Consider the following 115343-nt stretch of genomic DNA (forward strand, 5'->3'; position numbering starts at 1 on the left):
TGAAGATCACGGTCTGCGTCACCTCGGGCAGGGTCAGGCTTTCCACCGCCGCCGCCGCGCTGGCCATGGCCGACGACACGCCCGGCACCACCTGCAGCGGCACGCCCGCCGCGTCCAGCGGCTGCACCAGCTCGATCAAGGCGCCGTACAGGCCGGGGTCGCCGGTTTGCAGGCGCACCACCGTCTGGCAGCGCCCGGCCTGGGCGATGAGCCAGGAGGACATCTGCTCCAGCGTCATCTCCTTGCTGTCGGCCACCACGCAGTCGGCGGGTGCCCAGCGCATCGCGGCTGCGCTAACCAGCGAGCCCGCGTACAGAATGGCCCCGGCGCGTTCCACCAGGCCGCGGCCTTTGACAGTGATGAGTTCCGGGTCGCCCGGGCCCGCGCCGACGAACCAGACGGTTCCGATTTCAGTGGACATGGCTTTCCTTGGGCGCAAACAGCCGCGCCACGGCCGGGGGGTTGGAGGGGAAATACAGGTGCAGGAACGAGGCATGCAGCCGCCCGGTGCGGTAGACCGGCTCGCCCTGGCCGCTTTGGCGCTGCGGCTGGGTGGTGGCCATAGGGGCCATGGCGCTGTCCATGCGCGCATGGTGGAAGCTGTGGCCGCGCAGCCGCCCCTCGGGCAGGTCGACAGCGTGCATGCCCAGGTTGACAAAGCGCTTTTGCAGTGCCGCCGTGCCCGGCAGCAGGCCCCACATCGGCACGGCGCTGCCGTCGTGCGCGGCCAGGCTGTCCAGCAGCGCCAGCATGCCGCCGCACTCGGCCACGGTGGGTTTGCCTGCCGCGTGGTGGGCCTGGATGGCGGCGCGCATGGGCTGGTTGGCGTGGAGCTGCGCCAGGTGCAGCTCGGGGTAGCCGCCGGGCAGGTACAGGCTGTGCGCGTCGGGCAAGCGGGCATCGGCCAGGGGCGAGAAGAAGTGCAGCTCGGCTCCCAGCGCACGCAGCGTGTCCAGGTTGGCGGCGTACAAGAACGAGAAAGCGGCATCGCGCGCCACTGCAATGCGCACACCGGCGAGCAGCGGGGGGACGGGTTCTGCCGGGCTGGGGTCAAACCGCACCGGGCTGGCCATGCCCTCGGCACTGGGACCGATGGCCTGGGCGGCCAGAGCGATGCGCTGGTCCAGTTGCGCCACTTCGGCGGCCTGCACCAGGCCCAGGTGCCGCTCGGGCAGCGCGTAGTCGGCCGAACGCGGCAGTGCGCCCCACCAGCGCAGGCCGGCGGGCAGGCTGTCCTGCAGCATCTGCGCGTGCGTCGCACTGCCGACGCGGTTGGCCAGCACCCCGGCGAACTGCAGGCCGGGGCGGAAGCTGCTCAGGCCATGGGCCAGCGCGCCAAAGGTCTGCGCCATGGCCGCGCCGTCGATCACCGCCAGCACCGGCAGGCCCAGGGCCTGGGCCAGGTCGGCGCTGCTGGGGGTGCCGTCGAACAGGCCCATCACACCTTCGACCAGGATCACATCGGCGTCCAACGCCGCCGCGTGCAGCAGCGCCCGGCAGTGGGCCTCGCCGCCCATCCACAGGTCGAGCTGGTACACGGGGTGGCCGCTGGCGCGCTCCAGCACCATGGGGTCCAGGAAGTCGGGCCCGGTCTTGAACACGCGCACCCGGCGGCCCTGGCCCACATGCCAGGCGGCCAGCGCCGCCGTCACCGTGGTTTTACCCTGGCCGGAGGCAGGCGCTGCCACCAGCAGCGCATTGCAAATATTAGGCATCAAATAGCCACCCTGTGCTTATGGAATAAGCGTGAGCAGCTATAAATAAAATAGTAAATGGTTGACCCCTGCACGCCCGCCGCGTGGTTATGGAACGGTGTGGCTGGGGGCGGGAGAAGGGATCAGAAGGCGAGACGCGGTCAAGCCCGTGCCTGGACGAGCCAGGACAGGGGTGCGCAGGGGCCTGCTGACCTTCGCCCACCGCAAAGTCACGCTAAGTCAACAGGCCGGTCTCCGGGCTCACAGGTGCAGAGTGGAGACTCTGCTGCGGGGCCACCTTCCCATGCAGTTGCACAGTGGTGAGGACAAAGTCCTGGGCCTCGCGTTGACCTGTTTACCGTTGCGGGGGCAGCGTGGGCATAAGACTGTTCTGGAAGAACAAATCCGCACCAACTTCCCGTTTAATCCGCAGCCCAAGGGCTGCAGGACACCTGCTAACGGTTTTCAGTGTAGCAGCAGCGGTTTTGCCGAACCCACTGGCCCGGGCCAAGAACCCCGGTATCGCCAAGGACGATCTGCTGCGGGAGCCCTACGTAGGCGAATCTAAAAAACCATAGAAATTGGCACCTTACGCTTATTACATAAGCGTAAGCAGCTCTACAAAATATAGCAACCTGTCGCCAGGAATTTATGACGTTCGGTTTGGTGGGACCACCGAGCCCTTCTTTGCCCGCCACGGGGCCGCAGGCCGTGGCGCAAAGTGCCAAGGTACTATGCCCCGATGCAGACTCCATCCCATGCCCTCAACCGTTTTGGCTGGGTCCATACGCTCAAGTTCAAGATCATGGCCATGGCGGTGGTCACGGGCGTCTTGTCGGCCCTGGTGACCACCCAATTGGTGCTGGTTACTACGCGGGCCGACATCCAGCGTTCGCTGATGCAAGACGAAGGCAACGATGTCGAGCGAACCGCCGCGCTTCTGGGCACCAAGGTGAGCATGCTCAGCGACGCATTGCAGGCCGTGGCACAGCAGGCACCTGCGGACATGTGGAACGACACCGCGACCGTCCAGCAGTTCCTGGTGGGTAAGCCCGCCTTGGGTACGTTGTTTGAAAACCTGCTGGCCATCCGTACCGACGGCCAGATGCTGGCACGTATTGGCCAAAACGCCGGCTCCACCCCTCTGCCCAATATTGCCGAGCGGGCCTATTTTCAGCAGGCGCTTGTCAGCAACGAACCGGTCATCTCCGAACCGCTGCAAGCGAAGGTGATTAAGGCACCGGTGGTGATCATCGCCACCCCCACGCGGGATGCCCAACACCACGTGACCGGGGTGATTGCTGGCGCTGTGCGGCTCCAATCCAGCAGCCTGTTTTCAGAGGTGACCCGCATCCCCAGCCAGGATGGTTCACGCGTTCTCATCATGGACCGCGCTGGAGTGCTGTTGGCGCATACCAATCCCGCCCGTTTGATGGGCAATGCCGCCAACGAACCGGGCCTGGAGGGCCTGTTCCAGCGCTGGCAGGTCCAGGGAGGCCCGATCGACACCACTGGAACCGTCGTCCTGGACCAGGGCCACCTGGTGACCATGGCCGGTATCCCCGGCTCGCCATGGATGCTGGTTCGGCTGACCCCGCTGGCAGTCGCCATGCAACCCGTGCAAGCCGCCCAGGCCACCGCCTGGAGGGCCGCCGCTGGGGTGGGCCTGCTGGTCGCCATGCTGGCCGGTGCCATGGCGTGGCATCTCACCCGCCCTATTTCCGATCTGCGCGAACGGGCTGAAAAAATGCTGTCCGAAGGGGCGGACGACACCGAGGCCTGGCCAAGCGACCGCGGCGAAGTCGGTCAATTGGCGCTTGCGTTCCAGCAGGTGGTCGAACAGCGCAAGCAAAAGCAGAGCGAAACCCAAGCGCTGCTGGCCAAGTTGGCCGCCGTCTTGAACCATGCCGAGGTCGGCATCACCCTGACCCGCAGCGGCCATTTCGAACTGGTGAGCAGCCAGTTTTGCCAGATTTTCGAACTCGACAAACTCCAGTTGGTGGGCCAGCCCACCCTGAAAATCCACCCGTCTGCCGAGGCCTACCAGGCCCTGTCGGCACGGGCCCACCCGGCCTTCATGCAACACGGTGCCTTCGAAGGCGAGGTGGAGCTGATGCGCGGCTCGGGCGCGCTGTTTTGGGCCCGTATGCGGGGCCGCGCCGTGGTGCCAGGCGACCGCACGCAAGGCACGATCTGGACCGTGGAAGACATCACCGCCTCGCGCGAACACCGGGAGCGCCTGGCCTGGACCTCCAGCCACGATGCACTCACCGGCCTGGCCAACCGCCCGGCCTTCGAAGCCCTGCTGGCCCGCGCCACCGACCGCGCAGGCAGCGTGCCCTTTTGCGCCATGTTCATCGACCTGGACCGCTTCAAACAGGTCAACGACACCGGCGGCCACGCGGCGGGCGATGCCCTGCTGCGCGATGTGGCCCAGACCTTGGCCGCCCAGGTGCGCCAGACCGACACCGTGGCCCGCCTGGGCGGAGATGAGTTCGCCATCTTCCTTGGCAGTTGCCCTTTGGAACAGGCGCTGGAGATCGGTGAAAAATTGCGCACCGCCGTGGAAGCCTACCGCCTGCCCTGGGAAGGCCACAGCTTCAGCGTCAGCACCAGCATCGGCCTGGTGGCGGTGGACGGCAGCTACACCACCGTAGCCGACGTACTGCGCGCCGCCGACGCCGCCTGCTACGCCGCCAAGGAAAAGGGGCGCAACGCGGTGGCGGTGTTTGATCCGCTGGTGGCAAAGGTGGAGAAAGGGGCGATCTGAACACCACTCCACCGCCAGGCTCCAGGTCTTGTGCTGGAGCAGCTGAGGCGGTCGACCCAGACCCCACGCAGCCAGACAAGCGGCGATGGCAAGACCGCCTCCAGGACTCTGCTACCGTTCGCCTGGGCGTGGCCCTGACCTTCCATTCCGATCCGCTTGACCATGAAAACCTACTCTGTTCTTTTTGTCTGCATGGGCAACATCTGCCGCAGCCCAACCGCCCACGGCGTGTTCCAGCACAAGGTGCACGCGCTCGGCCTGGGCCATCGCATCCAGGTGGATTCCGCAGGCACCCACAACTACCACCCCAACAGCCCACCAGACAGCCGCTCCCAGGCCCATGCGTCCCGGCGAGGCTACGACTTGTCACGCTTGCGGGCACGGCAGATCCTGGATGCCGACTTTGAAGTGCACGACCTGATCCTGGTGATGGACTGGGACAACCTGGCCCTCGCGCAAAGCGAAAGCCCACCCCGCCACCACCCCAAGATCCGCCGCCTGACCGAGTTCTGCGAAAGCCACGACAGCCCAGTGGTGCCAGACCCCTACTACGGTGGCGAGCGCGGGTTTGAGGAAGTGCTGGACCTGGTGGAGGACGCCTGCGAGGGCTTGCTCAGGCATGTACAGCGCCAATTGGGCTGAGATGCGGGCCCACCGGGCTGGCGGCACGGCTCCTCAGTCGAACAACGACGGCATCCGCGTCGATCCCGTGCCACCGGACACACCCAGCATTTCCATCAGGGTGCGCGCATTCCTCTGACCTTGGTCTTCCATATTGTTGTTGAACACCACCTGAACGGTGCCAATGTGGGCGGCCAGTTGCTGGATGGGAGGCACCAGACTGGCCAGCTCTGCCGCTGGGTAGTCGTAGTTGAAGCGATCCGAAGATGCCGCGTGCCCTTTCTGGTTCCAGGACGCCTGGTTGCGGCCATGCAACCGCACGATGGCCAGCTCCGGATGGGTGGCTTGCCAGATGGCCGGTACGCTGTTGTCAAACCCTTGCGGACCGTCCACCACGGTGTGGACCACGCCGAGCGCCTGCTCAAAATCCAGTGTCGCTTGCCGGGCCTCCCCCTCAAACCAGGACGCGTGCCGAAACTCCACCGCAACCAGATACCCAGCCATGCGCTGCACACACTCGCGTACGTGGGCATGGCCCGAGCGATTGCGCTGGATCCAGGGCGGAAACTGAAAATGCACGGCCTTCAGTTTGCCCACGCGCTGCAACGGCTCCAGTGCGCCCACAAAGCGCAGCCAAAGTTCATCCACCAGTTCACCCGGCAATTCACGGTAGTACACGTTAGGGCGCCGTGTCGCAGGCAAGGCCGCCTGGATGTCCCTGGGCAGCATCAGCGGCGAGGTTTGGTGGCCCGTGAACAGCCGAAACGCCTTCACGTTGAACACGAACCCTTCGGGAGTTCGGTCTGCCCACAGCTGCGCGTTGTGCGCAGTGGGCATGGCGTAGTAGCTGGAATCCACCTCCACGGTCGGGAACTGCGAGGCGTAAAACCGCAAGCGGTCTTCGGCGCTGTGCACACCGCGCGGATAGAAACGCTTGCACGCCACCAAGGACTGGTCCGTCCAGGATGCAGTGCCTACCAAAATGGCCATAGCATCGTCCCTTCACCTCTTCAAAGCCGGTAGAAACTGGATTCATATACAGTACAGGCAGTTAACGATGTGCCTATGTCCACCGTGTTGCCCTCCCCTGTTGATCCCTTCGCTGAGCTGAACCCGGCCCAGCAGGATGCCGTGCGCCACGGCCTGGGTGACCAGGCCAGCGACACCCGACCCTTGCTGGTCATCGCCGGCGCGGGGTCGGGCAAAACCAATACCTTGGCCCACCGGGTGGCCAACTTGATTCTGCACGGTGCCGATCCCCAACGCATCCTGCTGCTGACGTTCTCACGCCGGGCCGCCGTCGAAATGGAGCGCCGCGTGGCCAGCGTTGTGGGTCGGGTTCTGAAAGCCAGCGGGGCGACCTCTTCCTTTGCGGCCCGCCTGCCTACGGCGCCTGTGCCAGCCCTCCCCTGGTCGGGCACCTTCCACAGTGTGGGCGCGCGCCTGCTGCGCGAATATGCGCTGCGCATCGGACTGGATGAGGCCTTCACCATCCATGACCGTAGCGATTCCGAAGACTTGCTCGGGCTGGTACGCCACGACTTGAACCTGTCGGCCACGAAGAACCGGTTTCCGCAAAAGGGCACCTGCCTGGCCATCTACTCGCGGGTAGTGAACACGCAGGGGTCGCTGGCGGAAGTGCTGGCCTCGACCTTCACTTGGTGTGCCGCCTGGGAAAGTGAACTCAAAACCCTGTTCCGCAGCTATGTGGAAGCCAAGCAAACGCAAAACGTGCTGGACTACGACGACCTGCTGCTGTGCTGGGCAGAAATGGCCTCCGAGCCGGTATTGGCGGCCGAACTGGGCCAGCGCTTCGACCACGTGCTGGTCGACGAATACCAGGACACCAACCGGCTGCAGGCGGCGATCCTGCTGGGCATGAAGCCCGATGGTGCCGGTGTCACCGTGGTCGGCGACGATGCCCAATCCATCTACGCCTTCCGCGGTGCCACGGTACGCAACATCCTGGACTTCCCGCACCAGTTCGGTCAGACGGGGCAAGCGGGGCCCATAGGACAAGTAGCCCGCGTCGTCACTCTGGAGCGCAACTATCGGTCGACGCAGCCCATCCTGGAAGCCTCCAACGCGGTCATCGCCCAGGCGCGGGAGCGCCACGCCAAGACCTTGTGGACCGACAAGATGTCCAGCACCAAGCCCCAACTGGTGCTGGTGCCCGACGAAGCCGACGAGGCGCGCTGGGTTGCCAACCAGATACTGGCCCACCGCGAAGCCGGTCTGCGCCTGAAGTCCCAGGCGGTGCTGTTCCGCACTTCGTCGCACAGCGCAGCGGTGGAGCTGGAACTGACGCGGCGCGGCATCCCGTTCGTGAAATTCGGGGGCCTCAAATTCCTGGAGGCCACCCACGTGAAAGACATGCTGGCCATTTTGCGTTTCGCCCAGAACCCACGGGGTCGGCTGGCAGGCATGCGGGTCACGCAGCTGATTCCGGGTATCGGCGCGGTCACGGCCACGCGGCTACTGGATGCCATGGCGCAGTCCACCCACCCACAGGCGGTGCTCGACACCTTTGAGCCACCCGGCGGCGCCAAGCTGGAATGGCAAGCCTTCGCCACCTTGTACCGGAGCCTGCGCCATCCACAGTTGGCATGGCCCGCCGATATGGCGCTGGCCAAGCAGTGGTACCTTCCCCACCTGGAGCGCCTGCACGACGATGCCGACGCGCGGCGCGCCGATATCGAGAACCAGGAGCGCATGGCCAGTGGCTATGCCAGCGCTGAGCGCTTTCTGACCGACCTGACGCTGGACCCGCCCGATGCCACCAGCGACCAGTCCGGCGTACCGAGCCGGGACGAGGACTACACCACGCTGTCCACCATCCACTCGGCCAAGGGACAGGAATGGAAAGCGGTGTTTGTGCTGCGCGCGGTGGATGGCTGCATACCGTCCGACATGGCCACCGGCCACAGCGCCGACATCGAAGAGGAACGGCGCCTGCTGTATGTGGCCATGACGCGAGCGCGGGACTATTTGCACGTAATGCAGCCGCACCGGTTCTATGTGACCCAGCAGCGCACCAGCGGGGACCGGCATGTGTATGCGCTGCGCACGCGGTTTATCACGGCGGCCATGCTGCCAGGATTCGAGCGCATCAGCTGGCCATCGGCACCACCGGGCACCCCAGGATCCACGCAAGCGACGGGAGCGGTGATGCAGGTGCGGGATCGGGTGCGGGCGGCCTGGCGCTGACGCAACCAGACCCCAAGGCCGCCCGTTATTCGACGGTCACGCTCTTCGCCAAATTCCGCGGTTTGTCCACATCGGTCCCCCGCGCACACGCCGTGTGGTACGCCAGCAATTGCAGTGGCACCACGTGCAGCAGGGGCGACAGCGCGCCGTAGTGTTCGGGCATGCGGATCACGTGCAGGCCTTCGCCGCTGGCGATGTGGGAGTCGGCATCGGCCAGCACGTAGAGCACGCCGCCGCGGGCGCGGACTTCTTGCAGGTTGCTCTTGAGCTTTTCGATCAGCGTGTCGTTGGGGGCCACGGCCACCACGGGCATCTCGCTGGTCACCAGGGCCAGGGGGCCGTGTTTGAGCTCGCCTGCGGCATAGGCTTCGGCGTGGATGTAGGTGATTTCCTTGAGCTTGAGCGCGCCTTCCAGGGCGATGGGGTAGTGCAGGCCGCGGCCCAGGAACAGGGCGTTTTCTTTCGGTGCGAAGTCTTCGGCCCAGGCGATGAGCTGGGGCTCCAGCGCCAGCACTGCTTGCAGCGCAGCGGGCAGGTGGCGCATGGCTTTGAGGTGCTCGGCTTCTTCTTCGGCGCTCAGGCGGCCCTTGGTTTTGGCCAGGGCCAGGGTCAGCAGGAACAAGCCCGCCAGCTGGGTGGTGAAGGCCTTGGTGGAGGCCACGCCGATCTCGACGCCCGCACGGGTGATGTAGGCCAGCTCGCACTCGCGCACCATGGCCGAGGTGGAGACGTTGCAGACCGTCAGCGTGTGCTGCACGCCCAGGCCTTGGGCGTGGCGCAGGGCGGCCAGGGTGTCGGCGGTTTCGCCAGACTGGGTGATGGTGACGATCAGGGTCTTGGGGTTGGGCACCGAGTCGCGGTAGCGGTATTCGCTGGCAATCTCCACCTGGGTGGGCACCTTGGCGATGGATTCCAGCCAGTACTTGGCGGTGCAGCCGCTGTAGTAGCTGGTGCCGCAGGCCAGGATGAGGACCGAGTCGATGTCGGCAAACACTTTGGCGGCATCACCGCCGTTAGGGCCGTCGAACAGGCCGGGCACGATGGAGGTCACGCCTTCCAGCGTGTCGCCGATGGCACGGGGCTGCTCGAAGATCTCTTTCTGCATGTAGTGGCGGTACGGGCCGAGTTCGGCCGCGCCGCTGTGGGCCAGCACGGTTTTGACGCTGCGGATGACGGGCTTGTGGGCCTTGTCCACGATCCAGTATTTGCCCAGTTGCACGTCCACCACGTCACCCTCTTCCAGGTAGACGATCTGGTCGGTCACACCGGCCAGGGCCATCGCATCGCTGGCCAGGAAGATCTCGCCCTGGCCCACGCCCAGGATCAGGGGTGAACCGGCACGCGCGCCGATGATGCGGTGCGGCTCGTCCTTGCTGAACACCGCAATCGCATAGCCGCCGCGCAGTTGCAGCACGGTGGCTTTCACGGCTTCAAACAGGTCGCCGTTGTACAGGCTATCGACCAGGTGGGCGATGACCTCGGTGTCGGTCTGGCTGGTAAACACGTAGCCCTTGGCTTGCAGGGCGGCGCGCAGTTCGTCGTGGTTTTCGATGATGCCGTTGTGCACCAGGGCGATGCGGCCGGGGCGGTCGGATGAATTGGCGCCGGGGCCGTGGCTGAAATGGGGGTGGGCGTTGTGCACCGCCGGTGCGCCATGGGTGGCCCAGCGGGTGTGGGCAATGCCGGTGCCGCCTTCGATGTGGTCCTCGGCCACCTGGGCCATCAGCTCGGCCACGCGCGAGGTGCTGCGGGCGCGGCGCAGGGCACCGGTGTTTTGCGTCATCTGGCCGTTGTCCTGGATGGCCACGCCGCACGAGTCATAGCCCCGGTATTCCAGCCGTTGCAGGCCCTGGACCAAGATAGGGACGATATTGCGGGTAGAGACTGCGCCAACGATGCCACACATAGAAAACTCCGAGTTTGTTGAGTGAGCGGATGTTAAGCCGCACCACCATCCCAAAGGTTTCAATATTTCACGTTATTTGCAGTTTAATTTCTCAATCACAAACACAAGAAATTAAATTACACATACATTTAATTTATGGAACAAATAGACCTAGACAGTACCGACCTGCGCCTGCTGCACCAGCTGCAAGTGGATGCGTCGCTGAGCAACCTGGCCCTGGCCGAGTTGGTGCATGTGTCCGCCCCCACCTGCCTGCGGCGGGTCAAGCGGCTGGTGGAGGCGGGGCTGATCGAGCGGCAGGTGGCGATTTTGAGCGCCGACCGGCTGGCGGTGCAGCAGGGCCACGGCCTGACCGCCATCATCGAGATCACGCTGGACCGGCAGGACGAGGAGCGGCTGGCCGCCTTCGAGCTGCGGGTGGCCTTGGATGAGGCGGTGCAGCAGTGCTACCGCGTGTCGCCCGGGCCTGATTTCTGCTTGGTGGTGTTTGCGCACGACATGCCGGGCTACCTGGCGCTGGCGCAGCGCCTGTTCACCAGCGATGCGAATGTGCGCAACGTGAAGGCGTTTTTCAGCCTGAAGCGCAGCAAATTTGCACCGTTTGTGCCGGTGCTGCCGGTGCTGCCGGTGTCACCCCCTTGACCCCAGGCTTTACAGCCGTGGGACGCAGAGTCAGCCTGTATGCATTTACATTACCCGCACCATGACGCATTACAAAACGATTTACAAATGCAGCCAATGCGGTGCCACCAGCTACCAGCCCGTGATTGGCCGCGATGCCAGCGGCGCCCTCATGCCCACCGGCGTGTACCGCTGCACCGGCTGCCGGGTCACCTTCACCGATCCCAAAGACTGGTGGGGCCATCCGGGTGCCACCGCTGCGGCCCCCGTACAAACCAACCCGCATGCAGGCACCTCGCCCGGTAGCTGATTGCTATATTTTTAAACCAAAATTCAAGGCATAAAAATAGCTGCTCACGCTTATTAATTAAGCGTGAGCAGCTATTTTTTCAGGAGTAAATTTGCACACCCCCAGGCTGCAGTGCTTCGCATCTTTCGCCAACCCCCTTGCAGGGGGCAACACCAGCAGCCTGGCAAAGCCAGTTCTGCGGTGTTCCTGGAAGGAGAGCGTTATGTCTGCACGAGGGAGCTCGGTCATTACTTTTCAGGAGTATCAACGTCGGTCAATGTGCGTCGACCATCTTGGCGGCGGCAATAGCCTCTTCGGCCCCGCCCTTGGCGCCATTGAAATACAGGTTCAACGCCACCGCCGCGATGGATGCCAGCAAGATGCCGGACTCAATCAACGGATGCAGGCCGTGCGGCATCCACTGTTTGAAGTTGGGTGCAATCAGCGGCACCATGCCGACACCGATGGAAATGGCCACGATCAGCGCATTGAAACGGTTGCTTTTGAAGTCCACCCCGCCCAGGATGCGGATGCCGGTGGCAGCCACCATGCCAAACATCACCAGCCCCGCGCCGCCCAACACCACCGTGGGCAGGGATTCGACCAGCGCCGCCATCTTAGGCAACAGGCCCAATAAGATCAGCAGCAAGCCCCCGGCCACGCAGACAAATCGGCTCTTCACCCCGGTCACCGCCACCAGCCCCACGTTTTGCGAAAAGCTGGTGTAGGGGAAGGTGTTGAAGATGCCGCCGATCAGCGTGCCCAGGCCATCGGTGCGCAGGCCGCGGGTGAGCGCGGCCTGGTCCACCCGGCGCCCGGTCATGTCGCCCAGCGCCAGAAACATGCCGGTGGACTCGATCATCACCACCACCATCACCAGCGACATGGTCAGGATCAACACCGGGTCGAACACCGGCAGTGCGATCTCGAACGGCAGCACCAGGTCAAACCAGGCGGCCTTGCCCACCTTTTCAAAGGTCATCAGCCCCAGCGCGCTAGCCACCACCCCACCCGCCACAATGCCGAGCAGCACCGAGATGTTGGCAAAAAAGCCCTTGGCGTACTTGGCGATCAACAAAATCGTCACCAGCACCAGGGCGGCAATGCCCACGCCGGTGAGGTTGGCGTACTTGGGATTGGGCACGCTGGGCGCAATGGCCAGGCCGGTGGGCACCGGCGGCAGCGGCGAGCCGGGTGCGGTGGCCACGGCGGCGGCGTTGGCCAGCCACTGGGCGTGGTCGGGGTTCACCACGCTGGGCGCAGTGGGGCCAAACGGGTTGCCAAAAATCCAGTTGATGCCCACGCGCATCAGGCTGATGCCAATGACCGCGATGATGGTTCCGGTGACCACCGGCGGAAAAAACCGCAGCAGGCGGCTCACCAACGGCGCAATCACAATAGACACCACGCCTGCGCCGATCACCGAACCAAACACCAGCCCTGCCCCCTCGGGCCCGGGAAAGCTGTTGGCCATGGCCACCATGGGGGCCACCGACGCAAAGGTCACGCCCATCATCACCGGCAGCCGGATGCCAAACCACTGCGTGGCCCCCAGCGCCTGGATCAGCGTCACCAGGCCGCAGCAAAACAGATCGGCCGAAATCAGCATGCCCACCTGCTCCGGGCTGAGCTTGAGCGCGCGGCCCACAATCAGCGGCACGGCCACGGCACCGGCATACATCACCAGCACGTGCTGCAGGCCCAGAGCGGTGAGCTGCGAGGCGGGCAGGCGTTCTTCTACGGGGTCTGGCAAGGTAGGCGACATCGGCGGACTCTCAGGTAAATGGAGGAATGCGCCTGTAAAGCAGGAAACAGGCCAGGCACCGCGGTAGATTTCTGCAACGCCTGCCACCAGAAATTTCAGCTCGCGCGACGGTCTGCGGTGCTTATAGTCTCCCACCCGCCGCCCCTACACACTATGCACACCTCCACCCTCGAAGACCGCCCCCAGGTGCTCAGCCGCCGTGCCGAGGTGGCCAACGCCCTGGCCGCCGCCCTGCCCCACCACGCCATCCTGTCGCGTCCCGAAGACACCACGCCCTATGAGTGCGACGGCCTCACCGCCTACCGCGCCCAGCCGCTGGTGGTGGTGCTGCCCGAAACCGAGGCCCAGGTGGCGGCGGTGCTGCAGATCTGCCACCGCCTCAACGTGCCCGTGGTGGCCCGCGGCGCAGGCACGGGTTTGTCGGGCGGGGCCATGCCGCACACCCTGGGCGTGACGCTGTCGCTGGCCAAGTTCAACCGCATCCTGGATGTGGACCCGCTGGCCTGCACCGCCACCGTGCAGTGCGGCGTGCGCAACCTGGCCATCAGCGAGGCGGCCGCGCCCCATGGCCTGTACTACGCCCCCGACCCCAGCAGCCAGATCGCCTGCACCATCGGCGGCAACGTGGCCGAAAACTCCGGCGGCGTGCACTGCCTGAAGTACGGCCTCACCCTGCACAACGTGTTGCGGGTGCGCGGCTTCACCGTGGACGGCGAGGCGGTGGAATTCGGTTCGGAGGCGCTGGACGTGCCCGGCCTGGACCTGCTGCCGCTCATCATCGGCAGCGAGGGCATGCTGGCCGTGGCCACCGAGGTCACCGTCAAGCTCATCCCCAAGCCGCAGATCGCCCGCTGCATCATGGCCAGCTTTGACACGGTCGAGGCCGCAGGCAACGCCGTGGCCAGCGTGATTGCCGCAGGCATCATCCCCGCCGGGCTGGAGCTGATGGACAAGCGCATGACCGCCGCCGTAGAAGACTTTGTGCACGCCGGGTACGACCTGAACGCCGCCGCCATCCTGCTGTGCGAAAGCGACGGCACGCTGGAAGAGGTGGAAGAAGAAATCAACCACATGCGCAGCGTGCTGGAGGCCAACGGTGCCTCCGGCATCGCCATCAGCCGCGACGAGGCCCAGCGCCTGAAGTTCTGGAGCGGCCGCAAAAACGCTTTTCCGGCCTCTGGCCGCATCAGCCCCGACTACATGTGCATGGACTCCACCATTCCGCGCAAGAAGCTGGCCGAAATTTTGCGCGCCATCGAGGCCATGGAGGCGCAGTACGGCCTGGCCTGCGCCAATGTATTCCACGCGGGCGACGGCAACCTGCACCCGCTGATCCTGTTCGATGCCAACGACCCCGACCAACTGCACCGCTGCGAACTGTTTGGCGCCGACATTCTGGAAACCAGCGTGCGCCTGGGCGGCACCGTCACCGGCGAGCACGGCGTGGGCGTGGAAAAGCTCAACTCCATGTGCGTGCAGTTCAGCGCGCCCGAGCGCGAGCAGATGTTTGCCCTCAAACGTGCTTTTGACCCGGTGGAGCTGCTGAATCCCGGCAAAGTCATCCCCACCCTGCAGCGCTGCGCCGAATACGGCAAGCTCACCGTGCTGCGCGGCATGCTGCCCTTCCCCCATTTGCCAAGGTTCTGATGACCACCCAAGACCCCGTTTTACAGCGCCTGATCGACCAGGTGCGCAGCGCCACCAAGCCCCTGGACATCCAGGGCGGCAACACCAAGCATTTCTACGGCGAAATGGCCCACGGCGAGGTGCTGGACATGCGCCCTTTAAACGGCATCAGCAGCTACGAACCCACCGAGCTGGTGGTCACCGTGCGGGCGGGCACCCGCCTGGCCGAACTGGAAGCCCGGCTGGCCGAAAAAGGCCAGTGCCTGCCCTTCGAGCCGCCGCGTTTCGGCCCGGACGGCACGGTGGGCGGCATGGTGGCCGCAGGTTTGTCCGGCCCGTCGCGCGCCGCCGTGGGCTGCGTGCGCGACTACGTGCTGGGCACCACGGTGCTCAACGGCCAGGGCGAGGTGCTGGCCTTTGGCGGCCAGGTGATCAAGAACGTGGCCGGGTACGACGTGTCGCGGGTGATGGCCGGGTCGCTGGGCGTGCTGGGGGTCCTCTGCGAGGTGTCGCTCAAGGTATTGCCCATCGCCACCGCCACCGCCACGCAGGTGTTTGCCATGGACGAAGCCGCCGCACTCAAGCAACTCAGCGCCTGGGCTGGCCAGCCCCTGCCCATCAATGCCAGCGCCTGGCACCACGGCCAGTTGCACCTGCGGCTGGCGGGGGCGCAGGCCGCCGTCACCGCGGCCTGCGCCACATTAGGCGGCACGGTGGTGGAGCGGGAAATCGCCGCCAGCTGGTGGGACAGCGTGCGCGACCACCAGCATGCCTTCTTCCGCCTCGACAACACGCAGCTGGCCAAGGGTGAGCAACTGTGGCGCCTCTCGGTGCCCGCCACCACCCCGCCGCTGGACCTGCCGGGCGTGCAGTTCATCGAATGGGGCGGGGCCCAGCGCTGGCTGCGCGGCATTGCCACGGCCAAACAGGTGCGCGCCGCAGCGGCCCAGGCAGGCGGCCATGCCACGCTGTTCCACGCCGCCGCGCCGCGGGCGCAGATCTTCACGCCGCTGTCCGCCCCGCTACAGCGCATCCATAAGGGCCTGAAAACCGCCTTCGACCCCCGGGGGATCTTCAACCCCGGTCGCCTCTATCCAGGCCTGTGAACTATGCAAACCAATCTCTCGCCTGAATTCAAGAACACCGCCGACGGCCAGGCCGCCGAGGCGATTTTGCGCAAATGCGTGCACTGCGGCTTCTGCACCGCCACCTGCCCCACCTACCAGCTGCTGGGCGACGAGCTGGACGGCCCGCGGGGCCGCATCTACCTGATGAAACAGGTGCTGGAAGGGGCCGAGGTCACCCGCAGCACCCAGCTGCACCTGGACCGCTGCCTGACCTGCCGCAACTGCGAATCCACCTGCCCCAGCGGCGTGGAATACGGCCAGCTGGTGGACATCGGGCGGCGCATCGTCGACGCCCGGGTAGAGCGCCCCACGCTGGAAAAAGCCGCCCGCTGGCTGCTCAAGGAAGGCCTGACCTCGCCGCTGTTTGCCCCGGCCATGAAGACCGGCCAGGCACTGCGCCCGCTGCTGCCCCCGGTGCTGAAGAAAAAAGTGCCCGTCTCGGCCCCCGCCAGGCCCTGGCCCACCCGCGAGCATGCCCGCAAGGTGCTGATGCTGACCGGCTGCGTGCAGCCCGCCATGATGCCCAACATCAACAGCGCCACCGCCCGCGTGCTGGACGCCGCAGGCATCCAGACCCTGGTAGCCGACAAGGCCGGTTGCTGCGGCGCCCTGCGCAGCCACCTGGGCGACCACGCGGGTGGCCTGGACGACATGCGTCGCAACATCGACGCCTGGTGGCCGCTGCTGCAGGCCCAGAAGCCCGAGGCCATCGTGATGAACGCCAGCGGCTGCGGCGTGATGGTCAAGGACTACGGCCACGCCCTGGCCGCCGACCCGGCCTATGCCCACAAGGCCGCCCTTATCAGCGAACTGACCCGCGACCTGAGCGAGCTGCTGCCCGATCTGGTGGAAGCCCTGCGCGACAAGGTCAAGGTCGGTGCCGACAGCCCATCTCAGCACTTGGCGTTCCACCCGCCCTGCACCCTGCAACATGGCCAAAAGCTGCGCGGCGGGGTGGAGAAGCACCTGGGGGCGCTGGGCTTTACCGTGCAAATCGCCGGGTCCGAAAGCCATTTGTGCTGCGGCTCGGCGGGCACCTACTCGGTGCTGCAGCCCACGCTGTCCACCCAGTTGCGCGACCGCAAGCTGCAGAACCTGGAGCCTTTGGGCGCACAGGTCATCGTCTCGGCCAACATTGGCTGCATCCAGCACTTGCAAAGCGGCACGGCCACACCAGTCAAGCACTGGGTGGAAGTGTTGGACGCAGCCATTCTTTAAGCCCAATAGGCCTCTCACGCTGATGGAATGGGCGTAAGAAGCTATTAAAAATGTAGCATCAATCCACCAGCGCGGTGGCCACGCTGATGTCGCCTTCCAGCACCCGGTGGATCGGGCATTTGTTGGCGATCTCCAGCAACTTGGCGCGGTCTTCGGCGGTGATGTCGCCCTCGATGTGCAGGCTGCGCTGGAGCTGGTAGCGCACCCGGCCGTCCTCGGTTTTGCCCTCCACGTGGGTGATGTCCACCCGCAGGTCGGTCACGGCCAGCTTGCGGCGGCGGATGTACAGCTCCAACGTGAGCACGGTGCAGGCGGCCAGGGCCGAATCCAGCAGATCGTGCGGGTCGGGCGCCAGGTCGTCGGAGCCCAGGGGTTTGTCCACGTCGGCATGCCAGGCGTGGTGGCCGTTGGTGAGGGTGGTGAGTGCGCCTTGGGCGCGGTGCAAGCGGGCTTGGATGGGCATGGTGGCATTCTGTAAGGTGGATGGGTAGAGGCACTGTACAACCCCCCATGGAACTTCACGCCCCGTCTCCACTCCTAGTAATTACCCGTATTGCAAGTGCAATAAAGCGTACTTAGCACTCGGACCCATAGAGTGCTAATATTCGCTCTTAGAGAAAAGGAATCTGGTATGAACCTTCAAACTGGAACGATGTCCTCCGCGCTGGCCGCCCCCAACCCCTGGGCGATGGTGCCGCCGCTAGGCAACCTCGACGCATATATTTCGGCAGTCAACCGCATGCCCATGCTCACGCTGGAGCAAGAGCAGCAGTTCGCCCGCCAACTCAAGAACGACCACGATGTCGAGGCCGCCGGAAAGCTGGTGATGTCCCACCTGCGCCTGGTCGTTTCAGTGGCCCGCCAGTACCTGGGCTATGGCCTGCCGCATGGCGACCTGATCCAGGAAGGCAACGTCGGCCTGATGAAAGCTGTGAAGCGCTTCGACCCTGACCAGGGCGTGCGCCTGGTCAGCTACGCGCTGCACTGGATCAAGGCCGAGATGCACGAGTACATCCTGAAAAACTGCCGCATGGTCAAGGTGGCCACCACCAAGGCGCAGCGCAAGCTGTTCTTTAACTTGCGGTCGATGAAGCAGGGTTTCAAGTCCGACTCGGCTGCGGCCGATGCCGGTACCCACCGCGAGACGCTGAGCGAGTCCGAAATCGACTCCATGGCCACCCAGCTCAAGGTCAAACGTGAAGACGTGATCGAGATGGAAACCCGCTTGTCGGGCGGAGACGTGATGCTGGACCCGGGCCCGAGCGACGACGGCGAAGACAGCTACGGCCCCATCGCCTACCTGGCCGACACCCACCAGGAGCCTACCGCCCTGCTGGAAGCCCGCGACCGCGACTACCTGGCGGGCGACGGCATCCAAACGGCCCTGGACGGCCTGGACGACCGCAGCCGCCGGATTGTGGAAGAGCGCTGGTTGAAAGTGGCCGACGACGGCTCGGGCGGCATGACGCTGCACGATCTGGCCGCGGTCTACGGTGTGAGCGCCGAGCGCATTCGCCAGATCGAAACCGCCGCCATGAAGAAGATGAAAAAGTCGCTGGCCGAGTACGCCTGAACACGCGCCTGATCACACGGTCAGCTCCATGAAAAAAGGACCTCACGGTCCTTTTTTTACGCCTTCTGCTTGAGCAGCAGCTTCAAATCCCCGGCCAGCGCGGCCGCACCGCCGCCGTAGCGGACGTACAGGCGCAAACGGCCTTGCGTGTCATACACGTAGCTGCCCGCGGAATGGTCCATGGTGTAGCTGGTGGGCGTAGGGCCGTCCACTTTCTTGTAGTAGGCCTTGTAGTCTTTGGCCACTTTGGCCAACTGCTCGGGCGTGGGGACCAGCGCCAGGAACGTAGGATCGAAGTTGGCCATGTAGGCCTTGAGCACCTCGGGCGTGTCGCGGGCCGGGTCTACCGTGATGAAGATGCCTTGCAGTTTGTCGCCATCCGCGCCCAGGGATTTTTTGACCTCGGCCAGCTCGGCCATGGTGGTGGGGCACACGTCAGGGCACTGGGTGTAGCCAAAGAACACCACCACCAACTTGCCCGCAAAGTCTTTGATGCTGCGCGGCTGGCCGGTGTGGTCGGTGAGTTGGAAGTCTTTGGCGTAATCGGCCCCGGTCAGGTCGATCGCGGCAAACTTGGGCGCCGTCTCGGAACAAGCAACAAATAGGCCGCTAGCGCTTATAGCAAGTGCGTAAGCAGCTATTTTTTTAATAGCATCACGTTTGGACATATCAGAGCACGTAGTGGTCCAGCAACAGCGCCGCAAACAAGGCGCTAAGGTGGATGAGGGAGAAACGGAAGGTTTTGCGTGCCAGCGCATCCGAGTAGTGGCGCCACAGCGCAAAGGCGTAGCCGCAAAAGCCCAGGCTCAAAACCACCGCCACGGCCAGGTACAGCCAGGAGCTCATGCCATAGATGAAGGGCATCAGGCAGCCCGCGAACAGCACCAAGGTGTACAAAAAGACCTGCAGACGGGTGAACTCGTTGCCGTGCGTGACCGGCAGCATGGGCAGGCCGGACTTGCGGTAGTCCTCCACCCGGTACAGGGCCAGCGCCCAGAAGTGCGGCGGGGTCCACAGGAAGATGATCAAGAACAGAATCAGCGCCTCGGGGCCGACGTTGTCGGTCATGGCGGCCCAGCCCAACACCGGCGGCATGGCCCCTGAGGCCCCGCCGATGACGATGTTTTGCGGCGTCAGCGGTTTCAAAATCATGGTGTAGACCACGGCGTAACCCACAAAGGTAGCAAAGGTCAGCCACATGGTCAGCGGGTTGACCCACACATACAGCAGCACCGAACCGGCCAGGCACAGCACGGCCGAAAACAGCAGCGTTTGCCAGTCTTGCAGCTCGTTGCGCGCCGTGGGCCGCCAGGAGGTGCGTTTCATGCGCGAATCGATGCCCTTTTCCACCAGGCAGTTGAAGGCAGCAGCAGCACCCGCCACCAGCCAGATGCCCAGGCAGGCGATCAGCCCCCTTTGGGCCTCTGCCCAGGTGGGCACGCCGGGCACGGCCAGCACCATGCCGATCAGCGCGCAGAACACGATGAGCTGGATCACGCGCGGCTTGGTCAGCGCGTTGAACTGCCGCAGACGCGACGGCAGGCTGGTCACGGACGGGGCGGTGGATTCAACAGCACTCATGCAGACAATCTCGATCTAGTAGGGGAAACGGCCGGTGCGGCGGCCCGGGCAGTGCGCTGGGCGCACACGGTCCAGGTCAGCACCACCACCAGTGCGGCGGCGCCGCCGGTATGGGCCACGGCGGCCAACAGCGGCCAGCCCAGCACCACGTTGCTCAGGCCGGTGGCGAACTGTAGCAAGGTCAGTGCAGCCAGCCAACGGGCCTGGCGGCGGGTGGCCGGGCTGCGGTGCAAACGCCAGGCCACCAGCGCCAGCACCCACAGCACCAGGTAGGCCATCAGGCGGTGGGCGTAGTGGATGGCGGTGAGCCCCGCAAAGCTGAGGTAGCTGCCGTCCTGCATCCGCCCCAGGGGCCGCCAGATTTCAAACGCGTGCTGAAAATCCATCACGGGCCACCAGCTGCCCTGGCACAACGGAAAGGTATTGCAGGCCAGCACCGCGTAGTTGGTACTTACCCAGCCGCCCAGGACGATCTGCGCCGCCAGCAGCACGCAGGCCAGGCCCAGCCCCACGCGGGCCACAGGCACGGCGCGTGAACGGGTGAAGCCCACCGCCTGCGCGCACAGCAAGGCCAGCAAGACCAGGCCGCCGACCAAATGCAGGGTGACGATGGCGGGAAACAGCTTCATGGTCACGGTGAGCGCACCAAACGCGCCCTGCACGCACACCCACACCAGGGTGAAAGTGGGCCACCAGGGGTTGATGGAGGCATCTTTTCTGCGCGCCCACCAGCTGGCCACGGCCAGCACCAGAATCAGTACGCCCACCGAGGTGGCCAGGTAGCGGTGGACCATCTCCACCCAGGCTTTGCCATGGGTCACCGGGCCGGTGGGCATGGCCGCTTGTGCCTGCGTGATCTCGGCCACCGCGCCCAGCGGGCTGGCGTTGCCGTAGCAGCCGGGCCAGTCAGGGCAGCCCAGGCCGGAATCGGTCAGGCGGGTGAAGGCACCGAACAGCACCAGGTCGAAGGTCAGGAACAGGGTCAGCACCGTGAGCGCCTGCAAGCGCCGCGCGGTGGAGGTGTTCTGGTTGCGCCACCAGACCCACAGCAGGGGGACGCTGGCGATCAACAGTCCGGTCAGCATGACGCGGACGATGGGCGACAGGTCGTACAAGGCTTGGGTTTCCATTTAACGGCCCGCTTCGTCCCAGGAGGCGGAGGCGCGCAGCAGACGGTCCATGTCGCGCTTGGCCTTGGAGGCGGCTTCCAGGTCCAGCCCGGCGGGGAAACGCATCATCCAGTTGCCCATCGGGTCGACGACGTACAGGTGCTCCTGCAGCAGGTGGCCGACGGCGGGCGACAGCCACTGGGACAGCTGCAGCTCGCCCACGCGCAACACGGTTGCGCCCTTGAGCGCGGGGCGCAGGGCTTCAGGGATGGGCGCGTCGTCGGTGACCAGCCAGACCCAATCGACACGGTCCTTTTCCTTGCCCAGGGTTTCGCGCAGCTGGCGTTGCAGGTACAAATGCTTTTGGCAGATTGCGTCGCAGGCCCCGCCCCCCGCGCTGACCAGCAGCCACTGACCTTTGAGGCCCCGCAGGTTGCCGGGCTGGCCGTCAAGTGCCACCACCGCCTGGTCGGGCAGGGGGCGTTGCGGCTCGATGAGCTCGCCAAAATTGCCCCGGCCCTGCGGGCGCACGACGTAGTAGGTGAAGTAGGAGGCGATGACCGGTGCGGCGCAGGTCAGCAGCACGGCCAGCATCTTCCAGCGGCCCACCACCGTGCGGCGGCGCGCACCGTCCAAGGCTTCCTGGGGTGTGGGCAGGTTGTGGACGGTGAGCCCCAGCGGGTGGTCTTCAGGACGGCCGTTGTTGGGTCGGAAGGATGAAGCGTCGGACAATTTGGAACCAGACATAAAGGATTGCGATCAGGGCGCAGAGCCCAAACCATTGGAATGCGTAGCCATAGTGTTTTTCCACACCCAGATTGGCGGGCGGCCAGTCGCGCTGCAGGCGCCCTTCGGAGGGGCCCGATTGCAGCACCGACAGCGGCAGCAAGGCCAGCCCGGTCTCGGCGCTGAAGTCTGCCAAGTCGAGATTTTGCCGGATGGCACCCGCCTCGGCCCCCTTGAAGGCGTAAAGCTTGGATGGCGGCGGGGCCATCCGCCCCGAGACTTCGACCTCGCCCGCCGGTGTATCCACGGCGGGCAAGGCGGTGCGGTCCAGAAAATTGCGTGCCACCCAGCCGCGCTGCACCAGGATGGCGGTGTTGCTGCCCGCCAGCTTCAGGGGCGTGACGACATAGAACCCAGTCAGGTCGTGCATCTGGCGGTTGTCCAGAAACACGGTGTTCTGCGGCACCCACTGGCCGCGCAGGCGCACCTGGCGGTGCAGCAGCTGCTCGGTCTGCAGGGGCCCGGCCAGATCCGCCAGGCCGACCGGTGGGCGCGTGTTTTGCGACTGGATGGCCGCGTAGAGGGCTTCTTTCTGGGCGGCGCGTGACAACTGCCAGCGGCCCAGGGAGAAGGTCGCCACCAGGCCGATCAAAGCCCCGGCGGTCAGCAAGGCAAAACGCAGCTTCGGGCTCACAGGATAATACCGGGCATGAACTATCTCGCCCTTGTCGCTTTTGCGGCCATCTTCGCCAGCCTGGGTGCTGCCCTGTACTTCATGCTCAAGGGGGGCGGGAAAACCGACGAAGAGCAGGCAGCCAAGTCCGGACGCATGGCCAAAGCGCTGGCGTTTCGCATCGGGTTCTCGGTTCTGCTGTTCATCTGCATTCTGGTGGGTTGGAAGTTGGGATACCTGCACCCGACCGGTATCCAGTCAGGTCAATAAAAAAGCGCCGAGCGGCGCTTTTTTATGGGCGGGCCAGAGGCGAATCCATCAGGTCCAGTAGACGATGACGTACAGGCCCAGCCACACCACGTCCACAAAGTGCCAGTACCAGGCTGCACCTTCGAAGCCGAAGTGCTTGGAAGGCGTGAAGTGCCCCTTCATCAAGCGCAGGGTGATGAACAACAGCATCAGCATGCCCACGAACACGTGGAAGCCGTGGAAGCCGGTCAGTAAGAAGAAGGTGGAGCCGTAAACGCCGGAGGTGAGTTTGAGATTCATCTCGCTGTAGGCGTGGGCGTATTCGTAGCCTTGCACGAACAGGAAAACCGTACCCAGCAACACCGTGGCCCACATGAAGGCAATGGTTTTGCCGCGCTCGCCCTTGACGAGTGCGTGGTGGGCGATGGTCAGGGTGACACCCGACGACAACAGCAAGCCGGTGTTGATGGTGGGCAGCCAGAACGGGGTCATGGTCTGGAACGGCTCGATGATATTGGCAGGCGAAGCCGTCACACCGGCGGCAATGCTAGGCCACACCGCCTTGAAGTCGGGCCAGAGCAAGGCGTTGTCCAGGCTGCCCAGGGCGGGCACCGAATGGCCACGCGCCCACCACAGGGCGGTAAAGAACGCGCCGAAGAACATCACCTCGGAGAAGATGAACCAGCTCATGCTCCAACGGTAGGACAGGTCGATCCTGTGGCTGTAGAGGCCGCCTTCGCTCTCGTTGATGGCATCGCGGAACCATTGGTACAACACGCCCCACCAGAACAGCATGCCCCCGGCCAGCGCGTACTTGCCCCAATCTTCGCCATTGATCCACTGGCCTGCGCCCAAGATCACAAAGAACAGACCCAGCGCCGCCATGGCGGGATGGCGCGACGGGCCGGGTACAAAGTAGTACGGTGTTGCAGCGTGTGCGGTTGAACTCATGTCAGCTCCTTGCTCTCTCAATTCTTGTAAGACCTATTGGGCAAATTACTTTGCCACCACCCAATTCACCAAAATCACCAAACCCACCACGATCAACAGCACCGCCACCAGACCCACCGCAATCACATGCAGCGGGCTGATTTTGGCCAGATCATCCTCATAACCGCTTTGCTTGCGGATGCCTACAAACGACCACGCCACCGCCTTGACGGTCTGCAGCAGGCTGGCCTTGCCCGGCGCACTCATGACCCCTGCCCGGTTTCCACATGCCGACCTGCGTCGACGGTGGACGTCGGTGCAGGCGGTGTCTTGCCGCCTACTTCAAAGAAGGTGTACGACAAGGTGATAGTCGTCACGTCTTTGGACAGCTTGGGGTCGATCACGAAGGCCACCGGCCACTCTTTCTTTTCGCCCGGCTCCAGCGTGTACTGGTTGAAGCAAAAGCATTCCAGCTTGTTGAAATGCGCTGCCGCCTGCTGGGGCGCATAGCTGGGAATCGCCTGCGCCGCCATACGGCGGTTTTGCACGTTCTGGAACTCGTACATCACCGTGGCCAGCTCACCGGGGTGCACCTGCAGCGAGCGCTTGGCGGGCTTGAATTCCCACGGTCCGCGTGCATTGGCGTCGAACTCAACGGTAATGGTGCGGCTCAGGTCCACCTGCGTATTGGCCGGCAGGCTGGCGGCCTTGCCCGCCGTGCCCACACCCGGCACCTGGCGCTCAGCGATCGACAGGATGTTGATGCCCGTCATCTCGCAAATGGCCTTGTAGAGCGGCACCAGCGCATAGCCAAACGCGAACATGGCTGCGGTGATGACGGCCAGCTTGCCGACCATCTTGAAATTTTCGTGGCGGACGGTCATGCAAGCTTAATGGTGGCTTTGCAGGTACATCTTGGCGAAGAAGCCGAGGAAAAACACCACCGCAATGGACGCCAGAATGAGTCCGGTGCGCAGGTTGTTCTTCTTTTGCTGGGGTGTCAACATGCTCAGCCGATCACGCGGGTTGCAGTGATGTCCAGCTTGGGCGGTGTCTCGAAGGTATGGAACGGTGCGGGCGATGGCACTTCCCACTCCAGACCTTCAGCGGCTTCCCAGGGCTTGGCAGAGGCTTTTTCACCCTTGCCCAACATGGCGGGCAGCACGATGAAGAAGAAGAAATACACCTGGGCAAAACCGAAGAAGAACGCGCCCACCGAGGCCACCGCATTGAAGTCGGCAAACTGCATCGGGTAATCTGCATAACGGCGTGGCATACCGGCCAGGCCCAAAAAGTGCATCGGGAAGAAGGTGACGTTGAAGGAAATCAGCGACCACCAGAAGTGGATCTTGCCGCGGCTTTCGTTGTACATCACACCGGTCCACTTGGGGCACCAGTAGTAGAAACCGGCAAACATGGCATAGAGCGAGCCTGCCACCAGCACGTAGTGGAAATGCGCCACCACGTAGTAGGTGTCCTGCAGTTGGATGTCGATCGGTGCCACAGCCAGGATCAGGCCGGTGAAGCCGCCCATGGTAAACACGAAAATGAAGCCCACCGCAAACAGCATCGGGGTTTCAAAGGTCATGGAGCCCTGCCACATGGTGGCGATCCAGTTGAAGATTTTCACGGCGGTCGGCACCGCAATCAGCATTGTGGCGTACATGAAGAACAACTGGCCCGTCACCGGCATACCGGTGGTGAACATGTGGTGCGCCCAGACGATGAAGCTCAAAATCGCGATCGACGAGGTGGCGTACACCATGGAGGCGTAGCCAAACAGTTTCTTGCGGGCAAACGCCGGCACGATGTGGCTGATGATGCCGAATGCCGGCAAGATCATGATGTACACCTCGGGGTGGCCGAAGAACCAGAAAATGTGCTGGTACATCACCGGGTCGCCACCGGCGGCCGGGTTGAAGAAGCTGGTGCCAAAGTGGCGGTCGGTCAGCGTCATGGTGATGGCACCGGCCAGCACAGGCATCACGGCGATCAGCAGGTAGGCGGTGATCAGCCAGGTCCAGCAGAACATCGGCATCTTCATCAGCGTCATGCCAGGGGCGCGCATGTTCAGGATGGTGACGATGATGTTGATCGAGCCCATGATCGACGAAGCACCCAGGATGTGCATCGCGAAAATACCCGCGTCCATCGATGGGCCCATTTGCAGCGTCAGGGGTGCGTACAGCGTCCAGCCCGCAGCGGGTGCGCCGCCAGGCATGAAGAACGAGCTGACCAGGGTGGCTGCCGCTGGAATCATCAGCCAGAAGCTGAAGTTGTTCATGCGGGCAAAGGCCATGTCGGACGCACCGATCTGCAGCGGAATCATCCAGTTCGCAAAGCCCACGAAGGCCGGCATGATGGCACCGAACACCATGATCAGGCCGTGCATGGTGGTGAGCTGGTTGAACAACTCGGGGTTGACGAATTGCAAACCAGGCTGGAACAGCTCGGCGCGAATGATCAGCGCCAAAATGCCGCCGACCATCAACATCGTGAAGCTGAACAACAGGTACAGCGTGCCAATATCCTTGTGGTTGGTGGCAAACACCCAGCGCCGCCAACCGGTGGGGGCGTGGTGGTGGTCATCATGGCCATGGGCATCATGTGCGTGGTCGTGGGGATCGAGAACTGCACTCATCTTTGTTTTCCTTGGGGATCTTGTACGTTAACGAGTGCAGCTTATTTGCCGCGCTGGGCCAGGATGTCGGCGGGCTGCACCAGTTGGCCGGTCTTGTTGGACCAGTTGTTCTTGGTGTAGCTGATGACGGCCGCAATGTCGGTATCACTGAGTTGCTTCCATGCGGGCATGGCACCGTTGTTCTGGCCATTGAGCAGCACATGGATTTGCACGTTCTTGTCGGCGTCGAGCACCTTGGGCGAGCCGTCCAGCGGCTTGATCGGGCCACCGCCCTTGCCGTTGGCCTGGTGGCATGCGGCGCAGTTGGCGGCGTAGACCTTTTCGCCGCGCTTGGAGATGTCGTCCAGCGTCCAGATCTTGGCAGGATCGTCGGCCTTGGCGGCCATCTTCTTTTTCTCGCCATCGACCCAGGCGGAGTAGTCTTCGGCCGACACCACTTTCACGTGGATCGGCATGTAGGCGTGCTCTTTGCCGCACAGCTCGGCGCACTGGCCGTAGTAGCTGCCAATTTTTTCGGCGCGGAACCAGGTGTCGCGTACAAAGCCGGGGATCGCGTCCTGCTTGATACCAAAGGCAGGCACCATGAAGGCGTGGATCACGTCGTCGGCGGTGGTGATGATGCGGATCTTTTTGTTGACAGGCACGACCAGGGCGTTGTCGACCTTGAGCAGGTAGTCATCGACCACTTCGCCCGCCTTGGGGCCGCCGTTGTTGGACATGGCGCGCTGGGTGCTGTCGAGTGTGGAGACAAAGCCGATGCCTTCGCCCTCGCCCTTGATGTAGTCGTATCCCCATTTCCACTGCATACCCGTGGCCTTGATAGTCAGGTCGGCGTTGGTGGTGTCTTTCATGGCCACCACCACCTTGGTAGCGGGCAAGGCCATCAGGATCACGATGACAAATGGAACGATGGTCCAGATGATTTCCACCGTAACCGACTCGTGGAAATTGGCTGCCTTGTGGCCCTTGGATTTGCGGTGCTTCCAGATGGAATAGAACATCACGCTGAAGACGGCAATAAAAATCACCAGACAGGTGTAGAGCATGCCCATGTGCAGGAAATGCTGTTCTTCTGAAATCCTGGTGACCCCGGTGGGCAGGTTCAATTGGCGAACGCCGGGCCCACCCGGTAGATCATTGACCGCATACGCAGCAGCGGCCGTGCAGGCAGCCACCGCAACGCCGAGCTTGGGCAAGAATTTAGGCAGCAGTGAAGCCAACTTATTAGGAATCATCTTCATCGTTTTCACTTATTCAACACCTCAATTGAACCAATCTTGCTGCGCCAGCCATCTGCCCCAGGGGGCTTGTCTCATGCGCTGCGCAACGCCATCCGAATTTCCCGCGCCAGAGCCGACCGCAGCTCCGGGCTTACATACCGCCCCACTTCCACCGAACGCCCCTGGCCTGACACCTCGATCAGGGACCGGTCCCCCGTTTTGGGTTCGATCCGAACCCACTCACGGCGAAACTCGGCCCGCTCCAGGCGACCTGCATTCTCCAGCTCGACCACCAGTTGCGTGCCTTGCAACGAAATCCGCTCGCCATCCGTGGCGTGCCGGGAGTACACCAGAAATGCCGCTCCCACCGCCGCCAACTCCAGCCATGCAAACGGCAACACCAGCTTGGCCCCTTGCAACCAGAAAAACGTCGCAATGCCCATGGACACCACACAGATCGAGGCATACATCCAGCCCAACTGGGCCGGTGTTACCGAGCAGTTGCGCTTCAGGAACCAGTGGATGTTCTGGCCCGAAACTGTGGCGAAGCGAAATACCAAGTTCGGCACGTTTGGCACTCACAAAAATGAGGCCGATGCCATGGCGCACATGCCGCCAATGGGTCTGCCTATATGCGTGGGAAGATACCCGAATTCATTTTTCTTCATGTGAATTGTAGCCTTGCTTTCCAAGGCCAAGCCCGGTAGTAGCGGTGATTAAGGCCTTGAAACCCGCTTCTCAGACCCCATGTGCCTTGCCCTGCTGCAGCATGTCGCGCATGTCGCGCAACGAAACCGCACTGTGGGCACTGACCCGCAGCTTGGGTTTGGGCTTCAGGGCGTGGCCGTAAATGAGCTCAAAGGTCAATGGCAAACGGCCGTTTTCCGCCGCGTTTGCCAGCTGCAGGGCCAGTTCGCGCTCCAGGCGATCGCGCCATTGCCGCCCGCGCAAACCCTGGAAGCGCTGTGGATGCAGATTGCGCCCGACCTCGCGCAGCTCCTGCAGCAGGCGCGCCGGGCTCTCGTAGGTCAGGCGGATACGCTCCATGTCCATCACCGGCTCGGCAAACCCGGCATGCACCAGCATGTCGCCCCAGTCGTGCATGTCGGTGAACTGGTGGCCGGGCACCGGCCAGCCCAGGGCGCTGTAGACACCGCGCAGCTCCTGCACTGTGTCCGGCCCGAGGCAGGAGAACATCAAAAAACCGTCCACCGCCAGCGCCCGGTGCCATTGGGCGATCAACGCCTGCGGGTCGGCGGCCGAGTGCAGCACCATATTGGCCCACAGCATCTGCACGCCGCCATCGGGCGGCAGCCCCATCTGTTGCGCGGGGGCCCGCCAGCCGCTGGGCTTCCACCATGGTTTTGCTACAGATTGAATAGCTGCTTGCGCTTGATCTGTATGCGCTTCGACCACAAAACAGGCTGCATTCGGATACCGCTCGGTCAACTTGGCGTGGGCCTGCAAGCCGCCGCGCGTGGGCTCCCAGTGCGCCCAGGCCTCGGGTTGCAGCTTGATCCACTGCAGCCGGTCTTCCATGCGCCGGGCCACCTCTTCGTGCAGCCAGGGGGATTGTGGGGTGCGCAACTGGGCCCAGCGGGCGGCGGCGGCGGGGTCGATCGTGGGGGGAAGTTGGGTCGTCATACGCTCACGTGAAAGAACAAACTTTCATGAACCGGGGCGCGCGGCACCTCGGCTTGAAAGTGAGAGCGCGAGTATATTGACGTGATGTTTCGCGCGCTTATGCACCGGGCGACAACCCTGCTCCCCAGCCATTGCGCCGTTTGCCGCGCCTGGCCCAGCCAGCCGGTGTGCGGGGCCTGCGTGGCGCGGTTTGCCCAGCCGGTGCCGCGCTGCCGAACCTGTGCATTGCCGGTGCCGGAGGGGGTTGGCCAGTGCGGTGCCTGCATCCTGCACCCGCCCGCGCTGGATGGTTGCCTGGCGGCGGTGGCCTATGCCTACCCGTGGTCGACGTGCATTGCGCAGTTCAAATTCCAGCAGCAGGTGGGCTGGGCGGGCACGCTGGCCGAGTTGCTGCGCCACAGCCCCTGGGTGGAACCCGCATTGGAGCAGTGCGATAGTGTGTTGCCCATGCCTTTGTCGGCCCAGCGGCTGCGCGAGCGCGGCTACAACCAGGCGCTGGAGCTGGCCCGCCACCTGGCCCCGCAGAAAACCCGGCCCCACCTGCTGCTGCGCACCCGCCACACCGCGCCCCAGCCCACCTTGGGCCGGGCCGAGCGGATCCGCAATGTGCAAGGCGCGTTCGCGCTGGAGCCACTGCGGGCCGATGCCGTGCGCGGCCAGCGCGTGGTGCTGGTGGACGACGTGATGACCAGCGGTGCCTCGCTAAGTGCGGCAGCCACCGTGCTGAAACAGGCCGGGGCGGTGCACGTCACCGGGCTGGTGGTGGCGCGCACCCCAGCGGATTAAAAGGCCCGGATCACCTCGGCCACGCGCCGCACATCGGCCTCGCTCACATCCAGATGCGTTACCAGGCGCAGCTTGTACAGGCCGGTGGCCAGCACCTGGTGGGCGCGCAAATGGGCCACCAGGGCCTCGGCCCGCTCGGCGGCAATCTGCAAGAACACCATGTTGGTGGGGCCTGCGTCCACCTGCAGGCCCGGCACGTCGGCCAGCAAGGCCGCCAGCAGCCGGGCGTTGGCATGGTCGTCGGCCAGGCGCGCCACATGGTGCTCCAGCGCGTACAGGCCGGCGGCGGCCAGCACCCCGGCCTGACGCATGCCGCCGCCCAGCATCTTGCGCCAACGGCGGGCCTGGTGGATGAAGTCCTTGCCGCCCAGCAACACCGAGCCGACCGGCGCGCCCAACCCCTTGCTCAGGCAGATGCTGACCGAGTCAAACCCCGCCACCAGCCGGTGCGCGGTCTGCGCCAGGCCTTCGCCCGCGTGCTGCGAGGCCACCACAGCGTTGAAAAACCGCGCCCCGTCCAGGTGGCATTGCAGCCCCCGGCTGTGGGCCAGCGCCACCGCAGAGTCCACGTAGTCTTGCGGCAGCACCTTGCCGCCGAGGGTGTTTTCCAACGCCAGCAGTCGTGTGCGGGCGTGGTGAAAGTCGTCGGGTTTGATGGCCGCGGCAATGCGCTCCAGCGGCAGGCTGCCGTCGCTGGCGTGGTCCAGCGGCTGCGGTTGCACGCTGCCCAGCACCGCCGCACCACCCGCCTCCCATTTGTAGCAATGGGCCTCCTGGCCGACGATGTACTCGTCGCCGCGCTGGCAGTGGGCCATCAGCGCCAGCAAATTGCTTTGGGTGCCGGTGGGGCAAAACAGCCCGGCCTCGAAGCCCAGGCGCTCGGCCAATGAGGCCTGCAGCAGGTTCACGGTGGGGTCGTCGCCAAACACGTCGTCGCCCAGCGGGGCGCTGGCCATGGCAGCTTGCATGCCGGGGGTGGGACGGGTGACGGTGTCGCTGCGCAGGTCAATGATTTTCATGGTGCTCCATCGGTTGCGGGGATTGTCCGCGTCTCTTGGATAATCTGCTGCTATGTTTAACATTGTCCTGGTCGAACCCGAAATCCCGCCGAACACCGGCAACGTCATCCGCCTGGCTGCCAACACCGGTTGCCATCTGCACCTGGTCGAGCCGCTGGGTTTTTCGATGGACGACAAGCACATGCGCCGCGCGGGCCTGGACTACCACGAGTACGCCACCCTCACCCGCCACGCCGACTGGCCCCGTTTTCTAGCCACCGCCCAGCCCGACCCGCAGCGCCTGTTTGCCCTGACCACGCGCGGCACCGGCAGCGTGCACGGCAGCGCCTTCGCGCGGGGCGACTGGCTGGTGTTTGGCTCGGAAACCAAGGGCCTGGCCGAGAGCGTACGCGCCGCCTTCGCCCCGGAGCGGTGTTTAAAGCTGCCGATGCGCCCCGGCCAGCGCAGCCTGAATTTGTCCAACGCCGTGGCCGTCACGGTGTTTGAGGCCTGGCGCCAGTGCGGTTTTGAGATGCTATAAATTAAGTAGCTTGTCACGCTTATGGAATAAGCGCTAGAGGCCGATTTCTTATAAATTTACAAGGTGTAGCGCAGCAGCAATTCGGCCACGCAGGCGGGCTTGGGGTGGCCCTCCAGCTCGATGGTGGCCTCCAGCGTGGTCTGCACGCCGGATGGGGCCAGCCCAGTGCAGTCCAGCAGCTTCAGGCGCGCCCGTACCCGGCTGCCCACCGGCACGGGGGTGATGAAGCGCACTTTGTTCAGGCCGTAGTTCACGGCCATGCGCGCCTCGGCCACGGCAAACGAGCTTTCCAGCAGGCCCGGCAGCAGCGCCAGTGTGAGAAAGCCGTGCGCAATCGGCCCGCCAAACGGCCCGGCGTTGGCCCGCTCGCCCGCCCGGTGGATCCACTGGTGGTCGCCCGTGGCATCGGCAAACTGGTCTACCTGCTGCTGGGTGACCCGTGTCCAGTCGCTGACGGCAATCTCCTGTCCCACCGCCTGGGCCAGGGCGGCAAAGGTGTCAAAGCTGCGCAAGATCAGGCATCCAGCCAGGCAGCCAAGGGCAGCCACTGTTCCAGGTCTTTTTCGACCCGGCTCGGGGCCACGTCGAACAGGGTCAGGCCGGCGGCGGCCAGGTGCACGTAGTTTTGCGTGTCGCGCAGGTTGGTGATCACCGGCACCTCCAGGCCGTCCAGGTATTCGCGCAGGCGGTCGGCGGCAAAGGTGCGCTCGTCCACCCGCATGCCGACCAGGCCGACCTGCATCTTGTCGATGCGGCGGTGCTCGGCCAGGCGGTCCAGAAATTTGCGCGTGGCAAAGATGTCGAACACGCTGGGCTGTAGCGGCACCACGATCTTGTCGGCCAGGCGCATCACGTCCTTGAAGCGCTTGCCGTCCAGCCCGCCGGGCGTGTCCAGCACCACCACATGGCCCGCCTTGCCGCCCTTGGGCGGCTTGGCGATCTCGTCCGCGCCCACGTCCCAGGCCTGGATGGGTGCGACCGTTGCCGGGCGCAGGCCCAGCCACAGATGGGACGACTGCTGCGGGTCCGCATCGCCCAGCAACACGGTGTGCCCCTGCGCGGCGTAATAGCCCGCGATCTGGGTCGACAGCGTGGACTTGCCGACTCCGCCTTTGGGACTGGCAACAACGACGATGGGCATGGGAACTCCTGGAAAAGAAGGGGCGAAAAATTTTGCTATGTTAGCGGGATGCACCACCCAGCCGATTCACCGCCACTTTCCACACCCCCGAAGATCTATTTGCTCGCCGCCCACCCGAACTGGCGTGCCTCCCGCGTCAACCAGCGCCTGCTGGCGGCAGCCCGCACACTGGCAGACGGTAACCTGCAGCTCGACGTGCAAGACCTGTACGCCAACTACCCCGACTACGCCATTGACGTGGCCGCCGAACAGGCCCGCATGGAAGCCGCCGACCTGCTGGTGCTGGTGCACCCCATCCAGTGGTATTCCATGCCCGCGCTGCAAAAGCTCTGGTTCGACGAGGTGCTGACCTACGGCTGGGCCTTTGGCGCGGTATCGGCCGAAACCGAAGAGGCCGCCCCCACCGGTGCGCCCGGCACCGCCCTGCGCGGCAAGGCCCTGTGGCTGGTGGTAACCACCGGCGGGCAAGAAGACTCCTACCACCCCGAAAGCTACAACCGCTACCCGTTTGACGCGTTCCTGCCACCCTACGCCCAGACCGCCGCCCTGTGCGGCATGCATTTTTTACCGCCGCTGGTGCTGCACGGTGCCCACAGCGCAGGCAAACAAGAGGTGCTGGACCACATCGACCTGTTTCGCCAACGGCTACAGACCTATCCCCACTGGACAACTCGGTAAACCGGTATGGAACACGCACCTTCCTGGCTGATCAACAGCTTCATTTATCTGAGCGCCGCCGTCATCGCCGTGCCGCTGAGCAAGGCCCTGGGACTGGGCTCCATCATTGGCTACCTGGCCGCAGGCATTGCCATCGGCCCCTGGGGTCTGGGCCTGGTCACCGAGGTGCAGGACATCCTGCATTTCGCCGAATTCGGTGTGGTGCTGATGCTGTTCCTGATCGGCCTGGAGCTGGAGCCCAAACGCCTGTGGAGCCTGCGCCGCCCGATCTTTGGCTGGGGCACGGCCCAGGTGGTGGGCTGCGCGGTGGTGATTTTGCTGGGGGCCATGGCAGCGGGCGTGCCCTGGCGCATTGCACTGGTGGCCGCGCTGGGTCTGGCCTTGTCCAGCACGGCAATCGCGCTGCAGGTGTTTGGCGAACGCAACCTGCTGCCCACGCGCAGCGGGCAGGCAGGATTCTCCATTCTTTTGTTCCAGGACGTGGCGGCCATTCCGATCCTGGCATTGATTCCATTGCTGGGCAGTATTTCTGAACAAAATGAGGCTTTAGGCTATACAGCACAGGCGCTACAAGCTCTCAAAACAGTAGCAGTTATCGCGGGCATCGTGCTGGGTGGGCGTTTGCTGTTGCGGCCTTTGTTCCGCTGGATTGCGCGCTCCAAAACGCCCGAGATCTTCACCGCCGCCTCCTTGCTGCTGGTGGTGGGCATCGCCTCGCTGATGCTGTCGGTGGGGCTGTCGATGGCGCTGGGGGCGTTTCTGGCCGGTGTGCTGTTGGCCGAGAGTGAATACCGCCGCGAGCTGGAGACCGATATCGAGCCCTTCAAGGGCCTGCTGCTGGGCCTGTTCTTTATCGCCGTGGGCATGAGCGTCGACTTTGGTGTGCTGCGGCAATCGCCGGGCTTGATGGCGCTGATCGTGGCGGGCTTTTTGCTCGCCAAGCTGCTGGTCATCTACGCCATCGCCAAGTGCATGGGCGTGCCGTTCCAGGAGCGGCCGGTGTTTACCGTGCTGCTGGCGCAGGGCGGCGAGTTTGCATTTGTGGTGTTCCAGACCGCCACGGCGGCGCATATTTTCTCCAACCAAACCTCGTCGTTGCTGATTGGATCGGTTGCGGTGTCGATGCTGGTCAGCCCGATGCTGCTGCTGGCCATCGACAAGCTGTTGCTGCCCCGCCTGGCGCAGCGCGGCGGCAACCAGCTGGAAGAAATCGCCGAACAACAAGAAGCGCCCATCATCATTGCGGGTTTTGGCCGCTACGGCCAGATCGTGGGCCGCACGCTACAAGCGCAGGGACTGCACGCCACGGTGTTGGACCACGATGCCGACATGGTGGAGGCGATTCGCCAGTTTGGTTTCCGGGTGTTTTACGGCGATGCCACCCGGTTGGACCTGCTGCGCCTGTCAGGCGCGGCGACCGCCAAAATCCTGGTCGTGGCGGTGGATGACAAAGTGCAAAGCCTGAAGATTGTGGACATTGCGCGGGAGCACTTTCCGAATCTGGAGATCGTGGCCCGTGCCCGCGACGTGCCTCACTGGAACGAGCTGCGCGACCGCGGTGTGCTGCGGGTGGAGCGCGAACTCTTCGAGTCCAGCCTGCGCAGCGCCCGATCGGTTCTGGAGATTCTGGGTTACCCGCCGCATGAAGCGCGTCAGCAGGCGATGCGCTTTCGCCAGCACAACTTTGCCTTGTTCGAGCAGATGTACCCGCACCGCAAAGACCGCGCGAAGTTCATCGCCGTGGCCACAGAAGGCCGCCAGCAGTTGGAGGAGCAAATGGCCCAGGAGCGTGCGCAGCAAGCGTTGCGCAGGCCCAAAGGCTGGGGAAAATAAGGAAAGCCGTCAGTCGAGCGCCGCGTCGTCGTGCGCGCCGTCTTCGTCCAGAGGGGCGGCCGACTGGTAGATGATCGACATCTGCGCCACCTCGTCGGTCACCGCCTGGCGCAAGCTGGCCGGGCCCAGCACCTGGCACTGCGCGCCAAACTGGAGAATTTTCTCCATCAGCTCGCGCGGGTCCATGTAGGGTACCCGCAGCAGGTATGTCCCATCGTTTTGCTGTTTTCCCTGTTGCAAGGCATGCCACTGCACATTCGCCACATTGCTGGCTTTTTCGTGGCTGAACTGCAGCCGGGCCCAACGCACCCGGCCGCTGGCAAACACCCCATATTCCGGACCAAACTGGGCATCCAGTTTGTCGTCACCCACTTCGATGGCGCTGCTGGACAAAACACGCGCGTCGGTAATGGCATCTACCGCAAAGCTGTAGAGCTCGGCCTGCGCGTGGCACCAGGCTTCAAGATGCCAGCTACCGCGAAAATGCACCAACCGCTGGGGCGATACTTCCCACTCCACTGGCGCTGCGACCGCGTCGGCATAAGACAACACCAACCGCTTGCGACGCACCAACGCCAAACCGATACGCTCAAAATAGCGTGGCGTCGGGGTTTCCTGCACCAACCCGACAATGCGCACCCGTTGCCGCAGCTCTTTCAACTCGATGTCATCGCTGGTCAGTAGGGCGTTCAGCCGGTCGGCCACAGGCACCGGATTGATGATCAGCCCGCCGGTGTCCAGATGCACCAGCAACTGCTGCATCGTCAAAAGCGCATGGATTTCGGTCGACGAAAACCACAGCCCCGGAAGCTCGTGGGTGCTGGTCGGCGGCTCCCCGGTCGATGCCAATCTGTAGCCGCCTGCTGCGCGGCTCCATTCGATAGGCAACTTGAGGCGTGTGCGCAAGTCATCCAGATCGCGCTTCAAAGTAGCCCGCGATACGTTAAGTTCAGCCTGCAAGGCTGCAAAGCTGATGACCTTGTGCTGCCGAAGAAGCTGGTCAATTTTGTAGAGGCGCCCGGTCTGGTCCATGTGATAACCGAAAGTGGATTCGGGTTTTTGTAATAGATGTAACTATTTGAGTCCATAGTGAGCCATAGAGCAAGGCACTTTTACACAGGCCACATGCATCGCGTCCTATGGAACAGGCCCTGCGCGGCATTTGTTCTCACTCCAATGGTGTTTATGGGAGCTTTTCAGGCACCGCCAATGGTGCCAATAGTGCGCACTGCCCTCACCAAGGGCCTTTCAACAGAAGCAATCCAATCGCGACCAGAAAAGACTCCAAACGCCACAACCCCCTGCTGCGACTACACACAAAAAACACATTTTGGAATAATCTGCACCGTGCAACAAGTTCATAGTGCCCGCCCTCCATAAAGACATGTGGGCGCGTCGGACCATTTCGCAGGAGCTATAAACCACGGGTTTTACCGTGGTAGGCTCATCACCATGTTCAATCCTTCGCAAGCCGACGTCCGCCGTTTCTTCTGTTCCGTTTATGCCAAATCGAAGGCAGGCCAGGCGCTGGAAGCTATCGAAACAATAGCAAGTCAATGGTTGGACGAGCATCCCGAATACCATGCTGACATGGTAGATGCAGAAGCTGCTGTAGCCCGCAATTACGATGCAGAAGCGGGCAAAACGAATCCTTTTCTACACCTTTCGATGCATTTGTCGATCAGCGAACAATGTTCGATCGACCAGCCGCGCGGCATCCGCCAGTCGGTTGAGTTGCTAACGCGCCGCCGCGACTCCCTACACGATGCCCACCACGAAACCATGGATTGCCTGGGTCAGATGCTGTGGGAAAGCCAACGTGCAGGCCGCCCCCCCGATGGTGCAGCCTATATCGACTGCGTACAGCGCCGGGCCACGCAGGATTGAACCGGCGTAAAAAAGCCCGCACGCAGCGGGCCTTTGCGCAGTGCAGACGGGTTTAACGGAAGCGCGACTGCGGCACGACCTTCAACTCGCCGTCCAGCGAATGGACATACCCGGCCAAGGCCTTCAGTTCCGCATTCGAGAACTGCTTTGCCACACCGCCCATGATGGCGTTGGAACGTCCCACCAAAGCGTTGCCTTCGGTTTTGTACGACTTCAACGCCACATACAAGTAGTCCGCATGCTGGCCGGCGATCTTGGGATAGGTCGGGTCGATAGGCTTGGAGAAGTTGTCGCCATGGCAGGACACGCAAGCTCCCTTGGTCAACAGCGCGGCCACCTGGGCACTGGGCTCTGTCGCAGGTTTGGCAGGCGGCATGGCCCCCTCAACGACACCACTGGCGCTGTAGTAAGCCGCCACGTCGGCCATATCCTGGTCACTCAATGAGTCGGAAATTCCACGCATAGTGGGGTGCTTACGCTCGCCCTTTTTGTAGGCGTTGAGTGCAGAAATAATGTATTTGGCACCTTGTCCCGATATTTTGGGCACCTTGTGCACCTCGGGAAAACTGGCCTGGTAGCCAACGATGCTGTGGCAACCCAGGCACATGTCCACCTTGGCGTGGCCCGCTTTGGCATCCCCCACGACGTCCTGGGCACTGGCAATAGTAGCAATACCTGCTAGCGAAACAGCAGCAAACGCGAACACCGTGGTCAGTAATTTATTCATTTTTGCGCGCACAATCTGGGGGAAAAATCAAGCCTACATTCAGCCCTGTTTAGCAGGCTTGCCATCGACCGCGGATTATATGCGGCCCGTCTACATTCCCTTGCTCTTGTCCCACCACCATGAAGTTCCAAGGCTCTAATAATTACGTCGCCACCCAAGATCTGATGCTGGCCGTCAATGCCGCAGCCACCTTGAAACGCCCGTTGCTGGTCAAGGGCGAGCCCGGTACCGGCAAAACCATGTTGGCCGAAGAGGTAGCCGCCGCGCTGGGCATGCCCTTGTTGCAATGGCACATCAAATCCACCACCAAGGCACAGCAAGGCCTGTATGAGTACGATGCCGTCAGCCGATTGCGCGACTCGCAACTGGCCGGTGTTGAAGACTCAGCCCGGGTCAAGGATATCCATAACTACATTGTCAAAGGCGTGTTGTGGCAGGCATTTACCGCGGACGAGCCGGTTGCACTGCTGATCGATGAGATCGACAAGGCAGACATTGAATTCCCCAACGACTTGCTGCGCGAGATCGATCGGATGGAGTTCTACTGCTACGAAACGCGTGAACTCGTCAGAGCCAAGAACCGGCCGCTGGTGTTCATTACCTCCAACAACGAAAAAGAACTGCCCGACGCTTTCTTGCGCCGCTGCTTTTTCCACTACATCAAGTTCCCCGATGCGGCCACCATGCAGCTCATTGTGGACGTGCATTTCCCCGGGTTGAAAAAAGAGCTGCTGGCGGCCGCCATGAAGACTTTTTACGATATCCGCAACCTGCCCGGCCTGAAGAAAAAACCCTCCACCTCGGAGCTGCTGGACTGGCTGAAGCTGCTGGTGGCAGAGGATATTTCGGCCGAAGCTTTGCATAGCCAGGACAACATGGTGGCCATACCGCCACTGGTTGGCGCGCTGCTGAAAAACGAACAAGATGTCAGTCTGTTCGAAAAACTGGTGTTCATGCAACGCCACCACCGATAGTCCAAGAAACGATGCTGATCGACTTCTTCTACACCCTGCGCTCCGCCAAACTGCCGGTTTCGGTGAAGGAATACCTGAGCCTTCTGGAAGCGCTTAAGGCAGGTGTTGTGGGACCGAATAGCGAAGACAGCTACAAAATCGACGATTTCTACTACCTCAGCCGCTGTACGCTGGTCAAGGACGAAAAGCACTACGACAAGTTCGACCAAGCATTCGCCACCTATTTCAAGGGGGTCGAAGCGGTGGCCGACTTCACCCAGGACATTCCCCTCGAATGGCTGCGTAAAAATCTGGAGCTCGACCTCAGCCCCGAAGAAAAGTCCAAGATCGAAAAAATGGGCTGGGACAAGCTCATGGAAACGCTCAAACAACGCTTCGAAGAGCAAAAAGAACGCCACGAAGGCGGCAGCAAGTGGATTGGCACGGGCGGCACCAGCCCGTTTGGCGCCAACGGCTACAACCCCGAAGGCATCCGCATCGGGCAAGACAAAAGCCGCCACAAAAGCGCGGTAAAGGTCTGGGACCAACGGGCCTTCAAGGACTACGACGACAGCCAGGAACTGGGCACACGCAATATCAAAGTGGCACTGCGCCGCCTACGCAAATTTGCCCGCGAAGGCCATGCCGACGAACTGGACCTAGCCGACACCATCCGCTCTACTGCGGCCAATGCCGGTTATCTTGACATCAAAATGGTGCCGGAGCGCCACAACAACGTCAAAGTACTGCTATTGATGGATGTGGGTGGCAGCATGGACGAGCATGTGCAACGGGTGGAAGAGCTGTTCAGCGCCAGCAAAAGCGAGTTCAAACACCTGGAGTTCTACTATTTCCACAACTGCGTCTACGACTTCATGTGGAAGCACAACCGCCGCCGCTACACCGAGAAGTTCTCTACCTGGGACGTGATCCGCAAGTACAACAAAGACTACAAACTGCTGTTCATCGGTGATGCCACCATGAGCCCCTATGAAATACTGCAACCCGGCGGCAGTGTGGAATACAGCAACGAAGAGGCCGGTGCCGTGTGGTTGCAGCGCCTCACCAACGCCTTCCCCAAGTTTGCCTGGATCAACCCCGAGCCCCAGGGCTTGTGGGAATACCGGCAAAGCATCAGCATCGTGCAGCAACTGGTGGGCCAGCGCATGTTCCCATTGACCCTCAAAGGTCTGGAAGAAACCATGCGGCTGTTGTCGAAATAGGCAATGCGCAGGTTCGGCAAGCAGGTGTGGGCGTGGTGCTGGTTGTTGTTGCTGCCGGGCTTGCTGTGGGCGCAAACTCCGGCACCTAAGGTAGCTCCTTTCGCCTTTGACCTGCATGTCGTTGCCCCGGACAAGATCCGCGATCTGCTGCTAAAACACCTGGAACTACAGCGCTACCGCAGCCTGACGGACCTGGATGACACCGAGTTGGCGCGGCTTATGCAGGCTGCCGAACGCAATACCCATGACTTGCTGGCCACCCAGGGGTACTTCGCGGCCCAGGTCGCGGTCGAACTAACCCCAACCCCGCTAAGCACCAGCGCCCCGCGTGATATCACCATCACCGTGGCGCCGGGGGAACCGGTGCGCGTCCAGACGGTGCAGGTGGAGTTCACCGGTCCCATCGCTGACACCCCGGCCGACGCGTCGCTGCGCGAGACGATCCGTAGCGACTGGCCGCTGGGCCCTAACACACCGTTTACCCAGGATGCCTGGGACGATGCCAAGACCCAGGCCCTGCGCAATCTGACGGTGCAGCGCTTTCCCACCGGTGAAATCAGTAACAGCCTGGCCGACATCGACCCCGATACCCAAACCGCCCAGCTCAGCCTTACCCTGGCTTCCGGCCCGGCCTACCGGTTTGGCCCACTGGAAATGCGCGGCCTGCAGCGCTACAGCGCAGAACTGGTCAGCCGCCTGGCCCAATTACCCACCGGAGCCGACTACAGCCAGGCACAGATGCTACAAACCCAGCAACGGCTGGCCGACAGCGGCTACTTCGACTCGGTTTTCTTGACCCTGGATACCAGCGGCGACCCGCAAGCTGCGCCTGTGGTGGCCCAACTGCGCGAGGCCAAACTGCAAAAGCTGGTGCTGGGCGTGGGCTTCAGCACCGACAGCGGGCCGCGCCTGTCGGCCGAGCACACCCACCACCAGTTGCCTTGGCTGCAGTGGCGCGCCATCTCCAAGCTCAGCCTGGACAAAGACACCCAAACCCTGGGCACCGAGCTCACCGCCCCTCCCGATGCCAGCAACTGGCGTTGGGTGACCTCGGCCCAGGTACAGCACCAGAACCTGAGCGACACCATTACCAACAGCCAACGCCTGCGGGCCGGGCGCACCCAGGGCAACGACCACATCGACCGCAACGTCTACCTGCAGTACGACCACGCACTGACCACCAGCGGCACCGACCCCACGGTAGCGTCCAGTGCCATCAGCGCCAATTACGCCTGGACACGGCGCGACTTTGACGACATCCGCACCCCCACCCAGGGCTACGGGGTGGCGGTGGAACTGGGTGGCGGATTCACCCTGGGGGGCGACCGCCAGCCGTACACCCGCGCCCTGACACGCTGGCTAGGCTATTTTCCGCTGGGCAAACTGCTCCCCGGCGATGGCCTGTTCATGCGGGCGGGCCGCCTGGCGCTGCGGGCCGAAGCCGGTGCCGTGGTGGCCAAGGCCGATGCCAACGTACCCAGCACCCAACAGTTTCTGACCGGCGGCGACACCACGGTGCGCGGCTACGGCTACCAGGAAATCGGCGTGGCGGGCAGCAGCGGATCGGTAACTGCCGGGCGCTACCTGGCATCGGGCAGCTTCGAGTGGCAGCGCCCTATCGTCATCAATGGCAAAGCCAGCGCCTGGGAGACCGCCCTTTTCGTCGATGCCGGGGCCGTCGCCAACACCGTCAAGGCCCTGGAAGCCAAGGTGGGGGTGGGTGCCGGGGTGCGCTGGCGCAGCCCGGTGGGGCCGGTGCAACTGGACATCGCCTACGGCGTGGCCACCCGCAAAGCGCGCCTGCACATGAGCGTGGGGTTCAGCTTTTGAGCGCCGACAACCCCCCTGCTGCCCAGCGGCGCTGGATGCCCTCGGGCAAACGCCTGCTGTGGCTGCTGTACGCCCCCCTGCTGGTACTGGCCGCTGTGGCCACCGCCGTGGGTGCACTCTGGGCCTGGCTGGGCACCGACACCTCGCTGGCCAGCACCTTGGCCCGCGCCGCCGCCTACCTGCCCGCAGGCCACACACTGGAGGCCAATGGCGTGACCGGCTCGGTCCGCCAGGGGGGCCACATCGGCAGCCTGGTGTACCGCAGCCCCAGCCTGCAGGTTGAAGCCCAGGACATCGCCGTGGACTGGCAGCTGGACCGGATACTGCAGCGTGAACTGCGACTGGGTCGGCTGCACATCGCCCACCTCAGCATTGCGCAAACCCCGTCCACCGAGCCCACGGTGCTGCCGACCGAAATCGTGCTTCCGCTACAGGTCGACCTGCCCTTCGAGATTGCCGACCTGCAATTGCAAGGCCCGCCAGCTTTGCAACTGACCCAGTTGGCAGGGCATTACCGCTACGACGGCAGGCAACACCATCTCACGGTCAACAGCATCCAAGTCGCTTCAGGCCGGTACGCAGGCCAAGCCACTTTGCTGGCCCGCAGCCCTCTGACGCTGCAAGCCGCCGTGCAAGGCAGCGTGGACACCACCCTTCCCGGCAACACCCACCCCACCACCATCACGGCCACCGCATCGGCCAGCGGCGCACTGGCGGGGCAAGACGCGCTGTTGCACATCCAGGCCCAGCTCACACCCGCCACCCCCAAGGCCTTGCAGGCCACACTGGCCGCGCAAATCCACCCCTGGGCCGCACAACCGGTGCAGCAGGCCGATGCCAGCTTCCAGCAACTCAACCTGGCCGACCTGTGGCCCGACGCACCGCAGACACTGCTCAGCGGCAGCGCCCACCTGCGTCCCGATCTCCAGGCGACCGGCACCGCCTGGCGCGCAGAGGCCACGCTCGACAACCGCCTGGCTGGCCCCTGGGACAAAAATCGGGTACCGCTGGACCATGCCGACACCCGGCTGCAGTACCAGCAAGGCGCCTGGGTCGTGGAGTCGCTGCGCGCCCAGCTTGGCAAAGGCGACGTACAACTCCAGGGCCGCTGGGCTGGCGCGGGCTCCACCGACTGGACAGCCGAGGCCAAGCTCTTGCGCATCAACCCCGCTGCGGTGCACACCCGCATGGCCCCCGCCCTGCTGGACGGACGCGTCACGGCCGCCAGCACCGCCGCCACCATCCGCTTCGATGCGGCCCTGCAGCCCTCGGCCAAAGCGCCCCAAATCAAAGCCTTGCAAGGTCTGCGCGTCCAGAGCGCCCAGGCCACCGGACGCTGGGCGGCAGGCGCCCTGAATCTCTCGGCCCTGAAACTGCAAACCGATGACGCGCTGCTACAAGGTCAACTGGACCTGACCCTCGCCACCCGTGCCGCCAAAGGCCAGTTGCACCTGACCTTACCCGGCGCGCAGGCCGACCTGCAAGGCCAGATCAGCGCATCGCAGGGCGCAGGCGACTTTGCCCTGCACGTGCCCGATGCAGGCCAGGCCACCCGCTGGCTGGCCCGTCTGCCCGGCGTGGCATCCAGCCTGCCCGGCACCATGCTGGGACAGGCCGAGCTGACCGGCCGCTGGACCGGTGGCTGGACCAACGCCCTCGCAACCTCCCCCGGCAAAGCAGGCACCCCGCCTTTCCAGCTCACCGCCCAACTGGCCATACCGACGCTGGAAGTACGCACTGCCACCGGCAACCCCATCCATTTGCAGAAGCTACAGATCGACGCGTCCGGCAGCCTGGGCGCGCTGGACATCGCCCTGCAAGGCGAGCTGGCCACCGGCACCCAGCGTGCCAAGCTCAGCACCCGAGCCACCGGAGGCCTGGGCACAGCAAACCAATGGCAAGCCCGCATCGCCAGCCTGGTCCTGGAAATGCAGGACAGCACCCGCCCAGGCCCGTGGACGCTACAGCTCGACCAGGCCCTGGCGCTCAAGGGCACCAGCACCTCCCTGGATGCAGCCGCAGGCAGTGCCAACGTCAAAGGCCCGGTTCCCGGCAGCGTCCGCATCACGTGGCAGCCGGTAGCCTGGTCGCACAACGGCTCCCGCACCCTGCTGCGCACCCAGGGCACGCTGCAGGGCCTGCCCATGGGCTGGCTGGAAACCCTGGCTGCGGGCAACGGACAACTGGCGCAGCTTGGCCTCAAAGGCGATCTGCTGCTTGACGGCGACTGGAACGTGCAGGCGGCCCAAACCCTGCAGGTCAGCGCCAACCTCTACCAAAGAAGCGGCGATCTGCAACTGCTGGCCGGCGACGACTCTGCCAAAGGCACGCCCGCCACCATCAGCGCAGGCATCCGCACCGCCCGCATCGGCCTGCGCACCGACGGCGACAAGCTCAGTGCCAGCCTGCGCTGGGACAGCGAGCGCGCAGGCCAGGCCGAGGCCGAGTTCAGCACCCAGGTGCGCCAGACCGACGGCGGCTGGGACTGGCCCGCCGACGCACCGCTCAACGGCACGGTGCGCGCGTCGCTGCCCCGGGTCGGCATCTGGTCGGTACTGGCCCCGCCCGGCTGGCGGCTGCGCGGCACGCTGGCGGCGAATGCCACGCTCAGCGGCACCCGCCTGGCCCCGCTGTGGACCGGCACTCTGCAAGCCGACGACCTGGCGCTGCGTTCGGTGGTCGAAGGCATTGAACTACGCGAGGGCCGCCTGCGCGCCAGCCTGGACGGCCAGCGCCTGAACATCACCGAATTCAGCCTGCGCGGTGCCCCCACTGCCGCCAACACGACCACCGCCATCCCCAGCAACGACGGCGGCAGCCTCAGCGCCACCGGCAATGTGCGCTGGAACAACACCGCCCCGGCAGGTATCCAGATGGACATCCAGGCGCAGGCCAAAACCCTGCGCATCTCCGCCCGGGCCGACCGCCGCCTGACCGTGTCCGGCACCCTGCAAGCCACTCTGGCGCAGGGCAAGCTGGCGCTGCAAGGCGCGCTGCGGGCAGACCAGGCTTTGTTCGTCCTGCCCGACGAATCGGCGCCCACACTCGGCAGCGACGTGGTGGTGCGCAAGCGCAGCACCAGCACCCCGCAGCCCACTGCGGCACCCGTGGCGGCCAGCAACACGCCCGATGTCAACATCACCCTGGACCTGGGCGACGACTTCCACCTGGTCGGTCGGGGCCTGGATACCCGGCTCACCGGCAAGCTGGCCCTGCGTGCCGGCCCCACCCTGGCCGGTCCGCGCGTCGTCGGCGAGCTACGCACCGCCCGCGGCAGCTTCCGGGCCTATGGCCAGGCGCTGGACATTGAAGAAGGCGTTCTGCGCTTCAACGGCCCCTATGACAACCCCTCGCTCGACGTGCTGGCCATACGCCCCAACCTCAGCGTGCGCGTCGGTGTACAGATCAACGGCACGGCGCTATCGCCCAACATCCGTCTGTACTCCGACTCCGACCTGTCCGATGCCGAAAAGCTGGCCTGGCTGGTGCTGGGCCGCAGCGCCGCCAACGGCGGGGCCGAAGGTGCCGTGCTGCAACAGGCCGCGCTGGCCTTGCTGGGCGGCAACGGCAAGGGCTTGTCGGGTGGGCTGGCCTCGGCCCTGGGCCTGGACGAACTGTCGTTCAGCGGCAGCGCCAACAAGTCTGACGGCACCACCAGCGCCGCTGCCGTTACCTTTGGCAAGCGCCTGTCGCGCAATTTCTACGTGGCCTATGAGCACAGCCTGGCAGGTACGCTGGGCACGCTGTACATCTTCTACGACCTGAGCAAGCGCTTCACCCTGCGCGGCCAAACCGGCCAGCAAAGCGCCATCGACCTGATCTTCACCTTGCAGTACGACTGAAAACCGGGCCTGCCCAGGCCCTACAATCCGCCCTCCCCTTGTAGTTCAATGGATAGAACGAGTGCCTCCTAAGTGCTAAATACAGGTTCGATTCCTGTCGAGGGGACCAGCTCCCAGGGTGTGCAAGCGCACCACCGATTTATATGAAATCGGCACTCCGTGCTTATGCAATGGGCGCAACAAGCTCTCATTTCAATAGCATCGGCAGGTTGCCGAAGCAAGCGAACTGGAGATCCTCTGCATGGCCGAATTCACCGCCAACGTGGTCTGGCAGCGCGCCACCGACCCACCCGAGCCGTTTACCGACCAGCGCTACAGCCGCCGCCATGCCTGGCACTTCGACGGTGGCTTGGCGGTGCCGGCGTCGTCTTCACCGCATTCCGTGCCGCTGCCGTTCTCGGACCCGGCCGCGGTGGACCCCGAAGAAGCCTTTGTGGCAGCACTCTCCAGTTGCCACATGCTGTGGTTTCTGCACCTGGCGGCCAAAGCGGGCTGGGTGGTTGACCACTACAGCGATACCGCCGTGGGCCAGATGGGCCGCAATGTCGACGGCCGCATGGCCATGACCCAGGTGGTACTGCGCCCCCATGCGCGATTCGCGGATGGCCATGCGCCGAGCCGGGCCGTGCTGGAGCAACTTCACCACGCCGCGCACGATGCTTGCTACATCGCCAACTCGGTCACCACCGAAGTCCGGTGTGAACCCGTCTAAAAAGCACCATGACCTACCTGCCCCCCCACTTCGCAGAAACCGACCCCGCCACCCTGCACGCCCTGGTGTGCGCCCACCCGCTGGCCACCTGGGTGGTGCCGCAGACGGATGGCGAGCTGCTGGTCAACCATATCCCGTTCCTGCTGGATGCCGACCGGGGCCCGCACGGCACGCTGGTCGGCCATGTGGCGCGCGCCAACCCGGTATGGCGGGCGCTTGGTACTACCGCTTCTGTCGCGGTATTCCAGGGGCCCGATGCCTACGTGTCGCCGTCCTGGTACCCCAGCAAGCCCGTCCATGGCAAGGTGGTGCCCACCTGGAACTACGCTGTGGTGCATGCGCACGGCACGGCGCGGGTGTTCGACGACCAGGCTCAGCTGCTGGCCCTGGTGACGCGGCTGACCGCGCTGCACGAAGCGCCAATGGCCCAACCCTGGCAGGTAGCCGATGCACCCGCCGCCTACATCGACACCATGCTGGGCGCCATCATCGGCATCGAAATCCCGGTGCAGCGTTGGGTTGGCAAGTGGAAAGTCAGCCAGAACCGAAGCGAGGACGACCGCCAGGGTGTGGCGGCCGGCCTGCAGGCGCGCGGTACGGTGCAGGGGGACGCTATGGCGGAGCTGGTGCGGAGGGCAGTCAGTTCAAAAATCTAAGGAAACGGGCTTCTGATCCGCACTCCACCCGCATTTGCAACTACTTCTTTGATGGATGGCGGGTATTCATCCGCGTGAAGTCCACTTCGGTTAATCGTCAGACTTTTCTCGTACCACGAATACTATCCAACCACTCTACATTTGCATGGGCCACCCTATGCAAAATTTGAATCTTCTTTTCCAACCGTCCGGATTTTGTCAATTCCATTACCAGTGATTTAATACTATCTTTTAATCTATATTCGGAATTTTTTATTTTTGAATTTACCACACCCACATAGCTACTCACCAATGCAGAAAATTCCGCATTCGAAATACTTGTTTTTTCAATAAATTTTAGAAAATTCCCACCCAAAATAACCCACTTCTCAAAATCCCAACGCTCGACATGGGATAAATGAAATACAAATGGATCCTTGATATTCAGCTGTTCAAGCCCCATTAAATACATCCATATAGGCAAATAATGATCCCACCATGGCATCCCCATGACAAAATCATCCGACGTGAATTTTTTTAAATCACTCGAATGAAAGGCAAAAAAATCATAGCCCTGTTGGTATTCCAAACCTTGCCTCGAGTCCATCTCCTTGATATCGTAGCGTTTAGATACAAAGCACTGTCCAGGCTGCAAGCCCTCCAATTGACGGTACGCAGCATCCGATATATCAATCAATATATCTGCGTTGGTAATGACGACAGGCCCATCCATTTGGTGATTGCATGCCGAAGAGATAAAGTCTCCCAAAAAAATAAGTGGCTTACCAAACCGCTCACGCACATCCCGCCCGACCGTTATGCACTTGATATTTTCTTCGGCAATAATACCGGCCAAAGATTCATTCTTGGAGTTGACTGTTACAGGATCGAAACCACTATTTCTCCAAGACTGAACGCACATGCGCGCATACTCAGGCCCCAAATCCTGACCATTGGCCCGTTTTCGTGAAAAATGGGGGGGTATTGATGTAAATAGCGGTATCATATATTTCAATATTCATTAATTAAAAGTCGTCAATTCCCAGATAGAAGTTCTCGCCCCGCAAGTCCGCTTGAAAAGCAATCCACCACTGCAAGATCACGCTTACATCTTTTCGCGACTATCGATACAACAGCAATGCGAAAGTGCGGGCACAATCCCTGCAAGCTGGCCTCACCAAATTTCCCAGTACAAACGACACCCTTGCACCAAGATTGGGCGAAATTTAAGCACTTGCGCCCCTATGTGCTGCATTCAATGCATTTGCACCTCTTTGGAAGATTTTATTTTCGTGGGCACGAAACCAGTAAATACAGTTACTATACCGTACAATTTTTTACTCGTCGATTTAATTTTTATTAAAATAATTTTTTAAATTTATAAAAATGAGCAACACATTTCCACCAATAGTCTCCATTATCATGCCTGTGTTCAACACAGGAAAATATCTAAACGAAGCCATCGAATCAGTGCTGGGACAACAACCCAGCACTGATTGCGAAGTGCCCGATTTTGAATTGATGGTGGTAGATGACAACAGCACGGATCTGGATACCCTGGAGATTTTGCAGAGTTTTACGCATACTGATCCCCGTGTCACTGTACTTAAAAACCAAAGAACCAAAGGCGCCGCTGGTGCCCGAAATACCGGCATCCTGCACTCCCAAGGAGAATGGATAGGATTTCTTGATTCGGACGATATATTGACCCCGCAATCGCTGGTAACGCGCTGGCAGGCCATTGCAAAGAACTCTGAAATCGAATGGATTGGGGCCAAGTTCAAACTATTGAAACCCAAAAAAGATGCATCTGGCGTTCCATTTTTTGAAACGGCGAATGAACTAATAGCCAACATTCCTGAAAATAACCACCCTGCTCCGGCAAAGCGCTTGCAGAAGCCCGTAGCCGAGTTTTCCAAGAGTTGCATGATCGGCATCATGACGGTGCTCATCAAGCGTGAGCTTATTGTGGAAAAAGGTATGTTCAACGAGAAGCTTCGCCGCGCCGAAGATTATCACCTGTGGTTTCAGTGCGCGTTCCAGCATGATTTATGGATGCTGGAGTCTGATATTGCATTTTACCGTATCCATTCCGCCAGCCTAACCCATGGCGATGCACCAAAGTTACTGCATGAAGATGCCATGATCGAACTTCTGTTAAAAGACCCACAGGCTTTGGCGCATAAAAATTTGCTATTGCAGCGGTTTGATCTGGTCATGCAAGATAACTGCTATTTCTACCGCGGAAAAAAGCGATTTGGGACCGCATTGCGCAACGCAATACAATGGCTCAAAAAAAGGCCTGGTAATGCCGCGGCTTGGAAAGAGTTGGTGGCTTGTTGCCTCAGAGTCGCTTGAGTTTTTTATTTTCAAATAAGCAAATTTGAACCTAGGGTATCCCGATGAAAAAAGAAATTCTGGTGTCGGCGATTGTGTCCACCTATAAATCCGAGCGATTTATGCGGCATTGCCTGGAAGACCTGGAACGCCAGACCATCGCAGACCAACTGGAAATTATCATTATTGACAGTTGCTCTCCTGAAAATGAGGGCGATATTGTCAGGGATTTTCAAAGCCGGTACAACAATATTGTGTATTTGCGCACCGACCAGCGCGAAGGCTTGTACACCGCCTGGAACCGCGCCGTGGCCATGGCCCAAGGCAGGTATTTGACGAATGCCAATACCGACGACCGCCACCACCCCGCTTCATTCGAGAAACTGGCGAACCAACTGGATGCTGCACCCGAGTGTGTATTGGCCTACCACGACCAGCTCACCAGCACGGTTGAAAACGAAACCTATGAAGCCTGTGCGGCCCGCAACACGCGGCGCTTCCGGTTGCCCGATTTTTCGCACGACACCCTGATCCTGGGTTGCCTGACAGGCTCGCAGCCGATGTGGCGCAGAAGCGTGCATGCCGAGCACGGACTATTCAGTGAGAAATACAGGGTTGCTGCGGATTATGAATTCTGGATGCGCATTGCCCAGACACATGCATTTATCCATGTTGCCGAACCTCTGGGGATTTTTTACGATTCGCCCGATACCTTATCGGGTGCCAATAACCGGTTTTCGGTGGATAAAGAAACGCTGGATATCCAGTTGGTGTATGTCGACCGCGCACCCTGGAATAAAAACCCCAAAAATCGTTCTCGGCTGGCACAAACCGTATTTGCCATTGGCTACCACTATGTGGAGAAACTCCACGACCTGGGCAAAGCCAAGTTGTTTTTGCGGGAAGCCTGGAAGCTGGACAGGACCAACCTGAACCTGGCCAAAACCTTTCTGTTGCGTGGCGTCCTCAAAAGCCAACATGGCCTGAAGGCCTAGCACGCATTCAGCGCTTCAGGCCTGCCGCAACCGCTCCACGGTGTGCTGCAGATCCAGCGCCCATGTGCGGCGGTCGCGGCCGGCGGCATGCTCCGGTGTGCCAAAGCGCACCTCCGCCCCGAGCGTACGGGCCCCCAGCGTGCGCCAAAGCGAGCCCAGCAGCGTTTCGTCACCCACAAAACTGGGCGCAAAGTGCAAGTCCCCGGTGTGCACGTCCACAAAACGCAAGGCCAGTGGCAGCACCGCCACGTCGGCCGATATCGCCGCTTGCAGCAGGTTGGCGTGGAAGGGCAGCATGCCGCGGCCGTCGCCCGTCGTACCCTCAGGGAACACGGCCACCACCTCGCCCGCCCGCAGGCGCTCGGCCATGTGGTGGACCACGCGCATCGCGTCGCGGCGGGATTCGCGCTCGATGTAGAGCGTGCCCGCGCCGGTGGCCAGGGTGCCGACGACGGGCCAGTGCTTGACGTCGGCTTTCGACACAAAGCGGCAATACCCTGCGGCGTGGATGACGGCAATGTCCAGCCACGAGATGTGGTTGGCCACCAGCAGCAAGGGGCCCTGCGCCGGGGGCGTGCCCTGTACCCGTAGCGTGATGCCCATGACCTGCAACACCTCTAGCGACCAGGTCTGCACCCGTTGCCCGCGCGCCGCATCGTCCATCTGCGGAAAGTGTCGACGGATGGTCCACCAGCCGACGCCGATATGCCACAACAAGCGCAGCACCCGGCCCAGGACACGGAAAAAATGCATGTAAATTTATAAGAAATAGCCGGCCAGCGCTGATGGAATAAGCACGAGCAGCTATTTATTTGATAGTTAGGTGAGGCGGGCTTCAAACGCTACGTGCCCGGCCACTACCGCGCAGCGCACCCGGCCTGGCAGCTCGTAGCCCGAGAACGGCGTGTGCTTGCCCTGGCTGCGCAAGGTGTCGGCGGTAACGGTCCAGCGGGCGGCAGGGTCGAACACGCACACGTCGGCCACACCGCCCACCACCAGCTGGCCCACGCTGGCCTGCAAGGTGCCCAGGCTGGTGCCCAGCACGGCGGCGGGGGCGTTGGTTACGGTGGCCAGGGCGCGGTGCAGAGGCACGCCGTCGTCTTCGCTCCATTTCAAGGCCAGGCTGAGCAGCAGTTCCAGGCCGGTGGCACCCGGCTCGGCTTCGGCGAACGGCAGGGCTTTGGCATCGGCCTCGACCGGCGTGTGGTCGGACACCAGCGCGTCGATGGTGCCGTCGGCCAGGGCGGCGCGCAGTGCGTCGCGGTCGCGTTGCTGGCGCAGCGGGGGGGTCAGGCGGGCGCGGCTGTCGAAGTAGCCGATGTCGGTGTCCGTCAGGTGCAGCGAGTTGATGCTGACATCGCAGGTGACACGCAGGCCGTCTTTCTTGGCCTGGCGCACCAGGGCAATGCCGGCGGCACTGCTGATGCGGCACAGGTGGACGCGGGCACCGGTGGTTTTGAGCAGCTCAAAAATGGTGTGCAGCGCAATGGTTTCTGCCGCCACCGGCACGCCGCCCAGGCCCATGCGGGTGGCCAGCGCACCGCTGGCGGCCACGCCCTTGCCCAGGTGCAGCTCTTGCGGACGCAGCCAGACCGGGTAGTCGAAGGTGGCGGCGTATTGCAGCGCGCGCTGCAGCACCTGGGTGTTACCCAGCGGCACCTCGGCCTGGCCGAAGCCGATGCAGCCCGCGCCGGTGAGCTCGACCATCTCGGTCAGCACCTCGCCCTGCAGGCCCCGGGTGAGCGCGCCCAGCGGAAACAGGCGCGACTGGTGGTTCTTTTTGGCGCGAAACTTCAGCATCTGCACCAGGCCGGGCTCGTCCAGCACGGGGTCGGTGTCGGGGGGGCAGACCAGGCTGGTCACGCCACCGGCTGCGGCCGCCGCCATTTCGGACTCCATCATGCCTTCGTGCTCGTAGCCGGGCTCGCGCAGGCGGGCGCACAGATCTACCAGGCCAGGCAGCACGATGCAGCCACTGGCATCGACCACGCGGTCAGGCTGGAAGTCGGGCAGGTCGCGGCCCATCGCAATGATGCGGCCAGTGGCGATGGAAATGGAGCCGGTGGTGTCCAGCCCGCTGGCGGGGTCGATGATGCGACCGTGTTGGATCAGGGTTTTCATATTTTTATACCAAACAGGGCTCTAGCGCTTATTGAATGAGCACGAGCAGCTATGGATTGAATAGCAAACACGGTCAGGCCTCGTTGCCTGCGACGATGCCCATCACCGCCATGCGCACGGCGATGCCGAAGGTCACCTGCGGCAGGATCACGCTTTGTTTGCCGTCGACCACCGCCGAGTCGATCTCTACGCCGCGGTTGATCGGGCCGGGGTGCATCACGATGGCATCGGACTTGGCCAGTGCCAGTTTTTCGGGCGTCAGGCCGAAGCTGCGGAAGAATTCCTGGCTGGACGGCAGCAGCGCGCCGCTCATGCGCTCGTTTTGCAGGCGCAGCATGATGACCACGTCGCAGTCCTTGATGCCCTCTTCCAGCGTGTGGCACACGCGCACGCCCATCTGCGCCATGTCGGCAGGCACCAGGGTCTTGGGGCCGACCACGCGCACTTCGGCGCAGCCCAGGGTGGTGAGCGCGTGGATGTCGGAGCGGGCCACGCGCGAGTGCAGTACGTCGCCAACGATGGCCACGGTGAGGTTGCTGAAGTCTTTTTTGTAGTGCCGGATGGTGTACATGTCCAGCAGCCCCTGGGTCGGGTGGGCGTGGCGGCCATCGCCCGCGTTCACCACGTGCACGTGGGGTGCCACGTGCTGGGCGATCAGGTAGGGCGCGCCGGATTCGCTGTGCCGCACCACAAAGATGTCGGCGGCCATGGCGCTGAGGTTGGCGATGGTGTCCAGCAGCGACTCGCCCTTGGCGGCGCTGGAGCGGGCGATGTCGAGGTTGATCACGTCGGCGCTCAGGCGCTTGGCGGCGATGTCGAAGGTGGTGCGGGTGCGGGTGGAGTTTTCGAAAAACAGGTTGAACACACTCTTACCGCGCAGTAAGGGCACTTTTTTGACCTCGCGGTCGTTCACGCTGACGAAATTGGCGGCGGTGTCCAGGATCTGCGTCAGGATGTCTTTGGGCAGGCCTTCGGTAGACAGCAGGTGGACCAGTTCGCCGTGCTTGTTGAGTTGGGGGTTGTTGCGTTTGTAGAGCATGTTTAACCTTGGAAACTAGCCTTCTACGTTGAAACTGAAGGCGCCCGTGGCGCTGCGCGCCAGTTCGAGCTTCTGGGTGGCGGGCAGGGCCACGCGGGCGGCGGCAAAGTCAGGCTGGATGGGCAGCTCGCGCCCGCCCCGGTCCACCAGCACGGCCAATCTGACCGCCGACGGGCGGCCATAGTCGAACAGCTCGTTGACCACGGCGCGGATGGTGCGGCCGGTGTAGAGCACGTCGTCCAGCAGGATGATGTGGGCCCCATTCACGTCGAAGTCCAGCGCGGTCTGCCCGCCACTGCCTGAGACCATGCCACGCTTCGCGAAATCGTCGCGGTGCATGGCGCTGGATATCACGCCGGGTTTGCCGGGCAGTTGCAGGTCGGCCTGCAGGCGCTCGGCCAGCCAGGCCCCGCCGGAGGTGATGCCGACCAGGCGGGTGTCGGGCTGCAGCAAGGCGCGCACGCCCTTCAATAACTCCAGGTAAAGCGCTTCGGCGTTCAGCAAAAGGGCCCCCACGCTTGTCGCTCCGCGTACTGCGCTGCCCCCCAGGGGGGCCTTCCCGCCTTGGGACGGCCCTGCGTCGGTCAATGTGCTCACGGGATACTCCTCAAAAATTGTTCCAGGATGATGCAGGCCGCAGCGGCATCTGCGTCTTTTGCACCCATCTCTAGCGCTTCTGTGGTGCTATAGCGCTCATCGACCTCGAAAACCGGCAGATTAAAACGCCCGCGCAACTGGCGGGCAAACTTTTGCGCGCGCCGGGTGTTGTCGTGGGCTGCGCCGTCAGGGTGGAACGGCACGCCGATCACCAAGGCATCGGGCTGCCATTCCTTGACGCGGGCGGCGATGGGGATGAAGCGGGCATCACCCTCGGCGGCGATGGTGCCCTGCGGCGTAGCGGTACGGGTCAGGCGGTTGCCAACGGCAACGCCGGTGCGCTTTTGGCCGTAGTCGAAGGCCAGGAAAGATTGCAGATGTGCGGGGACGGCTACTGGCTCGGTCATGCATGCCCTGCTTCGGGCGAGAGCATCCACGACTGCAACCCCAGCAGCAGCAAAGCCTGGTCGTAGCGCTCGGCCACCGGGGTGTCAAAAATCACGCCCAGGTCGGCCTCCACCGTGAGCCAGCTGTTTTCGCCCAGTTCTGCCTCCAGCTGGCCCTCGCCCCAGGCCGAATAACCCAGGGACACCAGCACCCGGCGCGGCCCGGCGCCAGTGGACAGGGCTTCGAGCACATCTTTGGAGGTGGTCATCTCCAGCCCGCCGGGGATGGCCATGGTGGAGGCGTACACCGACTCGGACGGGTCGATGTCGGTGCCGATAAAGGCCTCGTGCAGCACAAAGCCGCGCTCGGTCTGCACCGGGCCGCCCTGGAACACCGGGCTTTCGCTCAGGTCGGCACGGCGCAGTGGCAGCTCGACCTTGTCGAACAGGCTTTTGAGGCTGATGTCGCTGGGCTTGTTGATCACCAGGCCCATGGCACCGCGCGGGCTGTGCTCACACAGATACACCACGCTTTTGGCGAAGGCTTCGTCCTCCAGACCGGGCATCGCGATCAAAAAGTGATGCGTCAGGTTCATCGGGGCAGTGTCGGTGGTCATTCTGTAATTTTAAGGGGTCCAAGAGCGTTCCCAAAGCACATGTCCGCAGGGCATGTAAAGAGACAAATTTGGCGCAATTCGACCGAATGTCGAATTTGAACAAGTGTGCGTCTGCAAGGCGCAAGGTGACACGCGGGTGACATCGAACAATGCATGCACGACATATGCAGCATCTGCAAGCAACCCTTAGACGGCCTTGCAGATACCGCCTAAGTCCTGACGCAGATCCATTGGACCCCCACGAGAACCACATGCGCGGCCAAAACTACTCAATCTGGAGCCTGCTCAAGCACGGCTTTAAAAACCACCAAACCTGGGAACCCGCCTGGGAACGGGTGGCCTTGAAACCTTCCTACGACGTGGTCATCGTCGGCGGTGGCGGGCATGGCCTGGCCACAGCCTACTACCTGGCCAAAAACCACCCCGAGGTCGGCAAGATCGCGGTGCTGGAAAAAGGCTACCTCGGCGGCGGCAATACGGCGCGCAACACCACCATCGTGCGCTCCAACTACCTGTGGGACGAATCCGCCGCGATCTACGAGCATTCGCTGAAGCTGTGGGAGGGCCTGACCGAGGACCTGAACTTCAACGTCATGTTCAGCCAGCGCGGCGTGTTCAACCTGGGCCACACCCTGCAGGACATGCGCGACATCGAGCGCCGGGTCAATGCCAACGCCCTGCAAGGCGTGGATGCCCATGTGCTGAACGCGCAGGAAGTCAAAGAAAAGATCCCCCAGCTCGACTGCAGCCGCAGCCGCCGCTTCCCGGTGCTGGGTGCCAGCTGGCAGCCGCGTGCCGGTGTGGCCCACCACGATGCCGTGGCCCGGGGCTTCGCCCGTGCCGCCAGCCGTCTGGGTGTGGACCTGATCGAGGGCTGCGAAGTCACCGGCATGGATATCCAGAATGGCCAAATCCGCGGCCTGCAAACCAACCTGGGTGCCATCAAGACCGAACGCGTGGGTTGCGTGGCCGCCGGCCACTCCTCGGTGCTGGCCAAGATGGCCGGGCTGCGCATGCCGCTGGAAAGCCACCCGCTGCAGGCCTTTGTGTCCGAATCCATGCAGCGCGTGATCGACACGGTGATCATGTCCAACGCGGTGCACGGCTACCTCAGCCAGTCCGACAAGGGCGAGTTGGTGATTGGCGCAGGCATCGACAGCTACCTGGGCTACGGCCAGCGCGGCAGCCCGCACGTGATCGAGCACACCGCCGCCGCCATCATCGAGCTGTTCCCCCAGTTCTCGCGCGTACGCATGAACCGCCAGTGGGGCGGCATTGTGGACGTAACCCCCGACGCCTGCCCGATCATCTCCAAGACCGCCGTGCAAGGCCTGTTCTTCAACTGCGGCTGGGGCACCGGCGGCTTCAAGGCCACACCGGGTTCGGGCCATGTGTTTGCCGACATGCTGGCCAAGGGCGGGCCCGGCCCACTGTCCAAAGCCTTCTCCGTAGACCGCTTCCACACCGGCCATTTGATCGACGAACACGGCGCCGCTGGCGTCGCACATTGAGCGAAACGACCATGTTTTTATTGCACTGCCCCCACTGCGGCGAAACGCGGGACGAAGAAGAGTTCAGCAACGCCGGTGAAGCCTACATTCCCCGCCCTGCCAAGCCCGAAGAGGTGGACGATGCCACCTGGGGCGACTATGTTTTCATGCGCCGCAACACCAAAGGCTGGTTTTGGGAGCAATGGCAGCACACGGCAGCCTGCCGCAAGGTGTTTGCCGTGAAACGCAACACTGCCACCTACGAAATTGCCGGGAGCTGGACGCTGGCCGAAGGCAAAGCCCTCTTTTTAGCCGACATCGCCAAGGAGCAAGCATGAGCGGCACCCGCGTCCCCCAGACCACCGCGCGCATCGATACGACCCGCACGGTGAAGTTCACCTTTGATGGCCGCGAATTCACCGGCCACCCCGGCGACACGCTGGCTTCTGCCCTGCTGGCCCACGGCGTGCGCCGCATGGCCCGCAGCTTCAAATATGGCCGTCCCCGCGGCATCATCGGCGCGGGTGCGGAAGAGCCCAATTCGTTGGTGCAGATGGGCGTGGGCGCGCTCACCACGCCCAATGTCAAAGCCACCCAGGCCGAGATGTACGACGGCCTGAGCGCCCGCTCCACCTCGGGCTGGCCTTCGCTGGACTTCGATTTGAAATCGGTGCTGGGCCAGGGCTCGCGCTTCATGCCTGCGGGCTTCTACAGCAAGACCTTCAAATGGCCGCAAAAGCTGTGGCCACTGTACGAGACCGTGATCCGCAAGTTTGCAGGGTTTGGCGATGCGCCTACCGAGGCCGATCCCGAGAAATACGACCACCTGCACCACCATGTGGATGTATTGGTGGTGGGCGGCGGAGCCTGTGGCCTGCTGGCCGCGCTGCAAGCCGGGCGCGCCGGACTCAAGACCCTGCTGGTCGACGAGCAAAATGAATTGGGCGGCTGGTTGCTGTCCGACCCCACCGCGCAGATCGATGGGCGCAACAGCGATGCCTACATCCGCTCGGTGCAAGCCGCCCTGGCCGATATGCCGCATGTAGCGGTGCTGCCCCGCACCACCGCCTTCGGCATGTACGAGCAAAACCTGGTGCAGGCCGTGGAACTGGTGCAAGACCATATTGCCCCCGCGCAGCGCCAGGCCCACCTGCCGCGCCACCGCATGCACAAGATCCGCGCCCACCACGTGGTGCTGGCCACCGGCGCCATCGAACGCCCGCTGGTGTTTGGCAACAACGACCTGCCCGGCGTGATGACCGTGTCTGCGGGCCAAACCTTCCTGGTGCGCTACGGCGTGCGGGTCGGCGAACGCATTGTCATCTGCGGTACCAGCGACCTGGCCCACGACTGCGCCGAGGTGCTGGCCAAGGCCGGTGCCACCGTCACCGTGGCCGACGTGCGCCATGGCGCGGTCGCCCGCAACAGCAGTTACACCGTCATGGCAGGCCACGGCATTGCCGAAGTCACCGGCGGCAGCGAGGTCAAGGGCGTGCGCCTGGTGCCCTTGCACGCCACCAAGGACGAGGTGTCGGGCACCGGCACGCACATCGCCTGCGACGTGGTGCTGAGCTCCGGCGGCCTGTCGCCCACCGTGCATTTGTTCTGCCACGACGGCAGCCGCCCCACCTGGGATGAAGCCGTCGCCGCCTTCGTGGTGCCACGCACCGGCCGCACCGGTGTGGCCTGCGTGGGCTCGGTCACCGGCGCTTTCGAGCTGTCCGATGCACTGGCGCAAACCACCCACGCCATGCAGCAGGTGCTGGCCGCCTGCGGCAAGCGCGAATCGCTGCAAGTACCGGCATGCATCCAGCCCAAGCGCCTGGCCGCCCGCCCCATGTTCCGTCTGCCCGATGGCAAGCAGGAAGGCGCAGGCGCCAAGGCGTTCGTGGACTACCAAAATGACGTGAGCGCCGCCGACATCGAGCTGGCCGTGCGTGAGAACTACCACTCCATCGAGCACGTCAAGCGCTACACCGCGCTGGGCTTCGGCACCGACCAGGGCAAGCTCTCCAACGTGAACGGCTTCGTCATCACCGCCCGCGCCCTGAAGCGCCCGGTGAACCAGGTGGGCACCACCACCTACCGCCCGGCCTACACCCCGGTGAGCCTGGGCGCGCTGGCCGGCACCATGACCGAAGAGCTGTTTGACCCCAACCGCTACAGCGCCATCCATGCCTCCCACGTGGCCCGCAACGCCGCCCTGGAGCCGGTGGGCCAGTGGCAGCGTCCCTGGTACTTTGCCAAGCCCGGTGAAGACCTGCACGCCGCCGTGAACCGCGAATGCCTGGCCGCCCGCAACGGCGTGGCGGTGATGGACGCGTCCACCCTGGGCAAGATCCAGATCGACGGCCCGGATGCCCGCGAGTTCCTGAACCGCATCTACGCCAACGCCTGGACGCAACTGGCCGTGGGCAAATGCCGCTATGGCCTGATGCTGGACGAAAACGGCATGGTGATGGACGACGGCGTGACCGCCTGCATCCAGCAAAACCAGTTCTACATGACCACCACCACCGGCGGTGCCGCCCGCGTGCTGAATTGGCTGGAGCGCTGGCACCAGACCGAGTGGCCCGAGCTCAAGGTGTGGATGACCTCGGTCACCGACCACTGGTCCACCGTGGCCCTGGTGGGCCCCAAGGCCCGCGCCGTGCTGGCCAAACTGTGCCCCGACATCGACCTGTCGCCCGAGAACTTCAAGTTCATGGACTGGCGCGCTGGCACCGTCAACGGCCTGCCCGCCCGTGTCTTCCGCATCAGCTTCTCTGGCGAACTGTCCTATGAGCTGAATGTCGAGTCCGGCTACGGCCATGCCCTGTGGGAGGCCGTGATGGCCGCCGGGGCCGAGTTCGACATCACGCCCTACGGCACCGAAACCATGCACGTGCTGCGCGCCGAAAAGGGCTTCATCATCGTCGGCCAGGACACCGATGGCTCCATGAGCCCGATGGACCTGGACATGGCCTGGGCTGTGGGCATGAAGAAGCCGTTCAGCTTCCTGGGCAAGCGCTCGCTGGCCCGCAGCGACACCGCCCGAGAAGGCCGCAAGCAACTCGTGGGCTTGTTGCCAGAAGACCCCAACACCGTGCTGATCGAAGGTGCGCAGATCATGGAAAGCGCCACCGTAGGCACCAGCAACCAGATGCTGGGCCATGTGACTTCCAGCTACCACAGCGCCTTCCTGGGCCGCTCCATCGCCATGGCGGTGGTGGCCGGTGGCCTGCAGCGCAAGGAGCAAACCCTGTACGTGCATGCCCACGGTAAGGTGACCCCGGTGAAGGTGGGCGGTAGCGTGTTTGTCGATGTGAAAGGTGACCGTCAAAATGTCTAAAGATTTGAACGCGATGCTGGAATCTCCCCTGCACGCCTTTGACCTGCCCGCCCGCGTGGCGGCACCCACCGCCCAGAACCGGGTGGTGGTGAGTGAGCTGGGCAATATGGGCTACCTCGTGCTGCGCGGCAAGGCCGACGACGAAGCTTTTATGCAAGCCGTCGCCGGTGTGCTGGGCCAGGCCCTGCCGACCCAGCCGATGACGGTGCTGGCCACCGCTGCCGGTGTGGTGCTGTGGGTATCGCCCGACGAATGGCTGCTGGTGTGCAAGCGCTCTACCCGCGACAGCCTGCTGGCCGCGCTGACCGCCGCCGTACAAGACCTGTTCGCCCAGGTGGTGGACAACAGCGGCGGCCTGACCGCCATGCGCCTGAGTGGCCCCGACCACATGCTGCTGCTGCGCCAGATGGGCCCGTATGACTATGAGAGCCTGGCCGTAGGCCGCTGCGCCAGCACCGTGGTGTCCAAAACCGGACTCACCGTAGCCCGTACCGACGAAGCGGGCGTGGTGCTGGTCTTCCGCCGCAGCTTTGCCGACTACACCTGGCGCCTGCTGGAACGCACCGCCCTGCCCTACCGCATGTGCATCACCAGCCCGGCGCAGTGCGCCGACCCTGTATTCACCCCCTTGTTTGAAACCACCTGACTTAGGCAAATACCTGTGTGCCCAGCGGGCAACACAAGGGATGCCGCGTAAGTCTTCACTTCTTAGGACTTTTTGCCATGACAACCGAAAGCTTCTTCTCCGTGGGTGTGGCCCAGGCCGACCCCGCCATCAACGCCGCCATGGACCACGAACTGCAACGCCAGCGCGAACAGATCGAACTGATCGCCTCGGAAAACATTGTCTCCAAAGCGGTGCTCGAAGCCCAGGGCTCGGTGCTGACCAACAAGTACGCCGAAGGCTACCCCGGCAAGCGCTACTACGGCGGCTGCGAGCATGTGGATGTGGTCGAAGCCCTGGCCATTGAGCGCCTGTGCAAGCTGTTTGGCTGCGAATATGCCAACGTACAGCCGCACTCCGGTGCCCAGGCCAACACGGCCGTGATGCTGGCGCTGGTACAGCCTGGTGACACCGTGCTGGGCATGTCGCTGTCGGCAGGCGGCCATTTGACGCACGGTGCCAAACCGGCGCTGTCGGGCAAATGGTTCAAGGCCGTGCAGTACGGCGTGCGCCGTGCCGATTCGCTGATCGACTACGACGAAGTCGAAGCCCTGGCAGTGGAACACCAGCCCAAGATGATCATTGCCGGCTTCTCGGCCTACCCCCGCACCATCGACTGGGCGCGTTTCCGGGCCATCGCCGACAAGGTGGGTGCCTACCTGATGGTGGACATGGCCCACGTGGCCGGTCTGGTCGCTACCGGCGTGTACCCCAGCCCGGTGCCGCACGCCCACGTAACCACCTCCACCACCCACAAGACCCTGCGCGGCCCCCGTGGTGGCGTGATTCTGACCAACGATGAAGCCCTGTCGAAGAAGATCAACTCCGCCGTGTTTCCCGGTTCTCAGGGCGGCCCGCTGATGCACGTGATTGCCGCCAAGGCCGTGGCCTTTGGCGAAGCCCTGCAACCCAGCTTCAAGGCCTACACCCAGCAGGTCGTGGCCAATGCCAAGGCCCTGGGCGCGGTGCTCAAGGCCGGTGGCCTGGACCTGGTCACCGGTGGCACCGACAACCACCTGCTGCTGGTCGATCTGCGCCCCCTGGGCCTGAAAGGCAACACCACCGAAGTGGCGTTGGAGCGCGCAGGCATCACCTGCAACAAGAACGGCATACCGTTCGACGACGAGAAGCCCACCGTCACCTCGGGTATCCGCGTCGGCACGGCAGCGGGCACCACCCGCGGCTTCGGCGTGGCCGAGTTTGAAGAGGTAGGCCGCCTGATGCTGGAAGTATTCAACAGCCTGAAGACCAAACCCGAAGGCGACGCCGCCCTGGAGGCGTCGGTCTACGCCCGCGTCAAAGCCCTCACCGCCCGTTTCCCCCTTTACGCCTGACATTTCGCCTGAAAGGACACGCACCATGAGCACACTTCACCAGGACTCCATCGTCATCGACGGTCTCATCATTGCCAACCTGAACCGCAGCGTATTTGAAGACATGAAAAAGGGCGGTTTGGCCGCAGCCAACTGCACCGTCTCCGTGTGGGACGACTTCCCGAAAACGGTCGACAACATCGCCCAGCTCAAGCAGCTGATCCGCGACAACAGCGACCTCGTGACCCTGGCCCGCAACACGGCGGACATCGTCCAAGCCAAGGCCGATGGCAAGACCGGCATCGTCCTGGGCTTCCAGAACGCCCATGCCTTTGAAGACAACCTCGGCTACATCGAAGCCTTCCATGACATGGGTGTGCGCGTCGTCCAGCTGTGCTACAACACGCAGAACCTCGTGGGCACCGGTTGCTATGAGCGCGATGGCGGGCTTTCCGGCTTCGGCCGCGAGGTCATCGCAGAGATGAACCGTGTCGGCATCATGGTCGACCTGTCGCACGTGGGCAGCAAGACCTCTGAAGAAGCGATCCTGGCGTCCACCAAGCCCGTGGCCTACACCCACTGCCTGCCTTTGGGCCTCAAAGACCACCCGCGCAACAAGAGCGACGATGAGCTGAAATTCATTGCCGACCACGGCGGCTTCATCGGCGTGACCATGTTCTCGCCCTTCCTCAAGCGCGGCAATGAATCGACCGTGCACGACTATGTCGAGGCCATCGACTACGTCATCAACATCGTGGGCGAAGACTGCGTCGGCCTGGGCTCGGACTTCACCCAAGGCCACGGCCATGAGTTCTTCGACATGCTGACGCATGACAAGGGCCGCTGGCGCCGTCTGACCAACTTCGGCCAGGTGATCAACCCCGAAGGCATTCGCACCATCGGCGACTTCCCCAACCTCACGGCCACGATGCAGCAATCTGGCTGGTCCGATACCCGCATCACCAAGGTACTGGGTGCCAACTGGATGAAGTTCTTCGACCAGGTCTGGGGCACCTGAGGCACACCGCCTCAGATTTCCACATCCTCTCGCATTCCCCTCCATAACCAAGAGTTAGCTGCTATGACCGTTTCGTTCTCCCCTCGCAAACGCCGTGAGTTCATCACCCAGACTTTGGGCCTGTCCGCGCTGGCCATGTCCGGCAGCGCATTCGCGCAGACCAAACCCACCATCAAGATCGGCTTTGTCGACGGCTGGTCGGACAGCGTCGCCACCACCAACCTGGCCGCCGTCATCATCCGCACCAAGCTGGGCTACCCCGTCGAGCTCAAGCCCCTGGCGGCTGGCATCATGTGGCAGGCCGTGGCCCGTGGCGATCTGGACACCACCCTGTCGGCCTGGCTGCCCGTGACGCACGAGGCCTACCTGGCCAACTTCAAGGACAAGGTCGAGATCCTGGGCGCCAACTACCCCGGCGCCAAGATCGGCCTGATCGTGCCCGACTATGTCAAGGCCACCAGCCTGGCCGACCTGAACAGCCACAAGGCCGATTTCGGCGACCGCATCGTCGGTATCGATGCCGGTGCCGGTGTGATGAAGAAAACCGAAGAAGCCATCAAGGCCTACGGTCTGGACATGCGCCTGCAGCCCAGCTCCGGCCCGGCCATGGCGGCCGAACTGGACCGCGCCTACCGCGCCAACAAGGCCATCGCCGTCACCGGCTGGATTCCGCACTGGATGTTTGCCAAGTACAAGCTGCGCTTCCTGGCCGACCCCAAGAACGTCTACGGTGCAGAAGAGCATGTGGACAGCGTGATCAACCCCGGCCTGCACACCAAGGCCCCCACCGTGGTGGCTTTCCTCAAAAAGCTGTCGTGGAAGCCCGAAGAAATCGGAGCCGTGATGCTGGCCGTTGAAAACGGTGCCAAGCCCGAAGCCGCCGCTGAAAAATGGATTGCCGACAACCCTGCCCGCGTGGCCGGTTGGTTGGCATAACTCTCCCCCCAGGCACAGCACCCCAGCGCACCCAGGAACTCTCATGCAACCCCAACTCCCCATCGAAGTCAACGAAACCACCGGCGTGTGGACCACCGACAAGCTGCCGATGATCTACGTGCCCCGGCACTTTTTCGTCAACAACCACGTGGAAACCGAAGCCGTGGTGGGCCGCGAGGTCTATGCCCCGGCGCTGTACAAGGCCGGTTACCGCTCCGCCTACTTCTGGTGCCAGCAAGAGTCCGCCACCCACGGCCTGACCGGCATGGCGGTGTACGAGCACTATCTAAGACGCCTGTCGCAGCGCGGCTGGGGTCTGTTCAAGTTCATCAGCGCCGATGCTGCTACCGGCCACGCGCAGATCCAGCTCGACCACTCGGTGTTTGTGTTGGCGCAAGGCATTGCCGGCGTGCCGGTAGACCGCAGCAAGGTGTGCTACCTGTTCGCAGGCTGGTTCTCGGGTGCGATGGACTGGGTGCTGGAAACCAGCGGCTCCACTGTGCGCACCACCAGCACCGAGACCCAATGTGCCGCCGAGGGCCATGCCCACTGCGTGTTCACCGTCAGCCCCCTTTAATATTTTTTCCAGAGCACCGCCATGCGCTATCCGCATTTGTTTGAGCCCATCCGCCTGAACCAGGTGCTGTTGCGCAACCGCATCGTCAGTACCGCACATGCCGAGGTGTACGCCGAGGGTGGCAATCCCACCGAACGCTACATCCGCTACTACGAAGAAAAAGCCAAGGGCGGCGTGGGCCTGGCCATCTGCGGTGGCTCCAGCCCGGTGTCGCGGGACAGCCCCTGGTCGTGGTGGAGCTCCATCAACCTGGCCACCAACAAGGTCATCGAACCGCTGGCCACGCTGGCCGACACCATGCACAAGCATGGCGCGAAACTGATGATCCAGGCCACCCACATGGGGCGGCGCAACGCCTGGCACGGCTTTGACTGGCCGCACCTGGTCAGCCCCTCGGGCATCCGGGAGCCGGTGCACCGTGGCAACGCCAAAACCATCGAAATCGAAGAAATCCGCCGCATCGCCGCCGACTACGGCCGCGCCGCCAAGCGCGTCAAGGATGCGGGCCTGGACGGCATCGAGATCTCTGCCGCGCACCAGCAACTGATCGACCAGTTCTGGAGCCCCCGCGTCAACCACCGCACCGACGAATACGGCGGCAGCCTGGAAAACCGCCTGCGCTTCGGCATGGAAGTGCTGCACGCGGTGCGCGAACAGGTGGGTGCGGACTTCTGCGTGGGCATGCGCATGTGCGGCGACGAATTCCACGAAGACGGCATCAGCCACGAGATGGCCAAGGAAATCGCCCAGGCCATGAGCGAGAGCGGCCTGATCGACTTTCTGAGCGTGGTCGGCTCCGGTGCCGACACCCATAACACCCTGGTGAACTGCATGCCGCCGATGGCGCTGCCGCCCGAGCCGTTTGTGCACCTGGCCGCCGGCATCAAGTCCGTCAGCAAAGTACCGGTAATGCACGCCCAGAGCATCCGCGATGCATCGCAAGCCGAGCGCATCCTGGCCACCGGCATGGTGGACATGGTGGGCATGACCCGCGCGCAGATTGCCGACCCGCACATGGTCATCAAGATCCGCGACGGCAAGGAAGACCAGATCAAGCAATGCGTCGGTGCCAACTACTGCATTGACCGCCAGTACAACGGCCTGGACGTGCTGTGTATCCAGAACGCCGCCACCAGCCGCGAAGAAACCATGCCCCACGTGATCGAAAAGACCACGGGCGTACGCCGCAAGGTGGTGGTGGTGGGCGCAGGCCCTGCCGGGCTGGAAGCGGCCCGCGTGGCCCGCGAGCGTGGCCACGATGTGGTGCTGTTCGAGAAGAACACACTGGTGGGCGGGCAGGTCAACCTGGCTGCCAAGCCGCCCAAGCGCGAGCAGATGGCCGGCATCATCCGCTGGTTCGACATGGAAACCGTGCGCCTGGGCGTGGACCGCCGCCTCGGCGTGGCGGCCACCCAGGAAATGATCCTGGCTGAAAAACCCGACATCGTGGTGATGGCCACCGGTGGCGTGCCCCATACCGGCCAAACCCCCGCCTGGGGCGCCGCTGAAGGCCTGTGCGTCAGCGGCTGGGACATCCTGTCCGGTGCCGTGGCGCCGGGCGAGAACGTCCTGGTGTACGACAGCATCAGCACCCATGCGGGCACCGGCGTGGCCGACTTCATCGCGGCCCGCGGCAAGCTGGTGGAGATCGTCACCCCCGACGTGAAAGTGGCCGACGACGTGGGCGGCACCACCTTCCCCATCTTCTACCGCCAGCTCTACGCCAACGGCGTGATTCAGACCCCCAACCACTGGCTGGAGAAGGTCTACCGCGAAGGCGACAAGATGATTGCCGTGCTGAAAAACGAGTACACCGAAGCGCTGGAAGAGCGTGCCGTGGACCAGGTGGTCATTGAAAACGGCATCCTGCCGAACGACGGCCTGTACTGGCAGCTCAAACCCCTGTCGATGAACAAGGGCCAGACCGACATCGAAGCGCTGTACGACGCACTGCCCCAACCCGGCTTAAGCCAGGCCACCGGCAACGGCAACTTCCTGCTGTACCGCGTGGGTGACTGCGTGTCGATGCACAACATCCACGCCGCCATCTACGATTCGCTGCGCCTGTGCAAGGACTTTTAAGATGCTCGCGCACCTCGTAAGCACGATTTTCTGGTTGGCCGTCCTGGGCCTGGTCTGGGGCATGGCCCGCCGGGCTGTTATATGGAAAACAGGCCGCTCCAGCCCATTCGATGGGCGTGGGCTGCTACAAATTCCGAAGCGTTACTTTGTCGACCTGCACGACGTGGTGGCCCGCGAGCCGTTTGTAGCCCGCGCCCACGTGGGTGTGGCGGGCGGCGCGATTCTGGCGCTGGCCCTGGTGGCGTTGAACTATGGCCTGGGCCTGTACTGGCCGGTGCTGGACGGCATCTTGCTGCTGGCCGGGTTGATGATGCTGGCCGGTGCCACGGCCATGGCCTCGCGCCGCCGCCATGCGCCTGCGCGCCTGTCCAAAGGCCCGTGGAGCCGCCTGCCCTACTCGCTGATGCTGTTTGCCGTGGCCGTGGCTTTGGTGGGCGCAGTGGCACTCACCGGCACGGCGCTGGCCCCCTGGCTGGCGGGCCTGATCAGCCTGGCATTTGCCGCAGGCGCTGCGGAGCTGGCCTTTGGCATTGGCCTGGGCGGCCCCATGAAGCATGCTGTCGCCGGTCTGCTGCACCTGGGCTTGCACCCCCGGCCCGAGCGCTTTGGCGACAAGCGCTTTGCCACCGCACTGAAGCCACTCACCCTCACCGCCGACGACATGGGCGTGGGCAAGCCCGCCGACTTCGCCTGGAACAAGCTGCTGTCCTTCGATGCCTGCGTCCAGTGCGGCAAATGCGAAGCTGCCTGCCCTGCGTTTGCCGCAGGCCAGCCGCTGAACCCCAAGAAGCTGATCCAGGACCTGGTGGTCGGCATGAGCGCCAAATCAGACGCCAACTACGCCGGCAGCCCCTACCCCGGCCAGAAGGTCGGCGAACACGCCGGTGCACCGCACCTGCCCATCGTCAATGGCCTGATCAATTCCGACACGCTCTGGTCCTGCACCACCTGCCGCGCCTGCGTGCAGGAGTGCCCGATGCTGATCGAGCACGTGGACGCCATCGTGGACATGCGCCGCCACATCACCCTGGTGACGGGCGTGGTGCCCAACAAGGGCATGGAAGCCCTGGCCCAGCTGCGCGACACCGACACCGTAGGCGGCTTCCCCCTGACAGCGCGCCACCACTGGGCGGCCGATTTGAACCTGCCGGTGCTCAATGAAGGTGACGCCACCGACTGGCTGGTGCTGGTGGGCGAAGGCGGCTTCGACATGCGTTACCAGCGCAGCCTGCGGGCATTCATCAAGACGCTACAAAAAGCAGAGCTGAAGATCGCCATTCTGGGCGCGGCAGAGACCGATTGTGGTGACCTGGCCCGGCGGCTGGGCGACGAAGCAGGTTTCCAACGCCTGTCCAAGCAGCTCATCGCCACGCTCAAGACCCGCAAGTTTGCGCACATCGTCACACCCGACCCGCACATCTTCCATTCGCTGAAGAACGAGTTCCCCGCCATGGGCGGCAACTTCGACGTCTGGCACCACACCCAGCTGTTGGCCGATCTGCTGGCCAAGAAGACGCTCAAGCCCACCCGTGCAGGCAGCCTGGAAACCGTGACCTACCACGACCCCTGCTACCTGGGCCGCTATGGCCGCGAGGTGGACGCGCCACGTGCCGTGCTCAAGGGCATCGGCATCAAGGTGGTGGAGATGGAACGCAACCGCGAACGCGGCCGCTGCTGTGGCGGTGGTGGCGGCGCCCCGTTCACCGACATCCCCGGCACCACCCGCATCCCCGACATCCGCATGGCCGACGCGAAGAGCACCGGCGCGGGCGTGGTGGCCGTGGCCTGCCCCAACTGCACCGCCATGCTCGAAGGCGTGGTGGGCCCCCGGCCCGAAGTATTGGACATTGCCGAGCTGATGGCCCACGCATTGGAGGTCGCATGAACACCCCCGCCCATACGCAGATTCGCCGCGTCGATCCGCGCCGCCCCGCCATCACCACGCCCGCGGGCCTGCGCCGCATCATCCTGGGCAGCAGCGAAGGCGAACGCCTGGCCGCCCACGCCGCCCACGGCCCCGTCGTGAAGCCAGTGCGCAGCCCCGGCCCATTCAGCCGCTGCACGGTGGTCGTCACCCACGCCGAACGCGGTGCGCTGACCGACGGTGCCCGCCAGGCGATTGCCGCCGCCGCCATCCTGGCCACGGCCGACACCGAAGTCGTGGTGGCCGTGCTGGGTGCCTGTAGCGACGATGCCGCCGCCCTGGGGGCAGACAAGCTGCTGGCACTGGAGAGTTTTGATGCCAGCGCCTACCAGCCCAGCGCCTGCGTACAGTGGTTGCAAGGCCTGCGCGCCACCCTGGCCCCGGCACAGTGGCTGTTGGCCGACAGCGGTGCCGACGGACAACTGGGCCGCCGTTTTGCCATTGCCGCAGGCCTGGGCCTGGGCTGCGGCATCGCCGAGCTGGCTGCCGACAGCATGCGCATCCCCGCCAATGTGCAGCAAGACTGGCAATGCCCGCACACGCCGGTGATGCTGCTGGCCAAGGGGGTTGCCAACACCAAGCTGCCGTTTGTCGGCCTGGGCCTGCGCGCTGCCGCCCCGGCTTTGCCCGCTGTGTCTGACGCCGGTGTCGAAGACCTCGGCATGAAAGCCGGTGACCCGCAAACCCTGGCACTGGAAGAAGCCGACTTCATCCTGGCCGCAGGCAATGGCGTGACCGACCTGCCCCTGTTCCACGCCCTGGCGCTGGAAGTAGGCGCAGCGGTAGGCGCATCGCGCGTGGCGGTGGACGATGGCCGCTTTGCCCGTGCGCAGCAAATTGGTGCCACCGGCAAAACCGTCTCGGCCTCGGGCTACCTGGCCCTGGGCATCTCGGGCGCGGTGCAGCATCTGCAAGGTATCAAGGACTGCCGCCACGTGATCGCGGTGAACCTGGATGCCTCGGCCCCCATCGCCCGCCGCGCCGACCTGACCGTGGTGGAAGACAGCGCAGCCTTGATGCAGGCCCTGCTGGGCCTGGTGAAAAAAGAAAAGGAGGGCGTATGAGCCAGATCACCGTACTGGTGGCCCCGCGCAGCCACCCCACCAGCCAGCGCCTGACCCGCTGCCAGGCCGACGCCACAGCGGCCACTGTGGGCCTGGGTTTGGGCCAGCCGGTGCGCCTGCTGTGTGCGGGCCCGATGCCCGACTCCGTGGCCCGCGACTACCTGGCCCTGGGCGCACCCGTGCTGGAAGTACTGGCAAGCACCGCCGAGGCCCCCCTGCTGGACACCTTGCTACCCGCCCTGCGCGACGTGGCCCTGGTGCTGACAGGCACCCGCTCCGAGGCCGACCAGGGCTCGGGCGTTTTACCCTACGCCTTGGCAGCCGCCCTCGGGCGGCCGGTCGTCACCGACGTGCTGCGCATCGAAGCCGACGGCAATGGCTGGATCGTCACGCAAGCCCTGCCCAAGGGCGCGCGGCGGCGTTTGAAGGTGCAGGCCCCGGCAGTGCTGGCCATCAGCGCGGCAGCACCCGTAACGCTGCGCCATTCCCTGGCCGATGCCCTGGTCGGCAAGATCGTCCGCACTGCGGCCGCGGCGGTGGCACCCGCCAGCCCCCGCGGCACACTGGTCGCCACCCGCAAGCGGCGCAAACTGCTGGAAGCCAAAACCGTGCAGTCCGGCCACGCCCGTATGCTGGGCGCCATCGAGTCGCCGTCGACCGGCGGCGTGGTGCTCCAGACCGGCAGCGTGGATGCCAAAGCCCAAGCCGTTCTCGATTACCTGCGCACCCATTCTCTTGTGACATTTTGAGGAGACACACCATGAACACCCCCCTTTCCGCGCAATCCCTGCTGACCCGCGAACTGCTGGCCCGCCGCCGCCCCGGCTACAGCCTGGAGGCCCCGTTCTACCTCAGCGACACCATCCTGCAGGCCGACATGGAGCACATCTTCGGCAAACACTGGATCTTTGTCGCGGTAGAGCCGCAAGTGCCCGAGGCCGGTGACTACATCACCGTGGACTTTGGCAACAACTCGATCCTGATCGTGCGCGACGACGACATGAAAATCCAGGCCTTCCACAACGTCTGCCGCCACCGCGGTTCGCGCCTGTGCGCCAGCCAGCAAGGTGTGGTGGGCAATATCGTCTGCCCCTACCACCAGTGGACCTACGACCTGACCGGCAAGCTGATCCACGCCAAGCACATGGGCGATGACTTCGACCCCAGCGGCCTGGGCCTCAAGCCGGTGCACATCCGCAACCTGGCCGGGCTGCTGTTCATCTGCCTGGCCGAAAACCCGCCCGAAGACTTCGAACAGATGGCCGCCGAGATGACGCCCTACATCGCCCCGCACCAGCTCAGCCAGTGCAAGGTGGCCGCGCAGATCGACATCGTGGAAGACTGCAACTGGAAGCTGACGATGGAGAACAACCGCGAGTGCTACCACTGCATGAGCAACCACCCCGAGCTGACCATTTCTCTGTACGAATACGGCTTTGGCTACCAGCCCAACGAGGACAACAAGGCGGACCTGCAACGCTTCCAGGACATCATGGCCGCCAACCACGAGCGTTGGGAAGGCATGGGTCTGCCCTCCGCCGAGATCGACACGCTGGACGACCGCATCACCGGCTTCCGCACCCAGCGTCTGCCGATCGACCGCTCGGGCCAGTCGCAAACCATGAACGCCGAAGTGGCTTCCAAAAAATTGCTGGCCGACTTTGTCGACCCGGCACTCGGCGGCCTGTCGTTCTGGACCCAGCCCAACTCCTGGCACCACTTCATGAGCGACCACATCGTCAGCTTCACCGTGCTGCCGATCTCGGCCACCAAGACCCTGGTGCGCACCACCTGGTGCGTACACAAGGACGCGGTCGAAGGCGTGGACTACACCAAGGAAAACCTCACCGCCGTGTGGAACGCCACCAACGACCAGGACCGCCGTCTGGTGGAAGAGTCGCAGATCGGCATCTCCACCGGGGCCTACCAGCCCGGTCCGTATTCGCCCTTCACCGAAGGCCTGGTGGAGAAGTTCTGCAACTGGTATGTGAACCGCCTGAGCGTCCTGACGCGTTGAACTGGATCCCCATGCCTACCCCTTTCTACGCCCCCGACTTCGCGGCCCCGGTGTCCTCGCCCTGGAACTCCGACCAGGATGAAACCCTGCGCTGCGTGCACGTCCGCCAGGAAACGCACGATGTGAAGACCTTTGTGCTGGCCGCCAACGGTCCGCGCAACTTCCGCTACCTACCGGGCCAGTTCCTCACCCTGGAGCTGGAGATTGGCGGCGAGAAGATCAACCGCTGCTACACCCTGTCGAGCACCCCGACCCGGCCCGACCTGGTAAGCATCACCGTCAAGCGCGTGCCCGGCGGCACGGTATCCAACTGGCTGCACGATAACGTGCGCGTCGGAATGGAACTGGGCGCGATGGGGCCGTCTGGCGAGTTCAGCTGCTTCAAGTCGCCCGCCAAAAGCTACCTGTTCCTGTCGGGCGGCAGCGGTGTCACGCCACTGATGTCCATGGCCCGTGCCCTGCACGACCTGGGCAGCGACGCCGACATCGTGTTTGTGCATTGCGCCCGCACCCCCGCCGACGTGCTGTTTGCCGAAGAGCTGACCCTGATGGCGCGCAACATGCCGCACTTCCGGATTGCGCTGGTCTGCGAACAGCACACGCCGGGCAGCAACTACGCCGGACACCTGGGTCGGCTGGATGCAGCCCGCCTGGCCCACATCGCCCCCGACTTCCTGCAGCGCGATGTCTACACCTGCGGCCCGGCCCCATTCATGGCTGCGGTGCGCGGCCTGCTGGCCGGTGGCGGGTTCGACATGCTGCACTACCGCGAAGAAAGTTTCTCTTTTGAAACCCTGGTGGCCGATGCCACGCATGCGCCAGATAATCAGGAAGTGCCTCCCGATAATATCGAAGTCAACTACAAGATCGAATTGCAAAAAATGGGCAAGTCATTTACTTGCCCATCAGACCAAACGGTATTGCAGGCTTCTGTAGCGGCTGGATTTCGCCTGCCGTCTTCGTGCAGCGGTGGCGCATGCGGCACCTGCAAAACCAAAAAGATATCCGGCACGGTGGAAATGAAACATGCCGGCGGTATCCGCCAGCGTGAAATAGACCAGGGCTGGTTTCTGCCCTGCTGCAGCAAACCGACGAGTGACATCGTCATGGATCGCTAGCCTAAAGTAGCGCATCCCCGCACAAGACGGTGCAAAACGCCCGCCTGACATCCTGTTTTGGCGGGTTTTTTTCATTCAAAAATTCAAAAAACTCCATTTTGGTGCAACACCCTCACCTATCTTAGAGCCCTCATGGATTCACCCTATGTTCTAAATCAATATTTATATAAAAATTGGTGGCATGTTGTTTGCTAATAATAAATATTGCAACGTGCTTTGTCGTTACCCATTCTCGGAGACCCGTGATGTCCCAGCCCAAGATCAGCGTCAGAAATTTATACAAGATATTTGGAAGCAATATAGCCCCCGCCCAGAAAATGTTGACCGAAGGGCGCACCAAAGACGAGGTGTTTGCCACCACCGGCCATGTGGTCGGGGTCAACAAAGTCAGCTTTGATGTCGCCGCGGGTGAGATCTATGTGCTCATGGGCCTGTCGGGTTCGGGCAAGTCCACGCTGATCCGGCTGATCAACCGTCTGGTCGAGCCTTCGTCGGGCTCGATCAACATCGACGGCGAAGACATCGCCAAGCTGTCCCTGCCCGCGCTGGTGAAGTGGCGGCGCAAGCGGGTGGCCATGGTGTTCCAGTCGTTCGCTCTGATGCCGCACCGCAACGTACTGGATAACGCGGCTTTTGGCCTGGAAATGGCCGGAACTGATCGTAAAACCCGCGAAGCCCGCGCCATGGAAGTGCTCGGCCAGGTGGGCCTGGAGACCTACGCAGCCAAGTTTCCAGCGCAGCTCTCGGGCGGCATGCAGCAGCGCGTAGGCCTGGCCCGCGCCCTGGCGGTGGACCCCGACATTTTGTTGATGGACGAAGCCTTTTCGGCACTCGACCCGCTCAAGCGCGTGGAAATGCAGGGCCTGATGCTGGAATTGCAAAAGAAGCAGCAGCGCACCGTGCTGTTTGTGTCGCACGACCTGGAGGAAGCCCTGCGCATCGGCACGCGCATTGCCATCATGGAAGGCGGCAATTTGGTGCAGGAGGGCACCGCCCACGAAATCATCACCAAACCGGCCAACGACTACGTGCGCCGCTTTTTTGAAGGCGTGGACACCTCGCGCTACCTGACCGCGGCCGACCTGCTGGACCCCGCGCTGAACGGCCACTCCTACACCGGCGGGCCGCGCCTGCCCTGGTCCACCACCCTGCCCGAGGCCATGAAGCTGGTGCTCGGCGGCGACCAACCCGTCGGCGTGTTCAACGATGCCGAACAATGCCTGGGCTGCATTTCTGCCCGCAGCCTGCTCGTCAAAATGTCCCAAGAGGCCCGCCATGTCTGATCTGCTCATCCAAGTCACCGAAGCCACCCACAACATGCTGCCGCTGGGCCAGTGGGTCAATGCCGGGGTCAAAAGCCTGCTGGACAACAGCGCCACCGTGTTCGACTCCATCGGCGTGGTGGTGGAGGGCTTTGCCCAATCCATCGAGCAAGGCATGCTGGCCATTCCCTTCTGGCTGGTGATTCTGGCCGCCACCGTGGTGGGCTGGCGCCGCCTGGGCTGGAAGTTTGGCGTGTTTGTTGCTTTAGCCCTGATGCTGATTGTGGTGACCGGCTTCTGGACGCAAACCATGGTAACCCTGGCGCTGACGCTGTCGGCCACCATCATCAGCCTGATTTTTGGAATTCCGCTGGGCATCTGGTGTGCCCGCAACAACCATGTGAACGCCAGCGTGCGCCCCATCCTCGACTTCATGCAAACCATGCCGGCTTTCGTCTACCTGATCCCTGCCGCGATGCTGTTTGGCCTGGGCCGCGTGCCCGGCACGATCGCCACCGTGATCTTCGCCATGCCGCCAGTGGTGCGCCTGACTAGCCTTGGCATCCGCCAGGTCAGCTCCGAGCAGGTGGAGGCCGGCAATGCGTTTGGCTGCACCTCCACGCAGTTGCTGTTCAAGGTGCAGTTGCCAATTGCCCTTCCTACCATCATGGCCGGAGTCAACCAGACCATCATGATGGCCCTGTCCATGGTCATCATTGCGTCTATGGTGGGCGCGGGTGGCCTGGGCAACGACGTGCTGGCCAGCATCCAGCGGTTGGACATCGGCCTCGGGTTTGAGAGTGGGTTGGCCGTGGTTTTGCTGGCTATCATCCTGGACCGCCTGACCGAAAGCTTCGGCGTGGCCCGCAAAAGCAGAGAAAGCTAAGGAACCGAACCGTGCCCCGAACCGTGCCTCGCAACTCCCCCGAATCCACCCCGGCCGCCGCCGTGGGAGCCAATGACCCTCTGGCCGTGGCCGGTACGATCCACGTCGGCTTCATTCTGCTGCCCGAGTATTCGATGATCGCCTTTGCCAACGCGGTGGAAACCCTGCGCATGGCCAACTACATCAGCCGCCAGACCCTGTACCGCTGGAGCGTGGTGAGCCCTGGCGAACAGGCCGCCGTGGCCAGCAATGGCCTGGCCATCAGCGCGGTGGGTGATGTAGCGGGCCCCGCAGGGCTGACCGATTGCGACATGGTGTTTGTCTGCGGCGGCGTCAACATTCGCCAGGCCACGGATGAAACCGTGCGCCAGTTGCTGCGCCAGTGTGCGGCCGCGGGTGCCACCATGGGCTCCCTGTGCACGGGGGCGTTTGCCCTGGCCCACGCCGGGCTGCTGGACGGCTACCGCTGTGCCATCCACTGGGAAAACCTGGCCGCCATCAGCGAAGAATTCCCCAAGGTGCAGTTTTCCACCGAGGTCTTCATCGTCGACCGCGACCGCATCACCTGCTCCGGCGGCACCAGCCCGCTGCACCTGATGCTGCACCTGATGCGCGAGCGCTTTGGCGCCAAGCTGGTGATGGACGTGTCCGAGCAGTTCATCGTCGAGCGCCTGCGCGCCAGCAAGGACCGCCAGCGCATCCCCCAGCCCGAGTGCATCGGCCCCGGCTACCAGCACCTGACCGAGGCCGCCGAGATCATGGCCGCCAACATCGAAGAACCGCTGCCGCTGGCCGAGCTGGCCAGTGCCATCAACCTGTCGCTGCGCCAGCTGGAGCGCCTGTTCCACCGCTACTTCAGCATGAACCCGGCGCAGTACTACATGAACCTGCGCCTGCGCCGCGCCCAGGAGCTGCTGACCCACAGCAGCATGCCCATCATGCAGGTCACCGTGGCCTGCGGCTTCCAGTCGTCGTCGCACTTTTGCAAGGCCTACCGCAGCCTGTTTGGCCAGTCGCCCAGCGAAGAGCGCCGCAGCCACGCCGCAGCCACCACCAAGCCGCGCGCCAGCAATTGGCAAGAGCGGCCCGGCCCGGTCATGCGGGCAGCCTGACATCCCTCCAGGCTTGCTATTGTTGTAGTAGCTGCTCACGCCCATTCCATAAGCGCGGGCGGCACTTTTTTTATAAATTGGCTAATACGTCCGTTTGGGCAGTGCGCGCTTGAGCGACTGGATGAACAGCGCGCGCTGGTCGGGCCGGTCGATGGTCTGGGCGATGGTGGCGATGAAGTCCTTGAAGCTGGTGCAGTGCCCGGCTTTTTTGCGGATCAGCACCCTGGCAATCGGGCCGATGAACTTGCCCAACGCCAGCTCGATGGTGGCCAGCTCGTCCGAGCTGATGGCAAACGGGTGCATGGACGACTGCGACTGCGACTGCAATTGGGACACCGACTGGCTGGCCCCCACGCCGCCCAGGCTGTTCGGGCGGCTGAGCACCGGCTGGCTCGCTGCCTGGCTAGGCACTTGGCTGAGAGGCATGGGCCGCGAACCCAGACCATCCGCCGACAAGACCCCGGCACCGGTGGTGGCCTGGAAGCCACTGGGTGCCGTCTTGCTACCCGGCTGCGCCTGGCCCACGACCGGGGTTCCGGCCAAAAATGAAGCCCGGGTGCGCGACTCCTGGATCGCCGGGGCCAGGGTTGCACGCAGGTGGGCGATGTCCTGCGCCAGCGGCAGCACTTTGCGCACCAGCACCCGCGCCAGCGGGCCAATGTGGCGGGACAGCTCGGTCTCTATCTCCAGCACCTGCTCGGGCACCAGCACATTGGCGGTCTGCAGGCGCACCGTGGTGGTGTAGGTGGTGCTGCCCGGCGGGGCCATCTTCAGGGTGGTCTCCGCGCCGGGCGCATGGCCTTCCACCGCATACACCTCGTGCAGGCGGCCATGCTTGTCTTCGTGCGGGCCGAGGTAGCGGCACAGGTCGGCGGTGCTGTCGGTGATGCGCGAAATCACATCGAAGTACGAGCGCGACACCAGCAACTGGTTGGCCTGGGCAAAGTCCATCACCCGCTTGGCCACGTTGATGCCGTCGCCCACCACATTCACCCGTTCGTTGATGTCCGAAATGATGCGCACCGGCCCCATGTGCAGACCCATGCGCACCGCCACGTGGCCACCATAGCGCTGCCCCAGCAGGTCGCGCAGCAGCATGGCCGACTGCAATGCCTCCTCGGGGTCGCCCAGGAAGCAGATCGCCGCGCCGTCCCCGGTGTCGATGGCGATGCGGGTTTCTTCGGCAATGCCGTGCAAGGCCTTGACGATCAAGCCGTTGAACACCTTCTTCAGCGCCACCTGGCCGTCCACCGAGCGGATCGAGTAGCCCACCAGGTCCAGAAACAAAATGGTGCACAGCAGGTTGCGCCGCTGGTCGGCCGGAATGCGGGCCGCAGCGCCGCGGTTGGTCAGGCCGTTGTCCGGGGCCAGCGAGAAGGCCAGCAGGTCATTGGCTTGCGGCTTGTTGGCCTCGACCAGGGCGGCACGGAACAGGGCCACCGACTGCGGGCGGCGGCTTTCATCGGGTCGCAGGGCCCAGTCGATGGCCTGCAGCAATTTGGCCCCGAACACCCCGGCATCGGCCAGGCTGGACGCAGGCAGCATGGTGTCTTGCGTCACGCGGGCGGCCGACTCGGTGGGCTTCTCGCCAGTGGCCATCCAATACATCACCGCGCCCAGGGCGTAGATGTCGGTCCAGGCCCCCTGCTTGCCCTGGGAGTGGTACTGCTCAAACGGCGCAAAGCCCGGGCTGATGATGTTGGTCATGGCGCTGTCGCTGCTGACGCGGCGGGCCGCACCAAAGTCCAGCAGCACCGGGGTGCCGTCGGCGCGCACATAGATGTTGTCGGGCTTGATGTCGCGGTGCAAAAAACCGGTTTGGTGCACCGCGTCCAGGCCGTCGAGCAGCGGGTGGACGATGGACAGCAGCGCGTCGCGGGTCAGCGGCGCCTGGTTCGGCACCCAGCGCTTCAGGCGCTGGCCCATCTCGTATTCCATGACGATGTAGGCGCTGTCGTTCTGCTTGAAATAACGCAGCACCCGCACGATGTTGGGGTGGCGGAACGAGGCCAGCGCCCGGGCCTCGTCCAGAAAGCGCTGCAGCCCCCAGTCGTACTTGGCCTGGGCGCCCTGGTGGCCCTCGCGCACCACCACGGCGTGCTGCTCGCCCCGGGCCACCAGGCCGCTGGGGAAGTATTCCTTGATGGCTACGGTGAGGTCGAGGTTGTCGTCCCGGGCCAGGTAGGTGATGCCGAAGCCGCCGCTGCCCAGCACGCTCTGGATCTGGTATTCGAGCATGCGGTAGCCCACCGGCAGGCTGGCTGCATCGGCCGGGGTGTTCTGGGGCACTGCGCCGGGCTCCGCCATGGGCTCAGTCGTCAATCATCTGCATGGCCTTTTCCAGACTGCGGCGCATGCGGTTGAAAGAACTGCCCAGCACGGCGACTTCGTCACCGCCTTTTTCGCTGAACTCGGGCTGGTTGAAGTCGCCGGTAGAAATGCCGTCGGCCGCCAGCGACATGCGCCGGATGGGCCGCACGATGAGCCAGCTGAGCATGACGTTGAGCACGATGAACACCACCCCAAACACCGCGGCCAGCGAAGCCATGAAGGCGGTAAAGGCCCGGTCGGCATGCGCCAGCGGCACCTCCATCGGCACCGACACCACCTGCGCCCCCACGATTTCGTTGTGCTTCCAGCCAAAGCCATTGGCCGCGCCGTAGATCTTCAGCATGGTGGGCGGCGCGGCGGTGGCCACGCTGTGGCACTGCAGGCAGGCCCCGTTGGTGATCTGGATGGGCTTGGCGATATACAGGCTGCGCCCGGTGAGCGACGGCCGCTCGCCCACGATCTCGCGCACCCCCTCGTGCTGGCGGAACTGGTTGACCACATCCGCCTCCCAGTCGGCCGTGCGGTCGCGCGGGTTGGTGGGGTTGAGCACCGCCTCTTTGTAGCTGTACTCGGGGTAGTTCTTTTGCAACTGGTTCAGCGTCTCGGTGGCCGCGTAGGCGGGCACGGTTTGCGGCAAGAACACCTCTTCGAGCTGCTTGAGCAGGTGCGGCTGCACCTGGGTGATGGTGTAGTTGCGCACTGCCCCCGCGGTTTCCATCATCAGCCGGGCATTGCGCACCACTTCGTCGCGGGCGTTGTCCTGCAACAGCTGGCGCGACACCGCCCCGGCGGCCAAAAACCCCGCCAGAAAAACCAATACCAGAACCAAATTGAATTTAAGCCGTAAGCCCATGAGATGTATCTTTTTGTGTAATCCCATTCTATCGGCCCCGTGCTGGCGGCCCATCCCCGTCCAGCGCTGTCAAAACCCGGTGCTACCATCGTTTTCACGACCAGGAGACAAGACAAATGGCAGCAGTTGGCCACCACACCACCGCCGATGGGCGCTCGGCATTCCGGGTCTTTGCCCCACTGAAAAACAGCCTCAGCGTGCTGCTGGCGGAGCCACCGGGCCGCATCCCCCTGACCGCCGACGCGCTGGGCTACTGGCATGGCAGCACCGACCGCCTGCCGCCCGGCACGCTGTACTGGCTGGAGGTGGACGGCCAGCGCTTTCCCGACCCGGCATCGCACTACCAGCCGCAAGGCGTGCACGGCCCATCGATGGTGGTGGAGGCCACGCCCGCCCACAGCCCGGGCTGGACAGGGGTGAAGATGGAAGATGCCATCCTGTACGAGCTGCACCTGGGCACCTTCACGCCCGAGGGCACGCTGGCCGCCGCGCAGCACAAGCTGCCCTACCTGGGCGAGCTCGGCATCACCGCCATCGAGCTGCTGCCGCTGGCGGCCTTTCCGGGTGAGCGCAACTGGGGCTACGACGGCGTGTGCCTGTTTGCCCTGCACGCCGCGTACGGCAGCTATGCCGACCTCAAAGCCTTTATTGAAGCCGCCCACGCGCACGGCATGGCCGTCATCCTGGACGTGGTCTACAACCATTTCGGCCCCGAGGGCAACTACACCGGGGCCTTTGCGCCCTACACCAAGAGTGCGGCCACGCCCTGGGGCGCGGCCATCAATTTCGACGGCGAGTACAACCACGGCGTGCGCGAGTTCTTCCTGGAAAACACCCGCTACTGGCTGGAGGACATCGGCTTCGACGGCTTCCGCATGGACGCGGTGTCGCTGATTTTTGACGTGATGCCGGTGCACATCCTGCGCGAATGCACAGCCCTGGCGCGCCGCATCGGCCAGGCCCAGGGCCGCGAGGTGCTGATGATTGCCGAACACCTGCGCAACAACCGGTTTGTGACCTCCGAGCAGGGCTTTGGCTACCACGCCCAGTGGAACGACGACCTGAACCACGCGGTGTTTGCCCGCCTCACCGGCGAGACCGGCCGCCACTACGCCAACTTTGGCAGCTTTGCCGATGTGGAAAAGGCCTTGCGCGACGGCTTTGTGCTGGACGGCACGCGCTTTGACCAGGTCTACAAATACTTTTTAGGCACCGACGCGGCCAGCACCCAGGGCTTCGAGCACGTGGTGCACATCCAGGACCACGACCAGGTGGGCAACCGCCTGCGGGGCGACCGCATGCTGCCCACCTACGGCCGGGCCAAGGCGCTGCTGGGCATTACCGCGGTGCTGGCCAGCCCGTTTGTGCCCATGCTGTTCATGGGAGAGGAATACGGCGAAACCGCCCCGTTCCTGTTCTTTGAAGATTTCAGCGACCAGCCGCTGATCGACGGCGTGCGCGCGGGCCGCAAGGCGGACTTTGCCTTTGATGGTGCCGACGGCGTGGAGCCGCCCGACCCGCATGCGCGCAGCACCTTTGAGGCCTCGAAGCTGCAATGGGCCTTGCTGGATGCGCCGGACAACCAGGCCATCCTGGCCCTGTACCGCCAGCTGATCGCCCTCAAGCGCAGCGGCTGGCTCGGCCCCCGCCAGCGCGACCAGGTGCAGGTGCGGGCCGACCCGGCCACCGAGGTGATCACCCTGGCTACACGCCACACCCTGACCGTACTCAACTTTTCGGCCAGCCCGCAACCCTACACGCCGCCCGCCGGTTGGCAGCCCCTGCTGGCCACGGTAGAGGCCCGTGCCGACGGCCTGCTGGCCCCGTTTGCCGCCTGGGTGCAGCAGCGCGGCTAAAAACTGCCTCTAGCATCCACGCCATTGTTTGCTATGTAAAAAGGAGCTTCTTGCGCTCATTGAATAAGCGCAGGAGGCCCATTTGGCACCCGGATTTTTGCCTGTTTTTTCGCCCTGCCGCCCTGGAACAACTCCGCGTCGTTCTCAGCCAAGTTCTGGCGTGTCAACCTGTAAAAGTCCGGGGTGTTGTAGCCCCCCATTCAAAGGACCCGGTCATGAAACTGAAACTTGCCGAGAAACTTACCGTTGTTGCCGCCGCCACGCTGTGCTCAACGCTGGCTTTCGCCGCCGACCCCGCCAGCTGCAAAGCCGTGCGTTTTGCCGACGTGGGCTGGAGCGACATCGCCGCCACCACCGGCATGGCTTCGGTGGTGCTCGAAGGCCTGGGCTACAAGCCCACGGTGACCATCGCCTCGGTGCCGATCACGTTTGCGGGCATCAAGTCCAAGCAGATCGATGCCTTCCTGGGCTACTGGAACCCCACCATGACCCCCATCATCGAGCCCTTCGTCAAGGCGGGCCAGATCAAGGTGCTGGAGACCCCCAACCTGGTCGGCGCCAAGTACACCCTGGCCGTACCCGCTTACCTGTATGACAAGGGCCTGAAGACCTTTGCCGACATCGCCAAGTTCAAGACCGAACTCGACGGCAAGATCCACGGCATCGAACCCGGCAACGACGGCAACCTGATCATCCAGGGCATGCTCGACAAAAACGAATTCGGCCTCAAGGGCTTCAAGATGGTCGAATCCTCCGAGGCGGGCATGCTGGCCGAAGTGCAGCGCGCAGGCCGCGCCAGCAAGCCCATTGTGTTCCTGGGCTGGGAGCCGCACCCCATGAACGTGCAGATGAAGATGAAGTACCTCGAAGGCGGCGACACCAGCGGCTTTGGCCCCAACTATGGCGAATCCAAGGTCTTCACTGCCATCCCTCCCAGCTACGAAACCCGCTGCCCCAACGTGGCCACGCTGCTGAAAAACCTGCAGTTCACCACCACCATTGAAAACATGGTGATGGTCGACATCATCAACAAAGCCAAGCCCAACGACGCCGCCCGCGCCTACCTGAAGAAGAACCCCGGCGTGCTCGACGGCTGGCTCAAGGGCGTGACCACCCTGGACGGCAAGGACGGTCTGGCCGCCGTGACGGCTGCACTGAAATAAGCCCTCACCCCCACCCTCTCCCGCAACGGGAGAGGGCGTAAGACAAGTCACTCCACTTCCAACGCCCCATGACCACCGCCCAAGCCACCCATTACTGCCTGAACCTCGCCTGCGGCAGCGACCAGGGGCAGGTTGCTGCCGTGTCAGCCCTGCTGAACGCACACGGCGCCTACATTGAACAGTTTTCAGTGTTCGACGACCACAGCACCGAGCGCTTCTACGTGCGCAGCGTGTTCAGCCTGACCAGCTCGGTGCAGGCCCTGCACAGCGCGTTTTCCGAGCTGGCCGTGGGCTTTCCGCAGGCGCAGTGGCAGGTGCACGACCTGGCCGTGCCCACCCGCGTACTGATCATGGTGTCCAAGTTCGACCACTGCCTGCGCGAGCTCATCGCCCAATGGCGGCGCGGCGAACTCAAGATGGACATCGTCGCCATCGTCTCCAACCACCCCGACCTGGCCCCCATTGCCGCTGCCGAAGGCATTCCCTTCCACCACCTGCCCATCACCGCCGACACCAAGCCCGCGCAAGAAGCCAAGCTCAAGCAGCTGATCCTGGACACCGATGCCGAGTACGTGGTGCTGGCCCGCTACATGCAGGTGCTGAGCGAAGAGCTCTGCCACGAGCTGCATGGCCGCGTCATCAACATCCACCATTCCTTCCTGCCCGGTTTCAAGGGCGGCAAGCCCTACCAGCAGGCCTTTGACCGGGGCGTGAAACTCATCGGCGCCACCGCCCACTTTGCCACCACCGACCTGGACGAAGGCCCCATCATCGAGCAGTCGGTGGAGCGCGTAGACCACGCCGACACGCCCCAGCATTTGTCGCAGGCCGGTCGCCTGGTGGAAAGCCTGGTGCTGTCGCGCGCGCTGCGCTTTGTTTTAGAGCGCCGTGTCTTCATCAACGGCATGAAGACCGTGGTTTTGCGCTGATATTTTTCCGAGATTTTTCTATGACTGCATCCTTGATCCCCAGCTTCGTCAATGGCCAAACCACACAGGGCCGTGGCGAACGCTTTGACACCCTCAACCCCGCCACCGGCACCGTGATTGCCGGGGTGCACGACAACGCAGAGGCCGACGTCAACGCCGCCGTGGCCGCCGCCGAGGCTGGCTTTCAAATCTGGTCGGCCATGACCGGCACCGAGCGCGGCCGCATCCTGCACCGCGCCGCCCAGCTGCTGCGCGAGCGCAACGACACCCTGGCCGCCCTGGAGGTGCAAGACACCGGCAAGCCCTGGCAGGAAGCCTGCGTGGTCGACGTGGCAAGCGGGGCCGATTGCATCGAATACTTTGCCGGTGCCGCCGCCACCCTGGCCGGTGCCCAGTACCCGCTGAAAAACGCCTTCGCCTACACCCGCCGCGAGCCCCTGGGCGTGTGCGTGGGCATTGGCGCGTGGAACTACCCGATCCAGATCGCCTGCTGGAAGTCCGCACCCGCGCTGGCTGCAGGCAACGCCATGATCTTCAAGCCGTCCGAGCTCACGCCCATGACCGCGGTGAAGCTGGCCGAGATTTACCTGGAGGCTGGCGTGCCCCCCGGCGTGTTCAACGTGCTGCAAGGCCGCGGCACCACCGGCGCGCTGCTGGCCGCCCACCCGGGCGTAGCCAAGGTGTCGGTCACCGGCTCCATCCCCACCGGCAAACGCGTCATGGCCAGCGCCGCCGCCACCCTGAAACGGGTGACCATGGAGCTGGGCGGCAAGTCGCCATTGATCGTGTTTGACGATGCCGACTTCGAGCAGGCCGTGACCGCCGCCATGATGGCCAACTTCTACACCCAGGGCGAAATCTGCACCAACGGCACCCGCGTGTTCGTGCAGCGCGGCATTGCCGACAAATTTTTGGCCCGCCTGAAGGAACGCACCTTGCTGCTGCGAGTGGGCGACCCGAAAGATCCCGAAACAGAAGTCGGCGCGCTCATCTCTGCCGCCCACCGCGACAAGGTGCTGGGCTACGTGGCCCAGGGCGTGGCGGGTGGTGCCACGCTGGTGTGCGGCGGCACGGCAGTCAACGTCAAAGGCTGTGAGAACGGCAACTTCGTTGCCCCCACCATCTTTGCCGACTGCACGGACGGCATGGCTATCGTGCAGGAAGAAATCTTCGGCCCGGTGATGGCCCTGCTGGTGTTTGACGACGAGGCCGAGGTCATCCAGCGCGCCAACGCCACCCGCTTCGGCCTGGCCGCAGGCGTGTTCACCCGCGACGGGGCCCGGGGCCACCGCGTGGCGGCGCGTTTGAAGGCCGGCATCTGCTGGATCAACAACTACAACATCACGCCCATCGAAATCCCCTTCGGCGGCGCGGGCGAGTCCGGCATTGGCCACGAGAACAGCATGGTTGCGCTGGAGCACTACACCCAGCTGAAAACCGTGTACGTGGAACTGGGCGAAGTCGCCTGCGGCTACCGCTGAGATTACGCCCCATGACCACCGAAAATTTCGACTACATCATCGTCGGCGCAGGCTCTGCGGGCTGCGTGCTGGCCAACCGCCTGACCGAAGACCCGGACGTGAAAGTGCTGCTGCTGGAAGCCGGGCCGGGCGACCGCAGCATCTTTATCCACATGCCCTCGGCCTTTGCCTACCCGCTGGCCAACGACAAGTTCAACTGGTTCTACCACTCCGAGCCCGAGCCCTTCATGGACAACCGCCCCATGTACTGCCCGCGCGGCCGGGTGCTGGGCGGCTCGTCCAGCATCAACGGCATGGTCTACATCCGCGGCCACGCGCTCGACTACGACGGCTGGGCATCGTACAAAGGGCTGGAAAACTGGTCCTATGCCGACTGCCTGCCCTACTTCCGCAAGGCCGAAACCCGCGGCAAGGGCGGCGACGCCTACCGCGGCGACAGCGGCCCGCTGAACGTGTCCACCGGGGCCTGCGTGAACCCGCTGTACAACGCGTTTATCGAGGCGGCACAACAAGCGGGCTATGCCCGCACCGACGACATGAACGGCTACCGCCAGGAGGGCATTGGCCCGATGGACATGACCGTGCACAAGGGCCGCCGCTGGAGCACCGCCATGGCCTACCTGCGCCCGGCCATGAAGCGCCCCAACCTGCAGGTGCGCACCCGTGCGCTGGTCGCCAAGGTGGCTTTCGCCCCTGAGACCAGCCCGCCGCGCGCCGTGGGCGTGGAGGTGGTCCACGGCCACCGCACCGACCTGATCCGCGCCAACCGCGAAGTGATTCTGTGCGGCGGCGCCATCAACTCGCCGCAGCTGCTGATGCTCTCGGGCGTGGGCAACCCGGACGACCTGCGCAAACTGGGCATCCCCGTGGTCGCCGCGCTGCGCGGGGTCGGCGCCAACTTGCAGGACCACCTGGAAACCTATGTGCAGTACATGTGCAAGGAACCCATCACCCTGTACAGCGCCATGAACCCGGTGGCCAAGGTGAAGATCGGCGCGGAGTGGATGCTCAAGGGCACCGGCCTGGGGGCCACCAACCATTTCGAATCCGGCGGCTTCATCCGCAGCGCGGCCGGGGTCAAGCACCCCGACCTGCAGTACCACTTTCTGCCCATGGCGATCCAGTACGACGGCAGCGCGCCCGCCAGCTTCCACGGCTTCCAGGCGCACGTGGGGCCGATGCGCCCGACCAGCCGGGGTGCCGTCACGCTCAAGACCGCCAGCCCCAAGGATGCGCCGCGCATCCTGTTCAACTACATGGCCACCGAGCAGGACCGCAAGGAAATGCGCGCTGGCATCCGGCTGACGCGTGAAATATTCGACCAGCCCGCGTTCGACCCCTACCGCGGCGACGCCGTGTCGCCCAAGGACGACGTGCAGACCGATGCCGAAATCGATGCCCACATCCGGGCGCACGGCGAAAGCGCCCTGCACCCTTCCTGCACCTGCCGCATGGGCACCGACGACATGGCCGTCACCGACGGCGCAGGCCGCGTGCATGGCATCAGCAACCTCCGGGTGGTGGACGCGTCCATCATGCCCGACGTGATCAGCGGCAACCTGAACGCCCCCACCATCATGCTGGCCGAGAAGATGGCCGACGCGATCCGGGGCAAAGCCGCCCTGCCGCGTTCGGACGCGCCTTTCTTTGTCCATCCCGACTACCTCACCGCACAGCGGTAAAAAAGCGAGACTTTCCCCATGGCAGTCAGTGTTTTCGACATCTTCAAAATCGGTATCGGTCCTAGCAGCTCGCACACCGTGGGCCCCATGCGCGCCGCCCGTATGTTCACCGAACGGCTGGCGCACCAGGGCCTGCTGGGTGCGTGCGCCAGGGTCGAGGTCAAGCTCTACGGCTCGCTGGGCTCCACCGGCAAGGGCCACGGCACCGACAAGGCCGTGCTGCTCGGCCTGGAAGGCCATGACCCGGAAAGCGTGGACGTGGAAGCCATTCCCGCCCTGCTGGAAAACATCCGCAGCACCGGCCTGCTGCGCGTGGGCGGGGTGCACCCGGTGGCGTTCAAGGAAAAGGACCACCTGGCCTTCTACCGCCGCGAGACCCTGCCCTTCCACCCCAACGGCATGCGCTGCATTGCCTATGACGCCGATGGGGCCGAACTGCTAAACCGCTGCTACTACTCGGTGGGCGGTGGCTTCATCGTCAGCGACGAAGTGGCCGCCGACGGCAACAAGCAAAAGGTACTGGCCCCCGACACCACGGTGCTGCCCTACCCCTTCCACAGCGGCGACGAGCTGCTGGCCCAGTGCAAGGGCGCGGGCATTTCGATTGCCGAGCTGATGCGCCGCAACGAACAGCACTGGCGCAGCGATGCCGACATCGACGCAGGCCTGAACAAGATCTGGGCCGTGATGCAGGCCTGCGTGGTGCGCGGCTGCCGCACCCAGGGCGTGCTGCCTGGCGGCTTCAAGGTCAAACGCCGTGCGGCCGACCTGTTCACCAAGCTCTGCGCGAATCCCGAACTGGCGCTACGCGATCCACTCCAGGTGCTGGACTGGGTGAACCTGTACGCCCTGGCCGTGAACGAAGAAAACGCCGCCGGGGGCCGCGTGGTCACCGCACCGACCAACGGGGCCGCAGGCATCGTGCCCGCCGTACTGCACTACTACGTGCGCTTTGTGGCTACGTCCACGCCCAGCGGGGTCATCGACTTCCTGCTGACCGCCGCCGCCATCGGCATGCTGTACAAGGAGAACGCCTCCATCTCCGGGGCCGAAGTCGGCTGCCAGGGCGAGGTGGGCGTGGCCTGCTCCATGGCCGCCGCCGCCCTGTGCGCGGTGATGGGCGGCACCCCCGAGCAGGTGGAAAACGCCGCCGAAATCGGCATGGAACACCACCTGGGCCTGACCTGCGACCCGGTGGGCGGACTGGTGCAAATCCCTTGCATCGAGCGCAACGCCATCGCGTCCGTCAAAGCCATCAACGCCGCCCGCATGGCCTTGCACGGCGACGGCAGCCACTTTGTGAGCCTGGACAAGGTGATCAAGACCATGCGTGAAACCGGCGCCGACATGATGACCAAGTACAAGGAAACCGCGCGTGGAGGGCTGGCCGTTAACATCGTGGAATGCTAGCGCCCCCTCCCCCCAAAACCGCCTCCCGAGAGTTCGCCACCGGCCTGGTCTGGTTCCGCCGCGACCTGCGCAGCTTTGACCACGCGGCGCTCTACCACGCGCTCAAGTGCTGCCAGCAGGTGCACTGCGTGTTTGTGTTCGACACCGAGATTCTGGACAGCCTGCCCCGCGCCGACCGCCGGGTGGAGTTCATCCAGGCCTCGGTGGTCGAGCTGGACGCCGCCTTGCGCGCCCTGCAGCCCAACAGCGGACTGATCACCCTGCACGCCCTGGCCCGCGATGCGATTCCGGCACTGGCCAAGGAACTGCACGCCCAGGCGGTGTTTGCCAACCACGACGACGAACCGCAGGCCCTGGCCCGCGACGCCATGGTGCTGGGCGGGCTGGCGCATCTGGGCATTGCGCTGCACACCTACAAGGACCACGTGGTGTTTGAGCGCAGGGAAATCCTCACCCAGCAGGGCCGCCCCTACGGGGTGTTTACGCCGTACAAAAATGCCTGGCTGAAGAAGGTGGACGATTTCTACCTCAAGTCCTACCCGGTGGAGAAGTACGCCGTGCGCCTGGCACCGCGACCGCATCCGCAGCCCGTGCCGAGTTTGCAGGCGCTGGGTTTCGAGCCCACCAACCTGGCCCAGCTGAAGCTGCCCACCGGGCAAAGCGGCGGCCAGCAGTTGTTTGAAGAATTCTTCGAGCGCATGGAGCACTACCACGCCACGCGCGACTTCCCCGGCGTCAAAGGCCCGAGCTACCTGGGCGTGCATCTGCGCTTTGGCACGGTGTCGATCCGGCAGATGGCGGCCGCGGCCTACCCGCTGCACCTGCAGGGCATCCAGGGGGCCAGCGTGTGGCTCAGCGAACTGGTGTGGCGGGATTTTTATGCGCAGATTTTGAGCAACTTTCCGCATGTGGCCCAAGGCGCTTTCAAGCCCGAATACGACGGCATCGCCTGGGAGCATGGCAAGGCCGCCAAGGCCCTGTTTGCCGCCTGGTGCGAGGGCCGCACCGGCTACCCGCTGGTGGATGCCGCCATGGCGCAGATCAACCAGACCGGCTACATGCACAACCGCCTGCGCATGGTGGTGGCGAGCTTTCTGGTGAAAGACCTGGGGCTGGACTGGCGCTGGGGCGAGGCCTACTTTGCCACCCACCTGAACGATTTTGATTTGTCGGCCAACAACGGCGGCTGGCAGTGGGCCAGCTCCAGCGGCTGCGATGCCCAGCCCTATTTCCGCATCTTCAACCCCACCAGCCAGAGCGAAAAGTTCGATCCCGAGGGCAAGTTCATCCGCCGCTACCTGCCCCAGCTGGCCCGCTTACCCAACGCCGCCATCCACGCGCCGTGGCTGGCCAAACCGATGGAGTTGCAGGCTGCCGACGTGGTGCTGGGCAAGACCTACCCGCTGCCCATCGTGGCCCATGACGAGGCCCGCGCCCGCACCCTGTTGCGCTACGCGGTGGTCAAGAAGCCGCATGCACTGCCGTGACGAAAGTACTATGTAATTTATAGCTTCTCACGCCCATGGAATGGGCGCTAGAGGCCTAAAACACCATTATTTTCAGTGGTGTAGCGCCGCACCAGGCTCAAGAGCTCTTCTTCTGGATACGGCTTGCCCAGGTAGTGGTTCACGCCCAGCGCACGGGCGTGCTCGCGGTGCTTTTCGGCCATGCGCGAGGTGATCATGATGATGGGCAGGTCTTTCAATGCTTCGTCGCTGCGGATGTTGCGGGTGAGGTCAAAGCCGTCCATGCGCGGCATCTCGATGTCGGACAGCACCAGGGCGGGCTTTTCCTCCTGCAGCCGCTCCAGCGCCTGCAGGCCGTCGTTGGCCAGCGCCACGCGGTAGCCTTCGCGTTGCAGCAACCGCTGGGTAACGCGGCGCACGGTGATGGAGTCGTCCACCACCAGCACCAGCGGCGTGTGCTGCACAGGGGCCAACTGTGCCGGCACATCGCCCACACCCATTTGCCACTGGCGGGCCTGCACGCCGTACACCGACGACAGCGCCACCGGGTTGTAGATCAGCACCACCGCACCCGAGGCCAGCACCGACATGCCGGACAGACCGGGCAGGCGCGACAGTTGCGGGCCCAGGTTCTTGACCACCACCTCCTGGTTGCCCAGCACCTCGTCCACGTGCAGGGCCAGGCGCTGCGCCGCGCTGCGGAAGATGACCACCGCGCTGTTTTTGCCCGACGGCTCGCTGCTGTGCTTTGATGTCTGCAGCAGCGCCCCGCCCCAGAAGAAGGGCACGGCCTCGCCCGCCACATCGACGGTATGGCTCTCGTAAGCCCGGGCCAACTCGGCCTGCGGCATGCGGCGCACCACTTCGATCACGTTAGCGGGTACGCCAATGGACAGGGTGCCCATGCGCAGCATCACCACCTGGGTGACCGCCGTGGTCAGGGGCAGTACCAGCTTGAACTGCGTGCCCTGCCCGGCAGCGGTCTGGGTTTCAATGCGCCCACCCAGGGCCAGCACTTCGGAGCGCACCACGTCCATGCCGATGCCGCGGCCCGACAGCTCGGTGACCTGCGCGGCGGTGGTGAAGCCAGGCAGGAAAATCAGGTCAGCCACGGCCGCCGGGTCCAACTCTGCGCCAGCCTGCACCAAACCCTGGTCCAGCGCTTTTTGGCGGATGCGGTCCATGTCCAGCCCGGCACCGTCGTCGGCAAAGCGCACCGAGATGTCGTTGCCCTCGTGGTGTAGCTCGACCAGGATGTTGCCGATGGCGGTTTTGCCCGCCGCCGTACGCACCTCGGGCAGCTCGATGCCGTGGGCCACCGCGTTGCGCAGCAGGTGCTCAAACGCCGGGGCCATGCGGTCCAGCACACCCCGGTCCATCTCGATGGAGCCGCCGGTGATGTCCAGCTTGATGAGTTTGCCGGTGTCTTTGGCGGCCTGGCGCACCACGGCGTACAGGCGCTCGGCAATACCTTCGAATTCCACCATGCGGGTGCGCAGCAGGTCGCGCTGCAGCTCGCGGGCCTGGCGGGCCTGGATCACCAGGTCGTCCTCGGTGCCCTCGATGGTGCGCTGCAGGTTGCGCTGCACCGTGCCCACGTCGTTGACCGACTCGGCCATCATGCGGGTCAGCTCCTGCACCCGGGTGAAGCGGTCAAATTCCAGCGGATCAAACCCCTGCGCCGTGTCCTTGGCCAGCGCCAGGCGCGACTGCATTTGCGACTCGGCCTGCACCTCGATGTCGCGCAGATGGCCGCGCATGCGTTCCAGGTTGCCGGTCAGGTCGGCCAGCGCGCCGCGCAATTGGGTCAGGCGCGTCTCCAGCCGGGTCCGGGTGATGATGACCTCGCCCGCCTGGTTGACCAGCCGGTCCAGCAGCTGGGAGCGCACGCGCACCGACTGGTGGGCCATCAGGCGCGGCGCAGGCAGTACGGCGGCGGGCTGCGCGGGGGTCAACAGGGTGATGATGGCCGAGGTTTCGGGCTTCGCATCGGGCTGGGACGGCGCAGGCTGCTCCACGGTTTCGTGGGGCATGCGCAAATGGGCCTGGCGCAGGCTGTCCATCTGGGTCTGCAAGGCATCGAAATGCGACAACAGCGGCTCGATCTGCGCCGACTGCAGGGGCTCGGAGCCCAGGCGCTCGATCTCGGTTTCCAGCCGATGGGCCATTTCGCCCAGGCGCAAGGCACCGGCCAGGCGGGCGCTGCCTTTGAGGGTGTGCAGGGCGCGCAGCACCTCGTTGCGGGCGCCGCCGTTTTCGGGCCGGGCCCACCATTGGCGCAGGGCGCCGCCCAGTTGGGGCAGCAGTTCGGCGGCCTCTTCTTCGAAGATCGGAAACAGATCGACATCGATCACGTCCGCCAGGTCGATCTCTTCGTCGAAGTCGGACGGCGGGGCCGCTGCAATGGCAAGGGGTTCCTCGGCAAGGACAGGGGCTTCCACGCTGGCCACAGGTTCCTCAACGGCATCCAGCAAGGCCAGCTCGGCCAGCGCTTCGGCATCGTCATGCTCTGGCGGCTCCGGCACCTCGGGCTCAGCCTGGGGCGCGGGCACCGAGGCATCCTCCAGCACATCGCGCAGGGCCTGCAGCACACTGGGGTTGGGCTCTTTGAGGAAACCGGCGGCAAACTGGTGCAGCAGGCGGCGGATGTCTTCGGCGGCGTCGGTAAAGATCTGCGCGTGCCGGGGGGTGCCCTGGGGCATCAGCTGCACGTGTTCCAGCGCCGACTCCAGCGCCCGGGCCATCTGCGACAGCGCCTGGAAGCCCACGGTGGCCGAGCTACCGGCCAGGGAGTGCGCCAGCGAGATGGTCGATTCGGGCAGCGGCTGGTGCAGCTCCAGCGACCACTCGCTGAGCTCGGTCAGCAGGCGACGCGACCATTCATCGGCCTCGTTGAGGTAGACGTTGTACAGCGGGATACCAATGCGCAGCGGGCCGATGACCTTGGTGGCCTCGTCCGGCCCGGGGGTGTCCAGCGGCAGCAGAGCGCTGTCGGTGGCCTCGGGCAACTCCTCGGGCAGCAGCTCTGGCAACTCGGCGGCCACAGCCTCTTCCGCCACCGCCTCTACCGCATCGGTCACCAGTTCTGGCATGGGTTCTGGCACCGGTTCTGGCACGGGTTCTGGCACTGGGTCGACCACCGGCTCCGGCAGGTCGGCCAGCAGGTGCGCGGGGTCCAACACATCGGCGGAGGCTTGCGGCACGGCCAGCGGCAGATAGCGCAGCTCCAGCCGACGGGCATCGGCAGAGGCACGGAAGGGCTGGGCCCGCCAGTGCTGGGCGGCACCCACGGCAATGTCTTCGACCCACAGGCCAAAGGCGTTCAGGGCATCGCCTGCCACCCGCAGCAAATCGGGATGGGCGGGGCTTTGCTCGGCCAGCCAGCCATTGACCATCTGCTCCAACGCCCAGCCGGCTTCACCCAGCTCGGACAGTCCTACCATCCGGGCGCTGCCCTTGAGGGTGTGGAAAGCGCGGCGCAGCGTGATTTGCGGCCCGGCACCCGTGGGTGCGGCAGCCAGTGCCGCCACCGCGCCCTGGCCGGTCTGCACCACTTCGCGGGCTTCGTCCAGAAAGATGCCCAACAGTTCGGCATCGTCTTCGGACAGCTCGGCGGCTACCGGAGGCGCTACGGGCTCGGGTTCGGCGCTGACTTCGGTAACACGGCCTTGGTCTGGCGTTGCAGCGGTCAGGGTGAACTCGGGCTCGGGCTCCGCCACGGGTTGCACCGAGAACAGCTCCAAGTCCTCTACAGGCTCAGGTTCAGGTTCAGGCACGGCTGCGGCGGGCTCCAGCGGAGCGGCCACGGAGGCCAGGTCCAGATCCAGCAGGTCGGGCAGTTCGGAGATGGCCCAGGGTTCGGCATCCATTGGCGGCAGCGGTTCTTCTGCCGGGGGCGACGCCAACTCGGACACTTGGGCACGCTCCTCCAAGGCGTCCAGGTATGGTGCTTGCACCGAATCCGCGGCCGAGACGGTGTTGCGCCCCATGGCCAGCTTGAATTCACCCGCTTCTTCGTCGTAGGTAAACAGCTTCTTGGCCAGCGCGCGCTGGTAGCCCAGCATGTCGATCAGAAAGCCCAGGGCCCCCAGGCTGTTGCCCAACCGGTCAAAGCTGGCGGCCTGGGCCACCGGGTCGCCCAGATCCTCGGCCATGTAGCCATCGACCGTCTCGCGCATGCGCAAGACGGCGTGCGAAGCCTGGTCCAGGCCCAGCACCGACAGCACGCCACGCATCTGGGTGAGCTGGTGCGCCACTTTGGACAGCGGCACTTTCTCGCGCGGAGTGCGGAAAAACTGGTCCAGTGCCTGCTCCACCTCGGCCAGGGTGTGGCGCAGCTCATCGACCACGCTGCCCATGGTTTGCCGGTCGCTGACGCGGTGGTAGAGCTCTTCCATCCACGGAGCCAGCGGCTCGGGTTGGGCGCCCTGGCCCACCGCGGTCAGGCGGTCGGCCAGCAGGGTGGCGCGTTCGGCCAGCTCGGCATCGGCCTGGTCCAGCTCTTCGAACGCGGCCTCCAGGTACAGGACCGAGGTGGCGACCTCCATGCCCAAGGCCGTAGACGGCGGAGCCTTGGAGCGCACGGTGGACTCCACCGCGTGGGTCAGGGCCTGCGCCAGCACGGCGCTACCGGCATGCAGCTTGGTCAGCGACTCGCCGACCATGGCGAACTGGTCGAGGGCGGGCTTGAAACGGTGCGTGTCGCCCCCGGCCAGGGCCGACCATGTCTCGGCCGCCGCGGCCAGCCGCTTGCGCGCCTGGACCAGCAAGGCCGGGTCGAACCGACCAAAAGGCCGCATTTCGTAGTCGATGGGCGCATGCCGCTGTAAACCGTAGGCCTGGCGCACCGCGGCCAGGGTGGGCGCATCGGCGGCCTGCACCGGCACGGCCTGGGCGCAGAAAAACAGCATGTCCTGCACCAGGCGCGGCGCAATGGTGGCTTCGCCCTTGGCCAGCGCGGCGTACTGGGTCAGCACCCGCGAGGCAATCCGCTTGGAGTACACGTCCGAGGCAAACAGGCCCAGCGACAAGGCTTCGAAATAGGCGGCAGCGATGTTCCAGAACACCTGCTCGGGCTGGCGCTGCTGGTGCTGCGCAAATCCCAGGCAGATACGGACCAGTTCCTGGGCGGCCACCGGGTCACCGGTCTTGACGACCTTGAGCACACATTGGTCGAGCCGAGCCCGCAGCGCAGGCGCATAGGCCAGCGGCGACACCGGTTCGGCCACGGCAATATCGCGCCAGTGCGGCTCCAGTGGCCAGAGGTCGGCCGGATGGACCTGGGTCACCCCGGCCAGCGCCTGCACTTCGCGGTACTGCGGAAACAGACCGACCGGCGACACCGGCTTGCTGGCCAGCACGGCTTCCAGGTAGTCCACCACCGCAAACCCGGCCCGTTCGATCTTGCCGACGGCCTCGTCCGTGCACAGGCTGGGGTTGTCCAGACATTTGGCGACGGCGGCCTCCATGGCGCGCAGCAGCAGCGACGGCGGCATCATGCCCACCATCTCCAGCGCGCCGACGGTCAGGTGCAGGTGTTGCAGCGCGGTGCCCAAGTGGCTGGCATCGGGCACAGAAAAACCCGCCGCCTGCGACGCATCGGCTTCGCGCACATAGCGCTTGAGTGATTTGACGGCCGCATCCAGGGTTTTGCGCAGCTCGTCCAGCACCCAGGCCAGCGGGCCCAGGTCGTGCTCGGGGGCCTCTTCGGCCGTGGATGCGGGAGGGTACATGGTGGTGTCTGCAGCGGCAGTGGGCGACAACAGCATGGCAGGCTACTTGATTTTGAACCGCGCCACCGACAGGCGCAATTCTTCGGCCATCTCGGACAGCTCGCGCACCTGGGCCGCCGTGGTCCGGGTGCCCGCGCCGGTTTGCTCGGTCACGGCAAAGATGTGCTGGATATTGTCGGCCACCACGTTGGCTTTTTCGGCCTCGCGCGAAGTGGTGAGCGAAATCTGCTCGATCAGCTCGGCCAGGCGGCGCGACACGTGGTCGATCTCGGTCAGGGCCGTACCGGCACTGTCAGACAAGGCCGCACCGGCCACCACGCCCTGGGTGGAGCGCTCCATGGCGGCCACCGCGTCCTGGGTGTCGGTCTGGATGGCCTTGACCAGCGCAGCGATCTGGCGCGTGGCGTCGGCCGAGCGCTCGGCCAGCCGCTGCACCTCTTCGGCCACCACCGAGAAGCCACGCCCGGCCTCGCCAGCAGATGCGGCCTGGATGGCAGCGTTCAGCGCCAGCACATTGGTTTGTTCGGTAATGTCGGAGATCAGCTCGGTGATTTCACCAATCTCTTGCGAAGATTCGCCCAGGCGCTTGATGCGCTTGGAGGTTTCCTGGATCTGGTCGCGGATGGAGTTCATGCCGCCAATCGCGTTTTGCACCGCCTGCAGGCCCGAGTCGGCCGCCTGCAGCGACTGGCGCGCCACCGTGGCCGACTCTTGCGCCTGGGCGGACACTTCGTTGATGCGCGAAGCCATGTCCAGCACCGAACGGCCGGTTTCGCGGATCTCGCGCAGCTGTTCGGTGGAGGCGGCCAGCAGCTCGGTCGAGGTGCTGTCCACCTGCGCCGTGGTCTGGGCCACCTGGGTGGCGGTGTTTTGCACGCTACCCACCAGGGCGCGGAGTTCTTCCACGGTGTAGTTCACCGAGTCGGCAATCGCGCCGGTGATGTCTTCGGTGACGGTGGCCTGCTGGGTCAGATCGCCCTCGGCCACTGCCTGCAGTTCGTTCATGAGCCGCAAAATGGCGGCCTGGTTGGCATCGTTGACGCGCTTGGCACCTTGTTGGGCGGCCTCGGCATCCAGCCGCTGCATTTCGGCCGTGGCCTGGCGTTTGCGGCTTCCGCGCAGTTGCACGGCGGCCAAACCAGCGGCACAGGCCAGGGCCAGCAGGGCCGACAACACCAGCGCCACGATCGCCACCAGGCCCAGACCGGTTTGCGAAGACAGCTTGTCTTGCAATGCTTCCAGCTGGCGGCGCAGCGGTTCGCTGTCGCCCACCACAGCGGTTTGCGCCTCGCGGGCCGACACCAGGCCCTGCAGGTTGCCCAGAATCGCCCCGGCCTGGGTGCGGGTTTCTTCGTACAGCTTGAGCAAAGCCTGGAGCTGCTCGCGGGTGGCGGCATCCTTGGCTGCGCCCAGGCGCAGATCCGGGCTGCCGTCCAGCAGACCCTGCGTAATTTCCTTGAACGAATTCAGGTCTTTACCCAGCAGGAAGACCGCCTCGGGGCTCACGCCCTCCATGGTCTGGAATTCATTGGCCGACTTGCCGATGCGCTGGGTCAGCATGACCAACTGGCCCACAGCCGAAATCTCGGTCGGGCTGGCGGCCTGTTGCAACTTGAACGACGCCACGGTTTCGGCGATTTCCAGCAGATCGGACGATTGGCGGTTGATGTTGTGCAACGCAGCGCCCACCTGGGTCAGGATTTTTTGCTGGCCCATCACGGTGGCTGCGTTCTTTTCGGCGCGCTCCATGAGGGGGGTAATTTGGGCGATATCGGTCTGGGCATCGGCATTGACCGCGGCCAAACGTTCGTCGCCAGCTTGCAGGCCGCGCACGTTCTTGGCCAGCACGTCGGCGCTCTCGGCCACGTCGGCAAAGGCCGGGGTGCTCCCCACCAGGGCTTGAGACACCGATTTGGCCAGGCGTTGAGATTGCATCAGGGCCTGGCCGGTGGCAGCCAGTTGCTGCGCGACGGTATCGGCGCGGTGCAGACCCCAGGCGGCCACCACGGCCAACGCCAGCAAGGCGGCAGCCATCACCGCCACCAGGATCCGCTGGTGGACCGTGGTGTGGCGGTTGCCCAGCAAGGGCAGGGTCACCCACTCATCGGCTGCGTCCGGCACATGGGCGCTGACAAAACGGCTTTCGCTGAAATCGGCATGCGACCGCGCCGCAGCGCGGGGCGCAGCCCCCATGGGAAAGTCGGCCACGGTATCGGTTACAGAATCCACAGAGTCCTCTACTGTCGGGTGGGAAAAGGACTTGTCATCAACAGCAGGCATGGTGCAGCTTTCTGGGGGGCCCTAAGCACTGATGCTCAGAAAAGAAGGAAGTTGGGACAGGCTCAGCAGGTTGATTTCCTGCCACGGCAGACCGGCCGTATCGGTATGGATGGGCCCCAGAAAGCCCGGCGCGCCCTCGGCTGCGGGCGCCGATGCGGTAAATGCATCCGGGCCGCGCAGACCGCTGAGCTGGTCCACCAGCATCGCGCAATTGAGTTCCATACCGGCATTGAACGACAGCAAGCTGCATTCGGACAAAGCGGCATCGCTGCGGACTACGGGCGTGTCGGGGGCCATGAAGCGCACCAGATCCACCACGCCGCACAGGCCACCGCGCAGATTGGCGACGCCCATGAACCAAGGTTGGGTGTAGGCCGCGGGTTGCACCGGGGTCCACGGGAAAATCTCGCCGCACTGGGCCAGCGGAAACAGGTAACGGACACCGCCCACCTGGGCCGCCAGCCAGCGCACCGACAGCCCTTCGCTGCGGGCCGCTTGCAGGCGGGAGGCCAATCGGGTTTGCAGTTCTCGGAGCGCTTCGCGGTTCGCCATGGCTGCCGCTGCCTTACTTGAGGGCGCTGATCTTGGCCTTCAGCTCGGCCGCATTCACCGGTTTGGTGATGTAGTCGCGGGCTCCCTGGCGCATGCCCCAGACGCGGTCGGTTTCCTGGTTCTTGCTGGTGCACATGATGATGGGCACGTCGGCAAACTCAGGATTGCGGCTGATGGTGCGGGTCAGCTGGAAGCCGTTTTGCCCCGGCATGACCACGTCCATCAGGATCAGGTCGGGTTTGAGTTCGGCCAGGCGGCGGAAGGCCTCATCGGCGTTTTCCGCGGTACGCACCACCATGCCGTTCTTTTCCAGCAGGTCGGTCAGGTACATCAGCTCGGTCTTGGAATCGTCCACGATCAGCACGTTGTGGATAGGCATCAAATGGTTCCTTGCATGGCGGCACCAAACTGCTGCACCGCCTGGAGCAACTGGTCTTTGGTAAACGGTTTGGTCAAGTAGTCTTGTGAGCCGACCATGCGGCCACGGGCCTTGTCAAAAACGCCATCCTTGGACGACAGCATCACCACCGGGATGGAGGCAAATTTGGGATTGCGTTTGATGATGGCGCAGGTCTGGTAACCGTCCAGCTTGGGCATCAGGATGTCGCAAAAAATCAGCTGCGGCTGGTGGTCGTTGATTTTGGACAGGGCATCGAAGCCGTCCTCGGCCAACAGCACCTCGTGCCCGCCCTGCTTCAGGAAGATTTCAGCACTGCGACGGATCGTGTTGCTGTCATCCACCACAAGGACTTTGAAAGTCGTGGCAATCGTACTCACGTGGCACCTCTTCTCAAAAGAACAGGACAACGCGGACGGTCGCCGCGCATCAAAGTTGGACCATCTCGAAATCTTCTTTACGGGCACCGCACTCGGGGCAGGTCCAGTTCATGGGCACCAGGGCCCAGGCGGTTCCGGCGGCAATGCCCGTGGCGGGATCGCCCGTAGCCTCGTCATAAATCCAGCCACAAATCAGGCACATCCAAGTTTTAGAGTCAGTCACAGCGTAAAAAGCCTTAGCAATAGAATGAAATGGATTGTATAGACGCAGATTATTGCCTTGACCATTTTGTACGCGGCCCATGCCGATTTAGGCCCATGACCTCCCCAACGCCCCCCAAAAAACCTCCTACCGACGATCTGCCCGAGGCAGCCCAAGTACCGGAAAACCCCGCCGAGGCTGAAGACGACCCGCTCGAAGGCCCGGCCTGCGTGATGGTATTCAACGCCAGCGACCCCAGCGGCGCAGGCGGTTTGGCGGCCGACACCACCGCCATTGCCTCGGTGGGCGGCCACGCCCTGCCTGTGGTCACCGGAGCCTATGCCCGCGATACCGGCGAGATTTTTGACCACTTCTGCTTTGAGGAAGAAGCCGTCACCGAGCAGGCCCGCGCCGTGTTGGAAGACATTGCCGTGCAGGTCTTCAAGGTCGGCTTTGTAGGCAGCCCGGAAAACGTCAGTGCGATTGCAGAAATTACCTCCGATTACGCCGACGTGCCGGTCGTGGCCTACATGCCCAACCTGTCGTGGTGGGACGAGGACAAGATCGAAGACTACCTGGATGCCTTCCGCGAGCTGATGCTGCCGCAAACCACCGTGCTGGTGGGCAACCACAGCACGCTGCGCCGCTGGCTGCTGCCCGACTGGAGCGGCGAGCGCAACCCCACGCCGCGCGACATCGCCAAGGCCGCCTCCGCCATGGGCGTGCCCTACACCCTGGTCACCGGCATCCCCCTGCCCGACCAGCATGTGGAAAACGTGCTGACCAGCCCGCAGGCCGTGCTGGTGAGCGAAAAGTTCGAGCTGTTTGAAGCAGTGTTCACTGGCGCGGGCGAAACCCTGTCGGCCGCGCTGGCCGCCCTGCTGGCCAGTGGCAGCGACCTGGCCGAGGCCACCCTGGAGGCCATGAGCTACCTGGACCGCTGCCTGGACGGAGGCTTTCGCCCCGGCATGGGGCATATCCTGCCCGACCGCATGTTCTGGGCCCAGCCCGAAGAAGACGAAGCACCCGACGACGGCAGCGACCCCGATGCCCCTCTGGACGAAGAAACCCTGCGCGCAATTGCCGCTTTGGAAGCCCAAAATGAAACCCGACACTGATCTGAACCAAGCCCTGTTTGACCGCGCCGTCAAAGTCATCCCCGGTGGCGTGAACTCCCCCGTGCGCGCCTTCAAGGCCGTGGGCGGCACGCCGCGCTTTGTGCAACGCGCCCAGGGGGCCTACTTCTGGGATGCCAACGGCCAGCGCTACACCGACTACATCGGCTCCTGGGGCCCGATGATCCTGGGCCACGGTAACCCGGTGGTGGTGGAGGCGGTGCAAAAGGCCCTGCTTGAAGGCTTCTCGTTCGGCGCCCCCACCGAGCGCGAGGTCGAGCTGGCCGAGGAAATTCTGTCGCTGGTGCCCTCCATGGAGATGCTGCGCCTGGTCAGCTCTGGCACCGAAGCCGCCATGAGCACCATCCGCCTGGCACGCGGTGCCACTGGCCGCAAGAAAATCATCAAGTTCGAAGGCTGCTACCACGGCCACGCCGACGCGCTGCTGGTCAAGGCCGGGTCCGGTCTGGCCACGTTTGGCAGCGCCACCAGCGCCGGTGTGCCGCCCGAAGTGGTGCAGCACACCCTGGTGCTCGAGTACAACCACATCGCCCAGCTCGAAGAAGCCTTTGACCTGCACGGCAAAGACATCGCCTGCCTGATGATCGAGCCCATCGCGGGCAACATGAACTTTGTGCGCGCCTCGGTGCCCTTCATGCGCCGCTGCCGCGAACTGTGCACCCAGTACGGCGCACTGCTGGTGTTCGACGAAGTGATGACCGGCTTCCGCGTCGCCCTGGGCAGTGCCCAGAGTGTCTACGCCCAGTCCATCCCCGGCTTTGCGCCCGACATGACGGTGCTGGGCAAGGTGATTGGCGGCGGCATGCCGCTGGCCGCCTTTGGTGGCTCGCGTGCGGTGATGGAGCACCTGGCGCCACTGGGCACGGTCTACCAGGCGGGCACGCTGTCGGGCAACCCGGTGGCCACCGCCTGCGGGCTGGCCACGCTGCGCGAAATCCGCAAACCGGGCTTTTTTGAAGCCTTGTCGGCCACCACCCGCTCGCTGGTCACGGGGCTGCAGGCCGCCGCCGATACGGAAGGCGTGGCCTTCAGCAGCGACAGCGAGGGTGGCATGTTCGGCTTCTTCCTGCTGGACACCTTGCCGGTCAACTACCCCCAGGTGATGAAGACCAGCAGCCCGCGCTTCAACCACCTGTTCCACGGCCTGCTGGACCGCGGCGTGTACATCGCCCCGGCGCTGTACGAAGCCGGCTTTGTCAGCGCCGCGCACACAGCCGACGACATTGCCGCCACCGTGGAAGCAGCGCGCGCGGTGTTCAAGGAACTATCAAAAGCATAGCTTCTTACGCTTACGGAATAAGCATGAGATGCCATTTTGATGTATTTTTCAGTACGGGAAAAATTGAAACTGCCGGGTAAAGCCTGGAACCTTTTGGGGCTCTGGAGCGTTTAATTGACACCATGCAAAAGATCCTCATCCTCAGCGCCCTGACCCTGGTGTCGGGCGTGGTTGCCGCCCAGGAAACCGGGCGGGTGATTTCCGCTACCCCCCTGACCCAGCAGGTGGCCGTGCCGCGCCAGGTGTGCAGCAACCAGCAGGTCGCGGTGGAAGCCCCGCGCTCCGGCGCGGGGGCCCTGATGGGCGGCATCGCTGGCGGTGCGATGGGCAATGCCATTGGCGGCGGCAGCGGGCGCGCCGCGGCCACCATGCTGGGCATTGTGGGCGGTGCCATTCTGGGTAACAACATCGAAGCGCCGGGCCCGACGCAGCTGCAGACGGTGCAAAACTGCAGCACCCAGACCTTCTTCGAAACCCGCAACATGGGCTACAGCGTGGTCTACGAGTACGCGGGCAAGCAGTACACCACCACGCTGCCCAACGACCCCGGCCCCAGCATTGCGCTGCAAGTCACGCCTGTGGACGGCTTCGGCAGCAGCAACATGCCGCCAGTACGCGCGCCAGTGCAGCAGCAGGTGATCTCGGGTGGTTACTACCAGCCCGAGCCGGTCTACGCCGCGCCCGCACCGGTGGTGGTGCAGGCCGTGCCCTACTACCGCCCGGTCCTGCCGATTGGCCTGGAGCTCAACTTTGGCTACCAACGCGGTGGCCGCCACTGGCGCTGAACGGCGCTGCGCCACCTCCCCAAGACCGCCCTGTGCGGTCTTTTTTTTGGTCTGTTTGCTATTCAAAAAATAGCTGCTCACGCCGATGGGTAGGGCGTGAAGGGTTGAATTTTTATAGATTTTTCAGAAAATAGATTTGCATTGACATCTATTATTCATGATGACTAAAATCTATTTACATTTCCAGGACCCGCCATGCCCCGTGTCTCCCGCGCCCAAACCGACAGCAACCGCGCCGCCATCGAAGAGGCCGCCTCCACCCTGATCCGCGCCCGGGGCATCCAGGGGGTGAGCGTGGCCGATCTGATGGCCGAGGTGGGGCTGACGCACGGCGGCTTTTATGGCCACTTTGCCTCCAAAGACGCGCTGGCCGCCGTGGCCTGCGAACGGGCTTTTGCCCAGGCCCGCGAGCGCTGGGAGGGCCGCGTTGCCGACCAGCCCCCTGCGGCGGCACGGGCTGCGCTGGTCAACGCCTACCTCTCGCCCCACAGCCGCGACAGCGTGGCCACCGGCTGCCCCCTCACTGCGCTGGCCAGCGATGTGGCCCGTGAGGCCCCCGACAAACCCATCCATACCGCCTACCTGGCAGGCACCCAGGCGCTGCTGGACATCCTGCAGGCCCAGCAGGCCACGGGCGATGCCGATACCGACCACCGCCAGGCCCTGGTCGACCTGTCCACCCTGGTCGGCGCCCTGCTGCTCTCGCGCGCCACCCAGGGCAGTGCAATGTCTGACGAACTTTTGACCGCGGCCCGCGCCCACCTTTTGCCCACCCCAACTCTGTAAAAACCATGTTCGCCCAACCCGTGTCCCTCTGGCTGCAGCGCCGCGGCATCCACTTTTCCTGGGCCATTCTGGCCATCGTGTTCCTGACCATGCTCAGCTCGTCGGCGGCGCTGGGCCTGCCTGGGGCCTTCCTGCAGCCCCTGAGCAAAGAGTTCGGCTGGAGCACCGACCAGATCTCGTCGGCCATGGCCTTGCGCTTCATGCTGTTCGGGCTGATGGGGCCGTTTGCGGCCATCCTGATGGAGCGCTACGGCCTGCGCACCATTGTCTGCACCGCGTTGACCCTGGTGGCCAGCGGCCTGCTGCTGGCGACGCAGATGACGGCGCTGTGGCAACTGGTGCTCCTGTGGGGCGTGCTGCTGGGGGTGGGATCGGGCATGACGGCCCTGGTGCTGGGCGCGGTGGTGGCCACCCGCTGGTTCGACCAGCGCCGCGGCCTGGTGCTGGGCCTGCTGACGGCCAGCTCGGCCACCGGGCAGCTGGTGTTTCTGCCGCTGGCGGCCTGGCTGATCGAGCGCTACGGCTGGCGCGTGGCCATCGCACCAGCGTTCGCCACCTGCCTGCTGGTGGCGCTGCTGGCCTTTTGCTTCCTGCGCAACCGCCCGCAAGACCTGGGGCTGCGCGCCTTTGGGGCCAACCCGGAGGTGCCCGACGCACCCTTGCCCACCCAACGCAAAGGTTTCATGGAGCCGCTGAAGGTGCTGGGCAGCGTCTCCCAAAGTGCCACCTTCTGGGTGCTGTTCGGGACCTTTTTCGTCTGCGGCCTGAGCACCAGCGGGCTGATCCAGACGCACTTTATTTCGCTGTGCGGCGACTACGGCCTGGCGGCCCTGCCCGCGGCCTCGGTGCTGGCGATGATTGGCGGCTTCGACTTTGTGGGCACCATCCTGTCGGGCTGGCTGTCCGACCGCTTTGACAACCGCAAGCTGCTGTTCTGGTACTACGGTCTGCGTGGGCTGTCGCTGTTTTGGCTGCCGCATTCGGACTTCACGCTGTACGGCCTGTCTTTGTTCGCCATGTTCTACGGGCTGGACTGGGTGGCCACGGTGCCGCCCACGGTCAAGCTGGTCGGCACGCACTTTGGCAAGGAGCGCGCGGGCATGGTGTTCGGCTGGGTGTTTGCCGGGCACCAGCTCGGCGGCGCGGTAGCGGCCTACGGGGCCGGGCTGACGCGTACGGTGATGCTCTCGTACACCCCGGCGCTGTATGCCGCGGGCGCGGCCTGCCTGGTGGCGGCGGCCGCGGTCCTGCTGGCCAAGGCCTCGGCCCAGCCTGGCGGGCAACCCGTGCGCGCCTGAGTTTGCTATTTAAAACATAGCTGCTTGCGCCCATTGCATGGGCGCTGGAAGCCTATTTTTTATAGCCCGAGTGGTTAAGCCACCTGGCGCATCTGCAGCAGTTCAGACTCGGCAACCCACCCGCCCGCCTGGTCGCGGAAGGCGACGCTGTGGGCACCGGCGATGTGGTTTTCCCAGGCGTTGCGGTCGGTCCAGCGCTCGTAGAACAACACCTTGCCGGGCTGCTCCAGGTCTTCGTGCAGTTCATAGGCGATGCAGCCAGGCTGCTGGCGTGACAGTGCGACCAGCGCGGTTTGTGCGGCAACCAGTGCCGCTTCGAAACCGGGTTTGGCCTGGGCACGGGCGATGATGATGAGGTCGGACATGGGGTGTCTCCAGGGGTCACTTAGGGTTGGGATAGCACCCAGCGGGCCAGGGCCAGTGCTTCGGCTTCGCTGAGCTGGGGGTGCCGGGGCATGATGACACGGCCCCAGGCTCCCACGCTGCCATTGCGGATCTTGCCCGCCAGCCGCGCCGGGGCATCCGCGTCGCCCCGGTAGCGCGCGGCGATTTTTGCAAAGCCGGGCCCGATCTGCTTTTGCACCATGCCGTGGCAGGCCATGCAGTCAGATTTTTGGGCCAATGCCTGGGGCGCAATCGACTGGGCGGCGGCCAGCCCGCTGCCCAGCAGCGAGGCCAGGGTCAGCGTGGCCCGCAGCACCGTTTTAATGCCGATTAATGGCGGAAGTGGCGCACGCCCGTGAGGACCATGGCCACGCCGCGCTCGTTGGCGGCGGCTATGACTTCGTCGTCGCGCATCGAGCCACCGGGCTGGATGACGCAGGTGGCACCCGCATCCACCACCACGTCCAGGCCGTCGCGGAACGGGAAGAAGGCATCGCTGGCCACCGCCGTGCCCGCCAAAGACAAACCGGCGTGGCCGGCCTTGATGCTGGCAATGCGGGCCGAGTCCAGGCGGCTCATCTGGCCTGCGCCCACGCCCATGGTCATGCCGTCCTTGCAGAAGACGATGGCGTTGCTCTTGACGAACTTGGCAACTTTCCAGGCAAACAGCAGGTCTTCGAGCTGCTGTGGTGTGGGCTGCAGGGTGGTGACCACCTTCAGGTCGGCCAGCACCAGCTCGTGGTTGTCGGCGGTCTGCATCAGCAGGCCGGAGCCAATGCGCTTGACGTCCATGGCGTTCTGGCCCTTGTCCCAGGCGGTCGCGCCGCCGGGTGGAAGCGCAATTTCCAGGATGCGCACGTTGACCTTGGACTTGAATACTTCCAGCGCTTCGGCGGTGTAGCCGGGGGCCATCAGCACTTCAACGAACTGCTTCGAAATTTGCAGCGCTGCGTCCTTATCCAATGTGCGGTTGAGGGCAATAATGCCACCAAAAGCAGAGGTGGGGTCGGTCTGGAAGGCCTTGCTGTAGGCTTCCAGGCCGTTGGCGCCCACAGCCACGCCGCAAGGGTTGGCGTGCTTGACGATGACGCAGGCAGGCACATCGAAGCTCTTCACGCATTCCCAGGCCGCATCGGCATCTGCAATGTTGTTGTAGCTGAGTTCTTTGCCCTGCAACTGTTTGGCAGTGACCAGCGAGCCGGGCGCGGGGTACAGGTCGCGGTAGAAGGCGGCTTGCTGGTGCGGGTTTTCGCCGTAGCGCAGGTCTTGCAGCTTGACGAAGCGGCCATTGGTTTGCGCGGGGAACAGCGCGTGGCTGCCGTCGGCCTGGATGCTGGACAGGTAGTCGCTGATAGCGCCGTCGTACTGGCTGATGCGGTTGAACGCGGCCACGGACAGGGCAAACTTGGTCTTGTGGCTCACGCTGCCGGTGGCTTGCAGCTCGGCCAGCACGGTGGCGTACTGGCTGGCATCGGTGAGCACAGCCACGTCTTTCCAGTTCTTGGCCGCGCTGCGCACCATGGCGGGGCCGCCAATGTCGATGTTCTCGATGGCATCTTCCAGCGTGCAGCCGGGTTTGGCGACGGTGGCCTCAAACGGGTAGAGGTTGACTACCAGCAGGTCGATGGTGGCGATGTCGTGCGTCTTCAAAGCCGCCATGTGCTCGGGGAAATCGCGGCGCGCCAGCAGGCCGCCGTGGACCTTGGGGTGCAGGGTTTTGACGCGGCCGTCCAGCATTTCGGGGAAGCCGGTGTGGTCGGCCACTTCGGTGACCGGCAGGCCATTGTCGGCCAGCAGCTTGGCGGTGCCGCCGGTGGACAACAGGCCAAAGCCCAGGGCGTGCAAGGACTGGGCGAGTTCCAAAACACCGGTTTTGTCGGAGACGGAGAGAAGTGCGTTCATGGGCATCGGGGGATCAAGGGGAGGTTAAAAATCGGTATGGACAAGCCGTGGCGGCTAAGGATGTGGCAAGGAATAATTGCCCGGTTTAACCCGAGGAGTCGGGATGCGCTGCAAGGCGCAAGATGCGCCCTGTGGCCCAGCCACAGAAGCAGATTGCAACGCCGCAGAGCGCCCGAATCCGACAGGGAAAACTGGAGAACTTATTCTTTGCCACATCCTTACTCCATCAAATGGTGTTCGAGCAGCTTTTTGCGCAGGGTATTGCGGTTCAGGCCCAGCCAGGCGGCGGCGCGCGACTGGTTGTGGTCGGCCTGGGCCATGACCACCTCTAGCAGGGGTTTTTCCACCACCCGCACCATCATGTCGTACATGCCTGCGGGGTCTATGCCGTCCAGGTCTTTGAAATAGCTTTCCAGACTGGCACGCACGCACTCGTCGATACTTTTTTGGCTCACGCGGCGCTCTCCATGTGCAAATGTTGTTCTTCAGGGTCCAGGCTATCGGCAGCGGGCATGCGGTCCATGCGGCTGGCCAATTCGGCAAAAAAATCATCGACCGCCGCCCATTGCTGCTGCGGGTCTTCCAGCAGGTTCATGCGGGCGCGGAAGGCCTCGCCACCGGGCAGGGTTTTGACATACCAGCCAATGTGCTTGCGGGCAGTGCGCACGCCGCTGTACTCGCCGTACAGGCTGTAGTGGTCGTGCAGGTGGTCGAGCAGCAGACGGCGGACTTCGGCCACCAGGGGCGGGGCCAGGTGGGTGCCGGTTTCCAGAAAGTGCGCCACTTCGCGGAAGATCCACGGGCGGCCCTGGGCGGCACGGCCAATCATCACCGCGTCGGCCCCGGTGGCAGCCAGCACGTCGCGCACTTTTTCGGGGGTGGTCATATCGCCATTGGCCACCACGGGCACGCGCACGGCGGACTTGACGGCGGCAATGGTGTCGTATTCGGCGTGGCCGGTGTAGCCCTGCTCGCGGGTGCGGCCATGCACGGTCAGCATCTGGATACCGGCCTGTTCAAACTGTCGCGCCAGCGACACCGCATTCTTGTTCGCCTGGCTCCAGCCGGTGCGCATCTTCAGGGTGACAGGCACGTTGTGCGGGGCGCAGGCGGCCACCACGGCCTCCACGATGGCCAGGGCCAGCGGCTCGTCTTGCATCAGCGCCGAACCGGCCCATTTGTTACAGACTTTCTTGGCCGGGCAGCCCATGTTGATGTCGATGATTTGCGCGCCATTGGCGATGTTGTAGGCCGCGGCCTCGGCCATCATCTCGGCATCGGTGCCAGCGATCTGAACCGCGATGGGTGCGACTTCGCCGTCGTGGTTGGCGCGGCGCGAGGTCTTCAGCGTGGCCCACAGGTCACGCCGCGAGGTGACCATTTCACTGACCGCATAGCCCGCACCCAGGGATTTGCACAAACGCCGAAACGGCCGGTCTGTCACGCCAGCCATGGGCGCAACAAACAGGCGGTTCGCTAAAGCGTACGGGCCAATGTGCATAGGAATAGGAGTCAGCGCCGGTGGGGCGCCAAGGAAATACGGGAGACAATTCTGGGGGATGCCGCATTGTAACTGCCCAAAATTTCAGCAATTGAAATCTGACGTTTGCTTACACCCGTGCCATGACCCATCAGTGACCGTTTGCAGACAGGCACTAACATGCCGCCATGTTTGAAAAGTCCCCTGTTGTGTTTGTGCTGGTGGTGGCGGGCCTGTGGGGGTACGCGACCGGGGTGCAGGCACAAGCCACCACCCCCGCCGACAGCAGCACCGAAGCAGCCGAGCCGTCCACACCCAGTGCATCGGCCAGCGACTTCTGGGCCACCGATCTGGGCTCGGGCTCGGGCCAGCGGGGCAAGGCCAGCTGGTACGGCAAGCGCTTCCACGGGCGGCGCACGGCCTCCGGTGAAATCTTCAAGATGTCGGCCCTGACGGCGGCGCACCGCACTTTGCCCTTGCTGAGTTACGCCAAGGTGACCTTGCTGAGCACCGGCAAGAGCATCATTGTGCGCATCAACGACCGGGGGCCGCACATCCTGACCCACCGCATCATCGACCTGAGCCAGGCCGCCGCCGCCGAAATCGGCCTGCTGGACCGCGGCACGGGCGACGTGCTGGTGGAACGCGTGGTGGCCCGCAACGACGACGAATCGCCGCCTCCCCCGCCCCCGCTGCGGCTGCCGCCGCTCTGGAATCGCTAGCTGACAAAGCAAAAAGCCCGTACACAGACGGGCTTTTTGCGCTGAGGCCCGAGGGCCTGGGGATCAGTGGAACTGTTCTTCTTCGGTAGAACCGGTCAAGGCCGTCACGCTGGACTTGCCACCCTGGATCACGGTGGTCACTTCGTCGAAGTAACCGGTGCCGACTTCCTGCTGGTGCGACACAAAGGTGTAACCGCGGTCACGGGCTGCGAACTCGGGTTCTTGCACCTTCTCGACATAGGCCGACATGCCGCGTTTGACGTAGTCTTGGGCCAAGTCGAACATGTTGTACCACATGGAATGGATACCGGCCAAGGTGATGAACTGGTACTTGTAACCCATGGCACCCAGCTCGCGCTGGAACTTGGCAATGGTCGCGTCGTCCAGGTTCTTCTTCCAGTTGAAGGAAGGCGAGCAGTTGTAGGCCAGCATCTTGCCGGGGTGGACCTTGTGCACGGCTTCGGCAAACTTGCGGGCGAATTCCAGATCCGGCGTGCCGGTTTCGCACCACACCAGGTCGGCGTAGTGGGCGTAAGCAATGGCGCGGCTGATGGCCTGGTCCATGCCCTTGTTGGTCTTGTAGAAACCTTCAGAGGTGCGCTCACCGGTGATGAAAGGCTTGTCGTTTTCGTCGTAGTCGCTGGTCAGCAGATCGGCGGCTTCGGCGTCCGTTCGGGCAATCACCAAGGTAGGCACGCCGCACACGTCGGCCGCCATGCGGGCAGCGATCAGCTTTTGCACCGCTTCAGCGGTAGGCACCAGCACCTTGCCGCCCATGTGGCCGCATTTCTTGACCGAAGCCAGCTGGTCTTCCCAGTGCACGCCGGCCGCGCCGGAGTTGATCATGGCCTTCATCAGTTCGAACGCGTTCAGCACGCCGCCGAAACCGGCTTCGGCATCGGCCACGATGGGCGCGAAGTTGTCGATATAGCCTGCGTCGCCAGCGTCAATGCCCTTGGAGTGCTGGATTTCATCGGCACGGCGGAAGGTGTTGTTGATGCGCTCGACCACCTTTGGCACCGAATCCACGGGGTACAGCGACTGGTCGGGGTACATGGCGGCGTAGCCGTTGTTGTCGGCGGCGACTTGCCAGCCCGACAGGTAGATGGCTTTCACACCGGCCTTGACTTGCTGCATGGCCTGGCCACCGGTCAACGCGCCCAGGCAGTTGACATAGGCTTCGGTGTGCAACAGATCCCAGAGCTTTTCTGCGCCGCGGCGGGCCAGCGTGTGCTCGATGGGGAAGGAGCCGCGCAGACGCACGACTTCGGCGGCGGTGTAGCCACGCTTGATGCCCTTCCAACGGGGGTTGGTGTCCCAGTCTTTTTGCAGAGCGGCAGCTTGTTGGTCACGGCTGAGTTGTTCGGTGATGGATTGCGGCATAAAAACTCCAAGGTGGATTGAAAGGGGTCTGCACTGCGGTGGGCTGCGGTGCCGATGGACAAATTCTAAGTCTTCTACAAGACTTTTCATACTCTTATGTCTTATATAAGATTAAAAATTTAATCTAATAAAATCAATACGTTATGAATTATTTTTTATGATACGAAAACAATTTCCGTAGTTTGGTAAAAAATATTGCAGTGCAGCAATCGAGGGTTTCGCAGTGCGGTTTCTTCATTCCACATAGTGAAAAATAAGCAGGCATGGCGGGCAAACACAGCCAGCGCCCCACTACACTGCCCCGATGGAATCCTGGATCACCCACCTTCTCACCCTGTTGGCCCTGCCGCAATACGGCCTGAGCACCGTCTTTGTCGTCTCGTTTATTTCAGCCACGCTGCTGCCACTCGGCTCGGAGCCGGTGGTGTTTGGACTGGTCAAGCTCAACCCCGAACTGTTTTGGCCTGCCGTGCTGGTCGCCACAGCCGGCAACACCCTGGGCGGCGCAGTGGACTGGTGGATGGGCTATGGCGCGCACAAGGTGGCAGATAAATACCAGCATTCGTCGCACCACACCCGGGTGCTGGGTTGGCTGGAAAAATTGGGGCCCAAAGCCTGCCTGCTGGCCTGGCTACCCCTGGTGGGCGATCCGCTGTGCGCAGTGGCGGGCTGGCTCAAGCTGCCGTTCTGGCCGTGCCTGGGCTATATGGCGATCGGTAAATTTATCCGCTACGTGCTGATGACCGGGTCGCTGGTCTGGGCGTTCCCGGCGCACTGGATTTAGCGCGCTGTCAGAACCGCTCGTGTTCCGCCAGATAACGCCACTGGCCGGGCGCTAGCGCCGTCATGGCCACGCGGCCCACGCGGATGCGCTTGACGCTGCGGATCTGCAAGCCCGCGCTTTCGCACAAGTAATCGATCTGCCCGGGGCGCTCGCCTTTGAGGGCGAAACGCAGCCGGGTTTCGGTGTCGGTATTGCTGCTGATACTGACCTTGGCAGCCGTCAGAATTTTCTCGTGGTACTGCACCGGGTCGGCCAGTTTGCGCAGCATGCCGGGGGAGACATCGCCCGCCACTTCCACCATCACCTCGTGCTCGATCAGGTCGGCGTCTTCTTCCAGCTTGCGCACCACGCGGCCATCCTGGGTGTAGACCACCAGGCCACTGGCGCGGCTGTCCATGGGCGTGGCCAGGCGCAGCTGGGCGAAGTGCTTCTTCAGGGTGCGGATGCCGGAGCGGTCGTCCGGGGTGTGGTTCTCGCGCGTGAGCAAACCCAGCGCGGCCTGTGCTTTCGGGCCGGGGCCCGCATCCAGCCCGGCCGTAAAGCCCACCGGCTTGTGCAGCACCAGTGTGACCGTGGGCGGTGCCAGCAGCGTGGCATCCGGGTCCACGGTGATCTTTTGGGCGCCGACGCGGAACATCGGCTCTTCCACCAGTTGCCCGTCCACCCGCACCCAGCCGCCTTCGATGTACTGCTCCGCCTCGCGGCGGGAGCAGGCCAATTGCTCGGCAAGGCGTTTGGCAAGGCGAACCGGTTCGGTCATGGGGTGGTTTACTACAAAATAAATAGCTGCTCACGCCGATGGAATGGGCGCTAGCAGCCTAAAAGGGTCAAAAAATCAGGAGCTGAACAAGAAATTCATCACGTCGCCATCCTTGACGACATATTCCTTGCCTTCGGCGCGCATCTTGCCCGCGTCCTTCGCGCCCTGCTCGCCCTTGAAGGCGATGAAGTCGTCGAACGCGATGGTCTGGGCGCGGATGTAGCCCTTCTCGAAGTCGGTGTGGATCACGCCAGCCGCCTGCGGGCCGGTGTCGCCGACGTGGATGGTCCAGGCGCGCACTTCCTTCACACCGGCGGTGAAGTAGGTCTGCAGGCCCAGCAGCGTGTAGGCAGCGCGGATCAGGCGGTTCAGGCCGGGCTCGCTTTGCCCCAGCTCTTCCAGGAACATGGCGCGGTCCTCGTCTTCCATCTCGGCCATTTCGGCTTCCATCTTGGCGCTGATGGCCACCACCGGCGCATTTTGCGCGGCGGCATAGGCCTTCAGGCGGTCGAGCATGGGGTTGTTCTCAAACCCGTCTTCGGCCACGTTGGCCACAAACATCGCGGGCTTGGCGGTGATCAGGAAGAACTGCTTGAGCAGCGGCAGCTCTTCCTTGCCGAAGTCCAGCGTGCGCACCGGCTTGGCTTCGTTCAAGGCCAGCTGGCACTTCTCCAGAATCGCCACCAGCTTGATGGATTCCTTGTCGCCCGAGCGGGCCAGCTTGGTCACGCGGTGCAGGGCTTTTTCCACCGCAGACAGATCGGCCAGGCAGAGCTCGGTCTGGATCACCTCGATGTCCGAGATCGGATCGACCTTGCCCGCCACGTGGATCACGTTGTCGTCTTCAAAGCAGCGCACCACATTGATGGTGGCATCGGTTTCGCGGATGTGCGCCAAAAACTTGTTGCCCAGCCCCTCGCCCGTGCTGGCCCCGGCCACCAAACCGGCGATATCGACAAACTCCACCACCGCAGGCACCATGCGCTCGGGTTTGACGATCTCGGCCAGCTGCGCCATGCGCGCATCGGGCACCTCGACGATGCCCACATTGGGCTCGATGGTGCAAAAGGGATAGTTTTCCGCAGCGATGCCCGCCTTGGTCAAGGCGTTAAACAGGGTCGATTTACCGACATTGGGCAAGCCCACAATGCCACATTTCATGGGGAATCCTTCAGGAGCCGAGTCTTTGCGCCGGTAAAACCACCACGGCGCAGAGGAATAAAGAGGGAGAACAGGCCCGCTGCGCGGTGGCAGAGGGCTGTATGAAGCCCGCCATTGTAATGACCGCCCCCGCAGCCATCGACCACGCCGCGCCAGCAGTTAGTCAAATTTGTAGTCCGCGCAAGCGCTTTGGCCCACGCGCAGTGCACTGTCCACCCCACCCAGCACGATGGCGTTCATGCCGAAGGCCACGGCCCCGCCCACTACGGCGGTTTGGCGGTAGGTTTGCAGCATGTCGCCTACGGTGGGGGTGCTGAGGGCGGTGGCGGGGTCGATGTTGGGGATGGGGCAGCGCGGGCAGGGTTTGACCATGCGCAGGCGGGCCTCGCCCTCGGCGGTGGTGATCAGCAGTGCGTCCAGGCGGTCTTCGTCGTGGGCTTCGATGCCGGAGAGCACGATGTTGGGGCGAAAGCGCTCCATGCCCACTGGCGATTCCCCGGCAGCGGCCAGGCGCTGGTTCAGGCCGTCCAGTGAGGCAACGCTGGTCACTAGTACGGCAAAACCGTCAGAGAACTGGTTCAGGCCCTGGTCGTCGCCCGTCCATTGCGTGCTGGACAGGCGGCGGTGGTCGGGGTGGAAGCGCACCAGGCGCAGCGGCTGGCCCAGAAAGTCGCTGAACCACTGCGCCACCGCGTCGCCCATGTCGAAGGCGGGCACGGCGTCTTTCCACACCGTCACCTGCACCGGGTGCTCTACTTTGTCTAGCTGCACACGCTGGTCCAGCATGCCTGGGGCCCTTAAAACCATGTCAAAGGTTTGCAGCTCGGGCTGGACGAGGGCCATGCGCGGCAGTTCGCGCTGGGTGACGAACTGGCCGTGTACGTCCACCACCATCCAGGCGCGGTCGAACTCCAGCCCGGTCTCGGTCAGCGTGGCGTGGTCCAGCGCCACCCCGGCGCAGGATTTGACGGGGTAGACGAACAGGCGGGAGATGGTGGCGGTCACGTCCATGGGGGCATCCTGGGGGCAAAGTCCTGGATTGTGCCCGGCTCCTACAATCCTTGAACGGACCGCGGTGTCCGTTCAACCTAGATTCTTATGGCCCAACCTTTTGACATTTGTATCCGTGGCGCTGGCATTGTCGGCCGCACTTTGGCGTTGTTGCTCGCACGCGACCGGCTGCGCGTGGCGTTGGTGGCCGACCCGGCCCACCCCCACCCTGCCGACGACGTGCGCGCCTACGCACTGAACACGGCGTCAATCACGCTGCTCGAATCCCTGCGCTGCTGGCCCGATGCGGAGCACGCCACGGCAGTGCAGCACATGCACGTCTGGGGCGACAAGGGTGGCGAGGTCACGTTCGCCTCCAGCGAGCAGGGCGCGCCCGCGCTGGCCTGGATCGTGGACGTGCCCGCGCTGGAAGCCCGCCTGGGCGAGGCGGTGCGCTACCAGCCGATGATCGAAGTGGTGGATGCCCCGGTCAACGCGGCACTCACCGTGGTCTGCGAAGGCAAGGCCAGCGCCACCCGGGCCGAGCTGGGCGTGGAATTTGACAGCATGCCCTACCACCAGCAGGCCATCGCCACCCGGCTGCAATGTGAAAAACCGCACGACCAAACCGCCCGGCAGTGGTTTGCCAACGGGGAAATCCTGGCATTTTTGCCCTTGCAGGGCGCGTCAGGGAACTCTGTGGCCGTGGTGTGGTCTGTGCAAGAGGACCGCGCAGCCGCGCTGCAGGGCCTGTCGCCCGAAGATTTTTGCAAGGCTTTGCAAGAGGCCAGCCACGGCGCGCTGGGAAGCCTGGCGCTGGACGGCCCACGGGCGGCCTGGCCGCTGCACAAGGCGCAGGCCAAACGGTGGATGGGGAGCTGGATCGGCAGCAAGGACCAGCGCGCATGGGTGTTGGCAGGTGATGCCGCCCACACCGTGCATCCGCTGGCGGGCCAGGGGCTGAACCTGGGCCTGGGCGATGCGGCCACGCTGGCGCAGGTGCTGCACGGGCGCGACTACTGGCGCAGTGTGGGCGATGCGCGCCTGCTGCGGCAGTACGAGCGGACACGCAAGACGGCGCTGCTGGCGGTGGGCGGGGCGACGGACGGTTTGCAGCAGTTGTTTGCGCGCGGCGACGCGACCACACAAGGGCTGCGCAACTGGGGCATGCAAGGGTTTGAGCGCAGCGGCTGGGTCAAGACCTGGGTCGCGCGGCAGGCCATGGGACTAGAAACTCTTGGAAATTGACATGACATTTTTGAAAATAGCAGCTGCCACGGCCATCGCCATCGCTTGCCTGGGCGCGCAGGCCGACGAAGCCGCCCTGCGCAAGAACCTGGCCGAGCGCATTCCGCAGATGCCCAAGATCGAAGAGGTCAACAAGAGCGCCATGCCCGGCCTGTTTGAGCTGACGGTGAGCGGCGGCGACATCATGTACACCGATGCCGAAGGCAACTTTCTGATCCAGGGCAACCTGATCGACACCAAGGCCCGCCGCAACCTGACCGAAGAGCGCATCAACAAGCTCAGCGCGGTGGACTTCGACAGCCTGCCCAGCAAAGACGCGTTCACCATCGTGCGCGGCAACGGCAAGCGCAAGATTGCGGTGTTTGAAGACCCCAACTGCGGCTACTGCAAACGCTTCGAGAAGGATTTGCAAAAGGTGGACAACGTGACCATCTCGCTGTACCTGTACCCCATTCTCAGCGCCGACTCCACCGACAAATCGCGCAACATCTGGTGCGCCAAAGACAAGGCCAAGGCCTGGCAAGACTGGATGCTGCGCAGCCAGACCCCGCCCCAGGCGGCGGCCAACTGCGATGCGCCCGCGCTGGCACGCAACGTCGAGTTCGGCCGCAAATACCGCATCACCGGCACGCCCACGCTGCTGTTTGCCGACGGCTCGCGCATCCCCGG

Annotated in this window: 104 protein-coding genes, 1 tRNA gene and 1 riboswitch (2 of these 106 running past the window's edge); of the genes, 57 read left to right on the plus strand and 48 right to left on the minus strand. The window is 63.9% G+C overall.

The annotated features are described in order from the left end of the window. Together cobM and AB3G31_RS17885 are read right to left on the minus strand one after the other, a co-directional pair. Positions 1-421, minus strand: the 5' portion of a protein-coding gene (gene cobM / locus AB3G31_RS17880; RefSeq protein ID WP_367847418.1) for a precorrin-4 C(11)-methyltransferase. It extends 398 nt beyond the left edge of the window; only the first 421 of its 819 coding nucleotides appear in the window; it begins with the start codon at positions 419-421; the stop codon falls past the left edge of the window. Continuing rightward, positions 411-1715, minus strand: coding sequence for a cobyrinate a,c-diamide synthase (locus AB3G31_RS17885; protein ID WP_367847419.1), 1305 nt, complete (start codon positions 1713-1715; stop codon positions 411-413). Before AB3G31_RS17885 ends, cobM begins: the two co-directional genes overlap by 11 nt. Positions 1716-1922: 207 nt before the next feature. Further along, positions 1923-2165, minus strand: a riboswitch (cobalamin riboswitch). 271 nt (positions 2166-2436) lie between these two features. On the opposite strand from AB3G31_RS17885, the gene AB3G31_RS17890 reads away from it, so the two are divergent. Beyond that, positions 2437-4464, plus strand: coding sequence for a diguanylate cyclase (locus AB3G31_RS17890; protein ID WP_367847420.1), 2028 nt, complete (start codon positions 2437-2439; stop codon positions 4462-4464). Between the two features lie 162 nt (positions 4465-4626). Further along, positions 4627-5106: a low molecular weight protein-tyrosine-phosphatase gene (locus AB3G31_RS17895; RefSeq protein WP_367847421.1), complete on the plus strand. Its 480-nt coding sequence runs from the start codon at positions 4627-4629 to the stop codon at positions 5104-5106. A 33-nt stretch (positions 5107-5139) separates the two neighbouring features. Here AB3G31_RS17895 and AB3G31_RS17900 read toward each other — a convergent pair whose 3' ends face one another. Beyond that, complete coding sequence (locus AB3G31_RS17900) at positions 5140-6075, minus strand: DUF72 domain-containing protein (protein ID WP_367847422.1); 936 nt, start codon at positions 6073-6075, stop codon at positions 5140-5142. Between the two features lie 75 nt (positions 6076-6150). On the opposite strand from AB3G31_RS17900, the gene AB3G31_RS17905 reads away from it, so the two are divergent. Next, on the plus strand, positions 6151-8292 hold the full coding sequence (locus AB3G31_RS17905; RefSeq protein WP_367847423.1) for an ATP-dependent helicase: 2142 nt from the start codon (positions 6151-6153) through the stop codon (positions 8290-8292). Positions 8293-8317: 25 nt separating this feature from the next. On the opposite strand, the gene glmS is transcribed toward AB3G31_RS17905, so the two are convergent. Further along, positions 8318-10198: a glutamine--fructose-6-phosphate transaminase (isomerizing) gene (glmS, locus tag AB3G31_RS17910; protein WP_367847424.1), complete on the minus strand. Its 1881-nt coding sequence runs from the start codon at positions 10196-10198 to the stop codon at positions 8318-8320. A gap of 135 nt (positions 10199-10333) precedes the next feature. Between glmS and AB3G31_RS17915 the strand changes: the two genes are divergently transcribed. Both AB3G31_RS17915 and AB3G31_RS17920 read left to right on the plus strand, forming a co-directional pair. Further along, positions 10334-10840, plus strand: coding sequence for an Lrp/AsnC family transcriptional regulator (locus AB3G31_RS17915; RefSeq protein ID WP_367847425.1), 507 nt, complete (start codon positions 10334-10336; stop codon positions 10838-10840). 61 nt (positions 10841-10901) lie between these two features. Beyond that, positions 10902-11129: a hypothetical protein gene (locus tag AB3G31_RS17920; protein WP_367847426.1), complete on the plus strand. Its 228-nt coding sequence runs from the start codon at positions 10902-10904 to the stop codon at positions 11127-11129. A 253-nt stretch (positions 11130-11382) separates the two neighbouring features. On the opposite strand, the gene AB3G31_RS17925 is transcribed toward AB3G31_RS17920, so the two are convergent. Next, complete coding sequence (locus AB3G31_RS17925) at positions 11383-12873, minus strand: nucleobase:cation symporter-2 family protein (RefSeq protein WP_367847427.1); 1491 nt, start codon at positions 12871-12873, stop codon at positions 11383-11385. Between the two features lie 153 nt (positions 12874-13026). Here AB3G31_RS17925 and AB3G31_RS17930 point away from each other — a divergent pair, with 153 nt between their 5' ends. The 3 genes from AB3G31_RS17930 to glcF are packed head-to-tail and all read left to right on the plus strand — an operon-like array spanning position 13027 to position 16844. Beyond that, a complete protein-coding gene (locus AB3G31_RS17930; RefSeq protein ID WP_367847428.1) occupies positions 13027-14520 on the plus strand; it encodes an FAD-linked oxidase C-terminal domain-containing protein in 1494 nt (497 codons plus the stop codon). Next, the gene (gene glcE / locus AB3G31_RS17935; RefSeq protein ID WP_367847429.1) at positions 14520-15605 is read left to right on the plus strand and encodes a glycolate oxidase subunit GlcE; all 1086 of its coding nucleotides are present in this window, start codon (positions 14520-14522) and stop codon (positions 15603-15605) included. The genes AB3G31_RS17930 and glcE overlap by 1 nt, the downstream gene beginning before the upstream one ends. 3 nt (positions 15606-15608) lie before the next feature. Next, entirely contained in the window at positions 15609-16844 is a 1236-nt protein-coding gene (glcF, locus tag AB3G31_RS17940; RefSeq protein WP_367847430.1) for a glycolate oxidase subunit GlcF, read from the plus strand. 58 nt (positions 16845-16902) lie between these two features. Here glcF and AB3G31_RS17945 read toward each other — a convergent pair whose 3' ends face one another. Continuing rightward, entirely contained in the window at positions 16903-17307 is a 405-nt protein-coding gene (locus AB3G31_RS17945) for an OsmC family protein (RefSeq protein ID WP_367847431.1), read from the minus strand. Between the two features lie 168 nt (positions 17308-17475). Here AB3G31_RS17945 and rpoH point away from each other — a divergent pair, with 168 nt between their 5' ends. After that, a complete protein-coding gene (gene rpoH, locus AB3G31_RS17950) occupies positions 17476-18417 on the plus strand; it encodes an RNA polymerase sigma factor RpoH (RefSeq protein ID WP_367847432.1) in 942 nt (313 codons plus the stop codon). A 56-nt stretch (positions 18418-18473) separates the two neighbouring features. On the opposite strand, the gene AB3G31_RS17955 is transcribed toward rpoH, so the two are convergent. From AB3G31_RS17955 to AB3G31_RS17975, 5 genes are read right to left on the minus strand one after another with little or no spacing between them, the layout of a single operon-like run. Further along, positions 18474-19085: an SCO family protein gene (locus AB3G31_RS17955; protein ID WP_367847433.1), complete on the minus strand. Its 612-nt coding sequence runs from the start codon at positions 19083-19085 to the stop codon at positions 18474-18476. Position 19086: 1 nt separating this feature from the next. Beyond that, entirely contained in the window at positions 19087-19998 is a 912-nt protein-coding gene (gene cyoE, locus AB3G31_RS17960) for a heme o synthase (RefSeq protein ID WP_367847434.1), read from the minus strand. Then, positions 19995-21128 (minus strand): heme A synthase, encoded by a 1134-nt coding sequence (locus tag AB3G31_RS17965; protein ID WP_367847435.1) that lies wholly within the window; start codon positions 21126-21128, stop codon positions 19995-19997. Before AB3G31_RS17965 ends, cyoE begins: the two co-directional genes overlap by 4 nt. Next, the gene (locus AB3G31_RS17970) at positions 21129-21854 is read right to left on the minus strand and encodes an SCO family protein (protein ID WP_367847436.1); all 726 of its coding nucleotides are present in this window, start codon (positions 21852-21854) and stop codon (positions 21129-21131) included. Continuing rightward, positions 21796-22527, minus strand: coding sequence for an SURF1 family protein (locus tag AB3G31_RS17975; protein WP_367847437.1), 732 nt, complete (start codon positions 22525-22527; stop codon positions 21796-21798). Before AB3G31_RS17975 ends, AB3G31_RS17970 begins: the two co-directional genes overlap by 59 nt. A 15-nt stretch (positions 22528-22542) precedes the next feature. On the opposite strand from AB3G31_RS17975, the gene AB3G31_RS17980 reads away from it, so the two are divergent. Beyond that, the gene (locus AB3G31_RS17980) at positions 22543-22776 is read left to right on the plus strand and encodes a twin transmembrane helix small protein (RefSeq protein ID WP_367847438.1); all 234 of its coding nucleotides are present in this window, start codon (positions 22543-22545) and stop codon (positions 22774-22776) included. 48 nt (positions 22777-22824) lie between these two features. Here AB3G31_RS17980 and AB3G31_RS17985 read toward each other — a convergent pair whose 3' ends face one another. The 8 genes from AB3G31_RS17985 to AB3G31_RS18020 all read right to left on the minus strand — a co-directional run bounded on the left by AB3G31_RS17985 (position 22825) and on the right by AB3G31_RS18020 (position 29190). Further along, complete coding sequence (locus AB3G31_RS17985) at positions 22825-23706, minus strand: cytochrome c oxidase subunit 3 (protein WP_367847439.1); 882 nt, start codon at positions 23704-23706, stop codon at positions 22825-22827. A 45-nt stretch (positions 23707-23751) separates the two neighbouring features. Beyond that, positions 23752-23952, minus strand: a complete 201-nt coding sequence (locus AB3G31_RS17990; protein ID WP_295952419.1) for a DUF2970 domain-containing protein — start codon at positions 23950-23952, stop codon at positions 23752-23754. Continuing rightward, positions 23949-24569, minus strand: a complete 621-nt coding sequence (locus tag AB3G31_RS17995; protein WP_367847440.1) for a cytochrome c oxidase assembly protein — start codon at positions 24567-24569, stop codon at positions 23949-23951. The genes AB3G31_RS17990 and AB3G31_RS17995 overlap by 4 nt, the downstream gene beginning before the upstream one ends. 6 nt (positions 24570-24575) lie before the next feature. Further along, positions 24576-24692, minus strand: a complete 117-nt coding sequence (locus tag AB3G31_RS18000) for a cytochrome oxidase small assembly protein (protein ID WP_295952413.1) — start codon at positions 24690-24692, stop codon at positions 24576-24578. Between the two features lie 2 nt (positions 24693-24694). Next, positions 24695-26326 carry a cytochrome c oxidase subunit I gene (gene ctaD / locus AB3G31_RS18005; protein WP_367847441.1) on the minus strand — a complete coding sequence of 544 codons (1632 nt, stop codon included), beginning with the start codon at positions 26324-26326 and terminating at the stop codon, positions 24695-24697. Between the two features lie 41 nt (positions 26327-26367). Continuing rightward, positions 26368-27567, minus strand: a complete 1200-nt coding sequence (gene coxB / locus AB3G31_RS18010) for a cytochrome c oxidase subunit II (protein ID WP_367847442.1) — start codon at positions 27565-27567, stop codon at positions 26368-26370. A 71-nt stretch (positions 27568-27638) separates the two neighbouring features. Continuing rightward, positions 27639-28115 carry a DUF2244 domain-containing protein gene (locus AB3G31_RS18015; protein WP_367847443.1) on the minus strand — a complete coding sequence of 159 codons (477 nt, stop codon included), beginning with the start codon at positions 28113-28115 and terminating at the stop codon, positions 27639-27641. 169 nt (positions 28116-28284) lie between these two features. Next, positions 28285-29190 (minus strand): biotin synthase, encoded by a 906-nt coding sequence (locus AB3G31_RS18020; protein WP_367847444.1) that lies wholly within the window; start codon positions 29188-29190, stop codon positions 28285-28287. Positions 29191-29289: 99 nt separating this feature from the next. Between AB3G31_RS18020 and AB3G31_RS18025 the strand changes: the two genes are divergently transcribed. Beyond that, positions 29290-29976, plus strand: coding sequence for a phosphoribosyltransferase family protein (locus AB3G31_RS18025; RefSeq protein ID WP_367847445.1), 687 nt, complete (start codon positions 29290-29292; stop codon positions 29974-29976). On the opposite strand, the gene ltaE is transcribed toward AB3G31_RS18025, so the two are convergent. Beyond that, positions 29973-30995 (minus strand): low-specificity L-threonine aldolase, encoded by a 1023-nt coding sequence (ltaE, locus tag AB3G31_RS18030; RefSeq protein ID WP_367847446.1) that lies wholly within the window; start codon positions 30993-30995, stop codon positions 29973-29975. The genes AB3G31_RS18025 and ltaE overlap by 4 nt on opposite strands. A 52-nt stretch (positions 30996-31047) precedes the next feature. Between ltaE and AB3G31_RS18035 the strand changes: the two genes are divergently transcribed. Beyond that, on the plus strand, positions 31048-31515 hold the full coding sequence (locus AB3G31_RS18035) for a tRNA (cytidine(34)-2'-O)-methyltransferase (protein ID WP_367847447.1): 468 nt from the start codon (positions 31048-31050) through the stop codon (positions 31513-31515). A gap of 56 nt (positions 31516-31571) precedes the next feature. On the opposite strand, the gene AB3G31_RS18040 is transcribed toward AB3G31_RS18035, so the two are convergent. Beyond that, a complete protein-coding gene (locus AB3G31_RS18040) occupies positions 31572-32027 on the minus strand; it encodes a MaoC family dehydratase (protein WP_367847448.1) in 456 nt (151 codons plus the stop codon). A gap of 2 nt (positions 32028-32029) precedes the next feature. Continuing rightward, entirely contained in the window at positions 32030-32656 is a 627-nt protein-coding gene (locus AB3G31_RS18045) for a ParA family protein (RefSeq protein WP_367847449.1), read from the minus strand. 99 nt (positions 32657-32755) lie between these two features. On the opposite strand from AB3G31_RS18045, the gene AB3G31_RS18050 reads away from it, so the two are divergent. Both AB3G31_RS18050 and kefC read left to right on the plus strand, forming a co-directional pair. Continuing rightward, positions 32756-33334: an NAD(P)H-dependent oxidoreductase gene (locus AB3G31_RS18050; protein ID WP_367847450.1), complete on the plus strand. Its 579-nt coding sequence runs from the start codon at positions 32756-32758 to the stop codon at positions 33332-33334. Positions 33335-33340: 6 nt separating this feature from the next. Continuing rightward, the gene (gene kefC, locus AB3G31_RS18055) at positions 33341-35167 is read left to right on the plus strand and encodes a glutathione-regulated potassium-efflux system protein KefC (RefSeq protein ID WP_367847451.1); all 1827 of its coding nucleotides are present in this window, start codon (positions 33341-33343) and stop codon (positions 35165-35167) included. A 9-nt stretch (positions 35168-35176) separates the two neighbouring features. Here the strand turns inward: kefC and AB3G31_RS18060 are convergent, their stop codons facing one another. Beyond that, complete coding sequence (locus tag AB3G31_RS18060) at positions 35177-36199, minus strand: helix-turn-helix transcriptional regulator (RefSeq protein ID WP_367847452.1); 1023 nt, start codon at positions 36197-36199, stop codon at positions 35177-35179. Between the two features lie 420 nt (positions 36200-36619). Between AB3G31_RS18060 and AB3G31_RS18065 the strand changes: the two genes are divergently transcribed. After that, complete coding sequence (locus AB3G31_RS18065; protein ID WP_367847453.1) at positions 36620-37054, plus strand: DUF1841 family protein; 435 nt, start codon at positions 36620-36622, stop codon at positions 37052-37054. 52 nt (positions 37055-37106) lie between these two features. Here the strand turns inward: AB3G31_RS18065 and AB3G31_RS18070 are convergent, their stop codons facing one another. Next, positions 37107-37781 carry a cytochrome c gene (locus AB3G31_RS18070; RefSeq protein ID WP_367847454.1) on the minus strand — a complete coding sequence of 225 codons (675 nt, stop codon included), beginning with the start codon at positions 37779-37781 and terminating at the stop codon, positions 37107-37109. Positions 37782-37900: 119 nt separating this feature from the next. Between AB3G31_RS18070 and AB3G31_RS18075 the strand changes: the two genes are divergently transcribed. From AB3G31_RS18075 to AB3G31_RS18105, 7 genes are all read left to right on the plus strand, one after another. Continuing rightward, positions 37901-38755, plus strand: a complete 855-nt coding sequence (locus AB3G31_RS18075) for an AAA family ATPase (protein ID WP_367847455.1) — start codon at positions 37901-37903, stop codon at positions 38753-38755. Between the two features lie 11 nt (positions 38756-38766). Continuing rightward, positions 38767-39957 (plus strand): VWA domain-containing protein, encoded by a 1191-nt coding sequence (locus AB3G31_RS18080; protein WP_367847456.1) that lies wholly within the window; start codon positions 38767-38769, stop codon positions 39955-39957. A gap of 3 nt (positions 39958-39960) precedes the next feature. After that, positions 39961-41787 (plus strand): autotransporter assembly complex family protein, encoded by a 1827-nt coding sequence (locus AB3G31_RS18085; RefSeq protein ID WP_367847457.1) that lies wholly within the window; start codon positions 39961-39963, stop codon positions 41785-41787. Further along, positions 41784-45629 (plus strand): translocation/assembly module TamB domain-containing protein, encoded by a 3846-nt coding sequence (locus AB3G31_RS18090; RefSeq protein WP_367847458.1) that lies wholly within the window; start codon positions 41784-41786, stop codon positions 45627-45629. The genes AB3G31_RS18085 and AB3G31_RS18090 overlap by 4 nt, the downstream gene beginning before the upstream one ends. A gap of 34 nt (positions 45630-45663) precedes the next feature. Next, positions 45664-45738 (plus strand) — tRNA-Arg (locus AB3G31_RS18095). Between the two features lie 132 nt (positions 45739-45870). Then, complete coding sequence (locus AB3G31_RS18100; RefSeq protein ID WP_367847459.1) at positions 45871-46341, plus strand: OsmC family protein; 471 nt, start codon at positions 45871-45873, stop codon at positions 46339-46341. A gap of 8 nt (positions 46342-46349) precedes the next feature. Then, positions 46350-46997 (plus strand): FMN-binding negative transcriptional regulator, encoded by a 648-nt coding sequence (locus tag AB3G31_RS18105; RefSeq protein ID WP_367847460.1) that lies wholly within the window; start codon positions 46350-46352, stop codon positions 46995-46997. Positions 46998-47094: 97 nt separating this feature from the next. Here the strand turns inward: AB3G31_RS18105 and AB3G31_RS18110 are convergent, their stop codons facing one another. Beyond that, complete coding sequence (locus AB3G31_RS18110) at positions 47095-47991, minus strand: hypothetical protein (RefSeq protein WP_367847461.1); 897 nt, start codon at positions 47989-47991, stop codon at positions 47095-47097. A gap of 371 nt (positions 47992-48362) precedes the next feature. Between AB3G31_RS18110 and AB3G31_RS18115 the strand changes: the two genes are divergently transcribed. Continuing rightward, positions 48363-49334: a glycosyltransferase family 2 protein gene (locus AB3G31_RS18115; protein WP_367847462.1), complete on the plus strand. Its 972-nt coding sequence runs from the start codon at positions 48363-48365 to the stop codon at positions 49332-49334. A 44-nt stretch (positions 49335-49378) separates the two neighbouring features. Further along, the gene (locus AB3G31_RS18120) at positions 49379-50308 is read left to right on the plus strand and encodes a glycosyltransferase (RefSeq protein ID WP_367847463.1); all 930 of its coding nucleotides are present in this window, start codon (positions 49379-49381) and stop codon (positions 50306-50308) included. 15 nt (positions 50309-50323) lie between these two features. Here the strand turns inward: AB3G31_RS18120 and AB3G31_RS18125 are convergent, their stop codons facing one another. The 6 genes from AB3G31_RS18125 to AB3G31_RS18150 form a co-directional block, all read right to left on the minus strand. Next, a complete protein-coding gene (locus AB3G31_RS18125) occupies positions 50324-51061 on the minus strand; it encodes a lysophospholipid acyltransferase family protein (protein ID WP_367847464.1) in 738 nt (245 codons plus the stop codon). A gap of 66 nt (positions 51062-51127) precedes the next feature. Then, entirely contained in the window at positions 51128-52429 is a 1302-nt protein-coding gene (locus AB3G31_RS18130) for a dihydroorotase (protein WP_367847465.1), read from the minus strand. Between the two features lie 73 nt (positions 52430-52502). Beyond that, the gene (locus AB3G31_RS18135) at positions 52503-53468 is read right to left on the minus strand and encodes an aspartate carbamoyltransferase catalytic subunit (RefSeq protein ID WP_367847466.1); all 966 of its coding nucleotides are present in this window, start codon (positions 53466-53468) and stop codon (positions 52503-52505) included. 15 nt (positions 53469-53483) lie between these two features. Next, positions 53484-53984 (minus strand): bifunctional pyr operon transcriptional regulator/uracil phosphoribosyltransferase PyrR, encoded by a 501-nt coding sequence (gene pyrR / locus AB3G31_RS18140; RefSeq protein WP_367850380.1) that lies wholly within the window; start codon positions 53982-53984, stop codon positions 53484-53486. A gap of 77 nt (positions 53985-54061) precedes the next feature. Beyond that, positions 54062-54472: a Holliday junction resolvase RuvX gene (gene ruvX, locus AB3G31_RS18145; protein ID WP_315208170.1), complete on the minus strand. Its 411-nt coding sequence runs from the start codon at positions 54470-54472 to the stop codon at positions 54062-54064. Beyond that, a complete protein-coding gene (locus AB3G31_RS18150) occupies positions 54469-55068 on the minus strand; it encodes a YqgE/AlgH family protein (protein WP_315182483.1) in 600 nt (199 codons plus the stop codon). The genes ruvX and AB3G31_RS18150 overlap by 4 nt, the downstream gene beginning before the upstream one ends. Before the next feature lie 251 nt (positions 55069-55319). Between AB3G31_RS18150 and AB3G31_RS18155 the strand changes: the two genes are divergently transcribed. The 17 genes from AB3G31_RS18155 (at position 55320) to AB3G31_RS18235 (ending at position 75862) form a co-directional block, all read left to right on the plus strand. Further along, the gene (locus AB3G31_RS18155; RefSeq protein WP_367847467.1) at positions 55320-56579 is read left to right on the plus strand and encodes a sarcosine oxidase subunit beta family protein; all 1260 of its coding nucleotides are present in this window, start codon (positions 55320-55322) and stop codon (positions 56577-56579) included. Between the two features lie 11 nt (positions 56580-56590). Next, complete coding sequence (locus AB3G31_RS18160; RefSeq protein WP_367847468.1) at positions 56591-56896, plus strand: sarcosine oxidase subunit delta; 306 nt, start codon at positions 56591-56593, stop codon at positions 56894-56896. Continuing rightward, positions 56893-59889: a sarcosine oxidase subunit alpha family protein gene (locus AB3G31_RS18165; protein ID WP_367847469.1), complete on the plus strand. Its 2997-nt coding sequence runs from the start codon at positions 56893-56895 to the stop codon at positions 59887-59889. Before AB3G31_RS18160 ends, AB3G31_RS18165 begins: the two co-directional genes overlap by 4 nt. Further along, positions 59882-60535 (plus strand): sarcosine oxidase subunit gamma, encoded by a 654-nt coding sequence (locus tag AB3G31_RS18170; RefSeq protein ID WP_367847470.1) that lies wholly within the window; start codon positions 59882-59884, stop codon positions 60533-60535. Before AB3G31_RS18165 ends, AB3G31_RS18170 begins: the two co-directional genes overlap by 8 nt. 77 nt (positions 60536-60612) lie before the next feature. Continuing rightward, positions 60613-61887, plus strand: coding sequence for a serine hydroxymethyltransferase (glyA, locus tag AB3G31_RS18175; RefSeq protein ID WP_315208176.1), 1275 nt, complete (start codon positions 60613-60615; stop codon positions 61885-61887). A 25-nt stretch (positions 61888-61912) separates the two neighbouring features. Further along, positions 61913-62884: a dipeptidase gene (locus AB3G31_RS18180; protein ID WP_367847471.1), complete on the plus strand. Its 972-nt coding sequence runs from the start codon at positions 61913-61915 to the stop codon at positions 62882-62884. Positions 62885-62947: 63 nt separating this feature from the next. Next, the gene (locus tag AB3G31_RS18185; RefSeq protein WP_367847472.1) at positions 62948-63820 is read left to right on the plus strand and encodes a glycine betaine ABC transporter substrate-binding protein; all 873 of its coding nucleotides are present in this window, start codon (positions 62948-62950) and stop codon (positions 63818-63820) included. Between the two features lie 43 nt (positions 63821-63863). Further along, positions 63864-64397 carry a DUF5943 domain-containing protein gene (locus AB3G31_RS18190; protein ID WP_367847473.1) on the plus strand — a complete coding sequence of 178 codons (534 nt, stop codon included), beginning with the start codon at positions 63864-63866 and terminating at the stop codon, positions 64395-64397. A 21-nt stretch (positions 64398-64418) separates the two neighbouring features. Continuing rightward, entirely contained in the window at positions 64419-66479 is a 2061-nt protein-coding gene (locus tag AB3G31_RS18195; protein WP_367847474.1) for an FAD-dependent oxidoreductase, read from the plus strand. 1 nt (position 66480) lies between these two features. Further along, positions 66481-68364 (plus strand): (Fe-S)-binding protein, encoded by a 1884-nt coding sequence (locus AB3G31_RS18200; RefSeq protein ID WP_367847475.1) that lies wholly within the window; start codon positions 66481-66483, stop codon positions 68362-68364. Continuing rightward, complete coding sequence (locus AB3G31_RS18205; protein WP_367847476.1) at positions 68361-69467, plus strand: FAD-binding protein; 1107 nt, start codon at positions 68361-68363, stop codon at positions 69465-69467. Before AB3G31_RS18200 ends, AB3G31_RS18205 begins: the two co-directional genes overlap by 4 nt. Continuing rightward, entirely contained in the window at positions 69464-70216 is a 753-nt protein-coding gene (locus tag AB3G31_RS18210) for a hypothetical protein (RefSeq protein WP_367847477.1), read from the plus strand. Before AB3G31_RS18205 ends, AB3G31_RS18210 begins: the two co-directional genes overlap by 4 nt. Before the next feature lie 11 nt (positions 70217-70227). Then, on the plus strand, positions 70228-71484 hold the full coding sequence (locus tag AB3G31_RS18215) for an aromatic ring-hydroxylating dioxygenase subunit alpha (protein WP_367847478.1): 1257 nt from the start codon (positions 70228-70230) through the stop codon (positions 71482-71484). 11 nt (positions 71485-71495) lie between these two features. Next, positions 71496-72602 carry an FAD-binding oxidoreductase gene (locus AB3G31_RS18220; protein WP_367847479.1) on the plus strand — a complete coding sequence of 369 codons (1107 nt, stop codon included), beginning with the start codon at positions 71496-71498 and terminating at the stop codon, positions 72600-72602. Positions 72603-72847: 245 nt separating this feature from the next. Next, positions 72848-73885: a glycine betaine/L-proline ABC transporter ATP-binding protein gene (locus AB3G31_RS18225; RefSeq protein WP_367847480.1), complete on the plus strand. Its 1038-nt coding sequence runs from the start codon at positions 72848-72850 to the stop codon at positions 73883-73885. Then, entirely contained in the window at positions 73878-74750 is an 873-nt protein-coding gene (locus tag AB3G31_RS18230; protein ID WP_367847481.1) for an ABC transporter permease, read from the plus strand. The genes AB3G31_RS18225 and AB3G31_RS18230 overlap by 8 nt, the downstream gene beginning before the upstream one ends. 23 nt (positions 74751-74773) lie before the next feature. Continuing rightward, positions 74774-75862 carry a GlxA family transcriptional regulator gene (locus AB3G31_RS18235; RefSeq protein WP_367847482.1) on the plus strand — a complete coding sequence of 363 codons (1089 nt, stop codon included), beginning with the start codon at positions 74774-74776 and terminating at the stop codon, positions 75860-75862. 81 nt (positions 75863-75943) lie between these two features. Here the strand turns inward: AB3G31_RS18235 and AB3G31_RS18240 are convergent, their stop codons facing one another. Beyond that, a complete protein-coding gene (locus tag AB3G31_RS18240; protein WP_367847483.1) occupies positions 75944-78169 on the minus strand; it encodes a protein kinase in 2226 nt (741 codons plus the stop codon). A 4-nt stretch (positions 78170-78173) separates the two neighbouring features. Next, the gene (locus AB3G31_RS18245; protein WP_367847484.1) at positions 78174-79046 is read right to left on the minus strand and encodes a DUF3365 domain-containing protein; all 873 of its coding nucleotides are present in this window, start codon (positions 79044-79046) and stop codon (positions 78174-78176) included. Positions 79047-79162: 116 nt separating this feature from the next. Between AB3G31_RS18245 and treZ the strand changes: the two genes are divergently transcribed. The 7 genes from treZ (at position 79163) to AB3G31_RS18280 (ending at position 89054) form a co-directional block, all read left to right on the plus strand. Beyond that, positions 79163-80902, plus strand: coding sequence for a malto-oligosyltrehalose trehalohydrolase (gene treZ, locus AB3G31_RS18250; RefSeq protein ID WP_367847485.1), 1740 nt, complete (start codon positions 79163-79165; stop codon positions 80900-80902). A 215-nt stretch (positions 80903-81117) separates the two neighbouring features. Continuing rightward, positions 81118-82065, plus strand: a complete 948-nt coding sequence (locus AB3G31_RS18255) for a choline ABC transporter substrate-binding protein (protein WP_367847486.1) — start codon at positions 81118-81120, stop codon at positions 82063-82065. Positions 82066-82133: 68 nt separating this feature from the next. Further along, positions 82134-82994: a formyltetrahydrofolate deformylase gene (purU, locus tag AB3G31_RS18260; protein WP_367847487.1), complete on the plus strand. Its 861-nt coding sequence runs from the start codon at positions 82134-82136 to the stop codon at positions 82992-82994. Between the two features lie 20 nt (positions 82995-83014). Next, complete coding sequence (gene betB, locus AB3G31_RS18265) at positions 83015-84475, plus strand: betaine-aldehyde dehydrogenase (protein ID WP_367847488.1); 1461 nt, start codon at positions 83015-83017, stop codon at positions 84473-84475. An 11-nt stretch (positions 84476-84486) separates the two neighbouring features. Next, positions 84487-86157 carry a choline dehydrogenase gene (gene betA, locus AB3G31_RS18270; protein ID WP_367847489.1) on the plus strand — a complete coding sequence of 557 codons (1671 nt, stop codon included), beginning with the start codon at positions 84487-84489 and terminating at the stop codon, positions 86155-86157. 18 nt (positions 86158-86175) lie between these two features. Next, positions 86176-87567 (plus strand): L-serine ammonia-lyase, encoded by a 1392-nt coding sequence (locus AB3G31_RS18275; RefSeq protein ID WP_367847490.1) that lies wholly within the window; start codon positions 86176-86178, stop codon positions 87565-87567. Then, complete coding sequence (locus AB3G31_RS18280; RefSeq protein WP_367847491.1) at positions 87561-89054, plus strand: deoxyribodipyrimidine photo-lyase; 1494 nt, start codon at positions 87561-87563, stop codon at positions 89052-89054. The genes AB3G31_RS18275 and AB3G31_RS18280 overlap by 7 nt, the downstream gene beginning before the upstream one ends. Before the next feature lie 47 nt (positions 89055-89101). Here the strand turns inward: AB3G31_RS18280 and AB3G31_RS18285 are convergent, their stop codons facing one another. The 6 genes from AB3G31_RS18285 to AB3G31_RS18310 form a co-directional block, all read right to left on the minus strand. Further along, entirely contained in the window at positions 89102-94801 is a 5700-nt protein-coding gene (locus tag AB3G31_RS18285; protein WP_367847492.1) for an Hpt domain-containing protein, read from the minus strand. Positions 94802-94807: 6 nt separating this feature from the next. Next, a complete protein-coding gene (locus tag AB3G31_RS18290; RefSeq protein WP_367850381.1) occupies positions 94808-96958 on the minus strand; it encodes a methyl-accepting chemotaxis protein in 2151 nt (716 codons plus the stop codon). A gap of 108 nt (positions 96959-97066) precedes the next feature. Further along, positions 97067-97597: a chemotaxis protein CheW gene (locus AB3G31_RS18295; protein WP_367847493.1), complete on the minus strand. Its 531-nt coding sequence runs from the start codon at positions 97595-97597 to the stop codon at positions 97067-97069. A 13-nt stretch (positions 97598-97610) separates the two neighbouring features. Beyond that, entirely contained in the window at positions 97611-97976 is a 366-nt protein-coding gene (locus AB3G31_RS18300) for a PleD family two-component system response regulator (protein WP_367847494.1), read from the minus strand. Beyond that, positions 97976-98374, minus strand: coding sequence for a PleD family two-component system response regulator (locus tag AB3G31_RS18305; protein WP_367847495.1), 399 nt, complete (start codon positions 98372-98374; stop codon positions 97976-97978). Before AB3G31_RS18305 ends, AB3G31_RS18300 begins: the two co-directional genes overlap by 1 nt. A 49-nt stretch (positions 98375-98423) precedes the next feature. Next, positions 98424-98597 (minus strand): rubredoxin, encoded by a 174-nt coding sequence (locus tag AB3G31_RS18310; RefSeq protein WP_315182571.1) that lies wholly within the window; start codon positions 98595-98597, stop codon positions 98424-98426. Positions 98598-98692: 95 nt separating this feature from the next. Here AB3G31_RS18310 and AB3G31_RS18315 point away from each other — a divergent pair, with 95 nt between their 5' ends. The 5 genes from AB3G31_RS18315 (at position 98693) to AB3G31_RS18335 (ending at position 103860) form a co-directional block, all read left to right on the plus strand. Then, positions 98693-99694, plus strand: a complete 1002-nt coding sequence (locus AB3G31_RS18315; protein ID WP_367847496.1) for a hydroxymethylpyrimidine/phosphomethylpyrimidine kinase — start codon at positions 98693-98695, stop codon at positions 99692-99694. Further along, positions 99678-100991 (plus strand): glutamate-1-semialdehyde 2,1-aminomutase, encoded by a 1314-nt coding sequence (gene hemL, locus AB3G31_RS18320; RefSeq protein WP_367847497.1) that lies wholly within the window; start codon positions 99678-99680, stop codon positions 100989-100991. The genes AB3G31_RS18315 and hemL overlap by 17 nt, the downstream gene beginning before the upstream one ends. A gap of 122 nt (positions 100992-101113) precedes the next feature. After that, on the plus strand, positions 101114-101776 hold the full coding sequence (locus tag AB3G31_RS18325) for a glycine zipper 2TM domain-containing protein (RefSeq protein ID WP_367847498.1): 663 nt from the start codon (positions 101114-101116) through the stop codon (positions 101774-101776). A gap of 195 nt (positions 101777-101971) precedes the next feature. Further along, positions 101972-102562: a TetR/AcrR family transcriptional regulator gene (locus AB3G31_RS18330; RefSeq protein ID WP_367847499.1), complete on the plus strand. Its 591-nt coding sequence runs from the start codon at positions 101972-101974 to the stop codon at positions 102560-102562. 5 nt (positions 102563-102567) lie between these two features. Continuing rightward, the gene (locus AB3G31_RS18335) at positions 102568-103860 is read left to right on the plus strand and encodes an MFS transporter (protein WP_367847500.1); all 1293 of its coding nucleotides are present in this window, start codon (positions 102568-102570) and stop codon (positions 103858-103860) included. 74 nt (positions 103861-103934) lie between these two features. Here the strand turns inward: AB3G31_RS18335 and AB3G31_RS18340 are convergent, their stop codons facing one another. From AB3G31_RS18340 to dusB, 5 genes are all read right to left on the minus strand, one after another. Beyond that, on the minus strand, positions 103935-104225 hold the full coding sequence (locus tag AB3G31_RS18340; RefSeq protein ID WP_367847501.1) for a putative quinol monooxygenase: 291 nt from the start codon (positions 104223-104225) through the stop codon (positions 103935-103937). 20 nt (positions 104226-104245) lie between these two features. Next, the gene (locus AB3G31_RS18345; protein ID WP_367847502.1) at positions 104246-104560 is read right to left on the minus strand and encodes a c-type cytochrome; all 315 of its coding nucleotides are present in this window, start codon (positions 104558-104560) and stop codon (positions 104246-104248) included. 14 nt (positions 104561-104574) lie between these two features. Next, on the minus strand, positions 104575-106152 hold the full coding sequence (gene purH / locus AB3G31_RS18350) for a bifunctional phosphoribosylaminoimidazolecarboxamide formyltransferase/IMP cyclohydrolase (protein WP_367847503.1): 1578 nt from the start codon (positions 106150-106152) through the stop codon (positions 104575-104577). A gap of 212 nt (positions 106153-106364) precedes the next feature. Further along, positions 106365-106601 (minus strand): Fis family transcriptional regulator, encoded by a 237-nt coding sequence (locus AB3G31_RS18355; protein WP_315182599.1) that lies wholly within the window; start codon positions 106599-106601, stop codon positions 106365-106367. Beyond that, complete coding sequence (dusB, locus tag AB3G31_RS18360; RefSeq protein ID WP_367847504.1) at positions 106598-107647, minus strand: tRNA dihydrouridine synthase DusB; 1050 nt, start codon at positions 107645-107647, stop codon at positions 106598-106600. The genes AB3G31_RS18355 and dusB overlap by 4 nt, the downstream gene beginning before the upstream one ends. 167 nt (positions 107648-107814) lie before the next feature. Between dusB and AB3G31_RS18365 the strand changes: the two genes are divergently transcribed. Then, positions 107815-108348 (plus strand): septal ring lytic transglycosylase RlpA family protein, encoded by a 534-nt coding sequence (locus AB3G31_RS18365; protein ID WP_367847505.1) that lies wholly within the window; start codon positions 107815-107817, stop codon positions 108346-108348. Positions 108349-108411: 63 nt separating this feature from the next. On the opposite strand, the gene aceA is transcribed toward AB3G31_RS18365, so the two are convergent. Then, on the minus strand, positions 108412-109731 hold the full coding sequence (gene aceA, locus AB3G31_RS18370; protein WP_315247155.1) for an isocitrate lyase: 1320 nt from the start codon (positions 109729-109731) through the stop codon (positions 108412-108414). A 304-nt stretch (positions 109732-110035) separates the two neighbouring features. Between aceA and AB3G31_RS18375 the strand changes: the two genes are divergently transcribed. Continuing rightward, the gene (locus AB3G31_RS18375; protein ID WP_367847506.1) at positions 110036-110515 is read left to right on the plus strand and encodes a YqaA family protein; all 480 of its coding nucleotides are present in this window, start codon (positions 110036-110038) and stop codon (positions 110513-110515) included. Between the two features lie 7 nt (positions 110516-110522). On the opposite strand, the gene AB3G31_RS18380 is transcribed toward AB3G31_RS18375, so the two are convergent. The 3 genes from AB3G31_RS18380 to AB3G31_RS18390 all read right to left on the minus strand — a co-directional run bounded on the left by AB3G31_RS18380 (position 110523) and on the right by AB3G31_RS18390 (position 113447). Next, positions 110523-111275, minus strand: coding sequence for an RNA pseudouridine synthase (locus AB3G31_RS18380; protein ID WP_367847507.1), 753 nt, complete (start codon positions 111273-111275; stop codon positions 110523-110525). 75 nt (positions 111276-111350) lie between these two features. Next, entirely contained in the window at positions 111351-112436 is a 1086-nt protein-coding gene (ychF, locus tag AB3G31_RS18385) for a redox-regulated ATPase YchF (protein WP_367847508.1), read from the minus strand. Between the two features lie 159 nt (positions 112437-112595). Continuing rightward, positions 112596-113447, minus strand: coding sequence for an MOSC domain-containing protein (locus AB3G31_RS18390; RefSeq protein ID WP_367847509.1), 852 nt, complete (start codon positions 113445-113447; stop codon positions 112596-112598). 87 nt (positions 113448-113534) lie between these two features. On the opposite strand from AB3G31_RS18390, the gene AB3G31_RS18395 reads away from it, so the two are divergent. Further along, a complete protein-coding gene (locus tag AB3G31_RS18395) occupies positions 113535-114674 on the plus strand; it encodes an FAD-dependent monooxygenase (RefSeq protein WP_367847510.1) in 1140 nt (379 codons plus the stop codon). Between the two features lies 1 nt (position 114675). Further along, positions 114676-115343 carry the 5' portion of a DsbC family protein gene (locus tag AB3G31_RS18400; protein ID WP_367847511.1) on the plus strand. The gene runs 49 nt beyond the window's last position, so 668 of the gene's 717 nt are visible here — the first part of the coding sequence; the start codon lies at positions 114676-114678; its stop codon lies beyond the right edge, outside the window.

Source organism: Rhodoferax sp. WC2427, from assembly GCF_040822085.1.
Lineage (GTDB): Bacteria > Pseudomonadota > Gammaproteobacteria > Burkholderiales > Burkholderiaceae_C > Rhodoferax_B.

Coding starts and splice junctions, on each gene's coding strand:
- AB3G31_RS17885 (WP_367847419.1), bottom strand. CDS start 1,715: ATGCCTAATATTTGCAATGCGCTGCTGGTGGCAGCGCCTGCCTCCGGC.
- AB3G31_RS17890 (WP_367847420.1), top strand. CDS start 2,437: ATGCAGACTCCATCCCATGCCCTCAACCGTTTTGGCTGGGTCCATACG.
- AB3G31_RS17895 (WP_367847421.1), top strand. CDS start 4,627: ATGAAAACCTACTCTGTTCTTTTTGTCTGCATGGGCAACATCTGCCGC.
- AB3G31_RS17900 (WP_367847422.1), bottom strand. CDS start 6,075: ATGGCCATTTTGGTAGGCACTGCATCCTGGACGGACCAGTCCTTGGTG.
- AB3G31_RS17905 (WP_367847423.1), top strand. CDS start 6,151: ATGTCCACCGTGTTGCCCTCCCCTGTTGATCCCTTCGCTGAGCTGAAC.
- glmS (WP_367847424.1), bottom strand. CDS start 10,198: ATGTGTGGCATCGTTGGCGCAGTCTCTACCCGCAATATCGTCCCTATC.
- AB3G31_RS17915 (WP_367847425.1), top strand. CDS start 10,334: ATGGAACAAATAGACCTAGACAGTACCGACCTGCGCCTGCTGCACCAG.
- AB3G31_RS17920 (WP_367847426.1), top strand. CDS start 10,902: ATGACGCATTACAAAACGATTTACAAATGCAGCCAATGCGGTGCCACC.
- AB3G31_RS17925 (WP_367847427.1), bottom strand. CDS start 12,873: ATGTCGCCTACCTTGCCAGACCCCGTAGAAGAACGCCTGCCCGCCTCG.
- AB3G31_RS17930 (WP_367847428.1), top strand. CDS start 13,027: ATGCACACCTCCACCCTCGAAGACCGCCCCCAGGTGCTCAGCCGCCGT.
- glcE (WP_367847429.1), top strand. CDS start 14,520: ATGACCACCCAAGACCCCGTTTTACAGCGCCTGATCGACCAGGTGCGC.
- glcF (WP_367847430.1), top strand. CDS start 15,609: ATGCAAACCAATCTCTCGCCTGAATTCAAGAACACCGCCGACGGCCAG.
- AB3G31_RS17945 (WP_367847431.1), bottom strand. CDS start 17,307: ATGCCCATCCAAGCCCGCTTGCACCGCGCCCAAGGCGCACTCACCACC.
- rpoH (WP_367847432.1), top strand. CDS start 17,476: ATGAACCTTCAAACTGGAACGATGTCCTCCGCGCTGGCCGCCCCCAAC.
- AB3G31_RS17955 (WP_367847433.1), bottom strand. CDS start 19,085: ATGTCCAAACGTGATGCTATTAAAAAAATAGCTGCTTACGCACTTGCT.
- cyoE (WP_367847434.1), bottom strand. CDS start 19,998: ATGAGTGCTGTTGAATCCACCGCCCCGTCCGTGACCAGCCTGCCGTCG.
- AB3G31_RS17965 (WP_367847435.1), bottom strand. CDS start 21,128: ATGGAAACCCAAGCCTTGTACGACCTGTCGCCCATCGTCCGCGTCATG.
- AB3G31_RS17970 (WP_367847436.1), bottom strand. CDS start 21,854: ATGTCTGGTTCCAAATTGTCCGACGCTTCATCCTTCCGACCCAACAAC.
- AB3G31_RS17980 (WP_367847438.1), top strand. CDS start 22,543: ATGAACTATCTCGCCCTTGTCGCTTTTGCGGCCATCTTCGCCAGCCTG.
- AB3G31_RS17985 (WP_367847439.1), bottom strand. CDS start 23,706: ATGAGTTCAACCGCACACGCTGCAACACCGTACTACTTTGTACCCGGC.
- AB3G31_RS17990 (WP_295952419.1), bottom strand. CDS start 23,952: ATGAGTGCGCCGGGCAAGGCCAGCCTGCTGCAGACCGTCAAGGCGGTG.
- AB3G31_RS17995 (WP_367847440.1), bottom strand. CDS start 24,569: ATGACCGTCCGCCACGAAAATTTCAAGATGGTCGGCAAGCTGGCCGTC.
- AB3G31_RS18000 (WP_295952413.1), bottom strand. CDS start 24,692: ATGTTGACACCCCAGCAAAAGAAGAACAACCTGCGCACCGGACTCATT.
- ctaD (WP_367847441.1), bottom strand. CDS start 26,326: ATGAGTGCAGTTCTCGATCCCCACGACCACGCACATGATGCCCATGGC.
- coxB (WP_367847442.1), bottom strand. CDS start 27,567: ATGAAGATGATTCCTAATAAGTTGGCTTCACTGCTGCCTAAATTCTTG.
- AB3G31_RS18020 (WP_367847444.1), bottom strand. CDS start 29,190: ATGACGACCCAACTTCCCCCCACGATCGACCCCGCCGCCGCCGCCCGC.
- AB3G31_RS18025 (WP_367847445.1), top strand. CDS start 29,290: ATGCACCGGGCGACAACCCTGCTCCCCAGCCATTGCGCCGTTTGCCGC.
- ltaE (WP_367847446.1), bottom strand. CDS start 30,995: ATGAAAATCATTGACCTGCGCAGCGACACCGTCACCCGTCCCACCCCC.
- AB3G31_RS18035 (WP_367847447.1), top strand. CDS start 31,048: ATGTTTAACATTGTCCTGGTCGAACCCGAAATCCCGCCGAACACCGGC.
- AB3G31_RS18045 (WP_367847449.1), bottom strand. CDS start 32,656: ATGCCCATCGTCGTTGTTGCCAGTCCCAAAGGCGGAGTCGGCAAGTCC.
- kefC (WP_367847451.1), top strand. CDS start 33,341: ATGGAACACGCACCTTCCTGGCTGATCAACAGCTTCATTTATCTGAGC.
- AB3G31_RS18060 (WP_367847452.1), bottom strand. CDS start 36,199: ATGGACCAGACCGGGCGCCTCTACAAAATTGACCAGCTTCTTCGGCAG.
- AB3G31_RS18065 (WP_367847453.1), top strand. CDS start 36,620: ATGTTCAATCCTTCGCAAGCCGACGTCCGCCGTTTCTTCTGTTCCGTT.
- AB3G31_RS18070 (WP_367847454.1), bottom strand. CDS start 37,781: ATGAATAAATTACTGACCACGGTGTTCGCGTTTGCTGCTGTTTCGCTA.
- AB3G31_RS18075 (WP_367847455.1), top strand. CDS start 37,901: ATGAAGTTCCAAGGCTCTAATAATTACGTCGCCACCCAAGATCTGATG.
- AB3G31_RS18080 (WP_367847456.1), top strand. CDS start 38,767: ATGCTGATCGACTTCTTCTACACCCTGCGCTCCGCCAAACTGCCGGTT.
- AB3G31_RS18085 (WP_367847457.1), top strand. CDS start 39,961: ATGCGCAGGTTCGGCAAGCAGGTGTGGGCGTGGTGCTGGTTGTTGTTG.
- AB3G31_RS18100 (WP_367847459.1), top strand. CDS start 45,871: ATGGCCGAATTCACCGCCAACGTGGTCTGGCAGCGCGCCACCGACCCA.
- AB3G31_RS18105 (WP_367847460.1), top strand. CDS start 46,350: ATGACCTACCTGCCCCCCCACTTCGCAGAAACCGACCCCGCCACCCTG.
- AB3G31_RS18115 (WP_367847462.1), top strand. CDS start 48,363: ATGAGCAACACATTTCCACCAATAGTCTCCATTATCATGCCTGTGTTC.
- AB3G31_RS18120 (WP_367847463.1), top strand. CDS start 49,379: ATGAAAAAAGAAATTCTGGTGTCGGCGATTGTGTCCACCTATAAATCC.
- AB3G31_RS18125 (WP_367847464.1), bottom strand. CDS start 51,061: ATGCATTTTTTCCGTGTCCTGGGCCGGGTGCTGCGCTTGTTGTGGCAT.
- AB3G31_RS18130 (WP_367847465.1), bottom strand. CDS start 52,429: ATGAAAACCCTGATCCAACACGGTCGCATCATCGACCCCGCCAGCGGG.
- AB3G31_RS18135 (WP_367847466.1), bottom strand. CDS start 53,468: ATGCTCTACAAACGCAACAACCCCCAACTCAACAAGCACGGCGAACTG.
- ruvX (WP_315208170.1), bottom strand. CDS start 54,472: ATGACCGAGCCAGTAGCCGTCCCCGCACATCTGCAATCTTTCCTGGCC.
- AB3G31_RS18150 (WP_315182483.1), bottom strand. CDS start 55,068: ATGACCACCGACACTGCCCCGATGAACCTGACGCATCACTTTTTGATC.
- AB3G31_RS18155 (WP_367847467.1), top strand. CDS start 55,320: ATGCGCGGCCAAAACTACTCAATCTGGAGCCTGCTCAAGCACGGCTTT.
- AB3G31_RS18160 (WP_367847468.1), top strand. CDS start 56,591: ATGTTTTTATTGCACTGCCCCCACTGCGGCGAAACGCGGGACGAAGAA.
- AB3G31_RS18165 (WP_367847469.1), top strand. CDS start 56,893: ATGAGCGGCACCCGCGTCCCCCAGACCACCGCGCGCATCGATACGACC.
- AB3G31_RS18170 (WP_367847470.1), top strand. CDS start 59,882: ATGTCTAAAGATTTGAACGCGATGCTGGAATCTCCCCTGCACGCCTTT.
- glyA (WP_315208176.1), top strand. CDS start 60,613: ATGACAACCGAAAGCTTCTTCTCCGTGGGTGTGGCCCAGGCCGACCCC.
- AB3G31_RS18180 (WP_367847471.1), top strand. CDS start 61,913: ATGAGCACACTTCACCAGGACTCCATCGTCATCGACGGTCTCATCATT.
- AB3G31_RS18185 (WP_367847472.1), top strand. CDS start 62,948: ATGACCGTTTCGTTCTCCCCTCGCAAACGCCGTGAGTTCATCACCCAG.
- AB3G31_RS18190 (WP_367847473.1), top strand. CDS start 63,864: ATGCAACCCCAACTCCCCATCGAAGTCAACGAAACCACCGGCGTGTGG.
- AB3G31_RS18195 (WP_367847474.1), top strand. CDS start 64,419: ATGCGCTATCCGCATTTGTTTGAGCCCATCCGCCTGAACCAGGTGCTG.
- AB3G31_RS18200 (WP_367847475.1), top strand. CDS start 66,481: ATGCTCGCGCACCTCGTAAGCACGATTTTCTGGTTGGCCGTCCTGGGC.
- AB3G31_RS18205 (WP_367847476.1), top strand. CDS start 68,361: ATGAACACCCCCGCCCATACGCAGATTCGCCGCGTCGATCCGCGCCGC.
- AB3G31_RS18210 (WP_367847477.1), top strand. CDS start 69,464: ATGAGCCAGATCACCGTACTGGTGGCCCCGCGCAGCCACCCCACCAGC.
- AB3G31_RS18215 (WP_367847478.1), top strand. CDS start 70,228: ATGAACACCCCCCTTTCCGCGCAATCCCTGCTGACCCGCGAACTGCTG.
- AB3G31_RS18220 (WP_367847479.1), top strand. CDS start 71,496: ATGCCTACCCCTTTCTACGCCCCCGACTTCGCGGCCCCGGTGTCCTCG.
- AB3G31_RS18225 (WP_367847480.1), top strand. CDS start 72,848: ATGTCCCAGCCCAAGATCAGCGTCAGAAATTTATACAAGATATTTGGA.
- AB3G31_RS18230 (WP_367847481.1), top strand. CDS start 73,878: ATGTCTGATCTGCTCATCCAAGTCACCGAAGCCACCCACAACATGCTG.
- AB3G31_RS18240 (WP_367847483.1), bottom strand. CDS start 78,169: ATGGCGGAGCCCGGCGCAGTGCCCCAGAACACCCCGGCCGATGCAGCC.
- AB3G31_RS18245 (WP_367847484.1), bottom strand. CDS start 79,046: ATGGGCTTACGGCTTAAATTCAATTTGGTTCTGGTATTGGTTTTTCTG.
- treZ (WP_367847485.1), top strand. CDS start 79,163: ATGGCAGCAGTTGGCCACCACACCACCGCCGATGGGCGCTCGGCATTC.
- AB3G31_RS18255 (WP_367847486.1), top strand. CDS start 81,118: ATGAAACTGAAACTTGCCGAGAAACTTACCGTTGTTGCCGCCGCCACG.
- purU (WP_367847487.1), top strand. CDS start 82,134: ATGACCACCGCCCAAGCCACCCATTACTGCCTGAACCTCGCCTGCGGC.
- betB (WP_367847488.1), top strand. CDS start 83,015: ATGACTGCATCCTTGATCCCCAGCTTCGTCAATGGCCAAACCACACAG.
- betA (WP_367847489.1), top strand. CDS start 84,487: ATGACCACCGAAAATTTCGACTACATCATCGTCGGCGCAGGCTCTGCG.
- AB3G31_RS18275 (WP_367847490.1), top strand. CDS start 86,176: ATGGCAGTCAGTGTTTTCGACATCTTCAAAATCGGTATCGGTCCTAGC.
- AB3G31_RS18280 (WP_367847491.1), top strand. CDS start 87,561: ATGCTAGCGCCCCCTCCCCCCAAAACCGCCTCCCGAGAGTTCGCCACC.
- AB3G31_RS18285 (WP_367847492.1), bottom strand. CDS start 94,801: ATGCTGTTGTCGCCCACTGCCGCTGCAGACACCACCATGTACCCTCCC.
- AB3G31_RS18290 (WP_367850381.1), bottom strand. CDS start 96,958: ATGGGGGCTGCGCCCCGCGCTGCGGCGCGGTCGCATGCCGATTTCAGC.
- AB3G31_RS18295 (WP_367847493.1), bottom strand. CDS start 97,597: ATGGCGAACCGCGAAGCGCTCCGAGAACTGCAAACCCGATTGGCCTCC.
- AB3G31_RS18300 (WP_367847494.1), bottom strand. CDS start 97,976: ATGCCTATCCACAACGTGCTGATCGTGGACGATTCCAAGACCGAGCTG.
- AB3G31_RS18315 (WP_367847496.1), top strand. CDS start 98,693: ATGACCTCCCCAACGCCCCCCAAAAAACCTCCTACCGACGATCTGCCC.
- hemL (WP_367847497.1), top strand. CDS start 99,678: ATGAAACCCGACACTGATCTGAACCAAGCCCTGTTTGACCGCGCCGTC.
- AB3G31_RS18325 (WP_367847498.1), top strand. CDS start 101,114: ATGCAAAAGATCCTCATCCTCAGCGCCCTGACCCTGGTGTCGGGCGTG.
- AB3G31_RS18330 (WP_367847499.1), top strand. CDS start 101,972: ATGCCCCGTGTCTCCCGCGCCCAAACCGACAGCAACCGCGCCGCCATC.
- AB3G31_RS18335 (WP_367847500.1), top strand. CDS start 102,568: ATGTTCGCCCAACCCGTGTCCCTCTGGCTGCAGCGCCGCGGCATCCAC.
- AB3G31_RS18340 (WP_367847501.1), bottom strand. CDS start 104,225: ATGTCCGACCTCATCATCATCGCCCGTGCCCAGGCCAAACCCGGTTTC.
- purH (WP_367847503.1), bottom strand. CDS start 106,152: ATGCCCATGAACGCACTTCTCTCCGTCTCCGACAAAACCGGTGTTTTG.
- dusB (WP_367847504.1), bottom strand. CDS start 107,647: ATGCACATTGGCCCGTACGCTTTAGCGAACCGCCTGTTTGTTGCGCCC.
- AB3G31_RS18365 (WP_367847505.1), top strand. CDS start 107,815: ATGTTTGAAAAGTCCCCTGTTGTGTTTGTGCTGGTGGTGGCGGGCCTG.
- aceA (WP_315247155.1), bottom strand. CDS start 109,731: ATGCCGCAATCCATCACCGAACAACTCAGCCGTGACCAACAAGCTGCC.
- AB3G31_RS18375 (WP_367847506.1), top strand. CDS start 110,036: ATGGAATCCTGGATCACCCACCTTCTCACCCTGTTGGCCCTGCCGCAA.
- AB3G31_RS18380 (WP_367847507.1), bottom strand. CDS start 111,275: ATGACCGAACCGGTTCGCCTTGCCAAACGCCTTGCCGAGCAATTGGCC.
- ychF (WP_367847508.1), bottom strand. CDS start 112,436: ATGAAATGTGGCATTGTGGGCTTGCCCAATGTCGGTAAATCGACCCTG.
- AB3G31_RS18390 (WP_367847509.1), bottom strand. CDS start 113,447: ATGGACGTGACCGCCACCATCTCCCGCCTGTTCGTCTACCCCGTCAAA.
- AB3G31_RS18395 (WP_367847510.1), top strand. CDS start 113,535: ATGGCCCAACCTTTTGACATTTGTATCCGTGGCGCTGGCATTGTCGGC.